The organism is Nocardioides fonticola (assembly GCF_039536805.1).
Classification (GTDB): Bacteria; Actinomycetota; Actinomycetes; order Propionibacteriales; family Nocardioidaceae; genus Nocardioides; species Nocardioides fonticola.
On record NZ_BAAAZH010000017.1, the window covers coordinates 110794 to 225558 of the forward strand.

At 73.3% G+C, this 114765-nt stretch carries 99 protein-coding genes and 1 tRNA gene (2 of these 100 cut by a window edge); 47 read left to right on the top strand and 53 right to left on the bottom strand.

The window, feature by feature from the left end; translation table 11 throughout:
• On the bottom strand, positions 1 to 161 hold the start of the coding sequence (gene fbaA / locus ABD671_RS12825; protein ID WP_344733781.1) for a class II fructose-bisphosphate aldolase. 874 nt of this gene lie to the left of the window's left edge; only the first 161 of its 1035 coding nucleotides appear in the window; the start codon lies at positions 159 to 161; its stop codon lies beyond the left edge, outside the window.
• Positions 162 to 196: 35 nt separating this feature from the next.
• Positions 197 to 1738, bottom strand: a complete 1542-nt coding sequence (locus ABD671_RS12830; protein ID WP_344733782.1) for an MFS transporter — start codon at positions 1736 to 1738, stop codon at positions 197 to 199.
• A 102-nt stretch (positions 1739 to 1840) separates the two neighbouring features.
• Here ABD671_RS12830 and ABD671_RS12835 point away from each other — a divergent pair, with 102 nt between their 5' ends.
• The 3 genes from ABD671_RS12835 (at position 1841) to ABD671_RS12845 (ending at position 5681) form a co-directional block, all read left to right on the top strand.
• On the top strand, positions 1841 to 2560 hold the full coding sequence (locus ABD671_RS12835) for a TetR/AcrR family transcriptional regulator (protein ID WP_344733783.1): 720 nt from the start codon (positions 1841 to 1843) through the stop codon (positions 2558 to 2560).
• A gap of 161 nt (positions 2561 to 2721) precedes the next feature.
• Positions 2722 to 4869, top strand: coding sequence for a M14 family metallopeptidase (locus tag ABD671_RS12840; RefSeq protein ID WP_344733784.1), 2148 nt, complete (start codon positions 2722 to 2724; stop codon positions 4867 to 4869).
• 74 nt (positions 4870 to 4943) lie between these two features.
• A complete protein-coding gene (locus ABD671_RS12845) occupies positions 4944 to 5681 on the top strand; it encodes a hypothetical protein (protein WP_344733785.1) in 738 nt (245 codons plus the stop codon).
• A gap of 4 nt (positions 5682 to 5685) precedes the next feature.
• Here the strand turns inward: ABD671_RS12845 and ABD671_RS12850 are convergent, their stop codons facing one another.
• Positions 5686 to 6324, bottom strand: coding sequence for a TrmH family RNA methyltransferase (locus ABD671_RS12850; protein ID WP_344733905.1), 639 nt, complete (start codon positions 6322 to 6324; stop codon positions 5686 to 5688).
• Positions 6325 to 6419: 95 nt separating this feature from the next.
• Here ABD671_RS12850 and ABD671_RS12855 point away from each other — a divergent pair, with 95 nt between their 5' ends.
• Positions 6420 to 7145 (top strand): DedA family protein, encoded by a 726-nt coding sequence (locus ABD671_RS12855; protein ID WP_344733786.1) that lies wholly within the window; start codon positions 6420 to 6422, stop codon positions 7143 to 7145.
• 63 nt (positions 7146 to 7208) lie between these two features.
• On the opposite strand, the gene pyrE is transcribed toward ABD671_RS12855, so the two are convergent.
• On the bottom strand, positions 7209 to 7739 hold the full coding sequence (pyrE, locus tag ABD671_RS12860; RefSeq protein ID WP_344733787.1) for an orotate phosphoribosyltransferase: 531 nt from the start codon (positions 7737 to 7739) through the stop codon (positions 7209 to 7211).
• Positions 7740 to 7785: 46 nt separating this feature from the next.
• On the opposite strand from pyrE, the gene ABD671_RS12865 reads away from it, so the two are divergent.
• Complete coding sequence (locus ABD671_RS12865; RefSeq protein WP_425574915.1) at positions 7786 to 8949, top strand: pyridoxal phosphate-dependent aminotransferase; 1164 nt, start codon at positions 7786 to 7788, stop codon at positions 8947 to 8949.
• Here the strand turns inward: ABD671_RS12865 and ABD671_RS12870 are convergent.
• From ABD671_RS12870 to ABD671_RS12910, 9 genes are all read right to left on the bottom strand, one after another.
• A complete protein-coding gene (locus ABD671_RS12870; RefSeq protein WP_344733789.1) occupies positions 8939 to 10234 on the bottom strand; it encodes a glycosyltransferase in 1296 nt (431 codons plus the stop codon). The genes ABD671_RS12865 and ABD671_RS12870 overlap by 11 nt on opposite strands.
• The gene (locus ABD671_RS12875; protein WP_344733790.1) at positions 10231 to 10863 is read right to left on the bottom strand and encodes a hypothetical protein; all 633 of its coding nucleotides are present in this window, start codon (positions 10861 to 10863) and stop codon (positions 10231 to 10233) included. The genes ABD671_RS12870 and ABD671_RS12875 overlap by 4 nt, the downstream gene beginning before the upstream one ends.
• Positions 10864 to 10893: 30 nt before the next feature.
• On the bottom strand, positions 10894 to 12081 hold the full coding sequence (gene wecB, locus ABD671_RS12880) for a non-hydrolyzing UDP-N-acetylglucosamine 2-epimerase (protein WP_344733792.1): 1188 nt from the start codon (positions 12079 to 12081) through the stop codon (positions 10894 to 10896).
• Positions 12081 to 12584, bottom strand: coding sequence for a hypothetical protein (locus ABD671_RS12885; RefSeq protein WP_344733794.1), 504 nt, complete (start codon positions 12582 to 12584; stop codon positions 12081 to 12083). The genes wecB and ABD671_RS12885 overlap by 1 nt, the downstream gene beginning before the upstream one ends.
• A gap of 118 nt (positions 12585 to 12702) precedes the next feature.
• Positions 12703 to 17997, bottom strand: coding sequence for an ExeM/NucH family extracellular endonuclease (locus ABD671_RS12890; RefSeq protein WP_344733795.1), 5295 nt, complete (start codon positions 17995 to 17997; stop codon positions 12703 to 12705).
• 337 nt (positions 17998 to 18334) lie between these two features.
• Complete coding sequence (locus ABD671_RS12895; protein ID WP_344733796.1) at positions 18335 to 21397, bottom strand: lamin tail domain-containing protein; 3063 nt, start codon at positions 21395 to 21397, stop codon at positions 18335 to 18337.
• A 120-nt stretch (positions 21398 to 21517) separates the two neighbouring features.
• Positions 21518 to 22726 (bottom strand): hypothetical protein, encoded by a 1209-nt coding sequence (locus tag ABD671_RS12900; RefSeq protein WP_344733797.1) that lies wholly within the window; start codon positions 22724 to 22726, stop codon positions 21518 to 21520.
• 154 nt (positions 22727 to 22880) lie between these two features.
• Positions 22881 to 24125, bottom strand: a complete 1245-nt coding sequence (locus ABD671_RS12905) for a fatty acid desaturase family protein (protein WP_344733798.1) — start codon at positions 24123 to 24125, stop codon at positions 22881 to 22883.
• 41 nt (positions 24126 to 24166) lie between these two features.
• On the bottom strand, positions 24167 to 25270 hold the full coding sequence (locus ABD671_RS12910) for a ferredoxin reductase (RefSeq protein WP_344733799.1): 1104 nt from the start codon (positions 25268 to 25270) through the stop codon (positions 24167 to 24169).
• A gap of 93 nt (positions 25271 to 25363) precedes the next feature.
• Between ABD671_RS12910 and ABD671_RS12915 the strand changes: the two genes are divergently transcribed.
• From ABD671_RS12915 to ABD671_RS12925, 3 genes are read left to right on the top strand one after another with little or no spacing between them, the layout of a single operon-like run.
• Entirely contained in the window at positions 25364 to 26536 is a 1173-nt protein-coding gene (locus tag ABD671_RS12915; RefSeq protein ID WP_344733800.1) for a PucR family transcriptional regulator, read from the top strand.
• A gap of 43 nt (positions 26537 to 26579) precedes the next feature.
• Positions 26580 to 27530, top strand: coding sequence for an SGNH/GDSL hydrolase family protein (locus ABD671_RS12920; RefSeq protein WP_344733801.1), 951 nt, complete (start codon positions 26580 to 26582; stop codon positions 27528 to 27530).
• Between the two features lie 10 nt (positions 27531 to 27540).
• Complete coding sequence (locus ABD671_RS12925) at positions 27541 to 28509, top strand: SGNH/GDSL hydrolase family protein (RefSeq protein WP_344733802.1); 969 nt, start codon at positions 27541 to 27543, stop codon at positions 28507 to 28509.
• 80 nt (positions 28510 to 28589) lie between these two features.
• Here the strand turns inward: ABD671_RS12925 and ABD671_RS12930 are convergent, their stop codons facing one another.
• On the bottom strand, positions 28590 to 30110 hold the full coding sequence (locus ABD671_RS12930; RefSeq protein ID WP_344733803.1) for an amidohydrolase: 1521 nt from the start codon (positions 30108 to 30110) through the stop codon (positions 28590 to 28592).
• 37 nt (positions 30111 to 30147) lie between these two features.
• Here ABD671_RS12930 and ABD671_RS12935 point away from each other — a divergent pair, with 37 nt between their 5' ends.
• Positions 30148 to 30849, top strand: a complete 702-nt coding sequence (locus ABD671_RS12935) for a hypothetical protein (RefSeq protein WP_344733805.1) — start codon at positions 30148 to 30150, stop codon at positions 30847 to 30849.
• A 15-nt stretch (positions 30850 to 30864) separates the two neighbouring features.
• Here ABD671_RS12935 and ABD671_RS12940 read toward each other — a convergent pair whose 3' ends face one another.
• Positions 30865 to 32343 (bottom strand): serine/threonine-protein kinase, encoded by a 1479-nt coding sequence (locus tag ABD671_RS12940; RefSeq protein ID WP_344733906.1) that lies wholly within the window; start codon positions 32341 to 32343, stop codon positions 30865 to 30867.
• Between the two features lie 43 nt (positions 32344 to 32386).
• On the opposite strand from ABD671_RS12940, the gene ABD671_RS12945 reads away from it, so the two are divergent.
• The 5 genes from ABD671_RS12945 to ABD671_RS12965 all read left to right on the top strand — a co-directional run bounded on the left by ABD671_RS12945 (position 32387) and on the right by ABD671_RS12965 (position 38404).
• The gene (locus ABD671_RS12945; RefSeq protein WP_344733806.1) at positions 32387 to 32974 is read left to right on the top strand and encodes an RNA polymerase sigma factor; all 588 of its coding nucleotides are present in this window, start codon (positions 32387 to 32389) and stop codon (positions 32972 to 32974) included.
• Positions 32971 to 34392 (top strand): M1 family metallopeptidase, encoded by a 1422-nt coding sequence (locus tag ABD671_RS12950; RefSeq protein ID WP_344733807.1) that lies wholly within the window; start codon positions 32971 to 32973, stop codon positions 34390 to 34392. The genes ABD671_RS12945 and ABD671_RS12950 overlap by 4 nt, the downstream gene beginning before the upstream one ends.
• A gap of 28 nt (positions 34393 to 34420) precedes the next feature.
• Complete coding sequence (locus ABD671_RS12955) at positions 34421 to 35896, top strand: carboxyl transferase domain-containing protein (RefSeq protein WP_344733808.1); 1476 nt, start codon at positions 34421 to 34423, stop codon at positions 35894 to 35896.
• 142 nt (positions 35897 to 36038) lie between these two features.
• On the top strand, positions 36039 to 37607 hold the full coding sequence (locus ABD671_RS12960; protein WP_344733809.1) for a hypothetical protein: 1569 nt from the start codon (positions 36039 to 36041) through the stop codon (positions 37605 to 37607).
• Positions 37604 to 38404, top strand: a complete 801-nt coding sequence (locus ABD671_RS12965; RefSeq protein WP_344733810.1) for an SDR family oxidoreductase — start codon at positions 37604 to 37606, stop codon at positions 38402 to 38404. Before ABD671_RS12960 ends, ABD671_RS12965 begins: the two co-directional genes overlap by 4 nt.
• Before the next feature lie 311 nt (positions 38405 to 38715).
• On the opposite strand, the gene ABD671_RS12970 is transcribed toward ABD671_RS12965, so the two are convergent.
• From ABD671_RS12970 to pdhA, 3 genes are read right to left on the bottom strand one after another with little or no spacing between them, the layout of a single operon-like run.
• Positions 38716 to 40164, bottom strand: coding sequence for a dihydrolipoamide acetyltransferase family protein (locus ABD671_RS12970; RefSeq protein WP_344733811.1), 1449 nt, complete (start codon positions 40162 to 40164; stop codon positions 38716 to 38718).
• 12 nt (positions 40165 to 40176) lie between these two features.
• On the bottom strand, positions 40177 to 41163 hold the full coding sequence (locus ABD671_RS12975; RefSeq protein WP_344733812.1) for an alpha-ketoacid dehydrogenase subunit beta: 987 nt from the start codon (positions 41161 to 41163) through the stop codon (positions 40177 to 40179).
• Positions 41160 to 42323: a pyruvate dehydrogenase (acetyl-transferring) E1 component subunit alpha gene (gene pdhA / locus ABD671_RS12980; protein WP_425574916.1), complete on the bottom strand. Its 1164-nt coding sequence runs from the start codon at positions 42321 to 42323 to the stop codon at positions 41160 to 41162. The genes ABD671_RS12975 and pdhA overlap by 4 nt, the downstream gene beginning before the upstream one ends.
• A 231-nt stretch (positions 42324 to 42554) precedes the next feature.
• Here pdhA and ABD671_RS12985 point away from each other — a divergent pair, with 231 nt between their 5' ends.
• Positions 42555 to 43001: an SRPBCC family protein gene (locus tag ABD671_RS12985; protein ID WP_344733813.1), complete on the top strand. Its 447-nt coding sequence runs from the start codon at positions 42555 to 42557 to the stop codon at positions 42999 to 43001.
• Between the two features lie 23 nt (positions 43002 to 43024).
• Here the strand turns inward: ABD671_RS12985 and ABD671_RS12990 are convergent, their stop codons facing one another.
• The 6 genes from ABD671_RS12990 to ABD671_RS13015 all read right to left on the bottom strand — a co-directional run bounded on the left by ABD671_RS12990 (position 43025) and on the right by ABD671_RS13015 (position 50313).
• Positions 43025 to 46033, bottom strand: coding sequence for an ATP-binding protein (locus tag ABD671_RS12990; protein ID WP_344733814.1), 3009 nt, complete (start codon positions 46031 to 46033; stop codon positions 43025 to 43027).
• A 21-nt stretch (positions 46034 to 46054) separates the two neighbouring features.
• Positions 46055 to 46204 carry a hypothetical protein gene (locus tag ABD671_RS12995; RefSeq protein ID WP_344733815.1) on the bottom strand — a complete coding sequence of 50 codons (150 nt, stop codon included), beginning with the start codon at positions 46202 to 46204 and terminating at the stop codon, positions 46055 to 46057.
• Positions 46205 to 46275: 71 nt separating this feature from the next.
• A complete protein-coding gene (locus ABD671_RS13000; RefSeq protein ID WP_344733817.1) occupies positions 46276 to 46614 on the bottom strand; it encodes an iron chaperone in 339 nt (112 codons plus the stop codon).
• Complete coding sequence (gene hutI / locus ABD671_RS13005) at positions 46611 to 47810, bottom strand: imidazolonepropionase (protein ID WP_344733818.1); 1200 nt, start codon at positions 47808 to 47810, stop codon at positions 46611 to 46613. The genes ABD671_RS13000 and hutI overlap by 4 nt, the downstream gene beginning before the upstream one ends.
• Positions 47807 to 49123, bottom strand: a complete 1317-nt coding sequence (locus tag ABD671_RS13010; RefSeq protein WP_344733819.1) for a formimidoylglutamate deiminase — start codon at positions 49121 to 49123, stop codon at positions 47807 to 47809. Before ABD671_RS13010 ends, hutI begins: the two co-directional genes overlap by 4 nt.
• Positions 49120 to 50313 carry an allantoate amidohydrolase gene (locus tag ABD671_RS13015; protein ID WP_344733820.1) on the bottom strand — a complete coding sequence of 398 codons (1194 nt, stop codon included), beginning with the start codon at positions 50311 to 50313 and terminating at the stop codon, positions 49120 to 49122. Before ABD671_RS13015 ends, ABD671_RS13010 begins: the two co-directional genes overlap by 4 nt.
• A 10-nt stretch (positions 50314 to 50323) precedes the next feature.
• Here ABD671_RS13015 and ABD671_RS13020 point away from each other — a divergent pair, with 10 nt between their 5' ends.
• The 4 genes from ABD671_RS13020 to ABD671_RS13035 all read left to right on the top strand — a co-directional run bounded on the left by ABD671_RS13020 (position 50324) and on the right by ABD671_RS13035 (position 53788).
• The gene (locus tag ABD671_RS13020) at positions 50324 to 50947 is read left to right on the top strand and encodes a nitroreductase family protein (RefSeq protein WP_344733821.1); all 624 of its coding nucleotides are present in this window, start codon (positions 50324 to 50326) and stop codon (positions 50945 to 50947) included.
• A 109-nt stretch (positions 50948 to 51056) separates the two neighbouring features.
• The gene (locus tag ABD671_RS13025; protein WP_344733822.1) at positions 51057 to 51638 is read left to right on the top strand and encodes a DnaJ family domain-containing protein; all 582 of its coding nucleotides are present in this window, start codon (positions 51057 to 51059) and stop codon (positions 51636 to 51638) included.
• A 206-nt stretch (positions 51639 to 51844) separates the two neighbouring features.
• Positions 51845 to 52912, top strand: a complete 1068-nt coding sequence (locus ABD671_RS13030) for an HpcH/HpaI aldolase/citrate lyase family protein (protein ID WP_344733823.1) — start codon at positions 51845 to 51847, stop codon at positions 52910 to 52912.
• Between the two features lie 12 nt (positions 52913 to 52924).
• Positions 52925 to 53788, top strand: coding sequence for an HpcH/HpaI aldolase/citrate lyase family protein (locus ABD671_RS13035; protein ID WP_344733824.1), 864 nt, complete (start codon positions 52925 to 52927; stop codon positions 53786 to 53788).
• Positions 53789 to 53809: 21 nt separating this feature from the next.
• Here ABD671_RS13035 and ABD671_RS13040 read toward each other — a convergent pair whose 3' ends face one another.
• Positions 53810 to 54208 carry an MmcQ/YjbR family DNA-binding protein gene (locus tag ABD671_RS13040; protein WP_344733825.1) on the bottom strand — a complete coding sequence of 133 codons (399 nt, stop codon included), beginning with the start codon at positions 54206 to 54208 and terminating at the stop codon, positions 53810 to 53812.
• A 62-nt stretch (positions 54209 to 54270) separates the two neighbouring features.
• On the opposite strand from ABD671_RS13040, the gene dtd reads away from it, so the two are divergent.
• Complete coding sequence (gene dtd, locus ABD671_RS13045; protein WP_344733826.1) at positions 54271 to 54702, top strand: D-aminoacyl-tRNA deacylase; 432 nt, start codon at positions 54271 to 54273, stop codon at positions 54700 to 54702.
• 118 nt (positions 54703 to 54820) lie between these two features.
• Here the strand turns inward: dtd and hutU are convergent, their stop codons facing one another.
• Positions 54821 to 56488 (bottom strand): urocanate hydratase, encoded by a 1668-nt coding sequence (hutU, locus tag ABD671_RS13050; RefSeq protein WP_344733827.1) that lies wholly within the window; start codon positions 56486 to 56488, stop codon positions 54821 to 54823.
• Positions 56485 to 58035 carry a histidine ammonia-lyase gene (gene hutH, locus ABD671_RS13055; protein ID WP_344733828.1) on the bottom strand — a complete coding sequence of 517 codons (1551 nt, stop codon included), beginning with the start codon at positions 58033 to 58035 and terminating at the stop codon, positions 56485 to 56487. The genes hutU and hutH overlap by 4 nt, the downstream gene beginning before the upstream one ends.
• 372 nt (positions 58036 to 58407) lie before the next feature.
• On the opposite strand from hutH, the gene ABD671_RS13060 reads away from it, so the two are divergent.
• The 7 genes from ABD671_RS13060 to ABD671_RS13090 all read left to right on the top strand — a co-directional run bounded on the left by ABD671_RS13060 (position 58408) and on the right by ABD671_RS13090 (position 71003).
• Complete coding sequence (locus ABD671_RS13060; RefSeq protein ID WP_344733829.1) at positions 58408 to 59712, top strand: choice-of-anchor P family protein; 1305 nt, start codon at positions 58408 to 58410, stop codon at positions 59710 to 59712.
• Positions 59713 to 59915: 203 nt separating this feature from the next.
• On the top strand, positions 59916 to 61124 hold the full coding sequence (locus ABD671_RS13065; protein ID WP_344733830.1) for an MFS transporter: 1209 nt from the start codon (positions 59916 to 59918) through the stop codon (positions 61122 to 61124).
• 12 nt (positions 61125 to 61136) lie between these two features.
• Entirely contained in the window at positions 61137 to 61907 is a 771-nt protein-coding gene (locus ABD671_RS13070; RefSeq protein ID WP_344733831.1) for an IclR family transcriptional regulator, read from the top strand.
• 67 nt (positions 61908 to 61974) lie between these two features.
• Positions 61975 to 62856 carry an NAD-dependent epimerase/dehydratase family protein gene (locus ABD671_RS13075; RefSeq protein ID WP_344733832.1) on the top strand — a complete coding sequence of 294 codons (882 nt, stop codon included), beginning with the start codon at positions 61975 to 61977 and terminating at the stop codon, positions 62854 to 62856.
• 95 nt (positions 62857 to 62951) lie between these two features.
• Complete coding sequence (locus ABD671_RS13080; RefSeq protein ID WP_344733833.1) at positions 62952 to 65495, top strand: amidohydrolase family protein; 2544 nt, start codon at positions 62952 to 62954, stop codon at positions 65493 to 65495.
• Positions 65496 to 65699: 204 nt separating this feature from the next.
• On the top strand, positions 65700 to 68966 hold the full coding sequence (locus ABD671_RS13085) for a heterodisulfide reductase-related iron-sulfur binding cluster (protein ID WP_344733834.1): 3267 nt from the start codon (positions 65700 to 65702) through the stop codon (positions 68964 to 68966).
• 144 nt (positions 68967 to 69110) lie between these two features.
• Positions 69111 to 71003, top strand: coding sequence for a CocE/NonD family hydrolase (locus ABD671_RS13090; protein ID WP_344733835.1), 1893 nt, complete (start codon positions 69111 to 69113; stop codon positions 71001 to 71003).
• 22 nt (positions 71004 to 71025) lie between these two features.
• Here the strand turns inward: ABD671_RS13090 and ABD671_RS13095 are convergent, their stop codons facing one another.
• The 5 genes from ABD671_RS13095 to dcd all read right to left on the bottom strand — a co-directional run bounded on the left by ABD671_RS13095 (position 71026) and on the right by dcd (position 76061).
• On the bottom strand, positions 71026 to 71763 hold the full coding sequence (locus ABD671_RS13095; protein WP_344733836.1) for an aquaporin: 738 nt from the start codon (positions 71761 to 71763) through the stop codon (positions 71026 to 71028).
• A 468-nt stretch (positions 71764 to 72231) separates the two neighbouring features.
• Positions 72232 to 72498 carry a hypothetical protein gene (locus ABD671_RS13100; protein WP_344733837.1) on the bottom strand — a complete coding sequence of 89 codons (267 nt, stop codon included), beginning with the start codon at positions 72496 to 72498 and terminating at the stop codon, positions 72232 to 72234.
• Between the two features lie 23 nt (positions 72499 to 72521).
• On the bottom strand, positions 72522 to 74246 hold the full coding sequence (locus tag ABD671_RS13105) for a sodium:solute symporter family protein (RefSeq protein ID WP_344733909.1): 1725 nt from the start codon (positions 74244 to 74246) through the stop codon (positions 72522 to 72524).
• 126 nt (positions 74247 to 74372) lie between these two features.
• A complete protein-coding gene (locus tag ABD671_RS13110; RefSeq protein WP_344733838.1) occupies positions 74373 to 75326 on the bottom strand; it encodes a siderophore-interacting protein in 954 nt (317 codons plus the stop codon).
• Between the two features lie 159 nt (positions 75327 to 75485).
• Positions 75486 to 76061 (bottom strand): dCTP deaminase, encoded by a 576-nt coding sequence (gene dcd / locus ABD671_RS13115; RefSeq protein ID WP_344733839.1) that lies wholly within the window; start codon positions 76059 to 76061, stop codon positions 75486 to 75488.
• A 76-nt stretch (positions 76062 to 76137) separates the two neighbouring features.
• Between dcd and ABD671_RS13120 the strand changes: the two genes are divergently transcribed.
• On the top strand, positions 76138 to 76914 hold the full coding sequence (locus tag ABD671_RS13120; RefSeq protein WP_344733840.1) for an SGNH/GDSL hydrolase family protein: 777 nt from the start codon (positions 76138 to 76140) through the stop codon (positions 76912 to 76914).
• Positions 76915 to 76941: 27 nt separating this feature from the next.
• A tRNA-Gly gene (locus ABD671_RS13125) sits at positions 76942 to 77017 on the top strand.
• 56 nt (positions 77018 to 77073) lie between these two features.
• On the opposite strand, the gene ABD671_RS13130 is transcribed toward ABD671_RS13125, so the two are convergent.
• The gene (locus ABD671_RS13130; RefSeq protein WP_344733841.1) at positions 77074 to 77931 is read right to left on the bottom strand and encodes a hypothetical protein; all 858 of its coding nucleotides are present in this window, start codon (positions 77929 to 77931) and stop codon (positions 77074 to 77076) included.
• A gap of 284 nt (positions 77932 to 78215) precedes the next feature.
• On the opposite strand from ABD671_RS13130, the gene ABD671_RS13135 reads away from it, so the two are divergent.
• The 5 genes from ABD671_RS13135 to ABD671_RS13155 all read left to right on the top strand — a co-directional run bounded on the left by ABD671_RS13135 (position 78216) and on the right by ABD671_RS13155 (position 83011).
• Positions 78216 to 79751 carry a cysteine peptidase family C39 domain-containing protein gene (locus tag ABD671_RS13135; protein ID WP_344733842.1) on the top strand — a complete coding sequence of 512 codons (1536 nt, stop codon included), beginning with the start codon at positions 78216 to 78218 and terminating at the stop codon, positions 79749 to 79751.
• Complete coding sequence (locus tag ABD671_RS13140) at positions 79751 to 80917, top strand: hypothetical protein (RefSeq protein WP_344733843.1); 1167 nt, start codon at positions 79751 to 79753, stop codon at positions 80915 to 80917. The genes ABD671_RS13135 and ABD671_RS13140 overlap by 1 nt, the downstream gene beginning before the upstream one ends.
• A 66-nt stretch (positions 80918 to 80983) precedes the next feature.
• On the top strand, positions 80984 to 81577 hold the full coding sequence (locus ABD671_RS13145; RefSeq protein ID WP_344733844.1) for a hypothetical protein: 594 nt from the start codon (positions 80984 to 80986) through the stop codon (positions 81575 to 81577).
• Positions 81578 to 81667: 90 nt separating this feature from the next.
• Complete coding sequence (locus ABD671_RS13150; RefSeq protein WP_344733845.1) at positions 81668 to 82288, top strand: hypothetical protein; 621 nt, start codon at positions 81668 to 81670, stop codon at positions 82286 to 82288.
• 30 nt (positions 82289 to 82318) lie between these two features.
• Positions 82319 to 83011, top strand: a complete 693-nt coding sequence (locus ABD671_RS13155; protein WP_344733846.1) for a hypothetical protein — start codon at positions 82319 to 82321, stop codon at positions 83009 to 83011.
• An 8-nt stretch (positions 83012 to 83019) separates the two neighbouring features.
• Here the strand turns inward: ABD671_RS13155 and ABD671_RS13160 are convergent, their stop codons facing one another.
• A complete protein-coding gene (locus ABD671_RS13160) occupies positions 83020 to 84492 on the bottom strand; it encodes an MFS transporter (RefSeq protein WP_344733847.1) in 1473 nt (490 codons plus the stop codon).
• A gap of 98 nt (positions 84493 to 84590) precedes the next feature.
• Here ABD671_RS13160 and ABD671_RS13165 point away from each other — a divergent pair, with 98 nt between their 5' ends.
• The 4 genes from ABD671_RS13165 to ABD671_RS13180 all read left to right on the top strand — a co-directional run bounded on the left by ABD671_RS13165 (position 84591) and on the right by ABD671_RS13180 (position 88154).
• Complete coding sequence (locus ABD671_RS13165) at positions 84591 to 85325, top strand: TetR/AcrR family transcriptional regulator (RefSeq protein WP_344733848.1); 735 nt, start codon at positions 84591 to 84593, stop codon at positions 85323 to 85325.
• A 113-nt stretch (positions 85326 to 85438) separates the two neighbouring features.
• Positions 85439 to 86368, top strand: coding sequence for a hypothetical protein (locus ABD671_RS13170; RefSeq protein ID WP_344733849.1), 930 nt, complete (start codon positions 85439 to 85441; stop codon positions 86366 to 86368).
• A 19-nt stretch (positions 86369 to 86387) separates the two neighbouring features.
• The gene (locus ABD671_RS13175; protein ID WP_344733850.1) at positions 86388 to 87020 is read left to right on the top strand and encodes a DUF2461 domain-containing protein; all 633 of its coding nucleotides are present in this window, start codon (positions 86388 to 86390) and stop codon (positions 87018 to 87020) included.
• Positions 87021 to 87104: 84 nt separating this feature from the next.
• Entirely contained in the window at positions 87105 to 88154 is a 1050-nt protein-coding gene (locus tag ABD671_RS13180) for an LLM class flavin-dependent oxidoreductase (protein WP_344733851.1), read from the top strand.
• On the opposite strand, the gene ABD671_RS13185 is transcribed toward ABD671_RS13180, so the two are convergent.
• The gene (locus ABD671_RS13185; RefSeq protein WP_344733852.1) at positions 88126 to 88620 is read right to left on the bottom strand and encodes an FBP domain-containing protein; all 495 of its coding nucleotides are present in this window, start codon (positions 88618 to 88620) and stop codon (positions 88126 to 88128) included. The two genes, ABD671_RS13180 and ABD671_RS13185, sit on opposite strands and share 29 nt — an antisense overlap.
• Positions 88621 to 88687: 67 nt before the next feature.
• On the opposite strand from ABD671_RS13185, the gene ABD671_RS13190 reads away from it, so the two are divergent.
• Positions 88688 to 89332 carry a TetR/AcrR family transcriptional regulator gene (locus tag ABD671_RS13190; protein WP_344733853.1) on the top strand — a complete coding sequence of 215 codons (645 nt, stop codon included), beginning with the start codon at positions 88688 to 88690 and terminating at the stop codon, positions 89330 to 89332.
• Between the two features lie 70 nt (positions 89333 to 89402).
• On the opposite strand, the gene ABD671_RS13195 is transcribed toward ABD671_RS13190, so the two are convergent.
• The 3 genes from ABD671_RS13195 to ABD671_RS13205 form a co-directional block, all read right to left on the bottom strand.
• Entirely contained in the window at positions 89403 to 89882 is a 480-nt protein-coding gene (locus ABD671_RS13195) for a nuclear transport factor 2 family protein (protein ID WP_344733854.1), read from the bottom strand.
• 66 nt (positions 89883 to 89948) lie between these two features.
• Positions 89949 to 90407 carry an RrF2 family transcriptional regulator gene (locus tag ABD671_RS13200; RefSeq protein ID WP_344733855.1) on the bottom strand — a complete coding sequence of 153 codons (459 nt, stop codon included), beginning with the start codon at positions 90405 to 90407 and terminating at the stop codon, positions 89949 to 89951.
• Between the two features lie 30 nt (positions 90408 to 90437).
• A complete protein-coding gene (locus ABD671_RS13205) occupies positions 90438 to 91355 on the bottom strand; it encodes a sulfite exporter TauE/SafE family protein (protein ID WP_344733856.1) in 918 nt (305 codons plus the stop codon).
• A gap of 164 nt (positions 91356 to 91519) precedes the next feature.
• On the opposite strand from ABD671_RS13205, the gene ABD671_RS13210 reads away from it, so the two are divergent.
• Entirely contained in the window at positions 91520 to 93379 is a 1860-nt protein-coding gene (locus tag ABD671_RS13210; RefSeq protein WP_344733857.1) for an acyl-CoA dehydrogenase, read from the top strand.
• 177 nt (positions 93380 to 93556) lie between these two features.
• Here the strand turns inward: ABD671_RS13210 and ABD671_RS13215 are convergent, their stop codons facing one another.
• From ABD671_RS13215 to ABD671_RS13245, 7 genes are all read right to left on the bottom strand, one after another.
• Positions 93557 to 94411 (bottom strand): alpha/beta fold hydrolase, encoded by an 855-nt coding sequence (locus ABD671_RS13215; protein WP_344733858.1) that lies wholly within the window; start codon positions 94409 to 94411, stop codon positions 93557 to 93559.
• A complete protein-coding gene (locus ABD671_RS13220) occupies positions 94408 to 95775 on the bottom strand; it encodes a hypothetical protein (protein ID WP_344733859.1) in 1368 nt (455 codons plus the stop codon). The genes ABD671_RS13215 and ABD671_RS13220 overlap by 4 nt, the downstream gene beginning before the upstream one ends.
• Positions 95776 to 95834: 59 nt before the next feature.
• The gene (locus ABD671_RS13225) at positions 95835 to 96380 is read right to left on the bottom strand and encodes a TetR/AcrR family transcriptional regulator (protein ID WP_344733860.1); all 546 of its coding nucleotides are present in this window, start codon (positions 96378 to 96380) and stop codon (positions 95835 to 95837) included.
• 108 nt (positions 96381 to 96488) lie between these two features.
• The gene (locus ABD671_RS13230; RefSeq protein ID WP_344733861.1) at positions 96489 to 97424 is read right to left on the bottom strand and encodes an ABC transporter substrate-binding protein; all 936 of its coding nucleotides are present in this window, start codon (positions 97422 to 97424) and stop codon (positions 96489 to 96491) included.
• A gap of 37 nt (positions 97425 to 97461) precedes the next feature.
• Positions 97462 to 98169: an ABC transporter permease gene (locus tag ABD671_RS13235; protein WP_344733862.1), complete on the bottom strand. Its 708-nt coding sequence runs from the start codon at positions 98167 to 98169 to the stop codon at positions 97462 to 97464.
• 190 nt (positions 98170 to 98359) lie between these two features.
• Entirely contained in the window at positions 98360 to 99028 is a 669-nt protein-coding gene (locus ABD671_RS13240; protein ID WP_344733863.1) for an ABC transporter permease, read from the bottom strand.
• A complete protein-coding gene (locus ABD671_RS13245; RefSeq protein WP_344733864.1) occupies positions 99025 to 100068 on the bottom strand; it encodes an ABC transporter ATP-binding protein in 1044 nt (347 codons plus the stop codon). The genes ABD671_RS13240 and ABD671_RS13245 overlap by 4 nt, the downstream gene beginning before the upstream one ends.
• A 112-nt stretch (positions 100069 to 100180) precedes the next feature.
• Here ABD671_RS13245 and ABD671_RS13250 point away from each other — a divergent pair, with 112 nt between their 5' ends.
• The gene (locus ABD671_RS13250) at positions 100181 to 101632 is read left to right on the top strand and encodes an aromatic amino acid ammonia-lyase (RefSeq protein ID WP_344733865.1); all 1452 of its coding nucleotides are present in this window, start codon (positions 100181 to 100183) and stop codon (positions 101630 to 101632) included.
• Here ABD671_RS13250 and ABD671_RS13255 read toward each other — a convergent pair.
• Positions 101617 to 102264 (bottom strand): cysteine dioxygenase, encoded by a 648-nt coding sequence (locus ABD671_RS13255; protein ID WP_344733866.1) that lies wholly within the window; start codon positions 102262 to 102264, stop codon positions 101617 to 101619. The two genes, ABD671_RS13250 and ABD671_RS13255, sit on opposite strands and share 16 nt — an antisense overlap.
• Positions 102261 to 102941: an amidohydrolase family protein gene (locus ABD671_RS13260; RefSeq protein ID WP_344733867.1), complete on the bottom strand. Its 681-nt coding sequence runs from the start codon at positions 102939 to 102941 to the stop codon at positions 102261 to 102263. Before ABD671_RS13260 ends, ABD671_RS13255 begins: the two co-directional genes overlap by 4 nt.
• On the opposite strand from ABD671_RS13260, the gene ABD671_RS13265 reads away from it, so the two are divergent.
• Positions 102924 to 103172 carry a hypothetical protein gene (locus ABD671_RS13265; protein WP_344733868.1) on the top strand — a complete coding sequence of 83 codons (249 nt, stop codon included), beginning with the start codon at positions 102924 to 102926 and terminating at the stop codon, positions 103170 to 103172. The genes ABD671_RS13260 and ABD671_RS13265 overlap by 18 nt on opposite strands.
• 110 nt (positions 103173 to 103282) lie before the next feature.
• Positions 103283 to 104293 (top strand): LacI family DNA-binding transcriptional regulator, encoded by a 1011-nt coding sequence (locus tag ABD671_RS13270; RefSeq protein ID WP_344733869.1) that lies wholly within the window; start codon positions 103283 to 103285, stop codon positions 104291 to 104293.
• On the opposite strand, the gene ABD671_RS13275 is transcribed toward ABD671_RS13270, so the two are convergent.
• Positions 104235 to 105689 carry an aromatic amino acid lyase gene (locus ABD671_RS13275; RefSeq protein WP_344733870.1) on the bottom strand — a complete coding sequence of 485 codons (1455 nt, stop codon included), beginning with the start codon at positions 105687 to 105689 and terminating at the stop codon, positions 104235 to 104237. The genes ABD671_RS13270 and ABD671_RS13275 overlap by 59 nt on opposite strands.
• Positions 105690 to 105870: 181 nt before the next feature.
• Complete coding sequence (locus ABD671_RS13280; RefSeq protein ID WP_344733871.1) at positions 105871 to 106953, bottom strand: ornithine cyclodeaminase family protein; 1083 nt, start codon at positions 106951 to 106953, stop codon at positions 105871 to 105873.
• Between the two features lie 43 nt (positions 106954 to 106996).
• On the opposite strand from ABD671_RS13280, the gene ABD671_RS13285 reads away from it, so the two are divergent.
• On the top strand, positions 106997 to 107863 hold the full coding sequence (locus ABD671_RS13285; protein ID WP_344733872.1) for a MurR/RpiR family transcriptional regulator: 867 nt from the start codon (positions 106997 to 106999) through the stop codon (positions 107861 to 107863).
• Between the two features lie 110 nt (positions 107864 to 107973).
• Here the strand turns inward: ABD671_RS13285 and ABD671_RS13290 are convergent, their stop codons facing one another.
• Positions 107974 to 109719 carry a thioredoxin-like domain-containing protein gene (locus ABD671_RS13290; protein WP_344733873.1) on the bottom strand — a complete coding sequence of 582 codons (1746 nt, stop codon included), beginning with the start codon at positions 109717 to 109719 and terminating at the stop codon, positions 107974 to 107976.
• 58 nt (positions 109720 to 109777) lie between these two features.
• On the opposite strand from ABD671_RS13290, the gene ABD671_RS13295 reads away from it, so the two are divergent.
• Genes ABD671_RS13295 through ABD671_RS13305 form a run of 3 tightly spaced genes read left to right on the top strand, consistent with a single transcriptional unit; the run spans position 109778 to position 113216 of the window.
• Positions 109778 to 111439: a SpoIIE family protein phosphatase gene (locus ABD671_RS13295; protein WP_344733874.1), complete on the top strand. Its 1662-nt coding sequence runs from the start codon at positions 109778 to 109780 to the stop codon at positions 111437 to 111439.
• A gap of 32 nt (positions 111440 to 111471) precedes the next feature.
• Entirely contained in the window at positions 111472 to 112278 is an 807-nt protein-coding gene (locus ABD671_RS13300; RefSeq protein ID WP_344733875.1) for a maleylpyruvate isomerase family mycothiol-dependent enzyme, read from the top strand.
• Positions 112275 to 113216 carry an oxidoreductase gene (locus ABD671_RS13305; protein ID WP_344733876.1) on the top strand — a complete coding sequence of 314 codons (942 nt, stop codon included), beginning with the start codon at positions 112275 to 112277 and terminating at the stop codon, positions 113214 to 113216. The genes ABD671_RS13300 and ABD671_RS13305 overlap by 4 nt, the downstream gene beginning before the upstream one ends.
• Positions 113217 to 113262: 46 nt before the next feature.
• Here the strand turns inward: ABD671_RS13305 and ABD671_RS13310 are convergent, their stop codons facing one another.
• From ABD671_RS13310 to ABD671_RS13320, 3 genes are all read right to left on the bottom strand, one after another.
• Positions 113263 to 113964, bottom strand: coding sequence for a DUF305 domain-containing protein (locus ABD671_RS13310; RefSeq protein ID WP_344733877.1), 702 nt, complete (start codon positions 113962 to 113964; stop codon positions 113263 to 113265).
• Positions 113965 to 114048: 84 nt separating this feature from the next.
• Positions 114049 to 114510 carry a hypothetical protein gene (locus ABD671_RS13315; RefSeq protein ID WP_344733879.1) on the bottom strand — a complete coding sequence of 154 codons (462 nt, stop codon included), beginning with the start codon at positions 114508 to 114510 and terminating at the stop codon, positions 114049 to 114051.
• An 82-nt stretch (positions 114511 to 114592) separates the two neighbouring features.
• Positions 114593 to 114765: the 3' end of a cutinase family protein gene (locus tag ABD671_RS13320; RefSeq protein ID WP_344733880.1), read on the bottom strand. 640 nt of this gene lie beyond the right edge of the window; the window shows 173 of its 813 coding nt (coding positions 641-813); its start codon lies off the right edge, out of view; the stop codon is at positions 114593 to 114595.

The following is a 114765-nucleotide window of genomic DNA, read 5'->3' on the forward strand; positions in this document are numbered from 1 at the left end:
GTGGAGACCTGGATGATGCCGTCGGAGCCGGCCTCGGCGAAGCCCTGCAGGGCCGCGTTCAGCGTCTGCGACGACGAGACGTTGATGGCGGGGTAGGCGAAGCGCTTGGCCTTCGCGGCGTCGAGCATCTGCGCGTAGATCTCAGGGGTGGCGATGGGCATGGAAGCAGGTCTCCTCGGGGGTGGTCCGGATCGGCTCACACCCTAGACGACGCGGCGGTCGCACCGACCTGCTCCGTACGGCCGTGAACACCCGCGAGAGGACGCCGCACGAGGAATCCGATCGCCGAGACCAGCAGGACGGCGGCGCCGGTGGCGGCTGCCAGATGCAGGCCGTGCACGTAGGCGAGCTGCGCCGATGCCAACACCTGGCGGCCGGCGGCCGTCGGGAGTCGCACCGCGACCGCGGCGGCACCGGCGAGGGATCCCTCCGCGTCCGTGCCGATCGCACCGTTCGGCAGATGGACGGCGGCGCGGTAGCCCGCCGCACCGATGCTGCCCAGGAGCGCGATACCGAGCGCTCCGCCGAGCTCCGTCGCCGCCTCGGAGAGCGCGGAGCCGGTGCCCGCTCTCTCCGGGTCGAGCGCGGCGAGCACCTTCTCGCTGCACACGGTCATCGTCATGACGACGCCGGCGGCCAACAGACCGGCACCCACCAGCGTGGTCGCGAGGTCGCCGACGCCGATGCGCGTGAGCGCAACGAATCCGACCGCCCCGACCCCGAGTCCGGCGGCCGCGGCGCCGTCGGGGCCGATGCGCTCCCCGAGGGGAGCCGCTAGCGGGGCGGCCGCGAGCACGCCCGCGGTCGGCACCAGACTCCACAGCGCGGCCGTGAGAGGCGTCTGCCCTAGGACGAGCTGGAGGTAGGCGGTCATGAAGACGGCGTTGCCGACGACGGCGAACGAGCAGATCGTCGCGCCCACGAGTGCCGCTCGGTAGATCCGATCGCGCAGCAGCGACGGTGGGATCAACGGGAACTCGTGGACGAACTGACGGCGCAGGAAGAGCGCGCCGAGTCCGACGCCGCCGACCAGAGCCAGCACCGGGGCGACCTGGAGGCCGTGGACGGCGATCTGCTTGATCCCGAAGACGGTCATGAGCATGGAGAGCAGTGCGGTCGCAGCCGAGAGAAGGTCCAGACGGGCGCCGGCGTGCCGCTCTCCGGACGGGAGGAGGGGTCCGCACACCAGCAGCAGGAGCATCGCCGGGATGTTCACGAGGAAGACCGAGCCCCACCAGAAGTGCGCGAGCAGCACCCCGCTCACGACGGGTCCCAGACCGACACCGGCCGTCATCACCCCGGTCCATGCACCGATCGCGACCCCGCGCTGCCGCTCGTCGCGGAAGAGCTGGCGGATCATCGCGAGCGTCGAGGGCATGAGGGTCGCGCCAGCGACGCCGAGCACGCCACGCGCCGCGATCAGGTGCCCGACCGTGCCGGCGAATGCCGCGCACCACGAGGTGAGCGAGAACGCGACGGCCCCGATGAGGAGCAGTCGGCGGGCGCCGAGCCGATCGGCGAGAGCGCCCATCGGGATCAGCATCCCGGCGAGAACGAAGCCGTAGACGTCGAAGATCCATAGCTGCTGGGCCGGACCGGCATCGAGATCGCGTGCGATCTCCGGAGCGGCGAAATACAGGATCGACACATCCATCGAGACCAGGAGCAGTGGGAGGGCCAGGACGCCGAGGGCGACCCATTCCCTGCGTCCGGCACGGATGACGATCTCTTCCGACATGGCGAACCCCTTATTGCGTGCATTGCATACTGTTTATATGACACACGGATGCTAGAGCCGCACTGTGTAGGCTGTAAAGAGTTCTTGCGACCGAGGAGGCCGATGTCCACCACGACGTCCCCGATGTCACGCGCGATGCGCGAACTCTGGGGCGTGCGCGAGGAGGGACGGCGTGGGCCCAAGCCCTCCATGTCCGTGCGCACCATCGCCGCAGCGGCCGTGGCATTGGCCGACGCCGAGGGTCTCGAGGCCGTCACGATGGCGGCGGTGGCGAAGCGGCTCGGCTTCACCACGATGTCGCTCTACCGCTACGTCGAGTCCCGCCAGGATCTCCTCGACGTCATGGTCGACGAGGCGGCCGGCCCTCCACCGAGCCTCGGACGACGACGCAGCTGGCGCACCAAGCTCGAGGAGTGGGCGCGGGCGGACGCCGCTTTCCTCGCCGCGCACCCGTGGGTCCTGCACGTGCGGTCGGGGACGCCCCCCGTCGGGCCGAACCTGGTCGGCTGGATGGAGGTCGGATTCGCCGCCCTGAGCGACACCGGTCTCTCGCCGCAGCAGATCGCCTCGTCGTTGCTCTCGATCGACGGCTACGTCCGTAGCAGCGTCGAGATGGGCCTGCGGTACGCGGCCGACGGCGCGACGGCGAACTGGGCCGAACAGCTGCGCAGCGTGATCTCCGAGGACACCATGCCGACCGTGGCCGGCATCCTGGAGTCCGGAGCGTTGGAGGATGGCACCGACGGCATGGCCGAGGAGCTGGCGTTCGGCCTCGGGCTGCTCCTCGACGGCATCGAGCAGACCATCGCCCGTCGCGGCTGAGACCTCCAGGAGCGTACCGGTCCGGACCGGTGTCCCGCCGGGAGCGACGACCATCACCGTGACCTCAGCGCGGTGTCGGCGTTGAAGGGAGAACCCCGACCCGACACCGGACCGACCGCTCCCGCCTCACACACCCCCCACGGGAGCGGCGAGGAGACCCGATGCCCCGTTCTGCCCTGCTCAGTCGCCTCGGCGCGCTCACCGCCGTCGCCGGACTCGCACTCACCCTGCCCCTGGCCACCTCCTCCGAGGGCGACGACAGTCGCGCCCCCGTGGGCGTCTCGGCGTTCCGCCCGGCCCTCATCACCGTGCAGACCCCGGGCCGCGCCGCCAAGCTGCGCCTCGAGCGCCTCGGTCTGGACCTCACCGAGCACGCCGGCCACGGCTACGTCGAGGCGGTCCTGCACACCGCCGGCGAGCAGCGCGCCCTGGAGGCCGCCGGCTTCGACTACACCGTGCGGATCCCCGACCTCGTCGTCCGCGAGATCGAGCGGCAGAAGCTGGACGCCGCCTACGCGGCCTCGCGCAAGCGGTCGCCGCTGCCCTCGGGGCGCACCGGCTACCGCACCCTGGCCGACTACGAGTCCGACATGGAGGCCCTGGCGAAGGACCACCCGAACCTGGCCAAGCGGTTCGCACTCCCGCTGCCGACCCTCGACGGCAGGACCGTCTACGGCGTCGAGATCGGCAGCGACGTCCGCCGTCCCGAGAGCGGCCGTCCGACCTTCCTGCTCATGGGCCTGCACCACGCCCGCGAGTGGCCCTCGGGCGAGCTCGCGATGGAGTTCGCCGTCGACCTGGTGAAGAACTACGGGCGGGACAAGCGGATCACCGGCCTGCTCGACCGCGCCCGCGTGATCGTGGTGCCGGTCGTCAACGCCGACGGCTTCGACCTCTCCCGCACCGACGGCGACATCGTCGACCTGCGCGAGCTCAACGACGCCGACCCGCTGGGCGGCACCGGCACCACGCTGCTGACGCCCGGACAGGCCTACAAGCGCAAGAACTGCCGCGTCGTCGACGGCATCGACACCCCCGACGGCACCTGCCGCGCCACCCTCGTCAGCCCCGGCGGCTTCGGCCTGGGCGTCGACCTCAACCGCAACTACGGCGGTTTCTGGGGCGGCCCGGGTGCGGCGGCCACCACGCCGGACGCCGCGAACGTCGAGGCCGGTCTCGCCGACCCGACCTACCGTGGTGCCGCGCCGTTCTCCGAGCCGGAGACCCAGAACATCCAGCAGCTCGTGCGCAGCCGCCAGGTCACGATGCTCATCTCGAACCACACGTTCTCGAACCTGGTGCTGCGCCCCAACGGCGTCGCCCCCACGACCATCGGCCCTGACGGCATCCCGGTCGGCGACGCCCCGGACGAGAAGGGCCTCAAGCGGCTCGGCGCCGCGATGGCGAAGCAGAACGGCTACCAGAACATCCACGGCTGGCAGCTCTACGACACCACCGGCACCACCGAGGACTGGTCCTACAACGCCACCGGCGGCTACGGCTACACCTTCGAGATCGGCCCCAACGAGTTCCACCCGCCGTTCGCCGACGTCGTCGACGAGTACCTCGGCGCCGGGAAGTACGCCGGCAAGGGCAACCGCGAGGCGTACCTGATCGCCCTCGAGCACGCGGTCGACACCCGCTACCAGGGCGTGCTGACCGGCTCGGCTCCGGCGGGCGCCGTCCTGCGGCTGCGCAAGACCTTCGACTCGCCGACCTGGTCGTCGTCCTTCGAGGACTTCGTCGACTCCTCGATCACCGTGCCCGGTTCGGGCCGCTTCTCCTGGATCGTCAACCCCTCGACCCGTCCGGTCGTGCGGTCGCGCACCTACGACAAGATCGCCGACAAGCCCTTCGCCTCGAAGACCTTCGAGGGCGGCATGCTCACCCCGCTGACCGGCACCGCCGACCACGAGTACGTCGTCAAGCGCGCCACCGACGTGCTGAAGATCGACCTGTCGTGGCCGACGCCGGACGACATGGACCTCGAGGTCTACCGCAAGAAGGCCGACGGTTCGCTGGAGGAGGTCGGCTCCTCGGCCAACCTGCCGGCGCAGGACGAGTCCGTGCAGATCGTCGACGCGAAGCCGGGCACCTACGTGATCCGGGTGCTCAACTACACCTCGGTCGCCCCGAGCTACACCGTCGAGGTCGGGCAGTACGCGGCGCAGAAGGCGCGTACCCCCGGCAAGCGGGAGGCCTACACGCTGACCTGCGAGGTCGGCGGCAAGGTGCGCTCGCGCCAGCAGGTGTTCGTCGACCGCGGCCAGGTGCGTCGCCTCGACCTGGCCCGGGCCTGCAAGGGCTGAGCGGGAGGAAGACCGTGCGGGGCGGTCGTCGCGAAGGAGCGGCGGCCGCCCCCGTGCTTCGCTAGCGTGCTGGCATGCGTCGCCTCACCGTCGTTCCCTCGACCGCCCTGGCCAGCCTCGTCGTCGTCCTGGCCACCCTCCCGGGGCCTGCGGCACTGGCCGCGGGCGCTGCCGACCCCATGGCGGGAGCGCCCGAGGTGGGCACCTGCTACGACCTGAGCTACAAGGAAGGCGGGGCTGACGCGATCGAGGAGGAGCCGGTGGCGTGCACCGCACCGCACACCAGCACCATCACGGCCGTCGAGCAGCTGCCCGACGGGCTCCCCCTCGATTCGAGCGACCCCCAGACGGCCGCCTTCATCGGACGCACCTGCCTGGCCGGCTCGGACCAGGCGATCGGCGACGACCACCGCCTGCTCGCGCTCAGCGCCTACGCCAGGATCAACTTCTTCCCGACCCAGGACGACCAGTCGGCCGGTGCCCGCTGGATCAGCTGCGGCATCGCGGTGTTCAACGCCCGGTCGCTGGTCCGCACGAGCGACCCCGAGCCCATCGCCCTGGCCGACCCGGTGCCGGAGGAGATCGCACTGTGCATGACCAAGCGCGGCCTCGTCGAGCCGTGTGCCCGACCCCACGCCTACCGGGCGGTCGCGGCCACCGTGGTGAAGAAGAAGCCGACCGACGCGCGCGTACGCAAGACGATCGAGACCTTCTGCCCGCGGGTCGTCAGCACGAAGAAGTGGTTCTACCGCTACCTGCCGCTGACGTCGTCCTCCTACGCGGTCGCCTGCCTGGACAAGACGACGTCCTGACCGCCTAGCCCCGCCACGCCCCGTCGCCCCCGAGGTCGGCATACTGCCGCACCCAGGAGTGCATGGCGATCGCGGCGGCGGCGGAGGCGTTGATCGAGCGGGTCGAGCCGAACTGGGCGATGGAGAAGGTGCCGTCGCAGACCGACCGGGCGGCGTCGCTGAGCCCGGGGCCCTCCTGGCCGAAGAGGAAGCAGACCCGGCGCGGCAGGGCGGCGGTCTCCAGGTGCAGCGAGCCGGGCAGGTTGTCGATGCCCAGCAGGACGACGTCGCGTTCGCGCAGGTAGGCGGCGAGCTCGGGGACGTCGGGGTGGTGGCGCACGTGCTGGTAGCGGTCGGTGACCATGGCGCCCCGACGGTTCCAGCGCCGGTTGCCGACGATGTGCACCTCGGCGGCGAGGAACGCGTTGGCCGAGCGCACGATCGTGCCGATGTTGAAGTCGTGCTGCCAGTTCTCGATGGCCACGTGGAAGTCGTGCCGGCGGGTGTCGAGGTCGGCGACGATCGCCTCCAGACGCCAGTAGCGGTAGCGATCGACGACGTTGCGACGATCGCCGCCGGCGAGCAGATCGGGGTCGTAGCGCTCGTCGCTCGGCCACGGGCCCACCCACGGACCCACGCCCACCTCCGCCGGCCCGTGGGGCATCGGGTCGTAGGGCGCCCGGAGGTCGATGCTCGGATCGGTCCGCGGATCAGCGGAGTCCTCTCCGTCGCTCATGGCCCTCAGGGTACGGTTTCGACGTGACACTGCCCGCCGCGGCTCACCTGACTCCCCTCCTCCTGGGCATCAAGTGGCTCGACCCCACCTATCTCCAGCAGACGTACGGTTCGGCCTTCATCTGGCTGGCTCTGGCGATCGTCTTCGTCGAGTGCGGGCTGTTCTTCCCGTTCCTTCCCGGCGACACGCTGCTGTTCGCCCTGGGGCTGTTCATCGCCGGCAGCGACGCCACCGGCTACTCGCTCATCGGCCTGCACAACGAGCCGATCGAGCTGATCGTCGGCATCGCGCTGCTGGTCGTGGCCGCGTTCGCGGGCAACATCGCCGGCTACGAGATAGGCCGCCGCATCGGTCCGCCGCTCTATCACCGCGACGGGCGCATCCTGAAGAAGAAGTACCTCGACAACACCGCCAGCTTCTTCGAGCTGCACGGCAACAAGGCGCTGGTGATCGGGCGGTTCGTCCCGTTCGTGCGCACCTACATCACGGTGGTGGCCGGAGTGACCCTCATGGACCGGCGCCGGTTCATGGTCTGGAGCGCGGTCGGCGCCGTGGCCTGGGTCGTCTCGATCACCCTGCTCGGCTACTTCCTGGGGGCGGCGTTCCCGTGGCTGGGCAACAACATCGACTACGTCACCCTGGCGATCCTGGCCTTCACCGTAGTGCCGCTGGCCTGGGAGGCGATCAAGCACCGCCGCCACGGCGACCACGGCGGGGCAGAGTCCTCCTCCGACCGCTCGGCGGTCTGAGGAGTCCCCGACTTCGCGGCGGGGGACCGAGCCTCTGCCGACTGAGGCTCAGCCGGCAGAGGCTCAGCCGCGGACGGCGTCCAGCTGCGCCTTGGTAAGCACGGGCCGCACCTCGAGGTCGACGTCGGCCAGCGGGTTCTCCCCCGCCGGGCTGCGGTCGATCGCGCACACGACGACCTCGACGATCGCGCCGGCCTCCCGCAGGGCACGCGTCGCATCGCGGACGGCGCCGCCGGTGGTGATGACGTCCTCGATGAGCGTGATGCGGCGTCCTTCGACCGCCGGCCCCTCGGCGAGCTTGCAGGTGCCGTACTCCTTGGCCTTCTTGCGCACGAACAGCGCGGGATGACCCGACAGGCTGGAGACCATGGTGGCGATCGGGACGCCGCCGAGCTCGAGGCCGCCGAGCAGCTCGGTGCCCTCGGGCAGCAGCGGCACCATCTGCTCGGCCACGCGCCGCAGCAGGCCGGGGTCGGACTCGAAGAGGTACTTGTCGAAGTACTCCGAGGACACCTGACCCGAGCGGAGCGTGAAGGTGCCCTGGAGGCGGCACAGGGCGTCGACGTCGGCGGCGAGGGTGGGATCGGTCGTCACGCGGACCATTCAACCGTGTCCGGGCGGGGTCGCGGGCGTAGGGTCGATGAGCGTGACGGTCTCCCGCCTCGCCGGCATCCCGCCCACGGTCTTCGCCGAGATGTCCGCGCTCGCCGTGCGCACCGGCTCGATCAACCTCGGCCAGGGCTTCCCCGACACCGACGGACCCGCCGAGCTGCTCGAACGGGCGGCGGCGGCGCTGCGCGACGGACGCAACCAGTACGCGCCCGGCATCGGCATCCCCGAGCTGCGGGCCGCGGTGGCGCGCCATCAGCAGCGGCACTACGGCATCGAGCTCGACCCCGACACCCAGGTCGCCATCACCACCGGGTGCACCGAGGCGATCGCCGGGGCCCTGCTGGGGCTGGTCGAACCCGGTGACGAGGTCGTCGTCCTCGAGCCGTACTATGACTCCTACGTGGCGATGCTGCAGATGGCGGGCGGGGTACGCCGTCCGGTCACGCTGCGGGCTCCGGACTTCCGTCTCGACGTCGACGTCCTGCGCACCGCGGTCACACCGCGCACCCGGTTCGTGCTGCTCAACTCCCCGCACAACCCCACCGGCACGGTGCTCACGGCCGCGGAGCTGGAGGCGGTCGCCGACGTCGCGATCGAGCACGACCTGACCGTCATCACCGACGAGGTCTACGAGCACCTCACCTACGACGGCGTCCCGCACGTGCCGATCGCGACGCTGCCGGGGATGGCCGAGCGCACCCTCACCCTCTCCAGCGCCGGGAAGTCCTACTCGGTCACCGGGTGGAAGGTCGGCTGGGCCACCGGTCCCGCGCACCTCGTGGCCGCCACGGTCGCGGCCAAGCAGTGGCTCACCTACACCTCCGGCTCGCCGCTCCAGCCGGCCGTCGCCTTCGCCCTCGACGAGCTTCCCGACGCGCCCGGCGAGCTCGCCCGGGGCCTGGAGGCCTGCCGCGACCTGCTGTGCGGCGGCCTGAACGCCCTGGGCCTGCCCACCCACACGCCGTCCGGCACCTACTTCGCGACCTCCGACGTCAGCTCGCTGGGCTGGCGCGACGGACGCGAGTTCGCCCTCGCCCTGCCCGAGCGGGCCGGGGTGGTGGCGATCCCCACCCAGGGCTTCTACGACGACGCGGACGCCGGCCGGCACCTGGTGCGCTGGGCCTTCTGCAAGTCGCCAGCGCTGCTCGAGCAGGCGCTGGGCCGGCTCGGCGACGCCCGCCTCACGCGCTGACGGCCACCCGCGGCGTCTTGACCCAGGCGTTGCGGCGCAGGGCCAGGTTGAGCAGCGCCCGCAGCGACACCCAGGCCCACACGTAGCCGTACGCGGTGAACAGGACGGCGGCCGCCGGCACCTCGTACCAGCGGAACGGGTGGGCGCTGTGCCGCTGGTAGGTGCCGAGGAAGATGGCGAGCGGCAGCACCGAGAGGGCGAGCTCGACGGCCCGGCGCGGCGGTCCGTACGGGACGCCGGCGAGCAGGTCGTTCTGCACGCCGATCACCCCGACCATCGCGAGCACGCCGGCGAGCACCGTGAAGGTCACCAGCAGCACGGTGACCACGAGCACCAGGTACAGCGCGAGGTCGAGCCGCGCCAGCAGCGGTGCGCGGGAGCCGCGTCCGGGCCGTCCGGCCAGCCGCGGCAGGTGGCGCCAGCACTGGTAGTGCCCCTGGATCCACCGGGTGCGCTGGCGCAGCAGAGGCCGCCACGTCGTGAGGCCCTGCTGGTCGACGTGGGTGAGGTGACAGAAGCGCGTGCGCCACCCGGCGCCGACCAGGCGCAGCCCCAGGTCGAGGTCCTCGGTGAGAGCGCCCGCGGCCCACGGAGCACCGCCGAGACCGGCGAGGGCGGAGAGCCGCGTGAACTGGCCGTTGCCGCCCAACCCGGAGGAGCCCAGCCAGTCGCGGGCGATCTGCACAAGCCAGGAGAAGCCGACGAACTCGATGTCCTGCATGCGGGCGAGCAGGTTGGTGCGCGCGTTGGCGATGCGGACGCCGACCTGCACCGAGGCCACCCGCTGATCGCCGAAGTAGGGCGCGACGATCGCCAGCGCGTCGGTGGGCAGGACGCCGTCGGCGTCGACGATCACGACCACGACGTCGTCGGCGGCGCGCCCGTCGAGCCAGGGGTCGCCCGCGGCCGACCAACCGTGCACCAACCCGTAGCCGTGGTTGAGCGCCTCGCTCTTGCCCTGGGCCGCGTCGGGGAGCACCCGTCGGGTCAGCCGGATGCGCGGCTCGCGCTCGGCCCACCGTGCGGCGATCTCGGCGGTGGCGTCGGTCGAGGCGTCGTCGATCACCAGCACCCGCCACTCCCCCTCGTACGCGGCGGCGGCGAGGGAGGCGAGGGTGCGGTCGAGCACCAGCTCCTCGTTGCGGGCCGGCACGAAGACCACCATGAGCGGCCGGGTGTCGTTCTGCGGGGGACGGCGTCGCGCGCAGCTGGCGAGGAACAGCAGCCCGTAGTAGCCGACGATGGCGACGATGACGCCGCTCAGCACCGTCAGGTCGATGGTCATCGGCTGCGCGGGCTCAGAAGCGTGGGGACGTCGGCGAGGAGATCCTCCCCGGCGAGCCCGCCGAGGTCGGTCAGCACCGACCGCCAGCGGGCGTCGACGCGCGCGAGGTCGTCGCCGAACCCGGCCGGCACCCGCACGCCGTCCCCGGCCGCGAGTCGCGCGACCAGGGCGCGGTACTGCTCGAGCACCGTGGCGAGCCGCGCGGCCGGGGTGCCGGCCGGCGGGGGCAGGCGGGTGTCGACGGTGATCAGCTCGGCCAGCGCCGCGCGGATCGTGCGCGCCAGGCCGACCCGCGCGGAACGCGGGATGCCGGTGTCGTCGGCGGTGGCCACCCACAGGGCGTGCACCTGCTGCACCTGGTCGACGCTGCGCCGCGCGGCCGCGACCGCTGCCACGACGTAGGGCGAGGTGACCGGGTCGGAGGCCGGATCGCTCGGCGTGGCCTCCGGGGTCGCATCGGGGTCGGCGGCCGAGGACGCCGAGGTCGTCGCGGACCCCGAGGACCCCGAGGAACCGGCGTCGTCCCCGGCGCTGTCGGCCTCGGCCGAGCAGCCCGCGAGGGCGGCGAGGATCGCCGCGGAGGCGGCGAGGGCGGCGAGGCGCCGGCGCGGATGCGACAACTCAGACATCGGATACTCCAGGTCGGTGGTGCGGTGCGGTCACGGCACCAGGCTCAGCGGGCGGTCCTCGACCGGCCGCATCAGGTCGTCGAGGGCGATGACGATGCGGGTGGCGGCGGCGCCGTCCCCGAACGGCGAGCTGCGGCAGACCAGCGCCTCGTAGGCCGCCGGGTCGCGCAGCAGGCGGGCGATCTCGGCCGCGATGCGCAGCGGGCTCGTGCCTACCAGCCGCAGGCCACCGGCCTCGGTGCCCTCGGGGCGCTCGGTGACGGTGCGCGCCACCAGGGTCGGCCGGCCCAGCGTGCAGGCCTCCTCCTGGATGCCGCCGCTGTCGGTGAGCACCAGATCGGCGCGGCGCAGCAGCCGGGCGAAGTCGGGATAGTCGAGGGCCTCGATCAGGTGCACGCGCGGTCGTCCGGCGAGCACCGGCACGAGGGCTTCACGCACCCGCGGGTTCGGGTGCAGGGGGACGACGACCTCGAGCTCGGGGTGCGCGGTCGCGGCGGCCGCGACGCCGTGGGCGATGCCCTCCAGTCCGGTGCCCCAGGACTCGCGACGGTGCGCGGTGACGAGCAGCAGCCGGCGATCGGCGTCCTCGAGTCGTTGCAGCAAGGCGGCGTCGGGACCGGTGTAGCCGGTACTGCGGGCGAGGATCGCGAGCAGGGCGTCGACGACGGTGTTGCCGGTGGTGATCACGCTCTGCGGGGCGACGCCCTCGGCGAGCAGCGCTCCGGCGGCCCGCTCGGTCGGGGCGCAGTGCAGGTCGGCGACTTGGGTGATCATCCGCCGGTTCGCCTCCTCCGGCCACGGCGCGCGACGGTCGCCCGTGCGCAGGCCGGCCTCGACGTGCACGACGGGGACGCCGCGGTAGAAGCCCGCGAGCGCACCGGCCAACGACGTCGTGGTGTCGCCCTGCACGACGACGGCGGCGAGCCCGAGATCGGCGATGGCGCGCCCGACGGCCGTCGTCGCGCGGCCCGCGAGGTCGCTGAGCTCCTGGCCGGGGCGCATCAACGCGAGGTCGTGCACCCCCTCACCGTCCGGATCGATGCCGAAGGCGGCCAGCACCGGGGCGACCAGGTCGGCGTGCTGCCCGGTGGAGACCACCACCGGCTCGAACCCGGCGGCGTCCCGCAGAGCCAGGACGACGGGGGCGAGCTTGATGGCCTCGGGCCGCGTGCCGAGCAGGACGCCGATGCGCCGTGCGGGGCCGGATGCACCTGCCATCAGTAGGAGGTCACCGGGAGCATGGTGACGATGCCGGTGCGACGGGCCCGCAACGAGACCTGGTAGGCACGGCCGTCGCGCACGCGCACCAGGGCCGAGGACGCCGACCGCTTGCGGCCGTCGACGACCGCGGTCAGGACGAAACGGTAGCGACGCGGTACCAGGTGCACGGTCGCGCGGTAGGTGCGCCGCGCGCCGATGGAGATGCGGGCGACCACCCGTCCGTCGCGCCGCTCGACGCGCAGGACGGCCCCCGAGACCCGCACCCCGTCGGCGGCGCTGATCGCGCCGTAGACAACCTGGGTGTGACGGGGCTTGGCGGTGCCGGCGTAGGAGACCGGCACCAGGTCGCCGACGGCGTCGCTGATCGCGACCTCGCGGACCGTCAGCTCGGTCGCGATGCCCGAGGGTGCGATGACGTACCACGCGGCGGCGACCAGGACGGCGAGGGAGACGAGGCCGGCCGCGATGCGGCGCACCGGCGGCGGGAGCGAGGAGGACATGAGCACTTTCCGTGGGTTCGGGACCGACACCTTCGACGGGTGTCGGAAACAGGACATGTCGGCGGGTCGGCCACCCCGGGAACGTCGGACGACGTTCCCGGGGTGGCCGGCTGGTGCATCAGGACGAGGCCGGGCCCGCCATCGCGGCGTCGATGCCGGTGATGCGGCCGCCGTCACGCACGGTGCCGATCACCGTGCCGCCCGCGTAGGACGACGCCCCGCCCGCCGTACCGGTCCACCACTGCGTGAGCAGCGTGCCGTCCGGTGCCGCGAAGGCCACCTTGTAGTCGACGCCCGCCTTCACTCCCGAGAAGTAGAAGGTGCCGTCGGACTGGGTGCAGGTGCCGTACTTCGCCGGCCCGGCGGCGTCGGCGTAGAGGTAGACGCACACCTTGTTCAGACCGACCGGGACCCCGGCGGCACGGACGGTGCCGGTCACGACGCCGCCCAGGGCCTCCATGGCCGCGTCGGCCACCGCGGCCGAGGTGCCGGTCGTCAGGGCGATCGGAGCGGCGCCGGTCTGCGACGTCGCGCCACCCGTCGTGCCGGTCCACCACTGGGTGCGGTGGCCGCCGGTCGGGTCGAAGAACGCCAGGTCGTAGGTGCCCGTCGCCATGCCGTAGAGGCCGTAGGTGCCGTCGACGATCGAGCAGCTGCCGTAGGCCGCGGCGTCCGAGACTCCCCGCTTGTAGGCGTAGACGCAGATGTCCTGCAGCGGGGTGGTGGTGGCCGCACCGGCCTCGGTGACCGTGCCGGAGATACGGGCGCGGGCCGGGGCCTTCAGGGCGAGGTCGACGCCGGTGGTCGGGCCGGTGACCGTCAGCGGCGTCGCGCGCCACGTCGTGTCGTCGGCACCGGTCGGGTCGGTGACCGCCACCTCGTAGGTGCCGGCCGTGACGTTGACGTAGTACGAACCGTCGCTCTGCGTGCAGGTCGCGAAGGACGCGCTCGGCGCCGTCCGCGAGGTGTAGAAGTACACGCAGGCACCGCTGGCCGGGGCACCGGCGCTGGTGCGCACCGTGCCCGCCACCGACGGAGCGGTCGGGACGACGCCGCTGGCGCCGACGCGGGTGGTCGACGGCTCCGCCGAGACGCCGATCTGCCAGGTGCCGACCAGGTCGGACGGCGCCGTGAAGGCGATCGAGGTCGCGCCGCCGCTGACCGGGAAGGTGCCGATGGCCCGGGTCTCGGAGCCCTTCGCGAGGAACACCCGCACCCGCTGGTTGGTCGGGCTGCCGAGCGAGGTCAGGTCGAGCTTGGCGAGCGAGAAGCTCACCGCCTGCCCGGCCGTCACGCTCTGCGGCATCCCGCTCTCGACGACCTGCTGGCGGGCGAAGTCGGGCGAGAGGTTCGGGTGGTCCTTGAGGTACTGGATCCACAGGTCGCGGTCGACGAGCCCGGTGTCGGTCGAGCTGCCCTGGGTGAAGGCGGTGAAGTTGTCGCCACCGGTGCCCAGGAAGGAGAACGTCGAGACCCGGTAGGTCGCCGCGGGGTCGATCGGCTCACCGTTGATGCGGATCGAGGTGATGCGCGAGCCGACGGCCTTGGTGGGGTCCTGGGTCACCCGGACGTTGTCGGAGAGCCCGAGGGCCAGGAACGGGCGCGAGGCGCCGCTCGGCTGCCACTGCTGCTCGAGCACCGACTTCAGCTGGGCGCCCGTGAGCCGGACGATCCAGATGTTGTTGATGAAGGGCAGCACCGCGTTGGCCTCGGCGTAGGTGACCACGCCGTCGGTGTTGGCCGGGTTGGAGCTGGTGTTGCCGGCGTAGGTGAGCTCGGCCCGCAGACCACCGGGGTTCACGATGCCGATGTCGGCTCCGCCGAGGCTGGCCGGGATGCCGTCGCGCAGCGCGTTGCCGACCAGGTCGCCCAGCGTGGACTCCGAGGCACGGTCGTCGCGCGTCGTCCCGTTGTTGGTGTAGGCGGTGGTGATGTCGGCGGTGATCGAGCCGACCGGCTGGTTGCCGATGGTGGCGGCGTAGGCCAGGGCGTTGTCGACGATGGTCTTCACCTTCGCCACCCGCGGGTAGGCCGCCACGAGGTCGGCGTCGGCGGTGGTGGTGCGGGCGACGTTGGCGGCCGAGTACGACACGACCGACTTCGTGTTCGGGTCGATCTTGAGCACGATCTTGCCGACGTTGTCGCCGTAGTTGCCCGTCTGGAGCAGCGGGCGGCTGCGGCCCGTCGTCCCGACCGGCTGGTCCCACGCGTAGACCTGGTGGGTGTGGCCGTTGAAGATCGCATCGACGTCGGGGCTGATGTTCGCCATCTTCGCGAACTCCCCGCCCTTCGCGATCTCGGCGGCGTAGTTGGAGCCGGTGCCCTGGACGGCGCCGGCGTGGAAGGTGGCGACGATGACGTCGGCCTCGCCGTTGGCGGCGTTGCCGTCGCTGAGCTTGGCCGCGACCCGGTTCACCGCGGCGACCGGGTCACCGAAGGTGATGTCGGTGATGCCGCCGGGGCTGACCAGGCTGGCGGTCTCCTCGGTGACGGCGCCGATGACGGCGATCTTCACGCCGTGCTTCTCGTAGAGCGCGTACTCCGGGAGCACCGGGTTCTGCGTGCCCTTGGCGTACACGTTGGCGCCGAGGTAGTCCCACAGGGCGTTGCGGGCGTTGCCGTTCGTGCCGCCGATGACGCGGTCGCGCAGGTCGACCCAGCCCTGGTCGAACTCGTGGTTGCCCACCGCGGAGGCGTTGAGCCCCAGCGCGTTGAACATGTCGATGGTCGGCTGGTCCTTCTGCGTCGCCGAGGCGAACTCCGAGGCGCCGATGAGGTCGCCTGCGCCGATGAACAGGGTGTCGTCGGCGGACGGCGCCGCCGCCCGCAGCTGCTCCACGGTGCCGGCCCACTTCACGGTGTTGGCGTTGATGCGGCCGTGGAAGTCGTTGACGCCGAGCAGCGTCAGGTCGAACGCGGGCTGAGCCACCGGGGCCGAGATGCCCACGACCTCGGGGTCGTGGTCGGAGGAGCGGTAGGGGTTGGCCTGGTAGAAGTCGGTGGCGTTGTAGTTGTAGCGGCTGTACTCGAAGGCGACCGACTCACCGGAGTTGATGTTCCAGATGTCGGCGCCGGTGACCGTGGCCTTGGCCGCGTCGTTCACGAGCACGTGGTCGAGGGAGCCCGAGAGGCCGCTGAAGCTGTAGGTCGACTCGCCGGGGGTGGTGGTGGACTCGACCGCGCTGTAGCCGGCGTCGTAGAGGACCTGCATCGGGTCCTCCTTGGTGTAGCTGTTGAAGTCGCCGGTGAGGAAGACCTTGCTGATGCCACGGTCGGTGGCGAACTGGTTGGCGAAGGTCGTCAGCGCCTGGGCCTGACGCACCCGGTCGCCGTTGTAGAAGCCCTGGCCGTCACCGGTGTCGGCGTTGTCGCCGGTACCGCCGCTGCCCTTGGACTTGAAGTGGTTGACGATCACGGCGAAGGCCGAGGAGTCGGGGTTGCCGACCCGCTTGAAGGCCTGGGCCAGCGGCTCGCGGGCGTTGTCGAAGGCCGAGGCCCCGACGAGCACCTTCGAGGCGCCGACCAGAGCGACGCGGGCGGGCTTGTAGATGAAGCCGGTGCGGATGACGTCCTGCTCGGCCAGGGTCGGCAGGTCGGCGGCCGCCGGGGAGGGCGCGAACGCCCAGACCGTGCTGCCCGCGGCGGTGTTGAGCGCGTCGACGAGGCTGCGCAGCGCGTCGTCCCGGTCGGTCTCGCCGATCAGCTTCACGCTGTTCTCGATCTCCTCCAGCGACACGATGTCGGCGCCGAGGGAGTTGATGGCCGCGACGATCTTGGCCTGCTGGCGCTGGAAGGACGCCGTCGTGGCCGCGCCGCGCGGACCGTCCGGCGTGCAGGTGTTGTCGGTGATCGGGGTGCCGGCGCGGTCGTTGTAGTACGAGCACGTGCCGCCCGCGGCGACGAAGGCCTGGCCGGTGGTGTTGAAGTAGTTCAGCACGTTGAAGGTGGCCAGCCGCAGGTCGCCGCCGACGTCCTCGGGAGCCGGGGTGCGGGTGTTGGCGAAGGTGGCCGGCGGGGTGCCGGTGGCCAGCAGCTGCGTGGTGGGCTGGAACTTCCAGGTGCTGTTGCGGTACTCGAGCACGACCGGCGCGGTGAGCGTGGCGCGGGCACCGACGCGGATCGGGACGGCGTTGCCGGCGCTGTTGGTCAGGTAGGGCACCGCGGTGCCCTGGTTGGCCGAGGAGAGGAAGTTGATGCTCGCCCCATCGTCGAGCACCACACCTCGCGCGGTGTTGTCGGCCGCGACGGCGGCCGCGGCGGCCGTGGTGGGCCGGGCGACGTCGGTGGGCTGGATGAGCGGCGTCGTGCCGGTCGCCAGGCCGACCTCGGCGTACTGGTTGGTCGAGTAGGAGTTGGTGACCGTGAAGGTGTCGGTCGGCGCGAGCAGCTCGCCCTCGTGGGCCTCGCGTGCCGCCTCCGTGGTCGGGTAGGCCGCGGCGAGCGGGGTGACGGTACCGGTGACGCCGCTGGGCTTCACGATGTCGGTGGCGGCGGTCGGGGAGATCTCCGTGGTGCCCTGGAACTCCGAGACGACGCCGGTGACGTCGACGACGTCGCCGAGGCTCGGGTAGGCCGAGGTCGCCAGCGATCCCAGGTAGACGAAGACCGCGTCCGAGGCGCCCGGAGTGGCGTCGGTGGCGCCGCCGGTGCCGATCGTCTGCACGTAGAAGCCGTTGTAGCCGCCCGTGGGGTAGGCCGCGGTGACGACACCGCGCACGGTGACGGTCTGGCCGGCCTTCGGGGAGGTGGCGGTGTCGGTGCCCTGCACCTCGGCGATCGGGGTGAGGGTCGTCGTCCCGCCGCCGGTGCCGCCGCCCGTGCCGCCGCCGGTGCCGCCGCCGGACGAGGCCGAGTTCTGCGGCGAGGGCGCCCCGGAGGCGAAGTCCGCGTTGTTGTTGTCGGTGTCGGCACCGCTCGTGCGGCTGGCCGAGGTGGTGTTGCTCAGGTTGGACGCCATGGAGGCGCCCTCGAAGGTCGTGTTGCCCGAGCCGTAGCCGACCATGTCGATGATCGTCGAGTTGCCCGCCACGTTGCCCGAGCCGGTGAAGCTGGTCGTTCCGGGCGCCAGCAGGAACACCTGGCCGTTGCTGCTGCCCATCGAGAAGCCGACCGTGGCGTCCGGGGTCGGCAGTGCCGGCAACGTGGCCGTGCCGCCGGTCGCGGCCTTCACCAGGAAGGTCGACCGAGCCGGGATGGAGGTGCCGGCGGCGAACGTCAGGGTGCTGGTGTTCGCGCTCCCGGAGCTCGACCGGTAGAAGAGCGTCATCCCGGCGATCGAGGCCGCCGAGGTGCTCGGGTTGTAGAGCTCGACGAAGTCGGAGTTGTACGGCGCTCCGCTGTTGCCGCCCCCTCCGAACACCTCGTTGATGACGACGTTGCTGCCGGCCGGGTTGGCCGACGCGGGCAGTTGCAAAGCGGGGAGGCTCGCCGCTGGTACAGCGAGCGCCACGAGCCCCGCCGCCAGCAGGCGACGGGACCGCACAGGGCGGTGAGGCATGGGGATGCTCCGGTTCTCGGACGGGGTTCTCAGGGAGGCACTGCAGGCACCACGAGACGCCGGTCCGCAGACCGGCGTCGTCCTCACCCCATCCCGCGCGATGGTCCCCGGGACGGACTGTCGGTGAACAACCGGGGACGGCTGCCGCAACAGCGGTTTCCGCTCCGGGATCACGCCACCCGCAGGAGTGAGGACGCACCGGGGCCCGGCGATCGAGCGATCGCCGGGCCCCGGTGGAACGGTCGTTGCAGGGTCAGCCGACCCGTGCCATCCGGGCGCCGATCCCGGTGGTCAGCACCCCGGCGCCGATCGGGCCGACGGAGGCCGCGCTGCTGTAGCCGGCGGCACCGGACGTCGTCCCCGAGTACCACTGGGTGACGAACCGACCCTGCGGGTCGCTGAACGCGACGCGGTAGGACGAGCCGGCCGCGATCCCGCCGAGCCAGTAGCTGCCGTCGGCGGACGTGCAGGTGGCGTTGCGGGCCGGGCCTGCGGCCGAGGCGTAGACGTACACGCAGACCCCGGCGATCCCCGTGCCCTCGGGGTCGGTGACGCGGCCGCTGATCATGCCGGTGGCCGACATCGCCGCGTTCACCACCCGCGGCGTCGCGCCGGCCACCGCGATCGCGACGGCGCCGCTCTGGGTGGCCGCGCCGCCCGTCGAGCCGGTCGACCACTGGGTGGTGCGCACGCCGCTCACGTCGTAGAAGGCGGCGTCGTAGTCGCCGGCGGCCACGCCGTACAGGCCGTACGTGCCGTCGTCCTGGGCGCAGGTGGCGTAGGAGGCTGCGGTGCTCACGCCGTGCGGATAGAGGAACACGCACACCGAGTTCACGCCGGTGGTGCCGTCGGCCTCGGTGATGCGTCCGGTGACCCGCCCCGGCGCCTTGGTCGCGAGGGCGAGGGCCACGCCGGTCGTCGCGCCGCTGACGGCGAGCGGGGTGTCGCGCCAGGCCGTGCTGTAGACCCCGGACGGGTCCGCGACGGCGACCTCGTAGGTGCCCGCCGCGACGTTGCCGAGGTAGAAGGTGCCGTCGGCGTTCGTGCAGGTGCCGTAGGACGCCGACGGCGCCGTGCGGCTGGTGTAGAGGTAGACGCACGCGCCGCTGATCGGACCGTTCGCGTCGCGCACCGTGCCGCTGACGCTCGAGGCGACCGGGGCGGTGCAGGTGATCGTGCCCGTGCGCAGCGCGTTGCCGCCGGTATTGGAGTCGTCGGACCAGAACACCGTCTTCGATCCGTTGACGCAGGTCGACTGGGGCGCCAACGCGAAGCCCTCGTTGTTGAGGTTCGGCATGCCCGCGGGCCGGTCGTAGGCCGCGACGATGCCGAAGCTGCCGCCGGCGCCGACCTGCTGACGGGTGGTGACGCCGTTGCAGGTGTCGTCGCAGACGGTCCACAGGCTGCTGGTCTCGGGGTCCCACACGACGTCGGCGATGGTGGTCGACCCGCTGGCGACCGTGGCGATCTTCGTCGCGGTGCCGTCATCCTGGAGCACGTATCCGTAGACCGTGCCGTTGGCCTCGAGCGCCACGAAGGCGACGCCGCCACCGTGGTTCGGGTAGCGGCTCGGGTCGTAGGCCGCACCGGTCGAGGCGTCGACGAAGCCGGCCGCCGTCAGGTAGGAGTCGGGCACCCACGCGACGCCCTCGAGGCCGAGGTTGGCCCCGACGGTCGGCAGCGAGGAGGCCAGGTTCCACTCGCGGGTGGCGCTGAGGGTGCCGCCGAGCGTCGAGGTGGAGATCTGGAGCACCGAGGGCCGGCTGATGGTGTTGGCGTCGTTGTTGCGCTCGGTGGCGATGAGGAAGCGGCCGGCGACCCCGGTGGGCGAGATGCCCTCGGTGTCGGGGCGCCCGGTGCCGTCGGGGTACTTCAGCGTCGTGGTCGAGTCCACGACCCAGGAGCCGGCGGTAGCGCCCGGCACCATCCGCAGCAACGAGCCGGTGCCGTTGACGACCCCCCAGAGCACGCCCGGCTCGGCCGTGAGACCCGACAGGTCGCCGCCGATCGCGTTGGGGGTGTCGGCGGTGGCCACCGTGGCGCCGCCCGGCCACGGCGTCGTCGCCAGGTCGCCGGGGCAGACGTTGCGGGCGCCCTTGGTGGCGCGCTGGGTGGTGGTGAACGAGCCGGTGCTGTCGGGGCAGCGACCGTAGGTCGTGCTGGCGTGCGACGTCCAGGAGTAGGAGTCGATCAGCGTCGTCCCGTTCGCGGCGAAGAGCCGCGCGGCGTCGCCGGCCCCGAGATCGAGGGTCGGCGCGACATCGACGGCGAGGTAGCCGCCCGCCGGGATCGAGGTCGACGCCGGCACGGTGACGGACGGCGTGTCGGCGGCACCCCGCAGGACGTACCCGGAGACGTCGACGGCGGCGGTGGTCGGGTTGACCAGCTCGATCCAGTCCCCCGGCGTCCCGCCGTCGGACTCGATCTCGTTGATCCGCACCGGGCTGCCGCAGTCGTTGGCCGCGCCCTTGGTCGAGCCGGTCGAGGTGAACGCCCCGGTGCCGTCGGGGCAGCGGCCGTAGGTGATGGCGGCGTGGGCGGTCCAGGAGTAGGAGTCGATGATCGTCGTGCCGTCGGGCGCGAAGAGCCGGGCCGAATCGGCGGTACCGAGGCCGAAGCCGAACTGCGCCTCCTCGAGGACGAGGAACCCCTTGGCGGCGATGGTGGTGCCGCTCGGGATCACGTAGAACGCGTGGGTGTCGTCGTTGTCCTTGAACTTCAGACCCGAGACGTCGACCGTGGAGGTGGTCGGGTTGTAGAGCTCGACCCAGTCACCCGGGGTGCCGCCGTTGGACTCGACCTCGTTGATGCGCACCTGGGTGTAGCCGCAGCTGTTGGCCGCGCCCTTGGTGGAGGCCACGGTGGTCTGGAAGGTGCCGGTGCCGTCGGGGCACCGGCCGTAGGTGGTCGCGGCGTGGGCGGTCCAGGTGTAGGAGTCGACCAAAGCGCCGGTCGCGTCGTACAGCCGCGCCGAGTCGCTGGATCCGAGACCGAAGGTCGGCTCGACGTCGAAGGCGGCGTACGCGCCGGCGGCGATCGTCGTCCCGGAGGCGATCGTGAAGATGTGGGTGTCGTCGTTGTCCTTGAGCACGTAGCCCGACAGGTCGACGCTCGCGCTCGAGGGGTTCACCAGCTCGATCCAGTCGCCGGGCGTGCCACCGCTCGACTCGACCTCGTTGATGCGCACCGGCGAGGCGTCGGCATGGGCGGCGGGGACGACCACGATCGAGAGCAGCGTCGAGACCAGGACCAGCAGTCCGGCGAGGGAGACGGACGCCGTCCGCGGGAGGGAGGGGAGGGAACGTGAGGGGGACACGGAGAAGCCTTCGCGACGAACCGCCCGAGCCGGCGACCGATGGGACGGCTGCATTCGACCCGCGTTCGGCTCACGGCGAGGGTCGCGCGGATGAACGGCGGCCCAACCGCCGTCGGCGGGTCAGCGACGCCGCGTGCACCACAGCCGCGACTCGGGCCGCTGGAGGGCGGCCGTGGTCGTGACCGCCGCGGCGAGCGGGACGACGAGCAGCACCGCGCCCCACAGGGCGAGCAGCATGAGCAGGGAGGCACCCACCGCCGAGATCATCAGCGCCACCCGCGCCCAGCCCGAGCCGACGAAGACCAGGGCCGCGAGGCTGATGGCGAGCAGCGCCCAGACGGCCAGGGCGGTGGCCGTGATGAGGATGCCGGCCGTGAGCTCCCCCCTGCTGTAGGGCAGGTCGGCCAGCTGGGGGCTCTGGTCGTAGGCCTGGTCGAGCAGCTCGTCGGGCGAGACCGCGAGCACGAGAGCGAGCACGAGCATCATGCCGGCGGTCATCGAGGAGAAGACCCAGGTCAGCACGCACGCCCACACCACTGAGCTCGGCCGACGATCGGATGCAAGGGGCTGGTACGGGTTGGCCGGGGCGCCGGGCTGCGGCTGGTACGGCTGGTACTGGTGGGCGGGGGCCGCGGGCGTGGCCGGGGGCGCGGCCTGGCCGAAGGTGCCCGGGTAGGGCGAGGGACCGGCGTCGGTCGGCGGGAGGGCGACCGGCGGGAACGCACCGGCAGGGCCGGAGGCGGGCGCCTGGACGGGCGGCTGGACGGGCGGCTGGACGGGCGGCTGCGCGGGTCCCTGCACCGGCGGCTGGGCCGGCGGGTACGCGGGCGGGTAGGCGGGGGGCTCCTGCCGTCCGATCGGCGGGGCGGGCGGGCGCGGCGTCCGTACCGCCGGGGCGGCGACCCGGCCGGCGTACCAGTCGCGGGCCGGCTGGAGCCAGAGCATCAGGACGGCGGCCACCACCACCGCGGCGAGCAGCCCGGCCGAGGGCATGCCGGCGAAGAAGAGGGGCACGGCCAGGATCGAGAGGGTCAGGCGCGCGCTCTGCGAGCGCTGGAGCACCTGGTAGCCCAGCACCGCCGAGGCGGTGGCGCACGCGGCGGCCACGAAGGCCAGCACCCGCAGCGCCTCGATCGCGGTCGACACCGAGACCCCGAGGTCGGAGCCCGGCGGCTCGGCCAGCACCTCGGCGATCCGCTCGCGCGACTCCAGCGACCGCAACCCGGAGACGTACTCGAAGACGGTGAACACCACGAGCACGGAGGCGACCACGATGGTCCACGCGACGGCGGTGACCTGACGCGGGCGCTCGGGACTGGTGGGGGCCATGGCGTCATTCCACCAGATCGGCCGAAACGCACCGGCCGGGCTGGGACGCGACGGCGTCGTCCACCCGACATGGGGGGCGAAACCTGATGTTGTGGGGCGAAGCTTCGCCCATCAACATCAGGTTTCCCCGGCCGACCGGGGAAACCTGCAGCCGTCAGGCCGCCGCAGCCTCCGCCCGCCGACGCCGCGCCGTCTGCTCGAGCCGGGCCTGGGCGGCACGACGCACCTTCGGGCCCTTCGTGCTCATCGCGTAGAGGAGCTTCAGCTGCTGGGGCGCGTTCGTGACCGTGGTGGTCTCCAGCCAGCCGTTGGGCAGCGAGAGCCGGACGACGCGGTGCCAGGCCGAGTAGACCTGCTGCGGCAGCGGCGCCTGGTGGTAGCTGAGGTCGTACTTCTCGAAGAGCGCCTGCACCTTCGGGGCGACCTCGGCGTAGCGGTTGCTCGGCAGGTCGGGGAAGAGGTGGTGCTCGATCTGGTGGGAGAGGTTGCCGGTCATGAGGTGCATCAGCTTCGAGCCGGAGATGTTGGCCGAGCCGAGCATCTGGCGCACGTACCACTCGCCGCGGGTCTCGTTCGCGGGGATCGCCTTGCGCTCGAAGGTCTCGACACCCTCGGGGAAGTGGCCGCACATGATCACCGAGTGCGACCACAGGTTGCGCACCAGGTTGGCGGTGAAGTTGGCGACCAGGGTCGGCAGGGCGGCACCGAAGGGCGCTGCCAGCAGCGGGTGGACGACGTAGTCCTTCGTGGCCTGCTTGCGGATCTTGGCGAGCGTGGCCGAGGCGCGGCGCTTGAACTCCTCGCTGCGCTTGTCCTTGGGCACCCGCAGGTTGCGGCCGAGCTCGAGGTCGTAGGCGGCGATGCCGTACTCGAAGAAGCAGGCGTTGATGAAGTTCCACAGCGGCTGGCCGAGGTACATCGGGTGCCAGCGCTGGTCCTCGTCGACGCGCATGATGCCGTAGCCGAGGTCGTTGTCCTTGCCGACGATGTTCGTGTACGTGTGGTGCACCTCGTTGTGGCTGTGCTTCCAGCCCTCGGCGGTCGAGGCGTTGTCCCACTCCCAGGTGGTCGAGTGGATCTTCGGGTCGCGCATCCAGTCCCACTGGCCGTGCATGACGTTGTGCCCGATCTCCATGTTCTCCAGGATCTTGGCGACTGAGAGGCCGACCGTGCCGAGGATCCACGCGGGCGGGAAGACGCTGCCGAGCAGGACGGCGCGGCTGGCGAGCTCGAGACGGCGCTGGGTGTCGACGATGCGGCGGATGTAGGCGGCGTCCGAGGCGCCCCGGGAGTCCAGGACGTCCTGGCGGATGGCGTCGAGCTCGATGCCGATCTGCTCGATGTCCTCCGGCGTCAGGTGGGCGATCGGGTTGACGGGCTTCTTGGTGATGACGGTCATCGGTTTCCCTCGTCTGGCTGGTCGGGACGGTGCGGGACGGGTCAGAGGTCGATCTCGCAGCGACCGGCGGCCGCGGAGATGCAGGTCTGGATCGGGACGCCGCCGGCGGCGGTCTCACCCGGGGTGGCGACGGTGACGGCGCCGTTGCGCAGGTCGCGCACGGCGCCCTCGCGCAGCGGGACGACGCAGCCGAAGCAGATGCCCATGCGGCACCCGCTCGGCATGAGGACGCCGGCGGCCTCGCCGGCGTCGAGCAGGCTGGTGGCGCCGTCGGCCTCGATGCTGACGCCGGAGCGGTCGAAGACGACCTCGCCGCCCTCGCCGGCGTCGACGCCGACGAACGAGGCGCGGAAGCGCTCGGTGGTCAGCGGCAGGCCGAGGGCCTCGTGGTGGGTCTCGAGGGCGTCGAGCAGTCCGGCCGGGCCGCAGGCGAAGGTGCCGCGCTCGGCGAGGTCGGGCACGAGCTCGGTGAGCCGGGCGAGGTCGAAGAGGCCGTGCTCGTCGTCGTAGTGGCTGATCAGCCGGACGGCTCCGGCCTCGGCGAGCGCGGCGAGGTCGCGGGCGAAGATCGTCTCGGGCCGGCTCGGCGCGAGGTGGAGGACGACGATGTCGTGCTCGGCGCTGCGACCGGGACGCAGGACGCCGGCGTCGGTGGCCGGGAAGAGGTTGCGCAGCATGCCGATGACCGGGGTGATGCCCGAGCCGGCGGTGACGAAGAGGTGCTTGCCGCCCTCGGGCGGGAGCACGAACTCGCCGTCGGCCTGCTCCAGGTGCACCAGGGCGCCGGGGCGCAGACCGTGCACGAGGTAGGGCGAGACGACGCCGTCGGGCACCGCCTTGACCGTCACCGAGATGAGGCCGTCGCGGCGCGGGCCGTGGGTGAGCGAGTAGGCGCGCCAGTGCCGCACGCCGTCGACGTCGACGCCCAGGCGCAGGAACTGGCCGGGCACGTGGCCGCGCCAGTCCTTGCCGGGCTTGAGCAGCAGCGTGGCGGCGTCGGCGGTCTCGGGCTGGACGGCGACCACGCGGGCCCGCAGGTCGGCGCCCTTGCGCAGCGGGTCGAACAGGTCGAGCACGTCGGCGGGCATGAGCGGCGTGACCGCCGCCTCCGCCACCCGCATCAGGGCCTCACTCACCGTCGGCATGCCCCTAGCGTCGCTGATCGAGTGGAGTAGATTCCTGTGCTGTCGACGTGAATCGACACCGCGCTTTCATCCTCTGCGAACAAAGGAGCGCCGATGGCTCGCCGCTATCTCTCCGGGGAGGCCCGTCCCGGCGTGTCCTTCTCGCCCGCGCTGGCCGCCGAGATCCGCGCCGAGCTGCCCCGGGTGGCCGACGACGTCGTCCGGGCGATCATCGAGGGCGTCCCCAGCTACGCCGACGCCTTCAGCGGGCCCATGGGCGAGACGATCCGCACCGCGGTGCAGGTGGCGCTCGGCGGCTTCGTCTCCCTCGCGAGCGGACGCCGCGGCGTCGACCTCTCCACCCCGACCGCCACCGCGGTCGAGGGCGCCTACCAACTCGGGCGCGGCGAGGCCCGCAGCGGACGCACGACCGACGCCATCCTCGCCGCCTACCGCATCGGAGCCCGGCTCTCCTGGCGCGAGCTGTCGACGGTGGCGGTGCGCCACGGCATCGACGGCACCGCCCTGGTCGAGTTCGCCGAGCTGGTCTTCGCCTTCATCGACGAGCTCTCCGCGGCCAGCGTCGCCGGGCACGCCGACGAGCTCGCCGACACCGGCCGGGTGCGCCAGCAGCGCCTCGAGCGGTTGGCCGACCATCTGCTCGCGGGGGCGCCGTCCGAGACCCTCACCGAGGCCGCCGAGCGCGCCGACTGGCCGACGCCGACCACGCTGACCGCCGTCCTGGTGCCGCGTGCCCAGGTGCGCCCGGTGCTCGGCGGCCTGCCCGCCGAGACCATCGCCGTCGACCGGCCCGAGCTCGACGACCTGGCCCTGCTGCTCGTGCCCGACGTGCACGAGCGGCGCCGGGGCGTCGTCCAGCAGGCCACCCGGGGTCGCGGGTGCACCCTGGGCCCCCCGAAGCCGTGGCGTTCGTGCCGGGTCTCCTACGACCGCGCGCTGCGGGCCCTGGCCCTCGGCCTGACCGGCGACACCGACGACCACCTCGTGCCGCTGCTGCTCGCCGCCGACCCCGAGCTGGTCGACGACCTGCGCGCGCGGGTGCTCGCGCCGCTGGCCGATCTGCGACCCGCGACCGTCGAGAAGCTCGTCGAGACCCTGCGCGCCTGGCTGCTGCACCACGGACGCCGCGAGGAGGTCGCCGCCGCGCTGTTCGTGCACCCCCAGACCGTGCGCTACCGCATGGGCCAGCTGCGCGACCGGTTCGGCGACCGCCTGGAGGATCCCGACACCGTGCTCGCCCTCACCTTGGCCCTCGCCCGGAGCTGAGCCTGGACCCAGGCTGAGAGCCGTGCCCGCTACCGTCTCCCCCATGACGGCCAGGACCCGCCGCCCCCGGGGCGTGAGCGCACCGCGTACCGCCGTCCTGGCCACCGCGGTCACCGCCGTGCTCCTGAGCGCCCTCACCGCGTGCGGCGGCGAGGAGTCCGACGGCCCGGAGCGCACCTACGTGGCCCTCGGCGACTCCTACGTGGCCGCCGTCGGCATCACGCCGCTCGCCGAGACCACCTGCTCCCGCTCGACCCGCAACTACGCCCAGCAGATCACCGCCGCGCTCGCCGACACCCCGCAGGCCGTGCGCCTCGACGACCAGTCGTGCGCCGGGGCGCCGATCTCCTCCCTCACCGAGACCACGCTGCGCGGCGCCGCGAGCGTGCCGGCGCAGCTCGACGCCCTCGACGACTCCACCGACCTCGTCACCATCGGCATGGGCGGCAACGAGGGCGGCATCTTCTCCACGCTCGTCACGAACTGTCCCGAGCTGCGCGCCTCCGACCCCACCGGCGCCCCGTGCCGCGAGGCCCAGCAGACCGACGCCGGCGACCGGCTCGTGATCGCGGCCCGCGGGGTGCGCGCCGCGATGACCACCGCCCTGGCGCGCATCCACGACCTCGCCCCGCAGGCCCGCGTGTTCGTGGTCGGCTACCCCGAGGTCGCCCCGGCCCGCGGGGTCTGCCCGCGCCGGCTGCCGCTGGCCGCCGGCGACGTCGCCTACTTCCACGAGCTCACGGGCCTGATCAACGACGCCCTCGCCGCCGCCGCGAAGGCCGCCGGCGACACCTTCATCGATGCCGCCGCCGCCACCCGCGGACACGACATCTGCAGCGACGACCCGTGGGTCAACGGCCAGGACGACGGTCCCGACGGCAGCTGGGGCTACCACCCGCGCCTGCAGGAGCAGCAGGTCGTGGCCGGGCTGATCCTCGAGGAGCTGGGCGTCACCGCGACGCCCGCCGCCAGCCCCTCACCCACCACCCCGTAGCGTCAGCGCCATGCTCCACACCGCCGCCACCCGTCGCGGGCGCGCCCTCCCGGCCGCCGTCCTCAGCGCGGTCCTGCTGGTCACCGGCACGCTCGCCGGCTGTTCCTCCGACGAGGGCGCCAGCGCGCCGACGTCGCCGTCCGCCTCGGCCGACGACGGCTCGACCTCGCCCTCGCCCAGCCCGACCGTCGGCACCGGCCGCTTCCCCACCTACGTCGCGCTCGGCGACTCCTACACGGCCGCCCCCGGCGTCCCGACCCAGGACCCCGACGACGGGTGCCAGCGCTCCAGCAACAACTACCCGCACCTGGTGGCCTCGCACTTCACCGGCTCGGCGCTCACCGACGTCAGCTGCTCGGGCGCCGACTCCACCTCGCTGGTCGGCGTCCAGCGCACCCCCGACGGCGTCCTGCACCCCGCCCAGTTCGATGCCCTGTCGAACGACGTCGACCTGGTGACGATCGGGATGGGCGGCAACGACCTCAACCTCTTCGGCACCCTCATCGGCGGGTGCATCGCCGCGGCCCGCACCGACACCGAGGGCACCCCGTGCACCGATCTCGGCGAGAAGAAGCTCCAGAAGACCATCGCCGGCATCCGCGAGCGCCTCACCGCCGCGTTCCTGGGCGTGAAGGACCGCGCACCGAAGGCCGAGGTCGTCGCGGTGGGCTACCCGCAGATCGTGCCGGCGACGGGCACCTGCCTGACGCTGCTGCCGATCGCCGCCGGCGACTACCCGTTCGCGCGCCGGGTCAACCAGCAGCTCGACGACGCCGTCCGCGCGGCCGCGGCGAAGGCGAAGGTCGGCTTCGCCGACGTCTGGGCGGCTACCGCCGGCCATGACATCTGCGCCGACGACCCCTGGATCAACGGCGCCCAGCAGCGGCCGAACGACGCCATCCCGTTCCACCCCTTCGCCGCCGAGCAGAAGGCGGCGGCGCAGGCGGTCATCGCGGCGATCGGTTCCGCGAAGGGCTGACGCCGACCGGCGGTCGCGGTGCCCGAGCCCCCGGGCGAGGGCCGCGAGACCCGGCGACCCCACCGCCCACCGGCACCGCCTCACAGCTCCCGGTGCACCACCCGGCCGGCCACGGTCGTGAGCGCGACCGGCATGGCCCGCAGGGCCGCCGCCTGGTCGCGCGGGTCGCCGGCGGGCAGCGGGTCGGCGTCGAGCAGGACGACGTCGCCCGGCCCGCCGACCGCCAACTCGCGGCGTCCGTCGAGGGAGGCGAGCAGTGCCTCGCGGGGCGTGATCGCCTGCTCGGGATGCCAGGCGGGCCGGTCGTCGGCCGAGCGGTGCACCGCCGCGGCGATCGCCACCCACGGGTCGAGCACCGCGACCGGCGCGTCGGAGCCGAGCACCAGCTCGACCCCGGCCTCCAGCATCGAGCGGAACGCGAAGCAGCGATCGGTGCGGTCGGGCCAGACCCGCTCGGCCAGATCGCGGTCGTCGAGCAGGTGGGCGGGCTGCACGCTGGCCCGCAGCCCCAGGGCCGCCATCCGCACGACGTCCTCGTGCCGGATGAGCTGCGCGTGCTCGATCGAACCCCGGGCACCGGTCACGGCGTAGGCCTCCAGGGCCGCGGCGGCCGCGGCGTCGCCGATCGCGTGGGTGGCGACCTCGAGGCCGTGCCCGTGGGCCGTGGCGAGCAGGCGCTGGAGCTCGGCGGCGTCGAGGTTGGGCATGCCGGGCGGGGCGGTGGGCGCATCGGCGTAGGGGGCGCAGCACCAGGCCGTGCGGGTGTTGAGCGATCCGTCGCTGATGATCTTCAGGGGCCCCATCGTCAGCCGCGGGTCGCCGCCGAGCGGATCGCCGGTGCGGCGTCCGGCGGCGATCACGGCGTCCAGCCCGTCGGCGTAGACAGCCATCCGCACTCGCAGCAGGTCGGCACCGGCGGCCCACCGCTCGCACCACTCCTCGGCGCCGCCGCTGAACTCGAAGTCGACCAGGCCGACGACGCCGCGGGCGGCGGCGGCCTCCAGGGTGCGCCGGTAGGCGGCCGGCGAGGTGCCGTCATCGCCGACGAGGGTGGAGAGTCGGCCGTAGGCGGCGAACCACTCCGCCTCCCGGACGACGGTGTCGCGCACGGGCAGCGCGAGGTGCAGCAGCGCGGGGGTGTTGAGCCAGGCGTGGTGGGCGTCGCCGGAGATGAGCACCACCGGGGTGTCGCCGCTGACGGCGTCGAGCTCGGCGACCGTGGGCTCGCGCGACCAGCCCGCCGAGCGGTGGCCCCAGCCGACGACCGGCACACCCGGCTCGACGGCGAGCCGGTCGGCCACGCGGCGCACCGCCTGCTCGGGGCCGGTGACGTCGGCGAGATCGAGGCGGCCCGAGCTGAGCGTCCACTGGGCGAGGTGTACGTGCTGGTCCCACAGGCCGGGGATCAGCCAGCGTCCGTCGGCGTCGATCACCTCCGTCACCGCGGCGCCGGCGGGCGGCTGCGCGGTGCCCGCCGGGACGACGGACACGACCCCGGCGTCGTCCAGGACGACGTCGACCAGCGGCGGCTCGGAGGCGGCCGCACCGGGCTCCGAGGTGAGGAGGTCGACGGGTCGACACCGGCGGATCGCGATGGGCATGCGCTCAAGGTAAAGCCCGGTTGGCTAGGTTCTCCCCATGGGTGTGCGCTCCGTGGCCGGTCTGGCCGTCCTCGCACTCCTCGGCCTGGGCATCGGCTGGGGGGTCGGCGATCTGCGCGAGAGCGACCCCGTCGCCGCCGACCTGAGCCCGGTGCCGGCCTCCGGGCCGGCCTACCCGCGCGACAAGCCGGTCGTCGTCGAGCCCGACAACGACTTCCCGGCGCTGGCCCGCAACCTGCCGCTCAAGCGCACGAAGCTCGGCAGCGGTCCGTTCGCGCTCAGCGTGGCGGTGCCCGAGGGGTGGCAGCGCAGCCTGAAGTCCTTCGGCGAGTGGGGCTGGTACCCGCCGCCCGGCGTGCCGACCCCGACCAACCCGGCCACCTACAACACCTACTTCATGCGCATCCGCCTGGTCGGCAACCTGCACCAGTCCATCGACGCGGCCCTCGACCAGCGCATCGCCAACCTCAAGAAGGCCACCGGGGTCGCGAACTTCACCCTCGACTACCGCTCGGCCGACACCTTCCAGGCCACCTACGTCTCCGACAAGCACCTGCGCGTCACCATCGAACGGTTCATCGACTCCGACCGCGAGCCGGGCGTCGCCTACGCCACGATCGCGGTGGTCGGCCGCGAGGTCGACCGCGACGGCATGACCAACCTGCTCGAGAACGTCACCGACTCCGCGTTGGACGCCGCCGCGGCGGCCGCCGAGCAGCAGGCCGACTCGTCCGGCTGACCCCGGCCTGCCCTCTCAGAGCGTGCGCGCCGAGACGGTGTCGAGCACCTGCTCGGCGGTGTCGGCGTCGGTGGCCCGCACCTGCACCCACAGCAGCGTGTCGGCACCGAGCCGCACGACCCGCTCGACGGTCACCCCGTCGGGGCAGCCGGTGTGCACGACCGTGGTCGAGGACGGCGTCCCCGGCTGCTCGACCCGCACCTCCGGCTCGGTGGTGTCGCACTCGGGGTGACCCGGCATCAGCTGAGGCAGGGCCGTGCCGGAGAAGAGCCCCAGGAACACGCCCTGGCCGGCCTCGGCCCACGCGGCCGAGGTGCCGACCGACAGCGCCGGCAGGTCGCCGTCGGCGTCCGGCCGGGTCGGGCCGCCCCACGGCCCGCGCGCCACGGCGGCGTCCCAGCCGCGCGGGACGGCGACGCTCAACGCGCCGGAGGCGTCGGTGACCGTGACCGTCGGGCTCAACCGGGAGCGCTGCAGCGCGTAGCCGCCGGCGGTCGTGCCGCCCAGCACGACGAGGGACGCCGCGACCGCCACGACGGCGCGCAGCACCCGGCGCCGCGGGCGCGGCAGGGTGGTGGCGGCGGCGTCGAGGTCGGCGGCCGCGACCGGCTGCGGAGAGGGCCGCTTGCCCGGCTGGGTGAGCTCCGGGTCGATCGGCAGCCAGGGCTTGCCCGGCGCGAGCGGCGCCGGGCGACCGAGCGCCTCGTCGAGCGCGTCGACGAAGGCCGTGACGTCGGGGAAGCGCTCCTCGCGGTCGACGGCGAGCCCCCGCACCAGCACCTGCTCGACGGCGTCGGGGAAGACCCGGTCGGGGGTGGAGACCGGCGGCGGCGGGTCGGGGTGGGCGGCCTGCTGGAGCGAGGCGTGCGCGTAGGGCGGGCGGCCGGTGAGCAGGAGGTAGGAGAGCGCGGCGAGGGAGTACTGGTCGGCACGGGCGTCGGGGCTCTGCGCGCGGGCCTGCTCGGGGGCGACGTAGGACGGCGTCCCGGCGATCATCGTCAGCCGCGAGGACATGTCGAGGGCCTTGCCCAGACCGAGGTCGCCCACCATCGCCTGCACGGTGCCCTTGCGGGTGCGGAAGAGGACGTTCGCCGGCTTGATGTCGCGGTGCAGGATGTCGAGGTCGTGCAACGCCTGGAGACCCATGCCGACCTGGCGGATCACCTCCAGCGCCTGCCCCGGCGTCAGGCCCTCGGTCTCGAGCCGGTCGGCGAGCGTGCCCTGGTCGGCATACGACATCACGAGGTAGGGCCGGCCGTCGTCGAGCTCGCCGGCGTCGTAGACGCTCACGACGTGGGGCGACTCCACCCGCCGCAGGTAGCGGCCCTCCTCGATGAACCGGCGCCGCACGTGGGAGTCTTCGGTCCAGTTGTCGGCGAGCACTTTGACCGCAACCGGAGAGTCCAGATGGTCGTCATACGCCAGCCAGACCGTCGCGAATCCGCCCGCGCCGATCCGGCGGCGGACGGCGTAGCGACCGAGTCGCTGAGGCATGGACACGCGAGCATTATGTTTCAGAGCGGGTAAGGAGAAACGCATGACGTCCTTCGGTGGCGAGAACCAGGCCCTGACCCCCGACGAGATCGACGACCTCGCGCGCCGCGCCCAGGACGGCGACAGCGGGGCGCTCGAGGAGCTCCTCGGCGCGATCCGCCCCCGCGCGCTCAACGTCTGTCGGGGTGTCCTCCCCTACACCCCCGACGCCGAGGACGCCTGCCAGGAGGCGTTGATCAACATCGCCAACAAGATCGGCACCTGGGGCGGTCGGGGCCGGTTCACCACCTGGATGCACGTCGTCGCGGTCAACAGCGCCCGCTCGACCTACCGCCGCATGAAGAACCAGGCCATCCCGGCCGACCCGCAGAGCTACGGGGTGCTCGAGCGCCCCGACCCGCGCACCACCAGCGTCATCGCCGGCACCCGGCTCGACCTGCTGGAGGCGATGGAGACCCTCGAGCGCGAGCACCCGCAGTTCGTCGAGCCGCTGCTGCTGCGCGACGTCTACGGCCTGCCCTACGACGAGATCGCCGACCTCGTCGGCGCCCCGCTCGGCACGGTGAAGGCGCAGATCCACCACGGACGCCGTCTCACCCGCCCGATGCTCGCCGCCGGGGACGACGCGTGATCGCCCGCCGGGCCGCGCTCGGGGCGTGCGCCGGCGTCCTCGCCCTACCGCTGGTCGCGGACGGCGCCGCCGTCAGCGCCGACCCCGACCCCGCGACGTCCCTCAGCACGCCGCGCCGGGACCCCTACTACCCGCGCGTCGGGTCGCCGGTGGTCGACGCCCTGCACTACGACCTCGACCTCACGTGGCGGCGCGCGCAGCGCCGGCTCGTCGGCCACGAGACGCTCACCTTCCGGGCCGCGCAGAGCGCCGACACCTTCACCCTCGACCTCGGCGCATCGATGACGGTCACCGCGGTCGAGGTCGACGGCGTCGCCGTCGACTTCCGTCGCCCCGACCACGACCTGATCGTGGAGCAACCCGTGGTGGCCGACGCCACCCACACCGTGACCATCGACTACGACGGCCCGCCCCAGCCCGTGAAGGCCCCCTCGGTGCGCTCCGACGTCGAGACCGTCGGCTTCCACACCACCCGCACCGGCCGGGTCTGGGCGATGCAGGAGCCCTACGGCGCCTTCACCTGGTACGCCGTCGACGACCAGCCGGCCGACAAGGCCACCTACGACATCTCGATCACCGCGCCCGCGGGCTGGAAGGGCGTCTCGGGCGGCGTCCTCACCGGCACCGAGACCGGTGGCGACGGCCGCGTCACCACGCACTGGCACCTGGGGTCGCCGACGGCGTCCTACCTGACCACGATCGCGATCGGCCCCTACCGGCACCGCACCGTGCCCGGCACCGACACCGTGCCGCGCATCGACATCTGGGCGCTCGCCGGCGACATCGGCCGCCTGACCCGCACCTACGCGAAGGCCGGCGAGGCGCTCGCCTGGCTCGAGCGGCGCCTCGGGCCCTACCCGTTCGACTCGCTGGGCATCCTGACGGTCACGGGGTCCACCAGCGCGATGGAGACCCAGACGATGGTCACCATCGGCGACACCCCGTACGCGACCAGCCCCGATGTGATCCTCCACGAGTTCTCCCACCAGTGGTACGGCGACCTGATGACGCCGAGCGTGTGGTCCGACGTCTGGATGAACGAGGGCATGGCGACCTACCTGCAGGCGGTGTGGTCGAGCACCCAGCCCGGCGGCACCTCGACGAAGCGCACGCTGCGCGACTGGGCGTCCTACGACGGACAGCTGCGGGCCGAGTCCGGCGCCCCGGCCGCCTTCGACCGTCGGCACTTCGGCAGCAGCAACGTCTACTACTGCGCGGCGCTCATGTGGGCACGCCTGCGCGAGCGTCTCGGCTCGCCCCTGTTCTGGCGCCTGGTGCGGGAGTGGCCGCGCTCGCAGGCCTACGGCAACGGCGACTACGCCAGCATCACCGCCTGGTGGAGCGAGCAGTCGGGGCATGACCTCAGCGACTTCTTCCGTCGCTGGCTGCTGTCCACGCGCTCGCCGGCCGGGAGCTGACGACGCCGCGTCGCACTAACCTCCGCTCATGGCCGAGCGACTCACCGCCCACCAGCTGATCGGACTCGTCCTCGACGAGGGCTCCTGGGAGTCCTGGGACGTCCCGCCCGCCTACGGGCCGATCAGCGAGCAGTACGCCGCCGACCTGCTCGCCGCGCGCGAGCGCAGCGGGGTCGACGAGGCGGTGCTGACCGGCGAGGGGCGGGTCCGCGGACGCCGCGTGGCCGTCGTCGTCGGCGAGTTCTCCTTCCTCGCCGGCTCCATCGGACGGGCCACCGCCGACCGGCTGGTCGCGGCGATCGAGCGGGCGACGGCGTCCGGGCTGCCGCTGCTGGCCGCGCCGGTGAGCGGCGGCACCCGCATGCAGGAGGGCACGCCCGCGTTCGTGCAGATGGTGCGCATCTCCGAGGCGGTCATGGCCCACAAGCTCGCCGGACTGCCCTACCTGGTCTACCTGCGCAATCCGACGACCGGCGGCGTCATGGCCTCGTGGGGCTCGCTCGGGCACATCACCGTGGCCGAACCCGGAGCACTGGTGGGCTTCCTGGGCCCGCGGGTCTACGCGGCGCTCTACGGCCGGGAGTTCCCCGAGGACGTGCAGACCTCGGAGAACCTCTACGCCCGCGGCATCATCGACGCCGTCGTCGCGCCGGCCGACCTCGCCGACATCATCGACCGCGCGATGCGCATCATGCGTCCCGACCCGGCCGCGCTGGCCGGCGTCCCCGACCCAGGCGAGGCGCCGCCGGTGGAGGTCGACACGTGGGAGGCGGTCACCCGCTCCCGCGATCCCGAGCGCCCCGGTGTGCGGCGGCTGCTGAAGTACGCCGCCTCCGACGTCGTCCCGCTCAACGGCACCGGACAGGGCGAGACCGAGCCCGGGCTCCTCATCGCGCTGGTGCGCTTCGGCGACGTCCCGTGCGTGTTCCTCGGCCAGGACCGCCGCGGCCAGGCCGACAACCATCCGCTCGGCCCGGGCGCGCTGCGCGAGGCACGGCGCGGCATGCGGCTGGCCTCCGAGCTGCGACTGCCGCTGCTGACCGTGATCGACACCCAGGGCGCGGCCCTGTCGGTGACCGCGGAGAACGGCGGCCTGGCCGGCGAGATCGCCCGCTGCCTGGCCGACCTGGTGACCCTCGACGCGCCCACGCTGAGCCTCATGCTCGGCGAGGGCAACGGCGGCGGTGCGCTCGCCCTGCTGCCCGCCGACCGGGTGGTCGCCGCCCAGCACGCCTGGCTCTCCCCGCTGCCGCCCGAGGGTGCCAGCGCGATCGTGCACCGCGACCTCGACCACGCCCCCGAGATGGCCCGCGCCCAACGCGTGCGCGCCTTCGACCTCCACGCGCTGGGCATCGTCGACCGCATCGTCCCCGAGGAGCCCGACGCCGCCGTCGAGCCCGAGGCCTTCTGCCGCCGCGTCGGCGCCGTCCTGGCCCACGAACTCGCCGGACTCATCGCCTCGGGGCCGGGCACGCCGACGGATCGGGCGCGGCGGTACGGGTGAGGGTGGTCGTCTGAGTCACCGGCCGCCCGGTGACTCTGTCGTTGGTCAGCTGAAGTTTCGTACGCCCACCGACAGACTCACCTGACCAATCGGCCCCGACCGGCCCCTGGTCGGCAAAACTAGAACGCGTTACATTGCGCGGATGCTCCCCCGACGACTGGCCCGGCGCCCTCTCCGGCGGGGCCTGGTGACGGCGCTCGCCGCGGCCGCGCTGCTCGTTCCGGCGCTCAGCCATACCCCGGCGTCCGCGGACGGCGTGGGGTTGCCGGCACTGCCGACCATCCCCGGCCTGCCCATCGTGCCGCTGCCCACGGATCTGCTCGTGCCGCGGTTCACCGGGGCCGCCGCCGTGGCGAGGCCCGTGCCCCACCCCGAGGTGCCGCAGAACCCGTGGCTCTCGCCCAACGGCACGAGCAGCATGCACAACGACGCCTACTCCTCCGACGCCTACGAGGTCGCGGGGCCGCTGGGTCGCGACCTCGCGATGACGACGGCGTCCTACGGCATCCGCGAGTGCGCGACCGCGGCCTTCGACTCCCGAGGACGACTCGTCGGCCTGTGCGGCGGCCTCGAGGGCTTCATGGTGATGGTGATCGATCCGGTGAGCCTGCGCGCGATCTCGCAACTGCAGATCTCCCAACGCGATCTGCTGGCCGGCGGCAACCCGTTCACCGACATCTGCGGCGGCACCTACTTCGTACTCGACAAGCGCGACCACGCGATCGCCACCACCGCCGACGCCTCGATCGTCGACGTCGCGGTGCGCGCCGACGGCAGCCTGCGCCAGGTCGCGGAGTGGCCACTGGCCGACCGGCTGCCGGAGGGCGACTGCCTGGTCGCGACCACGCTCGACTGGTCGGGACGGGTCTGGTTCTTCAGCCAGCAGGGCTACGCGGGCACCCTCGACCGGCGCACCGGAGCCGTGCACGTCGTCCGGCTCGGCACGGCGGCCGAGCCCGAGGGCATCTTCAACTCGGTCTCCTCCGACGAGACCGGCGGCGTGTACGCCGTGACGACCCACGCGCTCTACCGCCTCGACGCCGCACGGGACGGCGTCCCCGACGTGACCTGGCGGGCGGCCTACGACCGCGGCAGCCGCAAGAAGCCCGGCATGCTCTCGCAGGGCTCGGGCACGAGTCCCACCCTGCTCGGACGCCGCTGGATCGCGATCACCGACAACGCCGACCCGCGCACCCGCGTGCTCGTGCTCGACCGGCGTCGCGGCGTCGCCGACGACGAGCGGCTGCACTGCGCCGTCCCGATCTTCGGCAAGGACACCGGCACCACGGAGAACAGCCTGGTCTCGACCGGGGACGGCTTCGTGGCCGAGAACAACTACGGCTACGAGGGCGTGCAGACCACGACGCTCGGTCGGACGACGACGCCCGGTCTGACGAAGGTCGAGCTCGACCCCGACGGCTGCCACATCGCCTGGACCAACGACTCGATCGCACCGACCTCGGTGGCCAAGGCGTCGTGGGGCAACGGCCTGCTCTACGCCTACACGAAGCCGAAGCGCTCGGACCTCATCGACGCCTGGTACGTCACCGCGATCGACCTGCGCACCGGGAAGACGGTCTGGAACCGGCTCACCGGCACCGGCATCCAGTGGAACAACCACTACGCCGCGATCTACCTCGGCCCGGACGGCGCGCTCTACGTCGCGACCCTCACCGGGCTGATCCGCCTCGCCGACGGGAGCTCCTCGTGACCCGCACCTACGTCGTCTCCGGGGGCGCCTCGGGCATCGGCGCCGCCACCACGGCCCTGCTGCGCGAGCAGGGGCACCGGGTGATCACGGTCGACCTGCGCGACGCCGACGTGATCGGCGATCTCGCCACGCCCGCGGGCCGGGACGCCGCCGTGACCGCCGTGCGTGCGCTCGTCGATCCGGCGGTCGGCCTGCACGGCGTCGTCCCGTGCGCGGGCGTCGCCGGCCTGACCGGTACGGACCCGCAGCTGCTGGTGTCGGTGAACTTCTTCGGCGCGATCGCGCTGGTCGAGGGGCTGCGCGACCTGCTCGCCGTCCCCGGGGACGCCGCCGTGGCGTTCCTCGCCTCGAACTCGATCACCGGGATGCCGGGCTGGCAGCTCGCGACCGCCGAGGCCTGCCTGGCCGAGGACGAGGAGGCCGCCCGCGCCGCGGCCGCCCAGGTGGAGGCCGTGATGGTCTACCCCTCGACCAAGGCGGCGCTGGCCTGGTGGGCCCGCACCCACGGCATCCGCGAGGAGTGGATCGGCGCCGGCATCCGCCTCAACGCCGTCGCGCCCGGCAAGATCGCGACCCCGATGACCGAGGCACTGGCCGCCGACCCGGTGTTCGGCCCGCTCGGCGAGGCCTACCCGACCGCGATCGGCCGCGACGGCCGACCCGAGGAGATCGCCGCCGTCATCGGCTTCCTGCTCTCCCCGGCGTCATCGCTGCTGGTCGGGACCACCATCTACGCCGACGGCGGCACCGACGCCATGCTGCACCCGCGCTCGCCGGCCGGGTGGGACCCGAAGTAGGTCGCTGGGCGGGCTGGTTGGGGGGCTGGGGCGCGAAAGTTTCGGCGGTCGACCGCTGAAGGTTCGGCGGTCGGCCGCTGAATCTTTCGGTGGGAGTGCGAACCTTCGTACGCGAACCGAAAGTTTCGGCGGGTACCCGCCGAAACGTCGACAGGTACCCGCCGAATCTTTCGCGACCCCAGCGGCCGGATCACTCGCGTGCGCCGCGAAACTCGCACTGGGACGGCGAAACGTCGCCGTTCCGGTGCAAGATTCTTCGGTCGACCGAAGAATCTTGCAGCGCCGGACGCCCGGACGCCCCCGGCCAGCCCTCAGAACACCAGCCCCGTGGCGGGGTCCTCCAGGATCGAGGCCACGTCGGCGAGGAAGCGCGAGCCGGCCTCGCCGTCGATGTGGCGGTGGTCGAAGGAGAGCGTGAGGGTGGCGACCTTGCGGACGGCGAGCTCGCCGTCGACCACCCACGGCCGGTCGGCGATCTGACCGAAGCAGAGGATCGCGGACTCGCCGGGGTTGATGATCGGCGTGCCGCCGTCGACCCCGAACACCCCGACGTTGGTGATCGTGAAGGTGCCGCCCGCCATGTCGGCGGGCTGGGTGCGGCCCTCGCGGGCCACGGCCACGAGGTCGCCGATCGCCGAACCCAGCTCGCGCATCGACAACGCGTCGGCGCCCATGATGTTCGGGACGACGAGCCCGCGCGGGGTCGCGGCGGCGATGCCGAGGTTGACCCCGCCCCGGATGACGACCTCCTGGGCGGCGTCGTCCCAGAAGGAGTTGATGATCGGGGTGCGCCGCAGCGCGAGGGTGACGGCGCGGGCGAGCACGAGCAGCGGCGAGACCTTGAGGTCGCGGAACTCGCGACGCTCGCGCAGCCGCTCGACGAACTCCACCGTGCGGGTGACGTCGACCTGCACCCACTCGGTGACGTGCGGCGCGGTGAAGGCCGAGGAGACCATCGCCTGCGCCATCGCCTTGCGCACGCCCTTGATGGGCTCGCGGGTCTCGGTGGCGCCCTGCATGGGCGCCACCCCCGGCCGCCCGAGGTCGGCGTACCGCTCGGGCATGGCGCGGTGCGGGGACGGCGCGCCCTCGACGTCGGCGCGGGTGATCACGCCGCCCGGACCGGAGCCGATGAGCGTGGCGAGGTCGACGCCGAGATCCTTCGCGAGCTTGCGCACCGGCGGCTTGGCGAGCACCCGGACGGCGGCCGGGCTGAGCGGCTCGGCACGGTCGGGGCTGCCCGCCACCACCGGCTCCACGACCGGCTCGACCTCGACGGCCTCGACCATCGGCGAGGCCTGGCCGGGCATGAAGGACGCCGCGGTCTGCAGGCGGGCGGCGTCGGCCCCCGAGGCGACGCGGCGGGGGCGGCGGACCGCGCCGCCCTCGACCTTCGACCGGCCGACCAGCGACTCGCCCTCGCCGAGCCCGCCCGCGGCGGGGTTGGACAGGTCGATCTCGGCCGGCGGGGCGGCGGGCGCGGAGGACGCCGCGGGAGCGGCCGCCGCCGGCACGGGCGCGGCGGCCGGTTCGCCGATCGCGATGATCGGGGTGCCGACCGGCACCGTCTCGCCCTCGGCGACCAGGAGTGCGGTGACCTCGCCGGCGAAGGGCGAGGGCAGTTCGACCAGCGACTTCGCGGTCTCGATCTCCACGACGATGTCGTTGACGGCGACGACGTCGCCGACCTTCACCTTCCAGGTGACGATCTCGGCCTCGGTGAGGCCCTCGCCGACGTCGGGCAGCTTGTACTCGGGCATGCGGGGCTCCTCTCAGAAGGCCAGGCTGCGGTCGACGGCGTCGAGCAGGCGGTCGAGATCGGGCAGGAAGTGCTCCTCGTTGCGCGCGGCCGGGTAGGGCGTGTCGAATCCGCCCACCCGCAGCACCGGCGCCTCCAGGGAGAAGAAGCACTCCTCGCTGATGCGCGCCGACAGCTCGGCGCCCAGGCCGAGGTTCACGTGCGCCTCGTGGACGACGATCGCCCGGCCCGTACGGCGCACTGAGTCGTAGACGGGGTCGAGGTCGAGCGGGCTCAACGTGCGCAGGTCGATGACCTCGAGGGAACGGCCCTCGCCGGCGGCAGCCTCGGCGGCCCGCAGCGCGGTGCGCACGGTCGGCCCGTAAGCCAGCACCGTGACATCGGTGCCGCGCCGCACGACGCGGGAGGTGAACAGCGGCGGCGGGGCGATCGACTCGTCGAGCTCGGCCTTCTCGGCGTGGTACTGCCGCTTGGGCTCGAGGAAGATCACCGGGTCGTCGCAGGCGATGGCCTGCTGGATCATCCAGTACGCGTCGACCGGGTTCGAGCACGCGACGACCTTCAGGCCCGGCGTGTGGGCGAACTGCGCCTCCGGGGACTCGCTGTGGTGCTCGACGGCGCCGATGCCGCCGCCGAAGGGGATGCGGATGACCATCGGCATCGGGCTGCGGCCGCGACTGCGGTAGCGCATCTTCGCGACCTGGCACACGATCTGGTCGTAGGCGGGGTAGACGAAACCGTCGAACTGGATCTCGACCACCGGCCGGTAGCCGCGCAACGCCAGGCCGACCGCGGTGCCGACGATGCCGGACTCCGCGAGCGGGGTGTCGATGATGCGGTCTTCGCCGAAGTCCTTCTGCAGACCGTCGGTGATGCGGAAGACGCCGCCGAGCTTGCCGACGTCCTCGCCCATGACGAGCACCTTCGGGTCGTTCTCCAGCGCCTTGCGCAATCCCGCGTTGAGGCCCTTGGCCAAGGTGATCTTCGTGCGCTCGCTCATCGGGCCACCTCCGCACCCTCGAAGGAGGCCAGGTAGTCGGCGTAGCCGTCGCGCTGGGCGGCGAGCTCGGCCGGCATGTCGGCGTAGACGTGGTCGAAGAGGTCGAGGGGCTGCGGGTCGGGCAGGGCCTTGCAGCCCTCGCGCAGGTGGACGCCGAGGTCGTCGGCCTCGGCGGCCACCGCCTCGAAGAAGTCGGTGTCGGCCAGGCCGTTGCGCTTGAGGTAGACCTCCACGCGCGCGATGGGGTCCTTCAGTTTCCAGCTCTCGACGTCGGAGGAGAGCCGGTAGCGGGTGGGATCGTCGGTCGTGGTGTGCGCGCCCATGCGGTAGGTGTAGGCCTCGACGAACGTCGGCCCCTGGCCGTCGCGGGCCCGCTGCAGCGCAGCGCGGGTGACGGCGTAGGTGGCCAGCACGTCGTTGCCGTCGACGCGGATGCCGGGGAAGCCGAAGCCCAGCGCCCGCTGGTAGAGCGGGATGCGGGTCTGGCGCTCGATCGGCTCCGAGATCGCCCACTGGTTGTTCTGGCAGAAGAACACGACCGGGGCGTTGTAGGAGGCGGCGAAGATGAAGGCCTCGTTCACATCGCCCTGGGACGACGCGCCGTCGCCGAAGTGGGCGAGCACGGCGGCGTCGCGCGCAGGGTCGCCGGTGCCGACGACGCCGTCGCGCTGCATGCCCATCGCGTACCCGCACGCGTGCAGGGTCTGGGCGCCGATGACGATCGTGTAGAGCCCGAAGTGGTGCTCGGCGGGGTCCCAGGAGCCCTGGTCGACGCCGCGGAAGAGGCCGAGCAGCTGGAGCGGATCGATGCCGCGGCAGTAGGCGACGCCGTGCTCGCGGTAGGTGGGGAAGACGTGGTCCTGCGGGCGCAGCGCACGACCGGCGCCGATCTGCGCGGCCTCCTGGCCCAGCAGCTGGGCCCACAGGCCGAGCTCGCCGTGGCGCTGGAGGGCGGTGGCCTCGACGTCGATGCGCCGCGTGAGCACCATGTCGCGGTAGAAGCCGCGCAGCTCGTCGGCGTCGAAGTCGAGGTCGAACTCCGGGTGGTGGACCCGCTCGCCCTCGGGCGTGAGGAGCTGGACCAGTTCGGGGCCGCCGTCGCTCTGCGAGGGGCCGAAGACCTCCACGAGGTCGGGGCCGAAGGTGGGATCTGGGGTCACGGGTCGCTCCGTCGTCTCGGGTCCGCGGGCGGGGTCGCCGCCGGGACGCTGTCCGCCCGGACGCAGCTGCAGGGGTGGCGCAGCTGTGATCCGGGACACAGGGTACGACCACGGTAGCGCTCCCGGCCGACACCGCCCACTCCACCCCTCCTCCGCCCCCGGAGGCGCCTCCCGCTCCGCCCGCGGGCCGACCCTCGCGGCCGCTGGGGCGCGCCTTCTACGCTCGGGGGCATGACCACCCCCGTCAGCGCCTCCACGACGATCGCGGCCCCCGCCGAGGTCGTCTTCGCGATCCTCGCCGACCCCCGCCAGCACGCGCGCATCGACGGCTCGGGCACCGTCCTCGGCGTCGCCGAGGGCCCCGACCGGCTCGAGCTCGGCTCGAAGTTCGCGATGAAGATGAAGATGGGCGCGAAGTACCAGACCCCCAACACCGTCGTGGAGTTCGAGCCCGACCGCCTCATCGCGTGGAAGCACTTCGCGCCGCACCGCTGGCGCTACGAGCTCACCCCGACCGCGGACGGCGGCACCGAGGTCACCGAGACCTGGGACATCTCCCGCTACCCCGTCGGCGCCCGGCAGCTGCTGAGCCGCATGTACGCGGTCAAGACCCAGGCCGGCATCGAGCAGACCCTGGTGAAGCTCAAGGAGGCCGCGGAGGCCGACGCGGCGTCCTGATCGATCACCGGGGCGCGAGGGCCCTACTCGCCGAGCAGTCCCCGCCGCCGCGCGATCGCGGCGGCCTCCGTGCGCCCGGAGGCGCCGAGCTTGCCGAGGATGTTCGAGACGTGCACCGAGACCGTCTTGGTGCTGATGAACAGCGCCTTGGCGATCTCGCCGTTGCTGCGGCCCTCGGCCACCAGCGCGAGGATCTCGCGCTCCCGGTGGGTCAGCGCGACCTCCCCCGGCCCGGACGCCGCGGACCCGGACGCGGAGACGCCGCGCGCACCGAGCAGCTCGTCGCAGGCGGCCAGCAGCTGGACGGCGCCGAGCCGTTCGGCGGTCGCGCGGGCGCCGGCTGCGAGACGACGGGCCTCGGCGAGGTCGCCGGTGGCCGCCGCGACGCGGGCCCGGACGACGTCGCACGCGGCGGTCTCGGGCACGTGCCCGAACTCCGCGAACGCGGCCGACGCCGCGTTCCAGGCGGCACACAGCGCGACGGGGTCGACCTCGACGCCGACCGCCCAGCGTGCGCGCAGCGCCTCGGCCTGCAGCCGCAGCGCCCAGGCGCGGCCCTCGGGTCCCCAGTGGCCCGAGGGGTCGTCGTAGCGCTCGACGACCATGCGGCCGTCGGCCTCGAGTCGATCGATGTCGGGGAGCAGGGCCTGGCGCTCGGCGGCGCTCAGGCCGGGCGCGACCTCGCCGACGGCCCGCAGGGCCGTGGCGGCCAGTCGCAGCCGGGCGCTGAACCACGGCCGCCACAGGGCGCTCAGCACCTCGACCACCGCGTCGTAGGCGGCCAGCGCCGCCGGGAGGTCGCCGGCGCGCCGCGCTGCGTGCATCTCGACGGCGGCCGAACTGATGGGGATCGCCCCCTCCTCGGTCCAGGTCGGCCGGAGCGCCCGAGCGCGCTCCCCCACGGCTGCGACCTCGTCGTCCGCCGCCTGCTCGACCTCGAGGAGCAGCCGCACGCTGGCGAGCATGGCCGCTGGGATGCGCGGCGCGCCCTGCGGGTCGAGCACCTCGCGGGCGAGGCTCCACTCGCCGCGGACCATGTGGATCCATCCGGCCTGCCACCGCGATTCGAAGCCGTAGGGCGCCCACGGGACGCCGGCCGCGCGGGCGCGCGCGATCGCCGCACCGAAGTGCTGGAGCGCGATGTCGAGCTCGCCGTGGTCTTCGTGGTTGCGCCCGAGGTGGAAGCGGCCGCGCAGCTCGGCATGCAGGGCGCCGTCGCTCTCGGCGCGCTCGATCGCCTGGGTCAATGCGGCGCGGAGCACCTCCGGCGGGGCGTTGCGCAGGCCCGAGACCGTGGTGGCCGCCTCGGAGGCGAGGTCGGCGAGGTCGAGCCGCTCGGCGAGGGCCAGGGCTTCGAGCCCGACCGCCTGGGCCTCCTCGAAGCGACCGTAGGCGGCCAGCACCCGGGCCCGGCCCGCCAGCACCTTCGCCCGCAGCCGGGGCGCGTCGTCGGGGACGAGCGCCACGGCCTCGGCGGTCAGCGCCACCAGGTCGACGCCGCTCTCGATGAGGAAGAGGGCCTCCGCCCACCCCATCGTCAGCCGCGCCCGCCAGGAGGCCGGGGCGTCGGCCGGCAGGCGCCGCAGCTGCTCGCCGATCACCTCGGCGGCCCGGACGGCGTGCCCGGCCGCAGCCAGCGCCTCCCCGGCCCGGACGACGACCTTGGAGACGTCGAGGTCTCCGACCTCGACGCGCGGGTCGGTGAGCAGGTCGAGGGCGGTCAGCAGGTGCTGAGCGGCCTCCTCGGGCCCGCCGACGGCCAGGGCCTCCTCGCCGGCGCGCACGCTCGCGCGCAGCGCGGTGTCGGGATCGTGGGCCAGCCGGGCGTGCCGCGCGAGCTCGGCCGCCGTACCGGGAGCGCCCGACCGCAGGGCCTCGACGTAGGTGCGGTGCAGGGCGGTGCGCTCGCCGGGGAGCAGGTCGTCGTAGACGGCCTCGCCCAGCAGCGCGTGCCGGAACGTGTAGCGGCCGCCGTCGGGCACCAGCACGTGGTGCTCGACCGCGGCACGGATGCCGCTCTCGAACTGCTCGGTCGTCAGGCCGCACACGGCCCACAGCGTGTCGTCGTCGACGCGGCGTCCGGCCGCCGCGGCCGCGCGGACGACGCGGCGGGCGTCGTCGTCGAGACGGTCGAGACGCACGAGCAGCACGTCGGCGAGGTCGTCGGGCAGGGCGCGGTCGGAGTCGCCCGCCATCGCGGCGCCGGTGCCGACGAGCTCCTCGACGAAGAACGCGTTGCCCTCGGCGCGGGCGACGATGCCGGCGAGCTCGGACTCGGCGATCGGACGTGCCGCGAGCTGCCCCACCAGCGCGCGGACGGCGTCGTCGCCGAGCCGGTCGAGGTGGAGCCGCTGCACGCCGTGCAGGCGCACCCAGGAGGCGACCTGGCTGCGCAGCGGGTGGCGCCGATGCAGGTCGTCGGAGCGGTAGGAGGCCACGATCGCGATCGGCGCCTCGCCGACCAGCGCCCGGGCGAAGAGGAAGGACAGCAGGTCGCGGGTGGAGCGGTCGGCCCAGTGGCAGTCCTCGACGACGAGGAGCAGCGGGGTCTCGGCGGCCGCGCGCTCGAGCAGCGCCCACACGGCGGCGAACAGCTCGCCGCGGTCGAGTCCGGCGGCCTCGGGGGAGGCGGAGACCTCGGCGCTCAGCGTGCGTCGACCGGGCTGGAGGCGGCTCAGCGTCGGGTGGCTCTCGGCGACCTCGGCCACCAGGGCGGGCGACTCGGCGACCAGGCGGCCGAGCACCTCGGAGAAGGGCAGGTAGGCCAACGCGGCGTCGCCGAAGTCGAGGCAGTGGCCGGCGACCACGCGGCGTCCGGCCTCGACGGCGCGGTCGCGCAGGGCGAAGAGCAGGCGGGTCTTGCCCACCCCGGCGTCGCCGGAGAGCAGGACGACGCGGCCCGCGGGCGCGGGGTCGTCGAGTCCGACCGCGGCGGCGAACTCGGCGAGCTCGGCGTCACGGCCGACGAGGGGACGACGCGGCGACGGCACCGGCTCATGATCGCGCACGACGCCGACAGTCGCGGCAGCCACCAGGCTCACCCGTGGCCCGGCTCAGGAGAGGCGGTCGGAGCCCTCGATGGCGATCGGCCCGCGGCGACGGCGCCGCAGGTCGCGACGCAGGCGGGCCTCCGTGAACTGCTGACGGATCTGGGTGCGGCGGTAGGCGACTTCGGCGCGACCGGCGAGGTAGTTCTCGTTCATGGCACCGAGCGTGCGCGCCTGAGGTAGGCCCGCACATCGGGAGATACCTCAGATCCGGGCGGGCGGGTACCTCAGATGCGCCCTAGCGCCCGGACGACGGCGGTGAGGACGTCGACCGGCAGCGGGTCGCGGTGCTCGAAGCGGAGCGTGCCCTTGCCGGCCCGGTAGGGCGCGAGGAGCGCCTCGAGCTCGGGGGCCTCGGCGGTGTCGGGCACCGGATAGAGCGCCAGATGACGGGCCCAGCCGGCAACGTGCACCACCGCGCGGTCGGCGACGACGAAGGTCGGGATGTCGTAGCTGATGCGCTCCTCGGCATCCGGCAGGAGCGTGCGCACGAGGTCGAGCACCTCGCCGACCCGGCTGCGAGCAGGCTCGTCGAGGGCCGCGAGGTAGGCGGCGACGTCGCTCATGGCAGGAGTGTCGCAGCCCCGACGACCGGGCGCCCGGCCTGCCACACCCCGGCCACGAGCGGGACGCCGGGACGGTAGGCGAGGTGCACGTGCGAGGGCGCGTCGAGCAGCACGAGGTCGGCGCGGGCCCCGGGGACGACGCGTCCGACGTCGTCGCGGTCGAGGGCCCGGGCGCCGCCGAGGGTGGCGGCGCGCACGGCCTCGGCCGGGGTCAGGCCCATCTCGCGCACGGCCAGGGCGATCGCGAACGGCATGCTGCTGGTGAAGCAGGAGCCCGGGTTGCAGTCCGAGGCGATCGCCACCCGCACACCGGCGTCGAGCAGCGCCCGACCGTCGGGGTAGGGCTGCCGGGTCGAGAACTCCACCCCGGGCAGCAGGGTGGCCACCGTGCCCGACTCCCGCAGCGCGTGCACGTCGTCGTCGGTGAGGTAGGTGCAGTGGTCGACGGCGGCCAGCCCCAGCTCGGCGGCCAGCAGGACGCCGGCGCCGGGTCCGAGCTGGCTGGCGTGCAGCCGCCCGCGCAGGCCGGCGGCCGCGCCCGCCTCGAGGACGGCGCGCGCCTGGTCGACGTCGAAGGCGCCGCGCTCGCAGAACGCGTCGATCCAGCGGGCGTGCGGAGCGGCGGCCTCGAGCATCGGACCGGTCACCAGGTCGACGTAGGCCGCGGGGTCGTCGGCGTACTCGGGGGCCACGACGTGCGCGCCGAGGAAGGTCGTCTCGGGCGTGAACTGCCGCGCGATCGCGAGGCTGCGGGCCTCGTCGCGCACGCTCAACCCGTAGCCGCTCTTGATCTCCACCGTCGTGGTGCCCTGGCGCAGCATCTCCGTCACGAGGCGGCCCGCGTTGGCGGCCAACTGCTCGTCGGTGGCGGCACGCGTGGCGGCGACGGTGGTGCGGATGCCGCCGGCCGCGTACGGCGTCCCGGCCATGCGGGCGGCGAACTCCGCGGCCCGGTCGCCGGCGAACATCAGGTGGGCGTGGGAGTCGACGAACCCGGGCAGGACGGCGCGGCCCGCGACGTCGACGCGTGCGTCGGCGTCGGGCGCGGAGGCCGCAGGGCCGACCCAGGCGATCCGCTCGCCCGCGATCACCACGGCGGCGTCGTGCAGCAGCCCGGCCGTGTCGTCGCCGGCGACCCGGTCGGGGTCGTTGGTGACCAGCTCGCCGATGCCGGTGAGCAGGGTCGAGCCGCTCACAGCAGCCTCCCGATGACGGCGTCGAGCCGGGCGCCGGCGCCGGCGGGGTCGATGTCGCGCCACACGCCGTCGACCATCACCGCGAGCACGTCGGCGCCGCCGGCGGCGTAGACGGCGGTGTGGGCGTCGGCCCCGGTGCCGGCGGTGCGTATGCTGCGGGTGTCGAGGACGACGAGGTCGGCACGGGCGCCGACCTCGATGCGCCCGGCGTCGTCCCAGCCGAGGCTGGCGTGCCCGCGCGAGGTGGCGGCCTCCAGCAGCGCGCCGGCCGGCCAGTGGCCGCGGCGCTCGCTGGCGAGCCGCTCGTGCAGCTCGACGGCGCGCATCTCCTCGAAGAGGTCGACGATCGCGTGGCTGTCCGAGCCGAGCGTCAGCGGCGCCCCCGCGGCGCGCAGCGCGAGCGAGGGGCCGATGCCGTCGCCGAGGTCGCGTTCGGTGGTCGGGCAGAAGCAGGCGTGGGTGCGGGTGGCGCCCAGGCGCGCGACGTCGTCGTCGGTGAGGTGGGTGGCGTGCACGGCGCTGGTGTCGGGGCCCAGCGCGCCGGCGTCGTCGAGCAGCGCGGTGGGGGTGCGACCCGTGGCGGCCAGGCAGGCCTCGTTCTCGGCCCGCTGCTCGCTCAGGTGCACGTGCAGCGGCCCGCCCGCGGACGCCGTCGCGACGGCGCCGAGCTGGTCGGCGGGCACCGCGCGCACCGAGTGGATGGCCGCGCCGCGGCGGGCCGACGGCGGCAGCTCGAGCCGGTCGACCCGCGCGGCCCAAGCGTCGGCGTCGCCGTCGGTGTAGCGCCGCTGGGCGCCCTCGACCGGCGCCCCGAAGCCGGAGCTGAGGTAGCAGGTGTCGAGCAGCGTGATGCGCATGCCGGTCTCGACGGCGGCCGCCACGACGGCGTACCCCATCGCGTTGGGGTCGTCGTAGGGCCGGCCGTCGGGCGCGTGGTGGAGGTAGTGGAACTCCCCGACGCAGGTGATGCCGACCGCGAGCATCTCGGCGTACGCGGCGCGCGCGAGCTCGTGCAGGTCGTCGGGGGTCAGCCGGGCGGCGAGGTCGTACATCTGCTCGCGCCAGGTCCAGAAGCTGCCGCCGCCGCGCTGGGTGCGCCCGCGCAGCGCGCGGTGGAAGACGTGGCTGTGCGCGTTGGCCAGGCCCGGGATCGTCAGGCCGCGCACCACCGGCTCGGACGCCGTCCGGGCAGCGCCCGCGACCACCGAGGTGATGACGCCGTCGGCGATGGTGACCCGCACGTCGTCGGCGACCACCGCGTCACCGGGGTCTCCCACCAGCGCGCGCTCGAGGACGACGGAGGTCGGGCTCACGCGTCGTCCCCCTCCCCCGGGGCGACGAGCCGCTCGAGCGCGTCGGCCAGCGCGTCGACACCGGCCAGGCAGTCGGCCATCTCGGCGTGCTCCTCGGGCGAGTGCGAGACGCCGGTGGGGTTGCGCACGAACATCATCGCCGTGGGGATGCCGGCGGCGGCGAGCACGCCGGCGTCGTGGCCGGCCTGGGTGGGCAGCACCGGCAGGCCCGGGCCCAGCCGGGCGGCGAGGTCGGCCGGGAAGTCGACCGACGGCGAGACCGACTCGGCGGTCACCATCACCCAGGTGCCGTCGCGCTCGGCGCGGGCGGCGGCCTGCTCGGAGATCACCGCGACGAGCCGCTCCAGCTCGGCGTCGGTGGCGCATCGCGCGTCGAGCCAGGCGGTGACCCGCGAGGGGATGCCGTTGGTGGAGTTCGGCTCGACGGCCACCCGGCCGAAGGTCGCCCGCTGGCCGGTCAGCCGCGCCTGCTTGGCCGCGCTGAGCGCGGTGACGGCGTAGGTGAGCATCGGGTCGGCGCGGTCCTCCATGCGCGTGGTGCCCGCGTGGTTGGGCTCGCCGGTGAAGTCGAAACGCCAGCGCCCGTGCGGCCAGATGCAGGCCGCCATGCCGACCGGGGCGTCGAGGTCGACGAGCCCACGGCCCTGCTCGACGTGCAGCTCGACGAACGCCTCGACGCCGTCCAGGCCCATCGGGACGCCGTCCAGGCCGCTGGCCGCCAGCACGTCGGGGAGCGCACGGCCCTCGGCGTCGCGCAGCTCGCGGGCGCGCTCCCAGGTCAGCGACCCCGTGACCAGACGCGAACCCAGGCAGGCGATCCCGAACCGGGAGCCCTCCTCCTCGGCGAACACGCTCACGCCCAGGCGCTTGACCGGCGCCACGCCACGCTCGCGCAGCAGGTCGACCGCACCGAGCGCCGAGACCACGCCCAACGGGCCGTCGAACGCGCCGCCGTCGGGCACCGAGTCGAGGTGCGAGCCGGTGAGCACCGCCGGGGCGTCGTCCGGGCCCCACCAGGCGACGAGGTTGCCGAGTCCGTCGCCCTCGACGACCAGCCCGCGCGCCTGCGCCTCCTCGACGAACCAGGCGCGCATCTCGGTCTCGGCGGCGTCGTAGGGACGCCGCCGGTAGCCGCTCGAGGTGTGGCCGAGTGGGGCGAGCGTTCGCCACATCGACTCGACGTCAGACACAGTGACCTCCGTGGAGTTCCAGGACGTGGTGCGGCGTCGCCGCATGGTGCGCCGCTATGCCGCGACGCCGGTCGATCCGGCGGTGGTCGACCGTGCGATCCGCAACGCGACCCATGCGCCGAGCGCAGGTTTCAGCCAGGGCTGGGGATTCCTCGTGCTCGACACCCCCGACGACGTGCGTCGCTATTGGGCCACGACCGCCGACGACCTCGAGCCACCCGACCGCTGGCTGGCGGGGTTGATGACCGCGCCGGTCGTGATCGTGCCGTGCAGCAGCGAGGCCGCCTACCGGCGCCGCTACGCCGAGACCGACAAGGGGTGGGCCGCCGACGACCCGAACCCGCGGTGGCACAAGCCCTACTGGGACCTCGACACCGCCATGGCCTCGCTGCTCGTGCTGCTCACGGCCGTCGACGAGGGCCTGGGCGCCTGCTTCTTCGGGATCCCGCCGCACCGGGTGGACGCCGTCCGCGCGGCGTTCGGGATCCCCGACGACCACGACCCCATCGGGGCGATGACGCTGGGCCATCGACTGCCCGACCCGGCGGCCACCGGCAACGCCGGTTCGCCGGCGCGACGGCCACGGCGTCCGCTGGAGGAGGTCCTCCATCGCGGTCGCTGGCATGGGGCCTAGTCCATCGGTCGGCCGCGGAGCGGTCAACGACGGGCACCCGACCCGCTGTCTGGGATCCCAGACAACTGCGCCCGGCCCGGGGTTCGGGCACCCCTCGTAGGCTGGAGCCATGGCCGAGTCCGCTCGTCCCGACCGCCAGCCGGATCACCGGCCCGAGTCCCAGTCCCAGCCCGAGCACCTGCGCGCCGCCGACCGCACGCAGGGCGGTGAGCGCGCCGCCGCCCGCCTGCGGGCCCAGCACCAGAGCAGCTGGGTCGACCAGCAGATCCGGATCGCGATGGCACGCGGCGACTTCGACGACCTGCCCGGCGCCGGCAAGCCGCTCGACCTCTCCGACAGCGGCGACCCGAACTGGTGGGTCAAGCGCCTCGTCGAACGCGAACGCATCACCGGGGTCCTGCCCCCCGCCCTGCAACTGCGCAAGGACGACGCCGCCCTCGACGACCTGCTCGACCGCACGATCGTCGAGAGCGAGGCCCGCCAGCAGATCGAGGAGTTCAACGCCCGCGTCATCCGGGCCCGCTACACCCCGGTCGACGGCCCACCGCTCATCACGATGCCGCGCGACGTCGAGGCCACGCTCGCGGCCTGGCGGGAGCGGCGCGACGAACGCCGGCGGGCGACCCTGGCCGCCGTCCCCGAGCCGGCTCCGCGGCGCCGGCGCCGGTTCCCCTGGTCGCGGCGCCCCTGACGGTGGTCGAGGTGGGAGGCGCCCCGGCGCCGACCCGCGAGACCCGGCGAGGTGGACACCCGCCGGTACCGGTGAGCCCGCACGTCCCGGGGTCTCGCGGCTCGCTGCGCTCGCACCTCGACCACCGGCACTCGCCGGCGTCCGATCCGCGGACCTGTCGACTGCGTCATACCGGCGAGTAACCGCCGGCTGCTAGCTTCCGCCCCATGCGTACGAGCAAGGACTTCTTCCGTCCCCTGGCCGTCGGTGCCCCCGCCCCGCTGCGGGAGATCCCGGCCCGCCCCAGCCGCGCGATCCACTTCTTCGACCCCAGCAACGAGAAGATGGCCGCGAAGATCCCCGCGATGGTCGGCACCGTCGACGTCCTGCTGGGCAACCTCGAGGACGCCGTCAAGGCCGACAACAAGGTCGCCGCCCGCGAGGGCCTCGTGCGCATCGCGCAGTCCACCGACTTCGGGCCCACCCAACTGTGGACCCGCATCAACTCCCTCGACAGCCCCTGGGTGCTCGACGACCTCACCACGCTCGTGCCGGCCATCGGCGAGAAGCTCGACGTCATCATGGTGCCGAAGGTGCAGGGCGCCGAGGACATCCACTACGTCGACCGCCTGCTCGCCCAGCTCGAGGCGAAGGCCGGCATCAGCAAGCCGATCCTCGTGCACGCGATCCTCGAGACCGCCCGCGGTGTGGCCAACATCGAGGAGATCTGCGCCGCCTCGCCGCGCATGCAGGGCCTCTCCCTCGGCCCGGCCGACCTCGCCGCCGACCGCCGCATGAAGACCACCCGCGTCGGCGGCGGCCACCCCGGCTACCTCGTGCGCCAGGACCCGGCGTCCAGCAGCGAGGACGACATCAACGCGCCGCGCGCGATCTTCCAGCAGGACCTCTGGCACTACACGATCGCCCGCATGGTCGACGCGTGCGCGATGCACGGCATCTACCCCTACTACGGCCCGTTCGGCGACATCGCCGACGTCGTGGCATGCGAGGACCAGTTCCGCAACGCCTTCCTGCTCGGCTGCGTGGGCACCTGGAGCCTGCACCCCAAGCAGATCGCCATCGCCAACCGGGTCTTCAGCCCCAGCGTCGAGGACATCAAGCACGCCCGCCGCGTGGTCGCCGCCATGGGCGACGGCACCGGCGCGGTGATGCTCGACGGGAAGATGGAGGACGACGCCTCCCTCAAGCAGTGCCTGGTGATGGTGGAGCTCGCCGAGCAGCTCGCGGCGATCGACCCCGAGCTCAAGGCCGCCTACGACGCGATCGAGATCTGAGGAGAGACGGCCATGAGCGAGTTCACCCCCCTGCGCAGCGTCCTCTACATGCCCAGCTCGAACGAGAAGGCGCTGGAGAAGGCCAAGACCCTGCCCATCGACGGCGTCATCTTCGACCTCGAGGACGCCGTCGCCCCCGACGCCAAGCCGTCGGCACGTGAGTCGGCCGCGGCCGCCGTCGCCTCCGGCGAGTACGGACGCCGCACGCTGACGATCCGCGTCAACGGCATCGGCACCCAGTGGCACGACGACGACATCCGCGCCGCCGCCCAGGCCGGCCCGAACGCCGTCGTCGTCCCGAAGGTCAACAGCGCGGCCGAGGTCGGCCAGCTCGTCGACGCCCTCGAGAAGGCCGGCGCCCCCGACCACACCACGCTGTGGGCGATGATCGAGACGCCGGTGGCGATCCTCGACGCGCTCGCGATCGCGCGGGCCTCGCAGCGGCTCTCGGTGCTCGTGATGGGCACCAACGACCTCGTCAAGGAGCTCTACGCCGAGCACGTGCCGGGCCGGGCGCCGATCCTGCCGAGCCTGCACACCGCCCTGCTGGCCGCCCGCGCCGCCGGCATCGCGATCCTCGACGGCGTCTACAACGACGTGAAGAACATCGACGGCTTCCTCGCCGAGTGCGAGCAGGGCCGCCAGATGGGCTTCGACGGCAAGACCCTCATCCATCCCGGCCAGATCGAGGGCGCCAACGCCGCCTTCGCGCCGTCCGAGCAGGCCGTCGCCGACGCGCGCGGCATCCTCGAGGCCTGGGAGGCCGGCGCCGGCAGCGGCGTCGTCACCTACAACGGCCGCATGGTGGAGAACCTGCACGTCGAGTCCGCCACCCGCACCCTGCGGATCCACGAGGCGATCACGGCACTTCAGTGATCTGATGCGCGGGTGACCCCGTCAGGTCGTGAGCTCGCGCACCAGACGCGCCGGGGCGGTGAGGCGGAACGAGGCGTCGAGGAGTTCGGCGACCTCGGCCCAGTCGACGGCGTCCGGCTCGGTGTCGAGCGTCAGGCCGAGCCAGCCCGAGGGCCCGAGGTAGGCCGGCACCCAGACCCGCGGATCGGCCAGCAGCCCCTCGCGCTCGGCGGGATCGGGCTGCACCATGATCGCCTGCTCGTGCTGCACCCAGGTGCCCTCGATGCGCTGGGAGCCGCCGTAGTAGGCGAAGACCTTGGTGGTGAAGAACGCGGGGCGGCCGTGGGTCACCTTCATGGCCGCGCCCGGGAACGTCAGCGCGAGGTCGCGCACCCGCTGGAACACCGGGTCGTCGTCGTCGAACATCTGCGGGTGGGCCACGGGACCAGCCTGAACGGCGGCCCCGCTCGGCGTCCAGAGGAGCGGCACGGGAGCATGGGCGCATGCGCGCCGTCGTCCAACGCACCACCTCCGCCAGCGTCACCGTCGACGGCGCGGTCGTCGGCGCCACCGAGGGGCCGGGACTGCTGGTCTACCTCGGCATCACCCACGACGACGGCGCGGCCGACGTCGCGTGGATGGCGCGCAAGGTGTGGGAGCTGCGGATCCTGCGCGAGGAGCGCAGTGCGGCCGAGGCCGGGGCGCCGGTGCTCGTCGTCAGCCAGTTCACCCTCTACGGCGACGCCCGGAAGGGACGTCGTCCCGGCTGGAGCGCCGCGGCCCCCGGACCCGTCAGCGAGCCGCTCTACGAGGCCTTCTGCACCGAGCTCGAGCGGCTCGGTGCCGTCGTGGCCCGCGGGATCTTCGGGGCCGACATGGCCGTGGCCGCGGTCAACGACGGCCCGATCACGCTCATCCTGGACTCGCCGCGCTGAGGCGGCCGGAGGGCGTCGTCCACAGGATCGGTCAGGCAAGACTGTCGGTCTGCGATGCAAGTCTTGCCTGACCGATGGCAGGAGTCACCGGGCGCCCGGTGACTCCTGACGCCGTCCCTCACAGCCCCGGAACCCGCACCCCCCGCTCCCGCGCGACCTCGACGGCGCGGGGGTAGCCGGCGTCGACGTGGCGCACCACGCCCATGCCGGGGTCGTTGGTGAGCACGGCCTCGATCTTCGCGGCGGCCAGGTCGGTGCCGTCGGCGACGATCACCTGGCCGGCGTGCATCGAGCGGCCGATGCCGACGCCGCCACCGTGGTGCAGGGAGACCCAGGTGGCACCCGAGGCGGTGTTGACCAGCGCGTTGAGCAGCGGCCAGTCGGCGATGGCGTCCGATCCGTCGGCCATCGCCTCGGTCTCGCGGTAGGGCGAGGCCACCGAGCCGCAGTCGAGGTGGTCGCGGCCGATGACGACGGGGGCGGAGAGCTCGCCGGTGCGCACCATCTCGTTGAACCGCAGGCCGGCGAGGTGCCGCTCGCCGTACCCGAGCCAGCAGATGCGGGCGGGCAGGCCCTGGAAGGCGACCCGCTCGCCGGCCATGGTGATCCAGCGGCGCAGCCGCTCGTTGTCGGGGAAGAGCTCGAGGATCGCCCGGTCGGTGGCGGCGATGTCGGCGGGGTCGCCCGAGAGCGCGGCCCAGCGGAACGGGCCCTTGCCCTCGCAGAAGAGCGGCCGGATGTAGGCGGGCACGAAGCCGGGGAAGGCGAACGCCCGGTCGTAGCCGCCCTTGCGGGCTTCGTCGCGGATCGAGTTGCCGTAGTCGAAGACCTCGGCGCCGCGGTCCTGGAACTCCACCATCGCCCGCACGTGGGCGGCCATCGAGGCCTGGGCCTCCTTGGTGAAGCCGTCGGGGTCGGCGGCGCGCCGCTGCTCCCACTCCTCGAACGGGACGCCGACCGGCAGGTAGGAGAGCGGGTCGTGCGCGGAGGTCTGGTCGGTGACGATGTCGATGGGTGCATCGATCTCCAGCAGCCGCGGGAACAGCTCGGCGGCGTTGCCCAGGACGCCGATCGAGAGCGGCCGGCGCTCGTCGCGCGCGGCGACGGCGAGCTCGAGGGCGTGCTCGAGGGAGTCGGCGCGCACATCGAGGTAGCGGTGCTCGATGCGCCGGTCGATGCGCGCGGAGTCGACGTCGATGCAGATCGCGACACCGTCGTTCATGGTGACCGCGAGCGGCTGGGCGCCGCCCATGCCGCCGAGGCCGGCGGTCAGGGTGATGGTGCCGGCCAGGGTGCCGCCGAAGCGCTTGTCGGCGACGGCCGCGAAGGTCTCGTAGGTGCCCTGGAGGATGCCCTGGGTGCCGATGTAGATCCACGAGCCGGCCGTCATCTGGCCGTACATCGTCAGGCCGAGCTCCTCCAGCCGCCGGAACTCCTCCCAGTTCGCCCAGTCGCCGACCAGGTTGGAGTTGGCGATGAGCACGCGCGGCGCCCACTCGTGAGTGCGGAAGACCGCCACCGGCTTGCCCGACTGCACGAGCATCGTCTCGTCGTCGCGCAGGTCGCGCAGCGTCGCCACCAGGGCGTCGTAGGCCTCCCACGACCGCGCGGCGCGGCCGGTGCCGCCGTAGACGACGAGGTCGGCGGGGTTCTCGGCGTTCTCGGGGTCGAGGTTGTTCATCAGCATGCGCAGCGGCGCCTCGGTCTGCCACGACCGGGCGGTGAGCTCGGTGCCGCGGGCGGCGCGGATGGGCAGGCGGGGGTTGGCGGTACGGGAGTCGGTCACTGGAGTTCTCCGATCACGGCGTGGACGGCGTCGAGGACGGCGCCCGAGGCGACGAGGGCGACAGCGGCCTCGAGCTCGGGAGCCAGGTGGCGGTCGGGGCCGGGGCCGGCGACGCCGGCGTCCCGGAGCGCCCGGACGACGGCCGCGGTGGCCGGCGAGGGCGCGAGCGGCGCGCGCAGGTCGAGGGCGCGCGCGGCGGTGAGGATCTCGATGGCGACGACGCGAGTGAGGCCGTCGACGGCCCGGCGCAGCTTGCGCGCGGCCGACCAGCCCATCGAGACGTGGTCCTCCTGCATGGCCGAGGAGGGGATCGAGTCGACCGAGGCGGGGCTGGCGAGCCGCTTGAGCTCGGAGACCACCGCGGCCTGGGTGTACTGGGCGATCATCAGGCCGCTGTCGACGCCCGGGTCGTGGGCGAGGAAGGCGGGCAGCCCGTGGTTGCGGCTGGTGTCGAGGAAGCGGTCGGTGCGCCGCTCGCTGATGCCGGCGACGTCGGCGGCGATGATCGCCAGGAAGTCGAGCATGTGCGCGACGGGCGCCCCGTGGAAGTTGCCGTTCGACTCCACGCGGCCCTCCTCGGGCAGCACGACCGGGTTGTCGACGGCGGCGGACAGCTCGCGCCCGGCGACGACGGCCGCGTACCCGAGGGTGTCGCGGGCCGCGCCGTGCACCTGGGGCGAGCAGCGCAGCGAGTAGGCGTCCTGCACGCGGTTGCAGTCGGGGCCGCGGTGCGAGGCGACGATGCCGGACCCGGCGAGCAGGGCCACCAGGTTCGCCGCGGACGCCGCCTGGCCGGGGTGGGGGCGCAGCGCCTGGAGCTCGGGCGCGAAGACCCGGTCGGTGCCAAGCTGGCCCTCCACCGACATCGCGGCGGCGACGTCGGCGGTGCGCAGCAGCATCCGCAGGTCGGCGATCGCCATCACCAGCATGCCGAGCATGCCGTCGGTGCCGTTGATGAGCGCGAGACCCTCCTTGGGCCCGAGCTCGACCGGCGCGAGGCCGGCGGCGGCGAGCGCCTCGGCGGCAGGGCGCAGGACGCCGTCCGCGTCGCGCACCTGCCCCTCCCCGATGAGTGCGAGGGCGCAGTGCGAGAGCGGGGCGAGGTCGCCGGAGCAGCCGAGCGAGCCGTACTCGTGGACGACGGGGGTGATGCGGTGGGTCAGCAGGTCGGCGAGCAGCTGGGCGGTGGCCGGCCGCACGCCGGTGTGGCCGGTGGCCAGCGTCGAGAGGCGCAGCAGCATCAGCGCCCGCACGACCTCGGTCTCGACCTCGGGGCCGGAGCCGGCCGCGTGCGAGCGCACGAGGGAGCGCTGCAGCTGGGCGCGCAGGTCGGCGGGGATGTGGCGGGTGGCCAGCGCCCCGAAGCCGGTGGAGATGCCGTACGCCGGCGTGGGCGCCTCGGCGAGCGCCTCGACGACGCCGCGGGCCCGGGCGATCGCAGCGACGGCGTCCTCGCCCAACCGGACGGGGGAGCCGTCGCGGGCGACCGCGATCACCTCCTCCGGGGTGACCGGGCCGACGCCGACGATGACGGGAGGTCTGGACATGTGTCCCATCCAACGCCGCCCCCGCCCCGGGCGGCAGATGCCACCCGCCGGAGCGGTCTCGGATCCGAGAATCCCTGCGGGGATGTCGATCCACGACCGCTCGGGACGGCGTCCGAGGCCGCACCCACCCGACCGGATCAGGGCCGGATGGCCCGCCCGGGCCATGTCCCCAGGCGACGTCGGCACCGGCCCGATCGAGGCTCGCCGCGACCGAACTGAGACACCGGCGAGCGAAATGCAGCGGATTCGGTCACACTGGGGCCGTTCAACCGATCAACCCCGTTCCGTCACGTGTCCGCCACTGAGAACCGCTCCCTCCGGGTCTTACGCCCCCCAGTGCGTCACACGTACCGCGCTTGAGGAGTAGCCACCATGTCCCGCCGTCTCGTTCCCGCGATCGCCGCCCTGGCCCTGGCCACGTCCGGCCTCGCCGCCGCGATCAGCCCCGCTGACGCGGCCCGGCCCGCCGAAGCGGCGTCCCCCGCCGCGGCCACGGCCGCCGCACCCACCCCGAGCACCAAGCTCGTCAAGTCCCCCTACGGCATGCGGGCCAGCGGCTACGGCACTCGTGTGCGGGGCGGCCAGATCCCGGCCGGCTCGGGCACCACGGCCTACGACTCCACCGGCTGCACCACCTCCATCGGCCGCGAGGCCGGCAACACCCAGGCGGGCGTGAACCTCCAGGGTCTGGGCACGGTGGGCGCGGTCGACACCTCGCTGCGCACCGAGAAGGTGAACGGTCAGATCGCCTCGGTCTCCGAGCACAAGGTCGCCGGCATCAACCTCGACCTCGGCGCCGGCACCGGCCTGTCGATCACCGCGATCAACACGATCGCGCGGGCCTACCACGACAAGACCGGCTTCCACGCCACCAGCGACACCACGATCGGCAACATCGTGCTGACCGTCGGCGGCATCGCGACCCCGATCCCGATCCCCGCCCCCGACACCCCGATCGTCATCCCCGGCCTGGTCTCGATCGAGGTCGGCCGCTCGGAGATCAAGGAGGGCCCCAACGGCGCCCAGGCGCGCGAGAAGGGCGTGCAGATCGAGATCCCCGGGGCCGGCGCGAAGCTGAAGATCGCGGCGAGCTTCGCCAGCATCGAGGACGGCGTCACCTTCGGCCCGCTGCACGGCAACGCCAGCACCACCCGCATCGCGGTGCTCGGCGACCTCATCACCAGCGGCCCGACCCTGAAGATCATCATGCCGTGCGCCGGCACCGGCGGCGAGGTCAAGAGCAAGGAGCTCGCGGGCGTCAACCTGGCCAACCAGCTCGTCATCGGCGCGGCCACCAGCACCCAGATGGGCAAGCAGTCCAAGACCCGTGCCATCGGCTTCGAGCAGGCGCAGGTCGCCAAGGTCGACCTCGGCAACGGCGCGCTGGTCATCAACGCCATCACCGGCCGCGTCAACGTCAGCCGCGTGAAGGGCAAGAAGGCGGTCGCGAACGCCAACGGCACCACCGTCGGCTCGATCATCGCCAACGGCCAGGAGCAGGCCATCCCCGACCCCGGTCAGGCGATCGAGATCCCGGGCCTGGCGAAGATCGCCTTCAACGTGCAGGAGAAGATCCCGGGCGGTCTGCACGTGATCGCCATCCAGATCACCCTGCTCGACGGCACCGCCGCGGTGATCAACATCGGCGAGGCCAAGCTCGCCATCCGCAAGGGCTGAGCGCCCGAGCACGTACTCCACGGGGGCGCGGATCGATCCCGATCCGCGCCCCTGCGGCATTTCGCGGGCCCCGGAGCGTGGCCGGCGCGACGACGGCGCGACGACGACAGTGCGACGACAGCGCGGCGCGCTGTGGCACGTCTCGCAGACCAGCGGGCAAGACAGCGCCGGGGCCTCGTCGTCCGGAGGCGTCTACTGGAACGGTGACGGCGACCGTGGACTCCCCCGCGACCACCATCGGCGAGGCCCGCCGGTGGGCGATCCTCGGCGCCTCCACGCTGGCCCAGGCGGCGGCCGCGGTGACGATCCACGGCCCTGCCTTCCTCATCCCCGCCCTCCACGACCGCGAGGGCCTCTCCCTGGCCGCAGCCGGCCTGGTGGCCGCCGCCCCGACCATCGGCGTGATGCTCACCCAGGTGGCCTGGGGCGCTTTCGTCGACCGCCGCGGCGAACGGTTGACCCTGCTGCTCGGCCTGGGCTCGACCGCGGTCGCAGGGCTGCTCGCCGCCCTGCTCGGCACGGGTGCGGGCGTCGCCGTCCTGGGGGCGGTGCTGCTGCTCGCCGGCGCCGCGGCCGCCAGCACCGGTGCCGCGAGCGGCCGGGTGGTGGTCGGCTGGTTCCCGCCGCACCGCCGCGGCGTCGCGATGGGCATCCGGCAGATGGCCCAGCCGGTCGGCGTCGGCATCGCGGCGATCTCCATCGCGGTCACGGCCGCCGAGGCCGGGCTGCGCGCCGCGCTGCTCATCCCGCTGGGCGCAGCGGTGCTCGCCGGCCTCCTGGTCGCGGTGGTCATCCTCGATCCCCCGCGTGGGGTCGTCACGGCCCACGAGGCCCGCAACCCCTATCGGGACGACGCCTACCTCGCCCGCATCCATGCGGTCTCGGTGCTGCTCGTCGTCCCCCAGTTCCTGGTGTGGACCTTCGCTCTGGTGTGGCTGGTGCAGGACCGCGACTGGTCGCCCGGGGCAGCGGGCCTGCTCGTCGCGATCGCCCAGGTGGCCGGCGCCCTGGGTCGCATCGGCGCGGGCGCCCTGAGCGACGTCGTCGCGAGCCGCCTGCGCCCGTTGCGGTGGGTCGCCATCGCGGCGGGCGCCACCATGGCGGCCCTCGGCCTGGCCACCGGCGCCGACCTCGGCATCGCGGTCGCGCTGGTCGTGCTCGCGACCGTGCTGACGGTGGCCGACAACGGACTGGCGTTCACCGCCGTGGCCGAACGAGCCGGGCCGGCGTGGTCGGGGCGCGCCATGGGCGTGCAGAACACCGCGCAGTACCTCGCCGCCTCCCTGGTGCCGCCGATCGCGGGATGGTCGGTGACGCACGGCGGCTACGCGCTCACCTTCGGTGCCGCGGCCCTGTTCCCGCTGCTGGCGATCGGGCTGGTGCCGGTGCGCGACGAGGCGCCGCTGACCTGAGAGGCTGGCCCGGTGAGCCAGGTACCTGCCGCCACCCGCACCCTGCGGGTCCTGCGCTTCCTGGCCAGCCAGCCCGACCCGGTGCCTCTGGACCGGATCGCGCGCGCCTGTGATCTCCCGCGCTCGACCGCCTACCACCTGCTCGGGGTGATGGTGGCCGAAGGCTTCGTGACCCACCTCGTCGACGAGCACCGCTTCGGACTCGGGGTCGCCGCGTTCGAGGTCGGCAGCGGCTATGTGCGCCAGGAGCCGCTCCAGCGCATCGCCCGGCGACCGCTGGCCGACCTGGTCGACCGGGCCGGGGAGTCGGCCCACCTCGCGGTGCTCCACGGCCGCGACGTCCTCTACGTGCTCGAGGAGCGCGCGCCGGGCCGACCGCCCCTCATCACCGACGTCGGCGTGCGGCTGCCCGCGCACCTGACCGCCAGCGGCCGCGCGCTGCTGAGCGGGCTCCCGGCCGCCCAGGTGCGGGCGCTCTATCCCTCGGCCGAGTCGTTCACCGATCGCACCGGCGCCGGGCCGCGCACCCCGAGCGCGCTGCGTGCCCTGCTGGTCGAGACCCGCGCCCGCGGCTGGGCCGTCGAGGACGGCGAGATCACCGCCGGGTTCGCCAGCGTGGCCGCCGCGGTGCGCGATCACAACGGGTTCCCCGTCGCCGGCATCGCCCTCACCTACGCGGTCGGCGAGCAGACGGACGCCGCCCCCGCCGCGACCCGACTGGCCCGCGAGGTCACCCGGACGGCGACCCTGCTCACCCGGCGCCTGGGCGGGACCGCGCGCTGATCCGACCCGGAGAGGTGGGCCCAGGCCCGTTCCGGAAGCATCGGCCGGTACCGGCTGTTCTCCCCGCATGACCGATGAACCCACCGCTTCCCACGTCGTCCTCACCGGCGGCACCGGCTACATCGGGCGGGCCGTGCTCGCCCATCTGCTCACCTCCGGGCACCGGGTGACCGCCATCGTGCGCAGCCAGGCCAGCGCCCAGGTCGTCGACGAGGCCGGCGCGACGCCGCTGGTCGGCGACCTCTTCGACAGCGCCTGGCTGGCCGAGCAGCTGCGCGGAGCCGACGCTCTGGTGCACACCGCCGCCGGCAGCGACGCCGACGATGCCCGCCTCAACGACGCCGTCATCGCCGCGGCACTCGAGGCCTTCGCCGGCACCGAGAAGCCCTTCGTGCACACCGGCGGCATCTGGACCTACGGCGCGAACAGCGCGATCACCGAGGACTCCCCCGCCGATCCTCCGGCCATCACCGCCTGGCGGGTCGCGGGCGAGGAGAAGGTGCTGACCTCCGGGCTCCGGGCCTCGGTCGTGCGCCCCGGCATCGTCTACGGCCACGGCGGCGGCATCGCCGCGATGGCGCTCGTCGGCGCTCCCCGCGACGCCGAGGGACGCCGCGTGCTGGTCGGCTCCGGCGAGCAGCACTGGACCACCGTTCACGTCGAGGACCTCGCCGACCTCTACGTCCGCGTGCTCGAGCAGGCTCCGGGCGGCCAGGCCTACCTGGGCGTGGCCGGGGCGAGCCCGACGGTGCGCGAGCTGGGCGAGGCCCTGGGTCCCGTCGTCGCCGGCTCGGGCCTCGAGGCGGTCGAGCGCTTCGGCGCACCGTTCGCCGAGGCTCTGCTGCTCGACCAGCAGGCCGTCGGCAACCGAGGCGCCGAGCTCGGGTGGACGCCGTCCCACCCCACGCTCGTCGAGCTCCTCGCGGCGGGGTACCCCGCCGACCGCTGAGGATGGTCCGGACCTGCCGGGGGCGAATCCGGCGGATCCCTCGACAAAGAACCTGAAACTGTGTCAGGTTCTGGGGGATCCCCCGGAGGTACCCCGTGCACCGCACCCCCCTCGGGCCCCTGGCCCGCCTCACCTGCTCGACCGTCGTGGCCGTGGCCGTGGTCACGGCCGCCCTCGTGCTGCCCGGCGACACCACCGGCCGTGGCGGCACGCCCGTCCTCGCCGGCGGCATGCAGACCTACAGCGACCTGGTGAAGCAGACCCAAGGCCTCCCGCACCACGCGGTCGCGGGGGCTCCGCCGACCGCCTACGAGGACGAGCGCACCCGCAACGCGATCTCCCGGTCGATCGACCCGGCGACGGTCGACGCCGTCGAGGCCGACGACCCGACGACGCCCCTGCAGCGCGCCATCGCCCGCGGGTACGTCGAGCGCGAACGGGCCATGGCCGACCCGGAGCTGCGCGGCGTCCCGTTGCGCGCACCGCGGCGGCTGCACCCCCAGAACCGCTACGCCCTCGCCGGCGGCTGCTACCGCCTCACGCCGTCCTCCGGGCCGCTGTTCTTCCAGGCCACCGACCTGGGCCGGTACCTGCTCTACACCTCCGACCGCCGCTTCGTCGGCAGCGGAGGGGAGATCGTCGACGCCCCGGCCGACGACACCGTCTGGACCGTCCGGCCAGCGGGCGGCGGCCGCTACTCCTTCACCCCGGCGGCGGGCGGCGCGTCGTCCGCCCCGCTGAGCATCGCGGGCCGGACGGCGCTGCTGCCCACACGCGCCACCGGCTGCACCGCCTACCCCGAGTCGCAGGTGAACGTGCAGGGCGATCCGACCGGCGGCGTGACCCCGTTCCAGGAGGTGCGGGGCTACGTCGACGCGCACACCCACGGCATGGCCTTCGAGTTCCTCGGCGGTCACGCCCACTGCGGCAAGCCGTGGGACCGGTTCGGCGCGCCGTACGCGCTCGTCGACTGCCCCGACCACACCGCCACCGGCGGCTACGGCGCCGTCCTCGAGGCGATCCTCTCGGGCAAGCCCTCCCACGACCCGGTCGGCTGGCCCACCTTCAAGGACTGGCCGGCGCCCCACTCCCTCACCCACGAGGGCACCTACTACAAGTGGATGGAGCGGGCCTGGCGCGGCGGCCTACGGCTGTTCACCAACCTGCTGGTCGAGAACAACCAGCTGTGCCAGATCTACAGCTCCCTCTACGCCCCGCTCGACCACAACTCCTGCGACGACATGGACTCCGTGCGGCTCCAGGCCCGGGACATGTACGCCTTCCAGGACTACATCGACGCCCAGTGGGGCGGGCCGGGCAAGGGCTGGTACCGCATCGTGAAGAACCCCTTCGAGGCCCGCAGGGTCATCAACGCCGGCAAGATGGCGGTGATCATGGGCATCGAGACCTCGGTGCCGTTCGGCTGCACCTTCAAGCGGACGCCGTTGCGCGGCGACGTCCCGGCCTGCTCGGCCGACGACATCGACCGGCAGGTCGCCGAGGTGCACCGCATGGGCGTGCGCCAGATGGAGCTGGTCAACAAGTTCGACAACGCCCTGTCGGGGATCGCCGGCGACAACGGCAGCACCGGCGTCCTGGTCAACGGCGCGAACTTCCTCGAGACCGGCACCTTCTGGGACATGCGGCACTGCGAGCCGGCCGACGGCGAGAGCTCCGACCACGACCAGTACGCCGCCCCCGACATCACCGCCGGCCAGCAGGACGCCCTCTTCGGCGCGGTCGCGCAGGTCGCCGGGCTCGCCTCCCTGCCCGCGCTGCCGTTCTATCCGCCCGCACCGCACTGCAACGCCCGCGGCCTGACGACGCTGGGCGAGCACACCATCGACCAGCTCATCAAGCGGAAGATGGTCTTCGACCCCGACCACATGAGCGTCAAGGCGCGCAACGAGGCACTCGACCACATCGAGACGACCGGCTACCACGGCATCGTCTCCAGCCACTCCTGGTCGACGCCGGACGCCTACCCGCGCATCTATGAGATGGGCGGCTTCATCACCCCCTACGCCGGCGACTCCACCGGCTTCGTCGACAAGTGGCGCCGCCACGTCGGCTGGGCCGACCCGCGGTACTACTTCGGCATGGGCTACGGCGCCGACATCAACGGCCTCGGCGCCCAGGGCAACCCGCGCGGCGCCGACGCGAAGAACCCCGTCACCTACCCCTTCACCGGACTCGGCGGGGTGCGCATCGACCGCCAGGTCAGCGGCGAACGCGTCTTCGACATCAACGTCGACGGCGTCGCGCAGTACGGCCTCTACCCCGACTGGATCGAGGATATCGCGCACGTCGCCGACAGCGTCGACCCGCAGGACGGCGACGGCGCCGCCATCACCGAGGACATGACCCGTGGCGCGGAGGCCTACCTGCAGATGTGGGAGCGGGCCTACGGCATCGCCCCGGACTCCTGCCGCAACCCCGGCAACCGGCAGCAGGTGGACGCCGTCCGCCGGGCGCTGCGGCCCGGGATGTCCACCACCGCGGTGATGCGGGCGGTCGGCCAGCCCTACACCCGTCTGGGTCGCACGTTCGGGTTCTGCGCACGCACCTCGAGCGACCCGAAGGTCCTGATGACCGCGACCTTCGACCGCGGCGGGCACCTGCTGGCCGTGCGCTCCTGACCCGATCCCGGCCCGATCCCGGCCCGATCCCGGTGGGCGACGTGGCGAAGTCCACATCGCCCTCCGGGTGAAGTTACCTGCGGGTAGGATTCCCCTCGTCCTACGGACGCGCCCCCCGGGTGCGGCCGTCGGTCACTAGGCTCAGCCTGCTCGTCACGCCGATCGGGGCGGACGGGCTGCCGACGACGAGGAGTGCACCCCGGCATGCAGACCTTCGCCATCATCGTGTCCTTGGCCGTGACAGCCGTCGCGGTCGTGCTCACGACGCTCGCGGTTCGCCGCATGCTCGCGGTGATCCGGATGGGCCAGCCGGCCCTCCAGCGCACCGACGACCCGGCGGCCCGCACGGTGACGATGTTCAAGGAGACCTTCGTCCACACGCGGATGCTCCAGTGGCACTGGGTCGGCATCATGCACTGGTTCGTCTACGCGGCGTTCCTCATCCTCTCCTCGGCCGTGTTCACCGGCTACTTCCAGCTCTTCGACCCCGAGTTCGCGCTGCCGATCATCGGCCACTTCTTCCTCTTCGAGTGGGTCTGCGAGTTCATCGGCCTGCTCAGCACGATCGGCATCGTCTTCCTCATCGTCTACCGCCAGCTGAACCACCCGCGGAACCAGGGCCGCCAGAGCCGGTTCTTCGGCTCGCGCCAGTGGATGGCCTACTTCGTCGAGGCCATGGCGCTGCTCGAGGGCGCGGCGATCCTGTTCATCCGCGCCGCGGAGTACAACCTCGGCCAGGCCCACGGCGAGGACGCCGACAAGTACTCGGCCTTCCACTTCCCGCTGTCCTCGATCATCGCCGGGGCGTACCCGAGCGGCACCGACTCCATCGGCACCCTCGAGAACCTCATCTACGGCATCGCGACCTTCAAGATCCTGCTCGCGATGATCTGGCTGATCGTCATCTCCAGCAACCTGACCATGGGCATCGCGTGGCACCGGTTCACCGCGTGGCCCAACATCTGGTTCAAGCGCGAGTCCGACGGCAGCACCGCCCTCGGCGCCGCCAAGCCGCTCACCTCGAACGGCAAGGCGATCACGCTGGACGACGTCGACGACCTCGACGAGGACTCCGTGCTCGGCGTCGGCTCGATCGAGGACTTCTCCTGGAAGGGCATCCTCGACTTCACCACCTGCACCGAGTGCGGCCGCTGCCAGTCGCAGTGCCCCGCCTGGAACACCGAGAAGCCGCTGTCGCCGAAGCTGCTGATGATGGGGCTGCGCGAGGCCGCCTACGCCAAGGCGCCGTACCTGCAGACCCCCGAGGACCAGCGCGACGCGCTGCCCGAGGAGATCAAGCGCGAGGGCGAGCGTCCGCTCGTCGGCGAGACCGGCGACAGCTGGTTCTACATGCCCGAGGACGGCTCGGCGGTCATCGACCCCGACGTCCTGTGGAGCTGCACCACCTGCGGCGCCTGCGTGCAGCAGTGCCCCGTCGACATCGAGCACGTCGACCACATCGTCGACATGCGCCGCTACCAGGTGCTCGTGGAGTCGAACTTCCCCGCCGAGCTCAACGGCCTCTTCAAGCGCATGGAGAGCAAGGGCAACCCGTGGGGCATGTCGCCCAACGACCGCCTCGACTGGGCCAAGGACCTCCCCTTCGAGGTCAAGGTCGTCGGCGAGGACATCGAGTCCCTCGACGAGGTCGACTGGCTGTTCTGGGTCGGCTGCGCTGGCGCCTACGAGGACCGTGCGAAGAAGACCACCCGCGCCGTGGCCGAGCTGCTCGACATGGCCGGGGTGACCTTCGGCGTCCTGGGCAACGGCGAGACCTGCACCGGCGACTCCGCGCGCCGCGCCGGCAACGAGTTCGTCTTCCAGGGTCTCGCCCAGCAGAACATCGAGACCTTCTCTGAATTCAAGGTCAAGAAGGTCGTCTCGACCTGCGCCCACTGCTTCAACACGCTGCGCAACGAGTACAAGCAGTTCGGCATCGAGCTCGAGGTCGTCCACCACACCCAGCTGCTCAACCGCCTCGTGCGCGAGGGCAAGCTGACCCCGGTCCAGGACGGCGCCGGCGCCCACAAGCGCTCGATCACCTACCACGACCCGTGCTACATCGGCCGCCACAACGGCGTCTACACCCCGCCCCGCGAGCTGCTCCAGGTGCTGCCCGGTGCGGAGTTCGTCGAGGTCGAGCGCAGCGCCGAGCGCTCCTTCTGCTGCGGCGCCGGTGGCGCCCGCATGTGGATGGAGGAGAACCTCGGCGAGCGGATCAACATGAACCGCACCGACGAGCTGGTGGCCTCCAACGCCGACCAGATCGCCGTCGGCTGCCCGTTCTGCCGCGTGATGATCTCCGACGGCCTGACGATGAAGCAGAGCCGCGGCGAGGCACGCGAGGAGGTCGAGGTCCTCGACGTCGCGCAGATGCTGCTGGCCTCGGTGAAGGGCGAGCAGGCCACCAAGCTCAAGCCCGGCGAGGGCGCGCCGGTCGGCCGCACCGCCGAGCCCGCCGCTGCTCCGGCCGCCGCTCCGGCTGCGGCCGCCACGGCGACCCTGACCGCCGAGCCGGAGGCGGAGGCGGCTCCCGCCGCGCCCGCCACCGGTGGCGGCTCGGGCGGCTCCCTCTTCGGTGACGCTCCGGCGGCCGAGCCCGCCGCGGGTGGCTCGGGTGGCTCGCTGTTCGGCGACGCCCCCGCGGGCGGCTCGCTGTTCGACAGCCCGGCGCCTGCGGAGGAGAAGCCCGCCTCGGGTTCGCTGTTCGACACCCCGGCCCCGGCCGAGGAGAAGCCCGCCTCGGGTTCCCTCTTCGACACCCCGGCCCCCGCCGAGGAGAAGCCCGCCTCGGGTTCCCTCTTCGACACCCCGGCCCCCGCCGAGGAGAAGCCCGCGGCGAGCACCGACCTCGGCGCCGGCGGTTCGCTCTTCGACCTCGGCACGCCCGCCGAGGAGCCCGCCCCGGCCCCGCAGGCCGCAGCCCCGGCAGCCCCCGCGGCTCCGGCAGACCCGGCGCCGAGTGCCGACCTGTCCAGCGGCGGCTCGCTCTTCGACATCGCGGCTCCGGCCGAGGCTCCGAAGGCCGAGGCACCGAAGGCCGAGGCACCCGCACCGGCCCCGGCCGCCGCACCGGCGCAGCCGGAGGCCGCGGCTCCCGCACCGGAGGAGCCGAGCATCGACCTCTCCAGCGGGTCGCTGTTCGACATCGCCGCACCGGCCGCGCCTGCCGCCCCTGCCGCACCGGCTCCCGCGGCAGCACCGGCCGAGCCGGAGCCCGCGGCGGCCACCCCCGAGCCGGAGCCCGAGGTCGCGGTCGAGGAGGTCGCGGTCGAGGAGGTCGCGGTCGAGGAGGTCGCGGTCGAGGAGACCACCGCACCGGAGGCCCCGGCTGCGGAGGCCCCGGCAGCGGAGGCCCCGGCAGCGGAGGCCCCGGCAGCGGAGAAGCCGAAGCCGACCGTCAGCGGCGAGGCGCACACGCCCCGCACCGACGTCGACATCAACGAAGGCGGATCGCTCTTCGACCTGTGAGCCACCCGGCTCGCCACGCCCGCGGGGGCCGCACCGACACCGGTGCGGCCCCCGCGGCGTCTCCGGGGTCCCCGGGGTTCGCTGCCGACGTCCCAGGGAGTGGACCCCGACGTGACGACCGCCACAGGCCCTCGTTGATCGGGCGTGCGTCCTCTCCGCCCCCTCCTCGCCCTGGCAGCCGCCTGCACCGTGGTCGTGACGATCCTCCCGACCGCGGAGGCCGCCAGCGCCGTCCGCAGCGTCCGCACCGAGCAGCCCACCGCCTCGCACCACCGGTCGCAGGCCTGGTCGCCGCGACCGGCCCAGTACCCCGGTACGGTCGTGCGCCGCGACCTGGCGATCCCGATGTCGGACGGCGTCGTCCTGCGCGGCGACCTCGTGCTGCCCGCCGACGCGTCGGGAACCGCGGTCGAGGGACGGTTCCCCGTGATCGTCACGATCACGGCCTACAACAAGACCGTGCTCGCCTCCTCCCCGCTGGGCGGCGGCAGCGCCGACTACCTCGTCCGCCGGGGCTACGCACAGCTGACCGTCGACGCGCGCGGCACCGGCAGCTCCGCCGGCCAGTGGGGCGCCTTCAGCGCCCGGGAGGGCCAGGACGCCGTCGAGATCATGCGGTGGGCGCATCGACAGCCGTGGAGCGACGGCCGCACCGGCATGAGCGGCCCCTCCTACATGGGCATCAGCCAGATCTTCGCCGCCGCGGGTCGCCCGCCGGGCCTCAAGGCGATCTTCCCGCAGGTGCCGGGCGCCGACGTCTACCGCGACATCGTCGCCAGCGGCGGCCAGGTCGACGCCAGCTTCATGCCGCTGTGGCTGGGCCTGGTCACCGGCGCGGGCGTCGTCCCGCCGGCCGTGACCGCCACCGACCCGCAGGCCGGCCTCTCCACCTTCGCCGACCATCTCCTCGGCGCGGCGGGCTTCACCCTGCCGCTCATCCCCGAGGCGCTGCTCAGCGGCGAGCAGGCCTACGACGGCCCGTTCTACGCCGAGCGCTCCCCCATCAACGTCATCGACCGGGTGCGGGTGCCTACCCTGCTCATCAGCGGCGAGTACGACCTCTTCCAGCGCGGCACGCCCCTGCTCTTCGAACGTCTCCAGGCCAACGGCGTCCCCACGAAGCTGATCATCGGCCCGTGGGATCACCTGCAGGCCTCTGCGGGCACCGGCCTGGCCGACGCCGGCCACGGCACGTTGAGCGAGCTGCAGCTGCGCTGGTTCGACCACTGGGTGCAGGGCCGTCCCGACCCGACGCTCGACGACGACATCGCACCGCTGACCTACTACGAGCAGGGCAGCGGACGCTGGCGCACCGCCCCCGACTGGATCGGACGCCGGCAACGCGCCACCACGTTCCGGCTCTCCGGCTCCGCGACCCCCGGCACGCCCGGCGGGCTGACGACGAGCTCGGCCGACACGGGCACCGCGGCGATCCCGCCGATCCCGGCGGCGGGGCTGTGCACCCGCTCGACGAACCAGTGGACCGCCGGCATCCCGAACCAGTCGCCCTTCCCGAACCCGTGCCTGAGCGACAACCGGCTCAACGACCTCGCGGGCGTCACCTTCGACACCGCGCCGCTGAAGCGGGCCGTCTCGATCCAGGGCCCCATCAACGCCCGGCTCTACACCTCGGTCACCTCGCTCGGCGGTGACGGCATGCTCTCGGTGGCGGTCGAGGACGTCGCCCCCGACGGCTCGGTCAGCCGCCTCACCGGCGGCTGGCAGGTGCTGTCGTTCCGGGCGCTGGACCGGGCGCGTTCGCGCTACCTCGGCGGGCGGCTGATCCAGGCCTTCCACCCGTTCACCGCCGCCTCGAAGCAGGCGGTGCCGAGCGGGGCGATCGTGCCGGTCGACGTCGAGGTCTTCCCGACCGCGGCCCGCATCGCGCCCGGCCATCGGCTGCGCATCGCGGTCCAGGCCTACGACACCCCGCACCTGGTGCCGACGCTGTCGGACCTGGTGAACGGCCTCGGCGTCATGACGGTGCACACGGGTGGGGACACGCCGTCCGTGCTGACGGTCCCCACCCTGCGCTGAGCCGGTCCGGCCCGGTGCGAGCTCAGTCGACCGCGCGGTGCCAGAACCGGGCGATCAGCCCGGCCACCGCTCCGCCGAGGATCGGCGCTGCCACGAACACCCACTGCTGGCCCAGCACCGAGGGCACGAACAGCGCCGGCGCGATCGAGCGGACGGGGTTGAGGGAGGCGTTGGTGACCGGCGCGGCGACCAGGATGAGGGAGGTCAGGGTGAGTCCGATGACCAACGGCGTCAGCGCGGTGCTGTGGCCGCGTGCGGTGACCAGCGCGATGACGAGCACGAAGACGCCGGTGAGCACCAGCTCGAGCGCGAAGGCGCTGGCGAGGTCGTAGCCGCCGGGCGAGTGCGAGCCGTAGCCGGTGGTGGCGAACCCGCCCGCGGTGGCACTGCCGGGCCGACCGGAGGCCACCTCGTAGAGCACCGCCGCACCTGCGATGCCGCCGGCCAGCTGGGCCAGCACGTACGGGATCACCGCCACGACGGGCAGCCGACCGGCGACCGCCATCCCGACGGTGACCGCGGGGTTGAAGTGGCCGCCCGAGAGGTGGCCGAGCGCCGAGCCCATCGCGGTGACGGCGATGCCGAACGCGAGCGCGACGCCGATGGGGCCGATCACGTCGCCGGTGAGGACGGCGGCCCCGAGCCCGCCGACGACGAGGACGAAGGTGCCGATCGCCTCGGCCCCGCAGGTGCTGAGGTCAACGGCTCGAGGGGCCGCTGGGGAGGTGACGGTCTGGGAGGTGCTGAGCGTGGACGCCATGGATCCCTCCTGGGAACGGGCGGGCCCCCGATGGCCCGCCGACCCCTCCATGGTGTGCACATGGAACGCGAAAGCGTGAAGTGGAACACATCACGCAGGGAAGGCTCTGCTGATCGAGGAAAGCCTTGCCTGGCACGGGATTCCGGCCGGTGGTCGAGGTGCGAGCGCACGCGAGCCGCACCGGTCACTGAGGTGCGAGCGCACGCGAGCCGCACCGGTCACTGAGGTGCGAGCGCAGCGAGCCGCACCGGTGGTCGAGGTGCGAGCGCACGCGAGCCGCACCGGCCACTGAGGTGCGAGCGCAGCGACCCTCGAAGTGCCCGCACCCGCAAGCACACCGGTACCGGACGCCGTCCAGGTGCGGAGGTTTCGAGGCCCTCGCCCAGGGGCTCGGGCACCTCAACCACCGACGCCCCCGGCCACTGAGGCGCGAGCGCAAGCGAGCCTCGACGTGCCCGCACCCGGGAGTCAGCGCTCGGCAGGCTCCGCGGGAGCCTTCTCGGCCGGCACCGTCACGGGCCGGAGCCGGGCCCAGGCCAGGAAGACCAGGCCGACGACCAGCAGCCCGAGTCCGGCCCAGAGGTTGGCGTTGATGCCGCCGGTCTTGGACTCCTCGGTGTCACCGAAGGCGCCCATGAGCGTGAGCACGAGTCCGTAGACGCCGAGCAGTCCGCCGATGATGGTGCGGATGTCGAAAAGGCCGGCGGTGCGCCGTCCGGTGGAGGTCGTGGCCATGGCGGTGATCCTTTCGGAGCCGGTCAGAAGGCGAAGTTGAGGACGACGACGAGGGCCAGCGCGATGCCGGCGAGCGGCAGCGTGCGGCGGTACCACGGGTACCCGGCCTCGTCCGGGTCGACGAGGTCCTCACGCGCGGTCTCGGAGTACACGAGTCCGCGCAGTTCCTCGACCGGCTTCGGCGTCGTCACCAACGAGACGGCGATGCTCAACACGACGTCGACGACGAACGCGGTGGAGGCCGCGAGGAAGGAGGCCCCCTGGCCCGAGACCCCGATGACGCCGAGGCTCGCGGACCCGAAGGCGTCCTCGCTGAGGAAGGCGATCGTGACCGCCGAGAGCGTGCCGGCGACCAGACCGACCCAGCCCGCGGTCGCGGTCATGCGCTTCCAGAACATGCCGAGGATGAAGGTCGCGAACAGCGGGGCGTTGAAGAACCCGAAGAGGGTCTGCAGGTAGGTCATGATGTTGCTGAAGTTCGAGGCCAACCCCGCGGTGAAGATCGCGATGACGGTGGCCGCCACCGTCGCCAGGCGACCGACCTTCAGGTAGTAGTCGTCGGAGCGGTCCTTGACCACGTACTGCTGCCACAGGTCGTAGCTGAGCACGGTGTTGAACGCCGAGATGTTGGCCGCCATGCCGGCCATGAACGCCGCGAGCAGACCCGTGATCGCCAAGCCCAGCAGGCCGTTGGGCAACAGGTCGCGCATCAGGTAGATGAGGGCGTCGTTGTAGGTGACGCCGTCGCCGGAGGCGCCGCCCGCCACACTCTGACCGGCCTTCACCTGGGCGATCTCGGTGACGAGCACCGCCGCGATCATGCCCGGCAGGATCGTGATGAAGGGGACGAACAGCTTCGGGAACGCGCCGATGATCGGGGTCTTGCGGGCCGAGGAGATCGAGTCGGTCGCCATGGCGCGCTGCACCTCGACGAAGTTCGTCGTCCAGTAGCCGAAGGAGAGCACGAAGCCGAGGCCGAAGACGATGCCGACGACCGAGAGCCAGTCGGAGCTGAAGCCCGACAGTGCGTTGCCGGGCCAGGAGTTGAGCTGCTGGGCGGCGCTCGGGGCGTCGCCGACCCCGGCGGCCGCGGTGATCTTGTCCTTCAGCCCGTCCCAGCCGCCGACCCGGTGCAGGCCGATCAGGGTGAGCGGCAGCAGGGCCGCGACGATGACGAAGAACTGCAGCACCTCGTTGTAGATCGCCGCCGAGAGACCGCCGAGGGTGATGTAGGAGAGCACGATGACGGCGGCCACGATCAGGGCGACCCACAGCGGCCAGCCGAGCAGCGCGTGCACGATGCTGCCGAGCAGGTAGAGGTTGATGCCGGCGATGAGCAGCTGGGCCAGCGCGAAGGAGAGCGCGTTCACCAGGTGCGCGCCCGTGCCGAAGCGGCGGCGCATGAACTCCGGCACCGAGCGCACCTTCGAGCCGTAGTAGAACGGCATCATCACCACGCCGAGGAAGAGCATCGCGGGGATAGCGCCGATCCAGAAGTAGTGCACCGACGGCAGGCCGTACTGGGCGCCGTTGGCCGACATGCCCATGATCTCGACGGCGCCGAGGTTGGCCGAGACGAAGGCCAGACCCGTCACCCAGGCCGGCAGCGACCGGCCGCTGAGGAAGAAGTCGACGGAGTCCGAGACCTGCCGCCGCGCCACGACCCCGATGCCCAGCACCACCGCGAAGTACAGCGCGACGATGAGGTAGTCGACCGCGTGCGCGTCGATGAGGGTGTCAGCGGCCAGGGGCGCCATGGGTCTCCTTCGCGGGTGAGGTCCGAAACCTCCGAGACGCTAGCCGCGTCGCGCTGAGGGGACCCTCATCCCTACGAGTACGGACCATCCGCGATGCGGATCACGCCGGCCGCGGCATCAGTCGCGGACGGCGGCGCCCCGACGCCAGTACCCCATGAAGGCGACCTGCCGGCGGGGGAGGCCGAGATCCTGCACGAGGGCGCGGCGCAGCGCGGTGACGACGCCCGCCTCGCCGGCGATCCACGCGTAGAGGTCATCGTGCGGCCCGGCCTCGACCCCTTGCTCGACGTCCTCGCCGGAGGAGGAGAACACCGGCGTCTCCCACAGGTCGGGGTCGACGTCCTCGACCTCGGGGAGCGCGAGGGCGGCGGCGTCCTCGCGGCGCAGGTACGCGAGCACCGCCGGGCCGAGGTGGGTGCCGTGGGCCGCGCCGTCGCGCGGCAGCCACTGCAGGGCGATGGAGTCCGGGTGCGGCAGGTCGAGGACGTCGGCGCTGGTGGGCACCTCGACGAACGCGACGCCCCTGGCGCCCGGGGGCGGGTCGGCGAGGATCGCGGCGATCGCCGGCAGCGCGGTCTCGTCGCCCGCCAGCAGCAGCCGGGACGCCGTCCCGGGCTCGAACTCGATGCCGCCGAAGAGGTGTCCGCGCCGGGGGGCCACCAGGCCGACCCGGTCGCCGACCTGGGCGGCCTCTGCCCACCGGGCGCCGGGACCGAGCGGTGTCTCGGGGGTGGCGGGGTGCACGACGATGTCGACGACCACGCGGGTCTGCTCCCCCGTGCCGACGACGTCGCGCACGGTGTAGGTGCGCAGGTGACCGCGGCCGGGCTGCGGGCGCTCGCGCCACTCGGCGTACCAGTGCTCGCCGAGGGTCGCCAACGGGTCGAGCCGCTCGCCCGGCGCCGGGACGATCAGCTTGATGCGCTGGTCGGCGAGGCTGCGGCGCCCCTCGACACCGAACTGCGCCAGCGCGGGCGAGGCCAGCGCGACGCGGACGAAGGACGGCGAGGGCCGCTCGACGGCGACGACCTCGACCTCCTCGAGGAGGAGCGGGCGGGCGGTGGCGAGCACAGGGACTCCGATCAGCTGGATAAGGTTAGGCTTACCTTAGCTGACGCCCTGCAGGTTTCCCCGGTCAGCCGGGGAAACCTGATGTTGTTGGGCGAAGTTTCGCTCCACAACATCGGGTTTCGCCCCCCAAGTCCCGCGCTCGGACGGCGCGGCGGCGCCTCAGATCGGGGTGCGGTGGAAGTTCTGGAACGACCGGGACGGCGTGGGGCCGCGCTGGCCCTGGTAGCGCGATCCGTACTTCTCCGAGCCGTAGGGGTGCGCGGAGGCCGAGGTGAGGCGGAAGAAGCAGAACTGGCCGATCTTCATGCCCGGGTAGAGCTTGATCGGCAGGGTCGCGACGTTGGCGAGCTCGAGGGTGACGTGCCCGGAGAACCCCGGGTCGACGAAGCCGGCGGTGGCGTGGGTGAGCAGGCCGAGGCGGCCGAGGGAGGACTTGCCCTCGACCCGCGCGGCGATGTCGTCGGGCAGCGTCACGACCTCGTAGGTCGAGCCGAGCACGAACTCGCCGGGGTGCAGGATGAACGGCTCGTCGCCGTCGGGCTCGACGACGCGGGTGAGGTCGGACTGGTCGGCCGCCGGGTCGATCGAGGGGTACTTGTGGTTGTCGAAGACGCGGAAGTACCGGTCGAGACGCACGTCGATCGACGAGGGCTGGAGCATCGCCTCGTCCCACGGGTCGAGGGCGATCCGCCCGGCGTCGATCTCGGCGAGGATGTCCCGGTCGCTCAGCAGCACGGCGGGAGCCTATCGCCCGCGGCCCGGACGCCGGGGGCGCGACCGCGGCCCGATCCCGGCCCGTAGGGTCGGGGCCGTGGCACCGCATCCCTACACGCGCTACGTGGCCCTCGGCGACTCCTTCACCGAGGGCGTCGGCGACGTCGACGCGACCCGGCCCAACGGCGTCCGCGGCTGGGCCGACCGGGTCGCCGAGGTGCTGGCATCGCAGTCGGAGGGCTTCGGCTACGCCAACCTCGCGATCCGCGGCCGCAAGCTGCTGCCGGTCATCGCCGAGCAGCTCGAGCCCGCCCTCGCCCTCGAGCCCGACCTCGTCACCCTCTACGCCGGCGCCAACGACATCCTGCGCCCCAGCGTCGACCTCGACACCTTGGCTACGGCCTACGACGACGCCGTCGCCCGACTCGCCGCCACCGGCGCCCGGGTGCTCGTGTGGACGGCGTTCGACCCCGGCGGGTCGGCCACCTACCGCCTGCTGCGGGGCCGCTTCGCGCTCTACAGCGAGTTCGTGCGCGAGACCGCCGACCGCCACGGCGCGACGGTCGTCGACTTCTGGCGGCTGCGGGAGTACCGCGACTGGCGCTACTGGGACGCCGACCGCATGCACATGGGCCCGGCCGGCCACCAGCGGATGGCGATCGAGGTGCTCGACACCCTCGGCGTCGCCCACGATCTGGCGCCACTGCCGCTGCTCGACCCGGAGCCGGTCTCGCGCCGCGAGCAGGTGCGCGAGCAGGTCACCTGGGTGCGCGAGTTCGCCGCGCCATGGGTGCACCGACGCCTCACCGGCCGCTCCTCCGGCGACGGCCTCGCCCCGCGGTACCCCGCGCTGACGCGGCCGGCGGTGGGGTAGCATTCCCAACCGCCGGCCCGCCGGCATGCGGATGTAGCTCAGTTGGTAGAGCGCGACCTTCCCAAGGTCGATGTCGCGAGTTCGAGTCTCGTCATCCGCTCCACGCACCACCCGCAGCCGGCGTTCCCGCCGGTCCGCTGCGACCGGCGGTCTGCGGACTCAGCCCGCGGCCGGCGCCTCGGCCACGATCCGCACCGAGAAGCGGTAGCCCCACTCGCTGCCGGGGGCGGGGTCGCCCTTGCGGACGCCGCGGTCGGGGTCGGCCTGCTTCGTCGGGCGGTAGCCGACGACGATGACGTTCCACGTCGTCCCCACCATGTCCTCGGTCGGGGTGAAGGTCACGATGGGCTGCCGGGTGCCGATCGCGAACGGGAGGGGGTAGTCCTCCTCCTCGTAGTAGCCGAAGCGGTCGTCGCCCTCGGCCGTCCCGAAGTACCGGTCGACACCGCTGGCGAACCGGACGCCGTCACCCCAGGCGCCGTCGAAGGTGATCGAGTAGGTCTCACCGGCCACCATCACCTCGTCGCCGGCTTCGGGGTCGGTGAGGGTGTCGAAGCGGGCCTGGCGCGGGTGCTCGACCGGGCGGGGGATGCGGTAGGTCACGGGCTCGCTGGTGCGCACGAGGCGCTTGCCCCGGTACTCCTGGAGCCGGAAGGTGTAGCGCCGGCCGGCAACGAAGCCGGCGTCCTCGCTGGAGATCGAGACGTAGCCGGTGGCGCCGTAGGACTCCTGCAGCGCGGAGCGGGCGCCGCGAGCCACCGCGAGGCGGTAGCGGTAGCCCTCACGGGCTCCGGCGTAGGAGGCGCCGACGGCGTTCCAGCCCCAGAGGTAACCGGCACCGCCGCACTCGCACTGCACCGCGAGATCGGTGATGCGCAGGGCACCGGCCCGGGGCGCGGACGGGTCGGCGACGACCGGGGCGGCGGTCGAGACGAGCGCGGCCAAAGCCATGAGGACGGCGAGCAGGACGGCGGCCGCGCGGCGCGGCGCGGGACGGACGGCACAGGGGGATCGCATGACACTCCAGGAAGAAGGGGTCGGGACGGGATCGGCCGGGGAGCCGGATGACCGGACCGTAGGGCGGATCCGCGCGGGAGCGTGGCCGATCGGAGCGAGTCCGGACGATCCCGGACAGCGGCCCGGACAGCGGCCCGGACAGCGACCCGCCAGCACCCGGGCGACCCTCAGATCCGGCTCGAGGACGCCGATGGTCGTACCGGCGCGGGTGTGACGGGAGTGAACTCCTGTGACGTACCGTGTCGTCCGACTCTTCCCCGTCACGAACTGGAGCCGCGGCCGCCATGTCCGGTCTCACCACGCCCCGCAAGCTCACCATCGTCGGCCTCGTCGCCCTCCTCGCAGCCGCCCCCTTCGTGCCGCGCGGCGGTGATGACGACGACGGCGCGATCAGCCCGTCGGTCCAGCAGCGGTGGCTGCCGCGCTCGGCCGAGGCCGTCGGATGGGGTCGCATCAGCGCGGCCGACGCCGCCGAGATCGACCGCGTCGTGGGCACCGGCCTGACGCTCGGACGGCGCCTCGCCGGCACCGTCGACCGGGTCGCACCGGACGGCGTCCTGGGCCGCGCGGCGCTCGGCAGCGGCGCGATCGACGCCCGGCGGGTCGTCGACACGGTCGTGCGCTGCGCGGAGTTCTCCGGACAGCGCTACTGCCTCGGCACCGGATGGACCGACCGCACCCAACGGCAGGTGCAGACCGATGCGCTGCGCTCGGTCGAGCAGGTGCTGGCCCGACGGGCACCGGTGCAGGAGACCGGCGACCTCGACGCCGCCGACTCCCTGGCCCGGCTCGCCTCGATGACGCCCATCGCCCGCGCCGCCCGCGAACGGGCCGAACTGCGCCAGGCCGCCCGATCGGTGGCGAAGGTCTGGATCCTGCGCCACGACATCCAGGGCGTCCCGCTGCCGGCGGGCTTCCTCGCCGCCCACCCCGAGGCCCGCGTCGACGCCCGCACGGTCACCGCCGACCGGGCCGCCAGGCCGTCGGCCTCGGCCACGAAGTCCCCGTCGAAGTCCCCGTCGAAGTCCCCGTCGAAGTCCCCGTCGAAGTCCCCGTCGAAGTCCCCGTCGAAGTCCCCGTCGAAGTCCCCGTCGAAGTCCCCGACCCCGACGAAGAGCCCGACCAAGAGCCCGACCAAGAGCCCCAGCCCCACGAAGAGCCCCACGCCGACGAGGAGCCCGTCCCCGACGCGGACGACGAGCGCCACCGCGAGCCCCTCGCCCACCGCGTCGAGCACCCCGCCGTTGGAGTCCTATCCGCGCAAGCGCGTCGTGCTCGATCCCAGCGAGGTCGCCGAGCAGGTGCGCACCTACTGGTGCGGCCCGACCACGATGCAGATGATCACGTGGGGCTGGCTCGGCCGTGACTTCGGCGCCGCCTACTGGGCCGACAAGCTCGGCACCACCACCTCGGGCACCGCGATCAGCGACATGGTGCGCGTGGTCAACCGCTTCACCGGCTGGGACGACGCCGACCACGCCGGCCCCTACATCGTGCTCGACATCAGCGACTGGACCTACCGCGAGTGGGTCACCCTCATCGCCCGCCACGTCGCCGACTACCGGGCCCCGGTGATCCTGCACCCGATCCTGCTCAAGAAGTACTTCCCCTACCTCGACGACGACGGCTCGGGTCACTTCCAGGCCGGCCGCGGCTACTACCGCCCGCAGAAGGGCGCGGTGCAGATCAGCTACTTCGAGCCCTGGAACCAGCAGCGCTTCGATCCCTCCGAGCCCTACATCGCGCGGGTGCAGTGGCAGAGCGCCTACCGCTCCTACCGCGCGAACCTGGCCCACTTCCAGCACAACATCGGGGTCTGATGCGCCGTCGACCGATCGGCGCCGTCCTAGCGCTAGCCCTCCCCGTCCTCCTCGCCGCCTGCGGCGGCGCGGATTCCAGCACCCCGGCCCCGTCGCCGCCGCCGTCGACCTCGGCGGCGGGGACGCCATCCGGGGATCCCAGCCCCTCGGCGAGCGCCTCCGCGACGCCCACGGCCTCGCCGTCCGGCTCGACCGGCGCCCCCGCCCAGGGCACGCCGACCGATCCGGTCGCCCTCGAGCCGAGCACCGACCTGCTCGACTGGACGCCGTTGCCGGGCCGGGTCATCGACACCGTCACGACCGACGGCACCTGGACCCTCACCCTCGACCAGAGCCAGCGCACGGCGGTGCTGACCGACGGCGAGGCGCGGATCCGGCTGGCGTCCGGCCAGGGCCGCTCCTTCGGCGACGCGCTGCTCGACGACGCCTACGCGGTCGTGGTCGCCCAGGACGACGCCGAGGGTGCGCCCGCGATCGCCACAGTCGTCGACCTGGCGGACGGGAGCCGGTGGCGCCTCGACGGCCGCAGCGCGGTGCCGACGACGTCCGGCGGCTCTTGGACGCTCGCCGGGGCACGGCTGCTGCACCCCACCCTGAAGGACGGCGCCTACTGCCTGGCCGAGGTCGACCTGGCCGCCCGGTCGAGCACGGTCGGCTACTGCGCGCCGCCGCGCTCGGGGTTCAACTCGGCGCTGCTCTCCACCGCCGGCCTCGGCCTGCTGACCTTCGACGACTCCCAACCGTCGTGCCGCACCGCCGTCACCCTGGACGGCGCGACGGCGACCCCGCTGCCCGGCGTCCCCGACTGCAGTGCGTGGCAGGGCCTGCCCACGCCGGAGGGCGCCGTGTGGTCGACGATCCCGAAGCCGCGCCGGGTCGAGCACGCGCAGTACTTCGCCCGCAGCGGCGAGAGCTGGTTCGACCTGGGCCCCGGCGTCTCGGGCACGCTGACGTGGTGCGGGGGGTCGGCGTTCTTCTCCCGCGACCCCGACGACGCCGCCGATCCCGCCCGGCTCCTGCGCTGGGACGGCGCGCGCCTCACCGTCGCCTACGAGGCCCCTGCCGGCCAGTCGTTCATCGCCGAACCGCGATGTGCGGGGTCGCGGCTGAACATCTCGGTGCTCGCCGAGGGCGGCGACGAGCAGGTGTCGGCCACCGTCGACTGATCCGAGGTCCCGGGCCGACCGGCCGATCTCAAGGGTTCCGAAAGGTCGGCTCGCGACGATGGGCGTATGACGACCTCACGCCTCCCCCGCCTCATCGCCGCCGTCGCCCTCAGTCTCGCCGCGGGCCCGCTGCTCGGCACTGCTCCGGCCCACGCGGCCAGCGGCCTGTCGGTCACCGACCCGGGCTCCGACGTCGACATCGCCGCGCAGTCGCCGAAGAAGTTCACGAAGATCGCGCAGAGCCTGGAGATCCTCAAGGCCGGCGCGAGCGGCGGCGGGAAGGTCCGCTTCACCCTCGCCACAAAGAAGCCCCTGGAGGCCGCCGACCCGGGCAAGAAGAACCCGGTGGGGGCGACGTTCCTCCTCTGCGAGGGCGTGCCGGACGGCGGATGCACCGGCACCGTCATCACCTACACCGACACCGGCGACCCGACGGTCGAGGTGAACTGGCAGGACCAGGGCGATCGCGAGATCCCCGACGGCTGCGGCGGGACGGCCAAGGTGGGCCGCTCGATCGTCGTCACCGTGCCGCGCGAGTGCCTGGCCACGACCTCCGGGGTCACCCTCACCGCGAACATCATCATGCGCCACGGCAAGCCCGGCCCCCGGGCCGCCCTGATCTCCGACGACACCGACGCCTCCGACGTGGGCGACCTCTGAGCGTGAAGCCACGCTGAGGCTCGGCGTCCGCACGACGACCCGGTCGGCAGCCGGGGCATGCCGCCACTCCTGCGTGGGTAGGGGGGCGGCATGCCCCGTCCTCGCCGGCGCCGCGCGCCGCTCGCCGTCCTCTCCACCCTCGCCGTGCTCGCGACCGTCCTCCCGCTCCTCTCGACGGTGCCGGCCCAGGGTGAGGCCGCCCCCTCGCTGTCGCGCAAGGACCCCGCCGGCGACGTCGAGGTCACGGCGAAGGACGACAACCCGCACCGCCGCCAGGCCCGCGCCCTCGACCTGCTCTCCGTGCGCGCGGTACGCGACGGCAAGCGGATCGTCTTCACCGCGGCCACCGTCCGACCGGTCACCTCCATCGCGAAGCGCGCCAACCGCGACGGTCAGCTCGTGGTCACCCTCTGCCCGGCCGACTCGACCAACGGATGCGGGAACGGCGTGCTGGTCAACGTGCCCCTGCCCTCGCAGAAGCTGATCGCGGCCGCGTTCACCTTCGCCGACGACGGCACCGCCCGGGTCTGCCCGAAGCCGGTCGAGGTCAGCATCACCACGAACGTCGTCCACCTGACGATGCGCCGGGCGTGCCTGCCCGACCGCACCGGCCTGGTCCTCAGCGGTGTGACCCTGCTCGACATGGGCTCGGGTGAGCACACGGCCCACCTCCAGGATCCGACGAAGCTGTCGAAGGTCGGCGCCATCTGATGCCGGCGAGCGCACCACTGCGGTGAGCGCATGACCGCGCGCGGCCACCTCCTTCTGCGTCTCGCGGCGCTCGTCGGCATGGTGGTGCTGGCGTTCGGCTGGCTGCTCGTCGGCCGCGTCGACACCTCGGCCACCCGGCTGGAGCGGGCGATCGCGGACGGCGACGTCACCTCCGTCGAGCTCGCCGGCGGGCTCGACCAGCCCTACCTCGGCTTCACGACCGTCGAGGCGCGCTGGCGCCTGCACGGCATCGCTCGTTCGACCCGTTTCACCGAGGTGCACTGCCGCAACGGGACGATGTCGTGCCCGGCTGCCCGGGGGGCTACCGGAACGCGCACGACCGACGTCGCCGCGGAACTGCGCACGTTCGCGCCCGGTCTGCGGTTCGCGAGGAGCGATGCCGATCCCTTCACCGCTCCGGGGCGCACGACCCTCGGACTGGGCACATTGGCGATCGGGATGCTCGTGCTCCTCACACTGGTCGCCGGGCCCGAACCCCGGCTGGCCACGCGCTGGGCGTGGTTCTGGATCATGAGCGGCGTCCCGGTCGTGGGAGGCGTGGCGTTCACCCTGCTCGGCGCACCGTGGCGGGCGTCCGCCTACCTGCAGCCGGGCGTACGTCCGACCGGCGGCCGGCTGACCGGCGGGTGGGCCTTCCTGCTGTGCTCGATCCCCGCCGCCGTGGTCGGCAGCCTGAACGGGTGGCTGCTCGGGCACTGGTGACCGACGGCTCAGTGCGCCTCCTCCACCTCGCGGGAGTCGCTGAGCGTCGAGGCGCCCCACCCGGCGAGCAGACCGACGACGACCGCCAACGCGGCGAAGGCCACCCGCTCGCCGTGGACGTAGGAGGCGACCAGGTCGCTGCTCCAGGCACCCTCGGGCAGGCTCACGGTGACCAGGACCGCGATCGCCGTGCCGATGACCGCCGTCCCGATGCTGGTGCCGACCTCCTGCGCGGTGTCGTTGAGGGCGGCGCCGATCGAGGTGCGGTTGGCCGGCATCGCGTCGATGAGCGCCACCGCGCAGATCGTCATGACCGTCCGCAGCCCGGTCGTCATGAGCACCAGGCAGACGGCGATCGCGAGGTAGCCGTGACCGACGGCCCAGGCCATGCCGGCCGAGGAGGCCGCGAGCAGGCCGGCGCCGATCAGGCAGGCGACGCGGTGACCGAAGCGGCGTCCGAGCCCTTCGGAGACGGGCGTGGCGAGCAGCATCGTGGCGATCATCGGCACGTTGGCCAGACCGGCGCGCACAGGACTCCAGCCGTAGGCGTACTGGAAGTGCAGGATCAGCCCGAACATGACCGCGGCCATCGCGATCGACGTGCCGAGTTGGGCGAGCGCCGCCCCGCGCACGGCGCCGGTGCGGAACAGGGCGAGGTCGAGCATCGGCTGGGCGGTGCGGCCCTCGTGGCGCAGGAGGAGCACGAGCGCGGCGAGCGCGACCACGGCGGAGCCCCAGGTGAGCGGCGAGTTCCAGCCGTGGTCGACACCGCTGGTGAACGTGTAGCAGCCGGCACCGATGGCGGCGATGCTCAGGACGGCGCCGAGGAGGTCGAGGCGATCGTCGGTGAGGTCGTCGGGATGGTCGGCGGGCACGCCCAGACGGACGCCGATCCAGGCCAGGAGGGCGATGGGGGCGTTGACGACCAGCAGCCATTCCCAGCGCACGTGGGCCAGGGCGGTGCCGCCGATCACCGGGCCGAGGATGAAGCCGCTCATGCCGACGACGATCATCACCGTGATGGCCCGCATGCGCAGGGCCTGATCGTCGAAGAGCCGGAAGACGAGCGAGTTGGTGATCGGCGCCATCGCCGCGGCCGCGACGCCGAGTGCGGCCCGCAGGAGGATCAGGTCGCCCGCATCGCGCACGAGCAGGACGCCGAGGCTGATCGTGCCGAAGGCGGCCAGACCCACCAGCAGCACACGACGGCGTCCGAGCCGGTCGGCCGCCGCTCCGGCGGTGAGCAGGAGGCCGCCGAAGGTCAACGCGTAGGCGCCGGTGACCCACTGCAGGCCGGTCGTGCCGCTGCCGAGATCGCGGCCGATCGTCGGCAGCGCGATGGTCAGCAGCGTGTTGTCGACCATCTCGACGAAGAAGGCGGCACAGAGGGCGGCGAGCGGCACCCAGGCGGCCCGCAGCGAGGAGTAGGTGCGCGCCGGGACGGCCGCGGCGCCGGTCGGGGGTGCGGTCGGGGTGGTCATCGCGGCTCCATTCATCGAACGCTGTTCGATTCTCGAACAGCGTTCGAGAGACTAGAACATCGTTCGATCCGCGGCAACCCGTGTGGTGGGATGGGGGCATGCCCGATCGCGCGCCCACCCCTCCGGCCCGGGCCACGGGTTCCGGACGTCGCCGCGCCTCGCACTCGCTCGAAGCCGTCGTCGACGAGGCCATCGCCCTGCTCGACGAGGCCGGGGAGCCGGCCCTGACCTTCCGGGCCCTGGCCGCCCGCCTCGGCGGCGGCGTGGCCAGCATCTACTGGTACGTCGCGAGCAAGGAGGAGCTGCTCGACCGCGCAAGCGACCGCGTGCTCGACGGAGTGCTCGCCGACACCGCCCCGCTCGCCGCCGGTGGCGAGCGCGCCGACACCGATCCCATCGAGGCGATCCGCACCATCGCCGTCGCCCTCTTCGACGCCGTGGTCGACCGCCCCTGGCTCGGTGCCTACTTCATGCGCACCACCAGTCAGCAGCCCAACTCACTGCGGCTCTTCGAGCGCATCGGCCAGCAGGTCATGCGCCTCCGGCTTGGTCCCCAGCCCAGCTTCGACGCCACCAGCGCCGTCATCGGCTACGTCATCGGCACCGCCGCCGACCTCGGTCAGCAGCCGCCACCCGAGGTGCTCGACGGCTCGAAGACCCGCGATCAGTTCCTCGCCGAGTTCGCCGAGGAGTGGCGGGCGCTCGACGCCGAGGAGTACCCCTTCATCCACCACATCGTCGAGGTGTTCGCCGACCACGACGACGCCGCCCAGTTCCGCGAGGGCCTCGATCTGCTGCTCGCCGGGCTGCGGCTGCGGGCCGCAGGAAGCTGACCCCGGCCCGTCCGGATCCGTCCGGATTCCTCCCGGCGCCGGCTGCGGTCGGGGGCTGCGTGGTGCGATCGGCGCACCTCGACTCCCTGCACCCCCGACCCCACGGAGTTCCCATGCACCTGACCCGCCTCCTCCCCCGCACGACCGCCGCCCTCGCCGCGGCCGCCCTGGTCGCGTTCGTCCCGCTCTCCTCGAGCTCAGCGGCGGCGCCCGGCTCCTTCGCCATCCACGGCGGGGCCTATCGCTCGAGCGATCTCGCCGACTCCCCCAGCACCTGCCCGGCCGGCACCACGCCGTACGGAATGCGACGCGCCGCATCGCCGGGCGGCGCGTTCGACGACCAGGGTGCGCCCATCCTGTTCACCCGCTCGGTCCGACTGCTCTGCCGGACGGCGTCCGGTGCCGTCGTGGCGGGCTCGGGCACCGACGCCGCCGTCGGCTCCGACGGCGCCGTCGCGGACTGGACCTGCTCGGGCAGCGACACGATGGTCGGCGTCTTCGGACGCGTCGGAGCGGTCATCGACACCGTCGGCCCGCTGTGCCGTGGCACTGGTCCGGCCTATCAGGGCGCCATCCAGCCGACCACGACCGGGTACGGCACCTACGAGTCCGTTTGCGCGGACGGCCTGATCGTCACCGGGCTCCATGCCACCTACGTCGCGACCAGCCAGTTCGGCGACCACCAGGTCACCTCCGTCTCCGGCGAGTGCATCCGGCCGACGACGCTCACCCTCGTGAACAAGGGCCTGTCCGGCCTGGCGGGCTACCGCCCCTCGGCGCGCCTCACGACCACCGACGCCCAGGGCGCCACGACCCCGGTCGTCGGTCGCACCGTCGTCTTCACCGCCCAGCAGCTCGGCCTGCTCTCCGCGAGCTGCCGCGCCACCACGGACGCCACCGGCCTGGCCACCTGCGCCGCTCCGAGCGCCTGGCTGCTCTCGCCGCGGGGCATCACGGCGTCCTTCGCCGGCGACGACACCTACGCGGCCTCGACGGCGGCCTCCGGCTCCCCGCTGGCACTGCCGGGGATCGCGACGCCCTGACGCCACCTAGGCTGGCCGCGTGAGCTTCACCGGTTTCCCTGTCGCGGCGTTGGACTTCTACGACGACCTCGAGGTCGACAACACGAAGTCCTTCTGGGAGGCCCACAAGCAGGTGTACGCCGAGTCCGTGAAGGCGCCCTTCGAGGCGCTGGCAAAGGCACTGGAGCCGGAGTTCGGGGCGATGAAGATCTTCCGGCCCTACCGCGACGTGCGCTTCAGCAAGGACAAGACGCCGTACAAGACCCACCAGGGTGGCTTCGTCGGCGTCGGCCCCGCCACCGGCTGGTACGTCCAGCTCTCGCCGCGCGGCCTGATGGCCGGCGGCGGGTTCTACGAGGCCTCCGGCGGCCGTCTCGCGGCGTTCCGGGAGGCCGTCGCCCATGACACCTACGGCGCCGAGCTCGCCGCCCTGCTCGAGGAGCTGACGGCGTCCGGGATGACGGTCGGCGGCGACCGGCTCAAGACGACGCCGCGCGGCTACGACGCCGACCACCCGCGCATCGAGCTGCTACGGCACCGCTCGCTGGTGGTGTCCCGCGACCACGGCTTCGGCGCGGAGATCAACGGTCCCGGCGCGCTCGACCTCGTGCGCGAGGACTGGCGCGCGCTGCGGCCGCTGGTCGAGTGGGCCCAGCGGCACTGCCAGGACTGACGGTCGCCGTCCCCGATCCCCGGTTGATCGACTTCCTGCTTCACTGGAGGAACACCCGCTCCGGCCGGACCCGAAGGACCCGCGATGACCCGACCGCTCCGCCAGCTCGGCTTCCTCACCATCGGACTGTTCGACCCCGCCGACCCGCGCCCGGGCCACGAGTCGGTGCTGCGGATCATCGAGCTCGGGGAACAGCTCGGCTTCGACAGCGCGTGGGTGCGCTCGCGCCACCTCCAGGCCGGCATCTCCTCCCCGCTCACCGTGCTCGCGGCGGCGTCCCAGCGCACCTCGCGGATCCGGCTGGGCACCGCGGTCATCCCGCTCGGCCTGGAGAACCCGTTCCGCCTGGCCGAGGACCTCGCGACCGTCGACGTGCTCAGCGGCGGCCGGCTCGAGGCGGGGGTCAGCGTCGGCGTCCCGATGAACTACGAGCACCTCAAGCGCGGTCTCTACCCCGACACCCACGACGTCGAGGACTTCACCTACGAGCGCATCGCCCGGCTCCTGCGGGCCGTGCGCGGCGAGCCGGTGAGCGACTTCGAGGGCACGGTGGGCATCGAGACGTTCCACCGCGGCATCCAGCCGCACGTGCCCGATCTGGCCGCACGCATCTGGCACGGGGTCGGCAGCGTCGGGTCGGCGACCTGGGCGGGCACCCAAGGGCTCAACCTCCTGGCGAGCAGCGTGGTGCGGGCCGAGGACGAGAGCCCGGACGTCGGGTTCGACTTCGACGCCATCCAGCGGCGCCAGATCGACGCCTTCCGCGCCCACCACCCCCGGGGCGAGCGGGCCCGGGTCAGCATCGGTCCGGTGATCATCCCGACCGACTCCGCGACGCCCGCGCAGATCGAGCGGTACGAGGCCTACGTCGCCTCCCGCTCGGCGCGGGTCGGCGTCCCCCAGGGACCGGGCCGCCTGCTGTTCGCCCAGGACCTCCTCGGCACCTCCGAGCAGCTGGCCGAACGGCTCGCCGGACTCGCCTCCTTCCGGGCCGTCGACGAGCTCGTGGTGGCGCTGCCGTTCACCTTCGAGCACGAGGACTACGTGCAGATCCTGGAGGATCTCGCGATGAAGCTCGCTCCGCTGCTGGGCTGGACGCCGGGCCTCACGCCGCCCGCAGCACCCGGCCGATGAAGACCTCGACGTTGTCGACGAGGCGGGCGATCCGCTCCTCCAGCGGCAGCGTCTCGTGCATGCCCACCGAGCCGGTCGACAACCTGCCGCGCACGTAGAGCGAGCACTGGAGGTCCTCGCAGACGTAGGTGCCGACCGAGTCGCCCTTCTGGCCCGACCGCCCGGCTCGGGGCGCGACGAGCAGCGACACCCCGCCGGTGCGGGCGGTCAGGCAGAGGTTGCACATGCTGCGTCGCCCCGCGCCCGCTACCGACTCGGGGGCGCGCAGGACGATGCCGCGCCACTCGCCCTCGTGGCGGCCGACGAGGTAGCCGCGCAGCGGCGCCTGGGGATCGCGCCACCCGAGGTAGTCCAGATCGTCCCAGCGGACGGCGCCGAGGTCGCGCGGCAGGTTCATCCGCTTGGCCTCGCCCTTGCTGCAGTTGACGAACGAGGATCGGATCGTCGTCTCGTCGAGGTGTTCCATGGCAGCGACGGTAGGTTGCTTAAAGGGTTTAAGCAAACGACTAATGGCTGGCAGCTAGGATCCGTCCATGGTGCGCGCCGGACTGACGAAGGACGCCGTCGTGCGCGCGGCGGCCGACCTCGCCGACCGCGACGGCCTCGAGGCGGTCACCCTCTCCGCGCTCGCCCGCCGCTTCGGGGTGACGACCGCCGGGATGTATTCCCACGTCGCCGGACTCGGCGACCTGCTCGACCGCCTCAGCGCGTTCTGCCTGGAGGAGTCGGCCGACCTGCTGGCCGCCGCGATCGCGGGCCGGGCCGGACCGGACGCCGTCGCAGCGCTCGCGCGGGTCTACCGCGACTACGCGCGGGCGCACCCGGGGCGGTACGCCGCCACCCGGCGTCCCGCACTTCCCGACGGCCATGCGATCCCGGCAGGACGCCGGCATGCCGATCTCGCCCGCGCCGCGCTGCGCCAGTACGGCCTGGACGCCACCCGGGAGGTGCACGCCGTGCGACTGCTCGGCAGCACGATCCACGGCTTCATCAGCCTGGAGGGCTCGGGAGCCTTCGCCCACAGCCGCCCGTCGGCGTCCGCGAGCTGGAACGCCATCCTCGACGCCCTGGCCGCGACGATCGCGGGGTGGTCGCCGATCGACGACGAGACGCCGCCGAGGAGCGTCCGAGCACCGGCCGGACGCCGTCCGAGCGCCGACATGGGGGGCGAAACCTGATGTTGTGGGGCGAAGCTTCGCCCATCAACATCAGGTTTCCCCGGCTGACCGGGGAAACCTGCGCCCCGGCTCAGCCCGCCGCCGTGAACGTCGCCATGGTCCGCTCGGGCTCCCAGAACGCCTTCATCGAGGCCACCGACCCGTCGTCGTTGACGACGTAGACCATGATCAGCTCGGTCGTGGTGTGCGAGCCGTCGGCGAAGGACGTGCGGATGCGCCCGAGGTTGGCGCAGGTGTTGCTGCCGGGGTTGGCGAAGCTCTCGGTGATGGTGAACTCGAAGGTCGCGATCGGCTCGATCGCCAGGGCCCAGAAGGCGCGGATGGCGTCATGGCCCCGGTGGCCGCGACCCTCGGGATCGAACATCGACGGGCCGACGGGGTCCTCGATGACGGCGTCGGGGGCGTAGACGGTGAGCCACTCCTCGAGATCGCCCTTGGCGACCGCGGAGTAGGAGCGCATCGAGGCCACCCGCGCCGGATGGTCGTCGACCGCGGCCTGCCAGTCGATGGCGGGCGAGGTGATCGCGGGGTGGGTCGTCGCCTGGGTCATGCCCGGCATCGTAGGACCGGACGGCCCGGAAATGGAACAGGTTCTACTTGGTGACCCGCACCGGGATCAGTGCGGCTGCCAGGCCTCCTCGCGCGCGGTGCGCGAGGTGACGACCTCCGGCAGCTCGCCGTCGGCCAGCTGCTGGATGGAGACCTGCTCGAAGACGTCACGCAGCGCGTCGCGCGCGGCGATCCACACGTGCTGGAGGACGTCGGCGGAGTCGTTGTAGCTGACCGCCTCGGGCCGCAGCCCGTAGACCGAGACGAGCGGGCCGTCGACGGCACGGATGACGTCGGCGACGGACACCGTGGACGCATCGCGCCCCATCCGCCAGCCACCGGACTGGCCGCGCTGCGACATGACGATGCCGGCGCGACGCAGGTCGGCGAGGATCGCCTGGAGGAAGCCGTGGGGGATCTCCTGGAGCCGGCCGAGCTCCTCCGCACTGACGGCCCGACCGTCGGCGCGAGCCGTCATCTCGATCAGCGCGCGCAGGGCGTAGTCGGATTTGGCGGAAACTCGCATGAGGCCAGTGTGTCAGATATCCCGATCCGATCACTCCACCATGAGGCCACGGACACGCGCCGATCGCGCCTCGCGGATCGGGACGCCGGTGCGGACCGACTCCTCGATGCGCACCGCCCAGGAGACCCAGAGGACCCAGAGGGTGAAGATCAGGGCGGCGATCATGGCCCGGGTGAGATCGGAGGCCCCGGCGACCTCGGCGATCGTGGTGGCGTTGGTGAGCACGATGACGCCGCCGGCGACGACCCCGAGGATGCGGGCCGGCAGCAGGCGGACGACGTACGCGGCGATCGGGGCAGCGACGACACCGCCCAGCATGAGGGCGCCGACCGCCGCCCAGTCGACCCCGGGCACGCCGAGGGAGAGCAGGAACCCCAGCGAGCCGCCGAGCGCCACCACGAACTCGGCGGTGTCGACCGAGCCGACGACCTTGCGCGGCTCGAGGCGACCGGAGGAGAGCAGGGTCGTGGTGCCCACCGGGCCCCACCCGCCGCCACCGAGCGCGTCGAGCCCGCCGGCCACCAGGCCGAGGGGCGCGAGGAAGAACGGCGAGGGGTGCGGCCCGAAGCTCAGCCGCTGCGTGCCGAGCGCGAGGAAGCGGAAGGTCACCCACGCACCGAGGACGAGCAGGACGACCGCCACGGCGGGGCGGGCCACGTCGCCGTCGAGCGAGGCGAGGAGGGTGGCGCCGCCGAAGGCCCCGAGGAAGCCGGGCAGCGCCAGGATCGAGACCGTGCGCCAGTCGGTGTTGCCCAACCGGTGGTGGGCGACCCCGGAGACCAGCGAGGTGCCGATCTCGGAGAGGTGGATGGCCGCGGACGCCGCCGCGGGGCCGACACCGGAGGCCAGGAGGAGCGTCGCGGAGGTGACGCCGTAGCCCATGCCGACCGAGCCGTCGACCAACTGCGCACCGAGGCCGACGAGGGCGACGATCACCAGATTCCGCATGACCCCTCCTCACCGGGCGCCTCAGGAGCTCTTAAGTCTAGTGATCAAGTCGACTTGACACCACGGGTGATCTTGTCGACCTCCGGTTGCGTGGCCGCACCCCGCGACCTACCATTAAGTTACTGACCAGTAGGCACCCACGCCCGAGCGAGAAGGTGGAGCACGTGAGCCACTACAAGTCCAACCTCCGTGACATCGAGTTCAACCTCTTCGAGGTGCTCGGCCGCGACGAGATCCTCGGCGCCGGCCCCTTCGGCGAGGTCGACTCCGACACCGCCCGGGAGGTGCTCGCCGAGGTCGACCGCCTCTCGCGCGAGGATCTCGCGGCGTCCTTCGTCGACTCCGACCGCAACCCGCCGGTCTTCGACGCCGCCACCCACACCGCTCCCGTCGGCGCGGCGTTCAAGGCCTCCTACGACGCCTGGATGGCCTCGGAGTTCTGGCGCCTGCAGATCCGCGAGGAGCTCGGCGGCCAGCCGGCGCCGTCCACCCTCGTGTGGGCGATCGGCGAGCTCATCCTCGGCGCGAACGCCCCGATCTGGATGTACGCCGCGGGCCCGTCCTTCGCCGGCGTCGTCCACGCCAACGGCACCGAGCGCGACAAGCGCATCGCCCAGATCATGGTCGAGCGCCAGTGGGGCGCCACCATGGTGCTGACCGAGCCGGACGCCGGCTCCGACGTCGGCGCGGGCCGCACCAAGGCCTACCCGCAGGAGGACGGCTCCTGGCACATCGAGGGCGTGAAGCGCTTCATCACCTCGGCCGAGTCCGACCTGCAGGAGAACATCATGCACCTCGTCCTCGCGCGCCCGGTGGGCGTCGAGGGCGCGGGCGGCCCGGGCACCAAGGGCCTCTCCCTCTTCCTGGTGCCCAAGATCCACTTCGACCACGAGACCGGTGAGCTGACCGGCGAGCGCAACGGCGTCTACGTCACCAACGTCGAGCACAAGATGGGTCTGAAGATCTCCAACACCTGCGAGGTCACCTTCGGCGACCCGTCGGTCGGCGGCGGCGAGCCCGCCAAGGGCTGGCTCCTCGGCGAGGTGCACAACGGCATCGCGCAGATGTTCCAGGTCATCGAGAACGCCCGCATGATGGTGGGCACCAAGGCCATCGCCACCCTCTCGACCGGCTACCTCAACGCCCTCGACTTCGCGAAGTCCCGCGTCCAGGGCGCCGACCTCACCAAGTCCGGCGACAAGACCGCGCCGCGCGTCACGATCACCCACCACCCCGACGTCCGTCGCTCGCTGATGGTGCAGAAGTCCTTCGCGGAGGCCATGCGCGCGCTGGTGCTCTACACCGCGACCTGGCAGGACGCCGTCATGATCGCCGAGCACGAGGGCCGCAAGGACGAGCTGGCCGAGGCCGTCAACGACCTGCTGCTCCCGATCGTCAAGGGCTACGGCTCGGAGCGTTCGTGGGTGCTGCTGGGCACCGAGTCCCTGCAGACCTTCGGCGGTTCGGGCTTCCTCCAGGAGTACCCGATCGAGCAGTACGTCCGCGACGCCAAGATCGACACCCTCTACGAGGGCACCACCGCGATCCAGGGTCAGGACTTCTTCTTCCGCAAGATCGTCAAGGACCAGGGCCGCGCCCTGGGCCACCTGGCCGGGGAGATCTCGGCGTTCATCGAGTCCGAGGCCGGCAACGGTCGCCTCAAGGACGAGCGCGCCCTGCTGGCCAAGGCGCTCGAGGACGCCAACGCCATGGTCGGCCTGATGATCAACGACCTCATGTCCGCCGAGGGCGAGATCACCAACATCTACAAGGTCGGCCTCAACACCAGCCGCCTGCTGATGGCCCTCGGCGACGTCGTCTGCTCCTGGCTGCTGCTGCGCCAGGCCGAGGTCGCCCTGCAGAAGCTCGGCGGCGACCCGGGCAAGGACAAGGCCTTCTACGAGGGCAAGGTCGCCGCGGCCCGCTTCTTCGCGCAGTACAACCTGCCGAAGATCTCCGCCGAGCTCGCCATCGCCCAGGCCACGACCCTGGACATCATGGAGCTCGACGAGGACGCGTTCTGATCCGCGCTCCGCGCATCGCCTGACGGCTCACGACGGCGCCGATCCCCGCACGGGGGTCGGCGCCGTCGGCGTTGCGGACCGCTCCGGCGTCCGTCGATGCGTCGCCTGTCGGAATCACCGGTGCACCGGTGACTCCGACGGACCGATCGGCGATGTCAACCGCCTCTCCACCGGGAGTCAGGCGCGGGCGATGAGGTCGCGCAGGTGACCGGCCACCTCGGCGGGAGCCTCGGTGACGGTCCAGTGCCCGACGTCCTCGAGCAGATGCAGCTCGGTGTCGGGCAGCCGCTCGGCGAAGGCCCGGGCCGAGGCCGGGATGCAGAACGGATCCTTCGCACCGAAGACGACCTTCGAGGGCACCTGCATGCCGCGCAGACCACGGCGCGCGGCCCGCAGCCCGGGAGCGCTGCGCGGATAGCCCGCCCAGACGCCCGCGGCCGCCCATCGGGCGTCGGGGTCCTCGTAGGGGGCCCACATCTCCGCGATCGTCTCGGCGGGCAGCCGGCGACCGGCCGCCTTCTTGACCGTGCCCTCGAAACTGGGACGCCGCAGCATCGCCGTGACCAGACGGCGTCCGACCACGGGGACGGCGGCGACCACCGCCGGCAGCGGCGGCTTGAAGTGCTCGACGAACAGCGTCGTGTTGAGCACGGTCAACGAGGCGAGCCGCTGCGGGTGGGCCTGGGCCCACAGGATGCCGACCGGGCCGCCGATGTCGTGCACGGCCAGGTGCACCGCGACATCGGGGCCGAGGTGGGCCTCCACGGCGTCGCCCAGCCAGACCGCGAGGCTGGGCAGGCTGAGGTCGAGGCCGCGCGGCTTGTCGGACTCCCCGAACCCGGGCAGGTCGATCACGACGACGCGCGCCTCGCCGTCCAGCTCCCGCATGAGGCCCTGCCAGCTGGCCGAGCTCTCCGGGATGCCGTGGACGCCGAGCACGATCGGCAGGTCGGTGCGCTCGGGCGCGGAGTCGCGCAGGGCCAGCCGCAGATCGTGGACGGCGACCCGGCGCACCGGGATCGTGTCGCTCACCGGCTGCAGCCGATCGCCCGCGAGGCCGCCTGCGGCGAGGCGTAGTAGCGGGCCCGCGGGTAGTAGCGGCCCATCTGCTCGCGCTCCGAACCCGGGTCGACGTTCTGGACGGCCTCGCGGAACCCCGGTGACGGCAGCATGTTGCGCAGCAGCAGGGCCGCCTGCGGGAGCGGGCCGAGCGGCAGCCAGGCCACCCCGCAGCGGGCGATCGCGACGCTGGGGCGGGCCGCCGCCGTCGAGACGACGAGGGTGTAGCGGCGCTGGGCGTCGATCGGGATCTGGTCGTCGGTCAGGCACGCGTAGTAGGCGGTGGCTGCGTTCTCGGTGCACATCGACCAGTAGCGCAGCTGGCCGCGCCCGAACCGCTTCTGGCCGTCCTGGGTGGCCACGAAGGTCGGCAGCGTGCCGCGCAGCACCAGCACGGGGCCGTGGTCGGCGGAGACGAGCGCGTAGATGTACTTGTTGTCGACGTTCTCCCCGAACCCGCCGGTCGGGAAGTTCTCCTCGGTGAAGGACCGCAGCGGACCGTTGAGCGCGGCGGTGAGCTCGTTCTCGGTGAGCTGGTCGGCTGCGGTGGTCTGGAGGTTCACGTACTTGTGCCAGCGCACCTCGGCCGGGGCCACCACGCTCGGCAGCCCGAGCAGCGCCGAGAGCGACTGCGCCGGGCCGGCTCCGGCCAGCACCGGCGTGTAGCCGAGGTCGGGCAGCGAGGTGTCGGGGCAGGAGGGGTAGGTGACCAGCGGGGTGCCGTCGGCGGCGAAGGTGCGGACGGCGGGCAGGCCGGCGTCCCCGGTACGGCTGCGGCCGTGGTCGGGCTCGTAGATGCGCTCGGCGATCGTCGCGTACCCGGCCGAGGTCTTCGAGCCGTCGACGTTGGTCATGTAGATGGTGTTCGCGGGCGCGCCGGTGGCCGGCCGCTGGGCATTGACGACCGACACGGTGTAGTCGCGCTTGCGGACGTCGCGCCGCGCGCCCGCCAGGTAGGGGTTGCGCGAACCGGCGTCCGGCACGATCTGCGCATCGTGGATCGCGTCGATCGCCTGGGTCTGCACCGTGTAGGTGTTGAAGGACAGGTAGCGCGCGTGCGGGAAGCTGCCCGTGATCTCCGCCCGGCCGCCCGGCGGCAGCGGCACGAACGCCACCCAGTAGCGAGCCGCCTGGTCGGGGAAGAGGGCGTTGACCTGGTCACCCGCGATCTGGAGGGTCCAGGCGCAGGAGCGGGTCTCCGCAGCGGCCGCGGAGGCGACCGGGGCAGCTCCCCCCGGCGTGCGTACGGCAGCGGGCAGCACGAGGAGGAGCGCCGGCAGGACGGCGAGGAGCAGGGCGAGGGGCGCGCGGCGGCGCGACAGGGAGGGGGTGGTCATCTCACTCGGGGGGTCGGGGAGGGTGACCGGACGTCACCGTGGCCCGAGTGTGACGGCGCTCAACTGCCCGTGGCAAGCAGTCCGCAGCGTGTGCTCCAGATGCCGGCCAGGGTGTCGGCGGCGACGTCGGGGGCGACCCGGGGCTGGCCGCCGAAGCAGTCGACGAGGTAGGCGACGTCCATGTGGACCAGCGCCCGCCCGGTCTCCTCCGGCGAGGCGACCCCGAGGTCGCGCAGCACGGAGGCCGCGAAGGCGAACCCGCGCTCGAAGTAGGAGCGCACCGCCTGCTCGGCGGCGTCGGAGAAGGTGGCGGCTTCGAGGGCCGCGCGGATCAGCGGGCCGTTCTGCACGAAGACGTCGACGATCACGCCGAAGGCGTCGCGGATGCCCTCCTCGACGGTGGCGGCCGGGGCGCGCAGGGCGTCCTCGTTGCCGAAGATCTGGTCGAAGGCAGGCGAGGCGATGCTGATGACGAGCGCGACCATGTCGTCGAAGTGCCGGTAGAACAGCGTGCGGCTCAGACCGGGACCGGCCGCCTCCATGACCTCCTCGACCCGCAGGTCACGGACGCGCCGGCTCCGCAGGCACTCGGTCGCGGCCGACACGATGAGAGCTCGGGTCTCCGCGCTTCGTCGCCGGATCGCGGGGGCTGCACCAGTGGGGGAGGGCATGAGGGCACCCTAACTTATCGGTCCCTCATGCCCCCCCTGGTATCAGCCGTTGAGGCCGTTGTCGGCCAGGAACTTCTCCGCGACCGTCTTCGGGTCCTGCTTGTCGAGAACGACCTGCTTCATCAGCTCGGTGAGGTTCTCGGTCGTCAGCGCGGCCGAGACGGCATTCAGGGCGTCGGTCACCTCGGGGGTCACCAGGTCGGACTTGATGAGCGGGACGATGTTCTCGGCGAGGTAGAGGTTCTCCGGGTCGCTGAGCACCACCCAGTTGTTCGCGGCGATGTTGGGGTCGGTCGAGAAGACGTTCGCGACGTCGATCGAGCCGTCCTTCAGCGCGGCGATGGTGAGCGGGCCGCCGGCGTCCAGCGGCTTGAACTCCTTGAAGGTGATGCCGTAGAGGTCCTTGAGGCCCACCAGGCCCTGGTAGCGCTGACGCCACTCCGGCCCGGCACCGACGACGAGCTGGTCGGCCACCGGCGTCAGGTCGGCGATCGAGGACAGGCCGTACTTCTCGGCCGTCTCGGCGGTGACCGTCAGGGTGTCCTTGTCCTCGGCGTCGGACTGCGGCAGGGTCTCGGCCCCCTCCGGGAGCACCTTCTGGAGGGCGTCGTAGACGTCCTCCGGGGACGTGATGCCCTTGGCGACGCCGTCAGGGCCGGAGAGGTAGCTGAGCAGCGCGCCGTTGTACTCGGGCAGCAGGCCGATGTCGCCGTCCTCGAAGGCCTTGAGGTAGACCTCGCGCGCGCCGATGTTGGGCTTGGTCTCGACGTCGAGGCCCTTGGCCTCCAGGGCGCCCGCGTAGATGTCCATGAGGAGCTCGTTCTCGGGGAAGTTCGCCGAGCCCACGACGATCGTCCCGGCCTCGGTGTCGCCGGAGGAGAACGGGTCGGAGCCGGAGTCGTCGGACCCGCACGCGCTCAGCGTGAGGGCGGCGGCCGCGGCGAGGCCCAGGAAGGCCGTGGTGGTGCGTCGTGACATGTCGTGTCACCTCTCGGGGTGTGGGGTCGGGATGGGGCTACGCCTGCGCCGGGGCGGAGGCGGGATCGGGGAGGGTCGGACGACGCCGGCGCGCCGCCCGGCCGTCGACGCCGGGTGAGACGACGGCGCGCTGGAAGAGCGCCAGCAGGAGGTCGATGACCACCGCGAGCACCGCCAGCACGACGGCTCCGGCGACGATACGCGGGTAGTCGGCGAGCGCGAGGCCGTCGAACAGGTAGCGGCCCAGGCCGCCCTGGCCGACGTAGGCGGCGATGGTCGCCGTCGAGACGACCTGGAGGACGGCCGAGCGCACGCCGCCGATGATCACCGGGAGCGCGATCGGCACCTCGACGCCGAGCACGATCTGCCACTCGCGCAGACCGATGCCCCGAGCGGCGTCGACGGTGGCGGGATCGACCGAGCGCAGGCCCGCGTAGGTCGAGGTGAGCAGCGGCGGGACGGCCAGCACGACGAGCGCCACGATCACCGGACGCAGCCCGATGCCGGAGATCGCCAGCACCAGCATGAGGACGCCGAGGGTCGGCAGCGCCCGGCCGGCGTTGCCGAGGTTGATCGCCACGAAGGCGCCCCGGCCCGTGTGGCCGATGTAGAGGCCGATCGGCAGGGCGATGATCAGGGCGAGGGCCAGGGCCACGCCCGAGTAGCCCAAGTGCTCGAGGATGCGGTTCGGGAAGCCCTCCGGGCCCGACCAGTTCGCGCCGTCGAGCAGGAAGTCCAGGCTCATCGCGTCACCTCCGCTGGCGCTCCGGTCGCGACGAGAGCATCCATCATGAGCTCGCTCCGCTCACTCATCGCGTCGTCCTCCGTCCACCCGGTGGTCGAGGTGCGACGAGCGCCAGCGAGGAGCCGCGAGACCACCGGACGGGTCGGCGCCGGGGCACCTCCCACCTCGACCACCGGCAAGACCTGCGTCGTCATCGCGACACCCCGATCCGCGACCAGGGGGTGAGCAGGCGCTGGGCCAGCACGATGAGGACGTCGAGCACGAGCGCGATCGCCACCGAGAGCACCAGGCCGATCACGATCGGGGGCGCGTAGAAGTTGAGCTGGAAGCCGCGGGTGAACAGCTGGCCGAGCCCGCCGATGCCGATGAGGGCGGCGATGCTGACCAGGCTGACGTTGGTGACGGTGGCGACCCGGAGCCCCGCCAGCACGACCGGCAGCGAGAGCGGGAGGTCGACGGCGAACCAGCGCCGCACCGGGCGATAGCCCATGGCGGTGGCCGAGGCGACCACGCCGGCGTCGACCGAGCGCAACCCGTCGGCGGTGCTGCGCACCAGGAGGGCGAGGCTGTAGATCGTCAGCGCCACGACCACGTTGTTCCGGTCGAGGATCGAGGTGTGCAGGATGCCCGGCAGCAGGAGCAGCAGGGCCAGCGAGGGGATCGTGTAGACGATGCTGCTCAGCGTGAGCACGGGGTGGCGCACCCAGCCGTACCGGACGACCGCCCAGCCCAGCGGCAGCGAGAGCACGAAGGCGATCACCACCGGCACCAGGGCGAGGTAGAGGTGCTGCACCAGCGCCTCGCGGACGTCGTCGCCGTTGATCTGCAGGTAGTCGACGATCTCGGAGAGCAGGTTCATGCACCGCCCCCGAGCCGGTCGAGCTGGCGGCGGCGTACCGCCTCGGCGACCACGGCCTGGCGGACGACGCCCTCCGCGCGGCCCTCGGCGTCGACCCGGACGGCGGCACCGGCCGGGGAGAGGATCGCGAGGTCGGCGACGGCACGCAGGCTGTCGGCGGAGCCGAAGGTGCCCTCGGTGGGCAGCCGGCGCCCGGCGGCGTCCTGCCACCCGACGGGGCGGCCGTCGTCGAGCACGAGCACGAGGCCCTCGATCTCGGTGGTCGTGGGCTCGAGCGGCAGGTCGGCGGCGGAGGCGAAGGACAGCCCGCGGTAGCCGCGGTCGCGGCCGACGAACCCGGCGACGAACTCGTCGGCCGGCGCGGCGAGGAGGTCCTCGGGCGTGGCGAACTGGGCGAGGCGGCCGCCCTCGGCGAAGACGGCGACGTGGTCGCCGAGCTTGATCGCCTCGTCGATGTCGTGGGTGACCATGACGATGGTCTTGCCCAGCTCCCCCTGCAACCGCAGGAACTCCTGCTGCAGGCTCTCGCGGACGACGGGGTCGACGGCCGAGAACGGCTCGTCCATGAGCATGACCGGCGGGTCGGCGGCCAGGGCCCGGGCGACCCCGACGCGCTGCTGCTGCCCGCCCGAGAGCTGCGCGGGGTAGCGCTTGCCCATGGCGGCGGTCAGGCCGACGCGTTCGAGCAGCTCGCCCGCGCGGCGGCGGGCCTCGGCGCGCGAGACGCCCTCGAGCACCGGCACCGTGGCGACGTTGTCGAGCACGGTGCGGTGCGGGAAGAGGCCGGCGTGCTGGATCACGTAGCCGATGCGACGCCGCAGCAGGGCGGGGTCCTGGGCGGTGACGTCCTCGCCGTCGATGCGGATCGTGCCGGACGTGGGCTCGACCATCCGGTTGATCATGCGCAGCGAGGTGGTCTTGCCGCAGCCGGAGGGACCGACGAAGACGGTGATGGCGCCGCTCGGTGCCGTCATGCTGAGGTCGCCGACCGCCAGAGTGCCGTCGGCGTACCTCTTGGACACCTGGTCGAACTCGATCATCGTGCATCCTCCGCTCCGGCCGGGTCGGCCTGGATCAGTATGAGGGGCCGGTCCAGCGCGAGTGAATAGCTTCATTCAGAATTAACATGGGACTGAATAGGATGTGACTGTGGTGGCGATCGATCCTGCGTCCGACCCGGTCCTGTCCGCGGCCGAGGTGGCCGCCTGGGCTCGCGATCCGTCCCGACCCTTCCCCACCCCGTGGGGACCCCGCGAGCACGAACGGGTGGCCGGCGCCCACGCGACCCTCGAGCGGATCAGCACCACCGGCACCGTCTACGGGCTCACCACCGGCGTCGGCGCCCTGCGGCACGTCGAGGTGGTGGCCGACGAGCGGACGGCGGTGGGTCACGCGCTGCGCCTGTGGCGCAGCCACGCGGCCGGCGTCGGAGCGGAGTACGACGACGCGACCGCCCGCGCGGTCATGCTCATCCGCCTCCACCAGCTGACCCGGGGCGGTGCGGGCGTCTCCCCCGCTCTGGTCGAGGGCCTCGCGACGGCACTGCGCCAGGGTGCGATCCCGCGGCTGCACGAGGTCGGCGGCATCGGCACCGGCGACCTCACGGTGCTCGCCGAGCTCGGCCTCACCCTCGCCGGGCACCTGCCCTGGCGGGCGGACGCCGGCGTCCCCCCGGTCGACGTCGCGGCGACCGACGCCCTGCCCTTCCTCAGCAGCAACGCCGCGACCGCGGCGGTCGCCACCCTCGCCCTGGCCGATCTGCGGCGTTTCGAGGACACCCTCGCCGAGATCGCGGCGCTCTCCCACCGGGCCCTGCGCGGGTCGCTGGAGGCCTACGACCCCCGGGTGTTCGCCGCGCGTCGCGACCCCTGGGCGAGCCGGGTGGCGGCCCGCCTGCTCGCCCTCCTCGAGGACGCCGGCCCGGCGGCGCGCGTGCAGGACCCGTTCGGTCTGCGCACGGTGCCGCAGGTGCACGGCCCGCTCGTGGCCGCCCACGCCGCGCTCGCCGACGCGCTCGACGCCGAGATCGACGCCGCCACCGAGAACCCGCTGGTCGTCGACGACGAGCGGCTGCACCACGGCCAGTTCGCGACCCAGCGACTGGCGGTGTGCCTCGACGGCCTGCGCAGCGCCTGGGTGCCGGCACTGACGCTCTCGGTGGCGCGGCTCGGCGCTCTGCTGGACTCCCGCCTGACCGACCTGCCCGACTTCCTGGCCGACGGACCAGCCGGCAGCTCCGGGCTGATGATCCTCGAGTACGTGGCCGCCGATCTGCTGGCCCGCGCACGGCCCCTCGCCCGTCCGGTGACCGACGGCCGCACCGTGGTCTCCCTCGGCCTGGAGGAGTCGGCCAGTCACGCGACCCAGGCCGCCCTGGCCGGCCGCGACCTCGTCGGGCTGGTGCCGCATCTGCTCGCGTGCGAGGTGGTGGCCGCCGTCCGCGCCCTGCGGCTCGCACCCGAGCGGGCGCCCGCTCCGGGCACCCACGGCGCGCGACTGCTCGCCGAGGTCGAGCAGGTCGTGCCCGACGTGCGCTCCGACCACGTGCTCGGGCCGGAGATCGAGGCGACCGCCGCGGTCATCGCGACCTACGCGGGGGACTGACCCGCGGCCCCGGCACCACCGGCGGCGTCCTCGGCGTCGCCTTGGACGGCGTCCTGGACGGCGTCACGGTCGAGCGGGCCGTCGAGCGGGCGCAGCTCGTCGGCGTAGGAGACCGAGTAGCGGCGCATCGTGCCCGACGGGCTGATGGCGTACTGGCCCATGCGCCACAGCGGCGGGCTGTAGGCGTGGATCGAGACCGAGCCGTCGACGGCGCCGGCCATGCGGTGGATGTGCTCGGGCCCGAAGGAGAAGGTGCGCCCGGCCTCGACGATGCGGGTGTGCGGGTCGCCGCCCAGCCGCGGTCGGTGCTCCAGGACGGCGCCCCGCGTGACCGCGACCGCTCCAGAGGAGGAGTCGTGGTCGTGCCAGCCGGTGTCGTCGTCGGTGTTCCAGCACAGCAGCCAGACGTCGATGTCGGCGTCGCGGTAGAGCGAGACGTAGTGGCGACGTCCGTGCTCGTGCTCGACGAGGTGCTGCCAGGCCTCGGGATCGGCGGCCAGCTGCGCCACCCAGGCCGCCAGTTCGGCCTGCTCCAGCACCCGGCCCGGAGGGGCGGGAAGCCGGTCGACGGCGATCGCGGCGGACGTGGCGGCGGGGCTGGTCGGCTCGGCGGTGGCGGCCGGGGTGGTCATCGGGCGACTCCTAGCAGGCGGGCGGGATTGGCGACGAAGAGGGCGTGGGCGAAGGCATCGCCCAGACCGGGGTCGGTGGGGTGGGCGTAGGGCCGGTCGGAGCCGTGCACGATCGGGTCGACGCCCACGACGCGGACGACGGCGTCGACGGCACGGGGACCGAAGGAGGAGGTCTCGTAGAAGACCCCGGGGTCGATGGCGCCCAGCCGGCCGCCGCGCTGGTCGAGCCGTTCGTGGAACAGCGGTGCGAGGCCGGCGAGGGCGACGAAGCAGATGCGCAGGTGGGGCAGCAGCCGGCGGCCCGCCACATGCCAGGCGAACCAGGCGGCCTGGAGTTGGGCGACGTAGTCGGTGAGCGCGGGCCACCAGGTCGGCAGCTCCTCGGCGGACGCCGCCGGAGCAGCGGCCGGAGCAGCGGCCGGGCCGGATGCTGCGGCAGGTCCGGGGTGCACGAGCACGGGACGGTCGGCCGCCTCGGCGACGGCGAGCACCGGCGCCAGTACCTCCAGGCGGGCCGGGGTGGCCAGGGCGGTGGCCGGGACCTGGAGCCCGACGACCCCGGGCCGGGCGAGGTCGCCGGCGAGGCGGTCGAGGTCGGGCTCGACCAGCGCGGCCGCCGCCCACAGACCCGTGCCCGCGGGCAGGTCGTCGGCGCCGGCGTGCCAGGCCGCGAGCACCGGTTCGGCCCGCTCGGGCGGCAGCGTCTCCAGGCCCAGCGGACTGGAGAGGGAGTAGAGGGTGAGCGCGACGCCGTCCTGCTCGTCCTGATGACGGCGGGCGGCGAGGTCGTGGTCGGCGAGGTCGAGCTCGTAGGGCGGCTCGCCGTCGAGACGCAGCGTGGTGCCCGCGAGCAGCCCGAGGCGGCCCAGCTCCTCGCGCAGCGCACCCGACCACCAGTGTTGGTGTAAGTCGATCGACTTTTATGGGAAGCGCTTCACATCACCAGGGTACGGCCCGCTGCTCCCTCCCGGCAACCGGAACCGCCGAGCCCGCGGTCGGCGCGCCGTAGGCTGCCGGGGTGACCAAGCGCCCCACGTTGCAGGACGTCGCGGACGCTGTCGGCCTCTCCCCGGCCACGGTCAGCTACGCCCTGCGCGGGCAGCGGGGGTCGGCCGAGACCCGGGCCCGCGTACAGGCCGCCGCCGAGGCGCTCGGCTACCAGGTCGATCCGATCGCCCGGGCGCTGGCCAACGGCCGCTCCGGCACGCTCGCCGTGCTGTGCGGCTCGACCCGCGACACCTGGCACCGGGCGCTCGCGACCGACCTCGTGCGGGCCCTGATCGCCCGCGACCGGCGGGCCCTGCTCACCGATGCCGACGGCGACGCCGACCGCGAGCGCGCCCTGCTCGACCTACTGGCCGAGCAGCGGGCCGACGGCCTGCTCGTGGCGGCCCTCGATCCCTTCGCGCCGCACTGGGAGGAGGTGGCCCGCTCCACGCCCCTCGTCGCCATCGGCGACCGGCTCGCCGAGGCGCCGTCCGCCTCGGCGGTCGTCTTCGACAACGCCGCCGGCTTCGCGCTCGTGGTCGACCACCTCGCCGCGCTGGGCCACCGCCGTCTGCTCGTGCTGCTGCCCGAACGACCCAGCACCCCCGATCGCCCCGCCGAGACGTCGGTGCGCGAGGCGGCCCGTGCACGCGGGCTGACCGTCGAGCTGCTGCGGGTGCCGCCTGCGGGCGCCGACCCCGACGCACCGATCGAGCGCGTGGCCGCGGCCCTGGTGCGCACGGGAGCCACCGCGGTCTTCTGCCTCAGCGACGGCTATGCGTTCGACGTCCTGCGCGCCGCCCGCCGCTCCGGCCTGCGGGTGCCCGACGACCTCTCCGTGGTCGGCTTCGAGGACGTCGAGGAGGCCGACCTCGTGGGCCCGGGCCTCACCACCGTCAGCTGGGACCACGAGCAGGTGGTCGAGACCGCGGTGACGATGCTGCTCGACGCGCTCGACCACCACACCGGACCCAGCGTCGCCGTCATCGCCCCGCGGCTGGTGGTGCGGGGGACGACCAGCCGGCCGCCAGCAGCGCGCTGATCGCCGCCAGATCGGTTCCGCGCGGGCGGTCGTCGGCCCCCTCCGGGAGCACCGCGGCGACCTCGTCGAGAGCCGGCTGGAGGGCGGTGGGCACCGGCGCACCGAGCAGCCGCGCCTGATGGACGGCGAGCAGCTCGCCGGCGAGCACCGTGCGCCACGCGCCCAGGGCCACCCGCAGGCGCTCGGACTCCTCCAGGGCGAAGGACTGCACGTCCTCCTGCCCCTGGGAGGTCTCCATCGGCAGCGGGACGCCGCCGTCGGCGACCGCGCGGACCTCGCCGACGAGCCGCTTGTGCAGCGGCGTCAGACCCGCCTGGGGTCCGGGGTCGGCGCTGAGCTGCGCCGGCAGTCCGGTGACCTCCGGGTCGAGCAGCCGGTGCACCCGTGCCGCGCCGACCGCGGCCGCGTGCACGACCGCGTACCGAGCGCCGGCGGCCGTCGCCGCGAGGTCGATGCCGTGGAAGCCGGGCGTGCCCACGAACGCGTCGTCGAGGAAGGCCGGCGAGTCGGTGACCCCGCACAGCGCCCGCGCGGCGGCGTCCTCGAGCGCGGTCGCCGCGCGGTGCACGGCGGCGAGCACCGGGCCGACGACGCGCAGCGAGACCGGTGCCTGGAGGTGGCGCCGGAGCGTGGGGTCGGGTGCGTCGCCGAGCCGACGGCCGAGGTCGGCGAGCACCCCGGCGAGGACGTCGTCGTCCCGGGCGAGCTCGGGTCGGTAGGGGTCGTGCGGCACCCCGGCGACCGCGATGGCACCCGCCGCGGCGAGCACCGCCTGGTGGGCGAGCACCCGGGTCTCCTCGGCCCGCAGCAGGGCGAGGGCGGTGGCGAGCGGGGTGCCCGCCAGCAGCGCGATGCCCTCCTTCGGGCCGAGCCCGTCGGCCGCGAGGTCGGCCCAGGCGTGGGCGAGCGGCAGGATCTCGCCCGCCGCTCCGTTGCCGGTGCGCGGCACCGGCGGCAGCGGATCGGGCCGCCCGAGGAGGGCGGCCAGGCGCGCGCAGAGGTCGGCGGAGACGCCGGACTCAGGGTGCAGGAGGGTGCGCAGCCGCACGGCCACGAGCGCACGGGACTCCGGCTGCTCCAGCCACGGCGCCTCCCCCACCGCCCGGGCCGCCATGAGACGCACCGAGTGGCCGGCCTGCTCCTCGGCGGTCAGCCGCCGATCGGCCAGCGCGCCCATGCCCGAGGTGACGCCGTAGGCCGGGGCACCCTCCGCCAGGGCCGCGACGGCGGCCGCCCGCCGCTCCCCCACCGCCGCGAGCAGCGCGTCGTCGAGGTGGAGCCGCGCGCCCGCGGCGACGGCCCGGACGGCGGCGGCGTCGAGGGCGTCGGGGGTGGTGATGGTGATCGTCGGGCCGGTGGGTCCGGTGGGCCCGGTGGGCTCCGTCAGCCCGGTCATCGCGTCGCCCCGCCCGGTGGTCGAGGTGGGAGGCGCCCCGGCGCCGACCCGCGAGACCCCCGCACCGGTGCAGGGCGGTGGGCCGGGAGGGCGCCGTGGGCGGTTCCCTCACCGGGTCTCGCGGCTCCTCGCTGGCGCTCGTCGCACCTCGACCACCGGGCCGCGACCTCGCTCCGCTCCGTCATCGCATCCGCACCAGGGTGCCGAGGCCGGCTGCCTCCGCTCGACGCAGCAGCAGGTGCCCGACGGCGACGTCGAGGATCGACAGGCCGCGGTGCCAGAAGAGGATCCGTTCGGCGTCGTCCTCGCGTCCGGGTCGGGCACCGGTGGCGATCTCGCCGATCTCGGCGTGGAGGGTCTCGCGGGTGAGGGCGCCGGACCGCAGATGCGGCCGCAGGGCACCGAACTCGCCGGCCTGGGCCTCGCGCCAGTCGTCGACCACGACCTTGTCGACGACGTCGAGGAGGTCGGGGGCCAGCGCCGAGACGGTGCCGTAGGGGATGAGCAGACTCCCGGGGGCCAGCAGGTCGCAGGTGACGAGCGGCGCGGGCTCGACGAGGCGGGTGGCCTCGACCGCGATGTCGGCACCGGCGAGCGTGTCGGCGATCGAGTCGGTGACCACCACCGGGGTGCTGGTGACCTCCCGCAGCCGCTCCGCGAACGCCTCGCGGGACTCCGGACGGCGACTGGTCACCCGGATCTCCTCGAGATCGAACGCGGCGTCGAGCATGACCACGTTGCTGAACGCCGTCCCGCGGGCGCCGACGTGTCCCAGCACCCGGGCGTCGCGACGGGCGAGGTGACGGGCCCCGACGGCCGTCATGGCACCGGTGCGCACCTCGGTGATGAGGGTGGCGTCGAGGATCGCGAGGGGGACGCCGGTGGTGGGGTCGTAGAGGGTGAGCAGCGCGAGCTCGGAGGGCAGGCCGAGGGTGTGGTTGTCGACGAAGTCGCCGACGACCTTCACCCCGGCGACGCCGCGCTCGCCGAGGGTCGAGACGTGACCGCGCAGCACGTTGAAGTGGCCGCGCCCGTCATCGCGGGTGACGAGATGGGTGCGCGGCTCGAAGACGGTCTCGCCGCGGCCGTGTGCGGCCACCACGTCGGCGACGGCCTCGACGATCTCGGCCGGGGTGAGGGCGATCGCCTCGATGTCGGGCCCGGAGACGAACCGGAGCCAGACCTGGTCGCCGGGGTCGCTGGGGAGGTCGCTGGGGCTGGCGGGGTGGTCGGCGGGTGGGCCGGCGGGGCGGTCGTGCCGCATGTCTGATGCCGCCTTTCGACGCGGGTGAGGGGATGATGGGCGGGTGAGCGGGGTGGCGCGGTCGGAGGCGATGCCGGGCGATGCCGCGCGCGCGTGGCTGATCGACCGGTGTCGCGAGCACCGGCTCTCGCCGGCGCAGCGCCGGGTGGCGCAGTTCCTGGCCGACACCATGCCCGACGCGGCCTTCCTCTCCACCTCCGAGGCGGCGGCGCGCGCCGGGGTGAGCCAGCCGAGCGTCACCCGCTTCGCCGCCACGCTGGGCTTCGCCAGCTACGCCGACTTCCGCGAGCAGGTGCGCGAGATCGCCCTCGGCTCCGGGGAGCGCGCCGTCCGGGTGCTGCCGGCCGGCGGGCCGGACGCCGTCGACGAGGCGCAGGCGACCCTCGACCGCGTGCGACCCGTGCTGCGGTCGGAGGCGCTGGCCGGTGCGGTCGAGGCGCTGGTCGACAGCGAGACCTGGGCCTTCCTGGGGCTGCGGGCCTCGACGGCGATCGCCCGCTACGGCGCCTACTTCGCCGCCCGCATCCACGACGACGTGCGGGTGGTCATCGAGGCCGACACCCTGCTCGACCGCATCACCGTGCTCGCGGCGTCCGAGCGACGCAGCACGCTGGTGGTCGTCGCGATGCCGCGCTACCCGGCCGCCACGGTGGCGGCACTGCGCCATGCCGCGGCCCTCGGACTCACGACCGTGCTGGTCGTCGACGACCCCTACGTCGACTTCGCCGCCGAGGCCACGCACGTGCTCACCGCCCCGGTCGGCACCGGACTCGTCTTCGACACCCACACCGCGCCGCTGCTGCTGCTCTCGGCGCTCATCGACGGCGTCGCCGCGGCCGACCCGCACCGCACCCAGGAGCGGCTCGAGGCGCACGAGGTGCTGGTCGACACCTGGCAGTACCGGCCCTGAGGCCAGACGTCGTCCGAGGTCGGACTTGTGGGGTGAAACCTGATGTTGTGGGGTGAAGTTTCGCCCCACAACATCAGGTTTCCCCGGCTGACCGGGGAAACCTGCAGCCCTCACACCCCGCCCAGCGGCAGCACCAGCTCGCCCGGCCCCTCGGCGACGACGCGCACGGGGATGCCCCAGTCCTGCTGGTGCATCCGGCAGGCGGCGCCCTCGCCGCCGTCGGCGTCGCAGGACGCGGCCCGGGCGGCCACGTGCAGGACGCCGTCGCCCACGGCGGGGTCGAGCACGATCGTGCGGGTGAGGTCGGTGCCGCGGCCGTCGCCCGAGCGCAACAGGGACGGCGGGGTGGCCTCGACGATCAGCTGGGTGGCCGGGCCGAAGCGGTCGTCGACCTTCTGACCCGGCGGCGGGGCGAAGGTGATGGTGAGCTCGAGGGCGGCACCGACATCGGTGACGGGGCGCTGCGTGGTGTGGGAGAACCCGTCGACCGAGGACGCCGCCCCCAGGGCGATGCGCTCGAGCCGGTGGGCGGCGGACTCCACGACGACGAGCACGCCGGGGTCGGCCGGGTCAAGGTAGGCGGCCGACGGCTCGGCGAGGTCGCGGGCCAGGGTCGAGAGCTCGCCGGCGGCGACGTCGACGCGGCGCACGGCGCCGTTGTAGGTGTCGCAGACCGCGATCGACCCGTCGGGCAGCACCGTGACGCCGAGCGGGTGCTGGAACAGCGCCTGGTCGACGGGGCCGTCGCGGAAGCCGAAGTCGAAGAGGCCCGAGCCGACGACGGTGTGCACGGCGCCGTCCTGCACGTAGCGCAGGGCGGAGGTCTCGGAGTCGGCGATCCAGAGCCGGTCGCCGTCGGGCGCGAGCCGCGAGGTCTGGGCGAACCACGCCTCGGCGAGCGGACCGTCGAGCAGTCCCTCGTTGGTGGTGCCGGCGGCCACGGCGACCTCGCCGGTGCGCGGGTCGAGGGTCCACAGCTGGTGCAGGCCGGCCATCGCGATCCAGATGCGCTCCTGCCACCACGCGACGTCCCACGGGGAGGAGAGCCGCTCGAGGCTGTCGCCCTGCATCCACTGCGTGCCGTCGCCGGCGAGCACGCGCGTGGCGCCGGTGGCGATCTCGAGCCCCCAGACACGGTGGCCGACGGTGTCGGCGACGACGGCGTCGTAGCCGACCTCGGCGGCGACCTCGGCGGGCAGCAGGCACACGCCGTTGGGCTCGCGGAAGCCGCCGATGCGCCGCACCACGGCACCCTCGGCGTCGAGGACGACGACCTCGTCGTGACCGGCATCGGCCACCAGGACGCCGCCGCCATCACCACCGGGAAGCGGGACGGCGGCCGCGGGGAACCGCAGATCGGTGGCCTCGACCTCGGGGGCCACGTACGGGGAGTCGCCCGGCTGGAGGGTGCCCCGCTCGCGATGCTGCGGGACGAGCTCGGCAAGGAGCGCGTCGATCGCGTGGGCGTGACCCTCGCCGGCGTACTGGGCGACCACGTAGCCCTCGGGGTCGACGAGCACGAGGGTCGGCCAGGCGCGGGCGGTGTAGGCCTGCCAGGTCACCAGGTCGGGGTCGTCGAGCACCGGGTGGTGGACGCCGTACCGCTCCACCGCCGCGGCCAGCGCGACCGGGTCGGCCTCGTGCACGAACTTCGGGGAGTGCACGCCGATGACGACGAGCTCCTCGGCGTAAGTCTCCTCCACCGGCCGCAGCTCGTCGAGCACGTGCAGGCAGTTGATGCAGCAGAAGGTCCAGAAGTCGAGGAGCACGAACCGGCCGCGCAGGTCGCGCAGGGACAGTTCGCCGGCGGTGTTCAGCCAGCCGCGGCCGAGGAGTTCAGGGGCTCGCACACGCATGCGTCCAGTCTCCCCCGGAACCGGTGAGCCCCCGCACGCGGGCGGCTACCGTGGCCGGGTGGGCGAGCGGTACACCGCGTGGGTCGCTCGGCTGCTCGGATGCACCGGCGCCGAGCTGGTCGCCGTCGGCCGCGACCGCACCCCGCAGGCCGCGCTCGCCCGCCTCGTGGCGGCCACCGCGGAGGCGCTCGTCGTCGCCGACCGCACCATCGAGGCCGACCCACGTGTCGTCTCGGCCCTGGCCGAGCTCGGCGCCGGCGCGTGCCTCGCCGTCCCGCTCCCGACCGCCGGACAGGCCGAGCCGGACGACGAGGCGGGGGTGCACGCCGTCCTGCTGGCCTGGCACGAGGATCCCCGCACCTGGTCCTCCGAGGAGCTCGCCGACCTCGAGGAGCTGGCCCGGGTCGCCGCCCTCGACACCGCCGCGCCGGCAGCCGGCCGCAGCACCGCGACCGCACCCGACGCGGCGGAGGCCGAGTCCCGCCGCGGCCTGACCCTGCTGAGCCTCAGCGAATCCCTCTCGGCGACCCGCTCGCAGGCCGACGTCGCCCATGCCGTCGAGCTGGTCGCGCTCATCCAGCTCGGCTGCTCGGACGCCGACCTGTGGCTCCTCGAGGACGACCACCTGCGCCTGCTGCTCCCCCGCGGCCGGGACGACGTCCCAGCACTCCGGGTGCCGCTCAGCCACGACCGCGGCCCGCACGGCCTGGTGGCGGTGCTGGGCGGCTCCTCCGTGGGGGCCGGGCCCGAAACCGGCGCGGCCGACGGCCCGATCGGCCGCCCGGTCGGCACGGCCGGACCTCTCGTGCTGCTCCTGCCGCTGACGGTGGGCGAGCAGACCCTCGGCGTCCTGGACCTGCGGTGGGAGGCACCGACCCGCGCCGCCGACGACCGGCCGATGTTGGAGGCGCTGGCCTCCTACACAGCCCAAGCCCTCCAGCGGGCCGCGCTGCTCCAGGAGCGGCTCGACGCGCTCATCACCCTCCAGCAGTCCCTGCTGCCGCGTCTGCGGCCGATCCCCGGGGTCGAGGTGGCCGCGCGGTACCTGCCGGCCGACTCCCGCGACCGGGTCGGCGGCGACTGGTACGACGCCGTCGCGCTGCCCGACGGCGGCTGCGCGGTCACGGTCGGCGACGTGGTCGGCCACGACGTGCACGCCGCCGCCGCGATGGGGCAGGTGCGCACCGTGCTGCGGGCGCTGGCCTGGAGCGGATCGGGCGGTCCGGCCGCCACCCTCACCAGCCTCGACCTGGCGCTCGACGGCCTGGGGCTGGACACCCTCGCCACCGCCGTCGTCGCCCACCTGCGCCCCGGCGGCTCCGAAGACGCCGGTGACAGCTCCTGGCAGCTCGCCTGGGCCAGCGCCGGCCATCCGCCGCCCGTGTTGCTCGGCCTCGACGGCACGACCCGGCTGCTGGAGCCGACCACGCCCGACGGCGTCGACCTCATGCTCGGCGTCGCGCCCGGCACCGACCGCGACGACCGCACCCTGGCGGTGCCGGCCGGGTCGGTGCTGCTGCTCTACACCGACGGTCTGATCGAGCGCGGGCGCGAACACCTCGACGACGGCCTCGATCGGCTGCGCGGGGCCGTCGAGGAGGTCGCCGCCGGTGGCGGTGCGGCGTCCCTCGACGATCTGCTCGACGGCGTCCTGACCCGGGTGACCGGCGGGGGCCGCGCCGACGACATCGCGGTGCTCGCGGTGCGATGGGGCTCCTGACACCTGTCAGCGACGCCCCTACAGTGGCGCCCATGAGCGAACTGGCCCCGTACGTCGACGTCTGGTGGCACAGCGTCGGCGACCTCCTCGAGCTGCTCGAGAGCCTCGACGACGCCGACTGGGACACCCCCACCGACCTGCCCGGCTGGGACGTCCGTGCCGTCGCGGCCCACACGGCCCACCTCGAGCGGGTGCTCGCCACCGGCGAGGAGGAGCACGCGGAGGTGCCCGAGGCGCCGCACATCACCGGGCTCATGGGCATGTACACCGAGATCGGCGTCATCAACCGGCGCACGACGCCGCCGGCGCAGATCATCGAGGAGATCCGCACCCACACCGCCGCCCGGCACGAGCAGCTGCTCGCCGATCCGCCGACCGACCCCGACGCCGTCCCCGAGCGCGTCTTCGGCGGCGTCCCGTGGACCTGGCGGACGCTGTTGCGCAACCGCCCGCTCGATGTCTTCCTCCACGAGCAGGACATCCGCCGTGCCGTCGGACGTCCGGGCAACCTCGACTCCCCCGGCGCCGTGCACACCGCCGACTACCTGGCGGAGTCCTTCGGCTTCGTGCTGGCCAAGAAGGTCGGCGCGCCGACCGGCACCACGGCCGTGCTGGAGATCGAGGGCCACGCGCCGTACGCCTTCGGGGTCGGCGACGACGGTCGCGGACGCCGGCTCGACGTCGTCCCCGAGCAGCCGACGGTGCGGGTGAGCACCGACCGGGAGTCCTTCCTCGTGCTCGCCGGCGGCCGCCGCGAGGCCGAGCCGACCCGGGTCGTGCTCACCGGCGACACCGCGCTCGGCGAGCAGCTCGTCGCGTCGATGGCGACCACGCCGTGAGCGCCACCGAGGCCCGCCCCTGGGGCCTGGCCGACATCCCCGACCAGAGCGGCCGCACCGTGGTCGTCACCGGCCCGACCCTCGGCGGCCTGGGCTACTTCACCGCGCTCGAACTGGCGCGCCGGGGCGCCCGGGTCGTGCTCGCCGGGCGCACGCCGGCGAAGATCGAGGAGTCGGCAGCCGCGATCACCGCCGAGGTGCCGGCCGCCGACCTCGAGCAGCTGGTGATCGACCTCTCCGACCTCGGCTCGGTGCGCGCCGCCGCCGCGGACGCCGCCCGGTTCGGCGCGATCGACGTGCTCGTCAACAACGCCGGCATCATGGGCACGCCCTACCAGCGCACGGCCGACGGGCTCGAGCAGCAGATGGCGACCAACCACTTCGGGCCCTTCCTGCTCACCGGCCTGCTGCTGCCGCAACTGGTGGAGAGCGGCCACGGGCGCGTGGTCAACCTCGCCTCCAACATGCACAAGATCGCCCGCTCGGCACCCCTCGGCGACCCGCGCGTGCAGCAGGGCCGCTACTCCCGCTGGCATGTCTACGGCCAGACGAAGCTGGCCAACCTGCTCTTCGCCTACGAGTTCGACCGCCGGGCGCGCGCAGCCGGCGTCCCCGTGCTCGGCATGGCCGCGCACCCCGGGTTCGCCGGCACCCACCTCGCCGCGAACGGCCAGTACGGGCGTTCGCGCGGCGGGATCGCCACCATCCTCGACGCCGCCATCCGGGCGATCTCCCAGTCGGCCGCGGCCGGCGCCTGGCCCACGCTGATGGCGGCGACCGCCGACCTGCCCGGCGGCACCTACTGCGGCCCGAGCGGCGTCGCGGAGATGGTCGGCCCCGCGCAGATCACCACCAGCAACCGGCTCTCCCGCGACACCGACGCCCAGCGCCGGCTGTGGGAGATCAGCGAGGAGGTCACGGGCATCAGCTACCCGTGACCTCCCGCGCTCGGCGTCGGGAGCCGGCAGCGGCCGCTCGTCGGGCTCAGCCCAGGAGCCGCTGCATCGTGCGGATCTCGGTGGTCTGGGAGTCGATGATGCTCTGCGCCAGCGCGATCGCCGGCGGGTACTCGCCCTGCTCGAGCTCGGTGCGGGCCATCTCGACCGCGCCGCGGTGGTGCTCGATCATCATCTGGAGCCACAGCCGGGTGAAGTCGGCGTCCGGGGCAGCCTCCAACTGGGCCATCTGCGCGTCGGTCATCATGCCGGGCATGCCGTCGGCGCCCGACATGTCCATCCCGTCCATCTCTTCCATGTCGCCCATGTCGCCCATGTCGCCCATGTCGCCCATGTCGTGACCCGCATGGCCGCCCGAGGCGGACGGCGAGGGCTCGCCCCAGGCGGTGAGCCAGCCGGTCATGGTGGCGATCTCGGGGGCCTGGGCCGCCGCGATGCCGTCGACGAGGGTGCGGACGTCGTCGGGCAGCGTACGGCCCTGCGTCAGGTCGACCATCTCCAGCGCCTGCTGGTGGTGGGGCACCATCTGCTGGGCGAAGGCGACGTCGGCGTCGTTGTGGGCGCGGGATTCGGCCGCGCCGGAGGTGGTGGACGAGCCCGGGTCGGCGGCGGAATCGCTGCCGCCGGCGTCGCTGTCGGAGCACGCGGCCAGGCCGGTGCCCAGGGCGCCGGTGAGGGCGCCGATCAGGGCCAGCGACGCGAGGCGCCGCCGGCGGGTGGTGTGCTGCATGTGGTTCTCCTCGGTTCTCGGATGCTCGAGCAGAGGTCGAGCGGTGGGTCGAGCGGTGATCGGGCGGGGGTGGTCACCGACCGATCAGCACCGCACCACCGAGAACCGCCAGGACGACGGGGGCGGACCCGCGCCGGGGGGTGGCCAGCCGGCCCGCACGACCGCCGCCCCGACCGCCGACAGCGGCCCTGACCCGGGCGGACGCCGCAGCGCGCGGCCCCGGCCACGTGCGGCGGCGAGGGCGATGACGAGACCGCCGGCGATCATGAGGGCGCAGACCATGAGCGGGGAACCGCCGCCGGCGTCCGTGCCGGGGTCGAGCACCGCCGCGGTGGCGACCGCGAGCCCGCTCGCGGCAGCGTGCTGGTGCGCGGGCATGTCGGCGGTGCCGGGCATGCCGGGCATGCCGGACATGCCGCTCATGCCGGACGCCCCCATCGCGGCGTGGTCGCCGCCGGCGAGCACGTGCATCCCGAGGATGCCGAGCACGATCGCCAGGGCGAGCCCGGCGAGCCGGCCTCCCTGCACGATGCGCGGTGTCCTCACCCCGCCAGGGTACGGGCGCGGCGGCTCCGACCCGAGGGTCGCTCGGCCCGACCTCGGGGGCCTAGGGGGCACTCCGCACAGCTCAGCGTCCGGCGATCGGATCGGGACGCTCGGCCAGCCAGGCGACGACGGCAGCGAGGACCTCCGGGCGCGTGTAGGCGGTGTGGTGGGCCTCGGAGACCGTGAGGGAGGACCAACCCGGGTCGGGGGCCGAGCACACCGTGTCGGCCGCGCTGCACACCTCCAGCACCCGCC

What these genes read in the sequence shown, in the direction of transcription:
- ABD671_RS13235 (WP_344733862.1), bottom strand. Translation starts at nt 98,169, where the DNA reads ATGAGCCTGGACTTCCTGCTCGACGGCGCGAACTGGTCGGGCCCGGAG.
- ABD671_RS13240 (WP_344733863.1), bottom strand. Translation starts at nt 99,028, where the DNA reads ATGAACCTGCTCTCCGAGATCGTCGACTACCTGCAGATCAACGGCGAC.
- ABD671_RS12945 (WP_344733806.1), top strand. Translation starts at nt 32,387, where the DNA reads ATGACGTCCTTCGGTGGCGAGAACCAGGCCCTGACCCCCGACGAGATC.
- ABD671_RS12850 (WP_344733905.1), bottom strand. Translation starts at nt 6,324, where the DNA reads ATGCCCCACGGGCCGGCGGAGGTGGGCGTGGGTCCGTGGGTGGGCCCG.
- ABD671_RS13075 (WP_344733832.1), top strand. Translation starts at nt 61,975, where the DNA reads ATGACCGATGAACCCACCGCTTCCCACGTCGTCCTCACCGGCGGCACC.
- ABD671_RS13030 (WP_344733823.1), top strand. Translation starts at nt 51,845, where the DNA reads ATGCGTACGAGCAAGGACTTCTTCCGTCCCCTGGCCGTCGGTGCCCCC.
- ABD671_RS13245 (WP_344733864.1), bottom strand. Translation starts at nt 100,068, where the DNA reads ATGATCGAGTTCGACCAGGTGTCCAAGAGGTACGCCGACGGCACTCTG.
- ABD671_RS12885 (WP_344733794.1), bottom strand. Translation starts at nt 12,584, where the DNA reads ATGTCCTCCTCGCTCCCGCCGCCGGTGCGCCGCATCGCGGCCGGCCTC.
- ABD671_RS12935 (WP_344733805.1), top strand. Translation starts at nt 30,148, where the DNA reads ATGGGTGTGCGCTCCGTGGCCGGTCTGGCCGTCCTCGCACTCCTCGGC.
- ABD671_RS12870 (WP_344733789.1), bottom strand. Translation starts at nt 10,234, where the DNA reads ATGACCATCGACCTGACGGTGCTGAGCGGCGTCATCGTCGCCATCGTC.
- ABD671_RS13130 (WP_344733841.1), bottom strand. Translation starts at nt 77,931, where the DNA reads ATGCGATCCCCCTGTGCCGTCCGTCCCGCGCCGCGCCGCGCGGCCGCC.
- ABD671_RS12995 (WP_344733815.1), bottom strand. Translation starts at nt 46,204, where the DNA reads ATGAACGAGAACTACCTCGCCGGTCGCGCCGAAGTCGCCTACCGCCGC.
- ABD671_RS13230 (WP_344733861.1), bottom strand. Translation starts at nt 97,424, where the DNA reads ATGTCACGACGCACCACCACGGCCTTCCTGGGCCTCGCCGCGGCCGCC.
- ABD671_RS13085 (WP_344733834.1), top strand. Translation starts at nt 65,700, where the DNA reads ATGCAGACCTTCGCCATCATCGTGTCCTTGGCCGTGACAGCCGTCGCG.
- ABD671_RS13170 (WP_344733849.1), top strand. Translation starts at nt 85,439, where the DNA reads ATGCACCTGACCCGCCTCCTCCCCCGCACGACCGCCGCCCTCGCCGCG.
- ABD671_RS12970 (WP_344733811.1), bottom strand. Translation starts at nt 40,164, where the DNA reads ATGCCCGAGTACAAGCTGCCCGACGTCGGCGAGGGCCTCACCGAGGCC.
- ABD671_RS13280 (WP_344733871.1), bottom strand. Translation starts at nt 106,953, where the DNA reads ATGCGGCACGACCGCCCCGCCGGCCCACCCGCCGACCACCCCGCCAGC.
- hutH (WP_344733828.1), bottom strand. Translation starts at nt 58,035, where the DNA reads ATGTCCAGACCTCCCGTCATCGTCGGCGTCGGCCCGGTCACCCCGGAG.
- ABD671_RS12840 (WP_344733784.1), top strand. Translation starts at nt 2,722, where the DNA reads ATGCCCCGTTCTGCCCTGCTCAGTCGCCTCGGCGCGCTCACCGCCGTC.
- ABD671_RS12865 (WP_425574915.1), top strand. Translation starts at nt 7,786, where the DNA reads ATGAGCGTGACGGTCTCCCGCCTCGCCGGCATCCCGCCCACGGTCTTC.
- ABD671_RS12940 (WP_344733906.1), bottom strand. Translation starts at nt 32,343, where the DNA reads ATGCCTCAGCGACTCGGTCGCTACGCCGTCCGCCGCCGGATCGGCGCG.
- ABD671_RS13155 (WP_344733846.1), top strand. Translation starts at nt 82,319, where the DNA reads ATGACCGCGCGCGGCCACCTCCTTCTGCGTCTCGCGGCGCTCGTCGGC.
- ABD671_RS13025 (WP_344733822.1), top strand. Translation starts at nt 51,057, where the DNA reads ATGGCCGAGTCCGCTCGTCCCGACCGCCAGCCGGATCACCGGCCCGAG.
- ABD671_RS12955 (WP_344733808.1), top strand. Translation starts at nt 34,421, where the DNA reads ATGGCCGAGCGACTCACCGCCCACCAGCTGATCGGACTCGTCCTCGAC.
- ABD671_RS13165 (WP_344733848.1), top strand. Translation starts at nt 84,591, where the DNA reads ATGCCCGATCGCGCGCCCACCCCTCCGGCCCGGGCCACGGGTTCCGGA.
- ABD671_RS13160 (WP_344733847.1), bottom strand. Translation starts at nt 84,492, where the DNA reads ATGACCACCCCGACCGCACCCCCGACCGGCGCCGCGGCCGTCCCGGCG.
- dtd (WP_344733826.1), top strand. Translation starts at nt 54,271, where the DNA reads ATGCGCGCCGTCGTCCAACGCACCACCTCCGCCAGCGTCACCGTCGAC.
- ABD671_RS13060 (WP_344733829.1), top strand. Translation starts at nt 58,408, where the DNA reads ATGTCCCGCCGTCTCGTTCCCGCGATCGCCGCCCTGGCCCTGGCCACG.
- ABD671_RS12900 (WP_344733797.1), bottom strand. Translation starts at nt 22,726, where the DNA reads ATGGCCCCCACCAGTCCCGAGCGCCCGCGTCAGGTCACCGCCGTCGCG.
- ABD671_RS12875 (WP_344733790.1), bottom strand. Translation starts at nt 10,863, where the DNA reads ATGTCTGAGTTGTCGCATCCGCGCCGGCGCCTCGCCGCCCTCGCCGCC.
- ABD671_RS13140 (WP_344733843.1), top strand. Translation starts at nt 79,751, where the DNA reads ATGCGCCGTCGACCGATCGGCGCCGTCCTAGCGCTAGCCCTCCCCGTC.
- wecB (WP_344733792.1), bottom strand. Translation starts at nt 12,081, where the DNA reads ATGGCAGGTGCATCCGGCCCCGCACGGCGCATCGGCGTCCTGCTCGGC.
- ABD671_RS13220 (WP_344733859.1), bottom strand. Translation starts at nt 95,775, where the DNA reads ATGACCACCCCCTCCCTGTCGCGCCGCCGCGCGCCCCTCGCCCTGCTC.
- ABD671_RS12960 (WP_344733809.1), top strand. Translation starts at nt 36,039, where the DNA reads ATGCTCCCCCGACGACTGGCCCGGCGCCCTCTCCGGCGGGGCCTGGTG.
- ABD671_RS12905 (WP_344733798.1), bottom strand. Translation starts at nt 24,125, where the DNA reads ATGACCGTCATCACCAAGAAGCCCGTCAACCCGATCGCCCACCTGACG.
- ABD671_RS13300 (WP_344733875.1), top strand. Translation starts at nt 111,472, where the DNA reads ATGAGCGAACTGGCCCCGTACGTCGACGTCTGGTGGCACAGCGTCGGC.
- ABD671_RS13185 (WP_344733852.1), bottom strand. Translation starts at nt 88,620, where the DNA reads ATGGAACACCTCGACGAGACGACGATCCGATCCTCGTTCGTCAACTGC.
- ABD671_RS13035 (WP_344733824.1), top strand. Translation starts at nt 52,925, where the DNA reads ATGAGCGAGTTCACCCCCCTGCGCAGCGTCCTCTACATGCCCAGCTCG.
- ABD671_RS13145 (WP_344733844.1), top strand. Translation starts at nt 80,984, where the DNA reads ATGACGACCTCACGCCTCCCCCGCCTCATCGCCGCCGTCGCCCTCAGT.
- ABD671_RS13190 (WP_344733853.1), top strand. Translation starts at nt 88,688, where the DNA reads ATGGTGCGCGCCGGACTGACGAAGGACGCCGTCGTGCGCGCGGCGGCC.
- ABD671_RS12830 (WP_344733782.1), bottom strand. Translation starts at nt 1,738, where the DNA reads ATGTCGGAAGAGATCGTCATCCGTGCCGGACGCAGGGAATGGGTCGCC.
- ABD671_RS13000 (WP_344733817.1), bottom strand. Translation starts at nt 46,614, where the DNA reads ATGAGCGACGTCGCCGCCTACCTCGCGGCCCTCGACGAGCCTGCTCGC.
- ABD671_RS12915 (WP_344733800.1), top strand. Translation starts at nt 25,364, where the DNA reads ATGGCTCGCCGCTATCTCTCCGGGGAGGCCCGTCCCGGCGTGTCCTTC.
- ABD671_RS12985 (WP_344733813.1), top strand. Translation starts at nt 42,555, where the DNA reads ATGACCACCCCCGTCAGCGCCTCCACGACGATCGCGGCCCCCGCCGAG.
- ABD671_RS12925 (WP_344733802.1), top strand. Translation starts at nt 27,541, where the DNA reads ATGCTCCACACCGCCGCCACCCGTCGCGGGCGCGCCCTCCCGGCCGCC.
- ABD671_RS12920 (WP_344733801.1), top strand. Translation starts at nt 26,580, where the DNA reads ATGACGGCCAGGACCCGCCGCCCCCGGGGCGTGAGCGCACCGCGTACC.
- ABD671_RS12930 (WP_344733803.1), bottom strand. Translation starts at nt 30,110, where the DNA reads ATGCCCATCGCGATCCGCCGGTGTCGACCCGTCGACCTCCTCACCTCG.
- ABD671_RS13135 (WP_344733842.1), top strand. Translation starts at nt 78,216, where the DNA reads ATGTCCGGTCTCACCACGCCCCGCAAGCTCACCATCGTCGGCCTCGTC.
- ABD671_RS13255 (WP_344733866.1), bottom strand. Translation starts at nt 102,264, where the DNA reads ATGACCACCCCGGCCGCCACCGCCGAGCCGACCAGCCCCGCCGCCACG.
- ABD671_RS13095 (WP_344733836.1), bottom strand. Translation starts at nt 71,763, where the DNA reads ATGGCGTCCACGCTCAGCACCTCCCAGACCGTCACCTCCCCAGCGGCC.
- ABD671_RS13310 (WP_344733877.1), bottom strand. Translation starts at nt 113,964, where the DNA reads ATGCAGCACACCACCCGCCGGCGGCGCCTCGCGTCGCTGGCCCTGATC.
- ABD671_RS13150 (WP_344733845.1), top strand. Translation starts at nt 81,668, where the DNA reads ATGCCCCGTCCTCGCCGGCGCCGCGCGCCGCTCGCCGTCCTCTCCACC.
- ABD671_RS12910 (WP_344733799.1), bottom strand. Translation starts at nt 25,270, where the DNA reads ATGCCGACGGTGAGTGAGGCCCTGATGCGGGTGGCGGAGGCGGCGGTC.
- ABD671_RS13290 (WP_344733873.1), bottom strand. Translation starts at nt 109,719, where the DNA reads ATGCGTGTGCGAGCCCCTGAACTCCTCGGCCGCGGCTGGCTGAACACC.
- ABD671_RS12975 (WP_344733812.1), bottom strand. Translation starts at nt 41,163, where the DNA reads ATGAGCGAGCGCACGAAGATCACCTTGGCCAAGGGCCTCAACGCGGGA.
- ABD671_RS13200 (WP_344733855.1), bottom strand. Translation starts at nt 90,407, where the DNA reads ATGCGAGTTTCCGCCAAATCCGACTACGCCCTGCGCGCGCTGATCGAG.
- ABD671_RS13195 (WP_344733854.1), bottom strand. Translation starts at nt 89,882, where the DNA reads ATGACCCAGGCGACGACCCACCCCGCGATCACCTCGCCCGCCATCGAC.
- ABD671_RS13205 (WP_344733856.1), bottom strand. Translation starts at nt 91,355, where the DNA reads ATGCGGAATCTGGTGATCGTCGCCCTCGTCGGCCTCGGTGCGCAGTTG.
- ABD671_RS13100 (WP_344733837.1), bottom strand. Translation starts at nt 72,498, where the DNA reads ATGGCCACGACCTCCACCGGACGGCGCACCGCCGGCCTTTTCGACATC.
- ABD671_RS13275 (WP_344733870.1), bottom strand. Translation starts at nt 105,689, where the DNA reads ATGACCGGGCTGACGGAGCCCACCGGGCCCACCGGACCCACCGGCCCG.
- ABD671_RS12835 (WP_344733783.1), top strand. Translation starts at nt 1,841, where the DNA reads ATGTCCACCACGACGTCCCCGATGTCACGCGCGATGCGCGAACTCTGG.
- ABD671_RS13180 (WP_344733851.1), top strand. Translation starts at nt 87,105, where the DNA reads ATGACCCGACCGCTCCGCCAGCTCGGCTTCCTCACCATCGGACTGTTC.
- ABD671_RS12845 (WP_344733785.1), top strand. Translation starts at nt 4,944, where the DNA reads ATGCGTCGCCTCACCGTCGTTCCCTCGACCGCCCTGGCCAGCCTCGTC.